The organism is Chitinimonas viridis, from assembly GCF_030409555.1.
Taxonomy (GTDB): Bacteria; Pseudomonadota; Gammaproteobacteria; order Burkholderiales; family Chitinimonadaceae; genus Chitinimonas; species Chitinimonas viridis.
The window spans coordinates 172,396-284,154 of record NZ_JAUFPU010000008.1 but is presented as its reverse complement, the minus strand read 5'-3'; the positions used below and the strand labels follow the sequence as shown (position 1 = coordinate 284,154).

The following is a 111,759-nucleotide window of genomic DNA, read 5'->3' as shown; positions in this document are numbered from 1 at the left end:
CATGACGACAGGCGCCAGCCTGAACGAACTGGCCCACGCCTTGAAAAAAGCCGGCGCCCGGCGGGTAGACTGCTGGGTACTGGCCCGTACCCTGTAGGGGCGGCCACCCGCCTAGCCCTGCGTCCAAAATCAACCCAGAGTACACCTACCATGCGCAGACCCGACTGCATCAAGCACTACACCGAGATACAGGAAACCGAGGCCGGCCACTATCCCGGCAGCACCGAATCACTGAGCCTAGGCTCACCCTTCGGCAGGGTATTCGGCCTCAGCCGTTTGGGCATACACCATGAAACCCTGCCGCCCGGTAGCCGCACGTCATGGCCTCACGCCGAGAGCACAGAAGAAGAATTTGCCTATGTGATTGAAGGCACGCCGGATGTCTGGCTGGACGGCGAGCTACACCGGCTGGCGCCCGGCGACGGTGTCGGTTTCAAACCCGGCGATGGCCTGGCGCACACCTTCATCAATAACACCGATGCCACTGTGCGCCTGCTGGTCGTCGGCGATACCCGGCGCAGCGACAATCAGGTGCACTACCCCCTGCATCCTGAGCGTAATGCCGAGATAGGTGGTTTGTGGTGGCCAGATCACCCCAAGCGGCCACTAGGTGACCACGATGGCCTGCCCGATGCCCTGCGCGGCAAGCTGGCCGGCTAAGCTGAAGGATATAATGGGGTCAGCCACACGCCTCGAGCGCAGCGTGGTGGCCCATCGACGTCGGTGCCAACAGACTGCGCACTGCTATCATGCCCCACCCTGCAACCCAGATCCGCACACCATGTTCGCCGTCATCCTGTTCCAGCCCGAAATCCCACCTAACACCGGCAACGTCATACGGCTATGCGCCAATACCGGCTGCGAACTGCATTTGGTCAAGCCACTGGGTTTTCCACTCGATGATGCCAAGCTGCGTCGCGCCGGGCTGGATTACCACGAGTATGCACAGATGCAGGTACATGAGAACTGGGAGGCCTGCCAGGCCGCCTTTGCCGGGCGGCGGATTTTTGCCATGACCACCAAAGGGTCTACCCGCTTCGACCAAGTAGCCTACCAGCCCGGCGATGCTTTTTTGTTCGGCCAGGAGTCCGCCGGCCTGCCGGCAGGCCTGCGCGATGGCTTTGCCGCCGATCGCCGCATCAAACTACCCATGCGGCCCGACAATCGCAGCCTCAATCTGTCCAATGCAGTAGCAGTAACCGTGTTTGAGGCATGGCGGCAGCACGGATTTGCCGGTGGGGTGATTTAGACGGGGCCTGGCCTCAGTCCGCCCCTCCCGGCACCTAAGAGCCTGTTCCAGGTCTTACTCCGAGGCCTCGGGTATCTGCGCTGGCGCAGCAGGTTGTCCTTGCTGCTGTGCCGCCTTGGCTCGCTTGGTGTACTCGGCATACTGAGGTATGGCAATGGCCGCCAGGATACCGATGATAGCCACTGCCGGGACAATACACGCCACCACGATAACGCTCCTGCCGTTCTGCTCGGGCATGGGGCCGAAGCGGTTACGCCCCTTGGTACCAGGTGCAAACATCAGATACAGACCAAACAACGTGTTGATCAGGGGCACCAGCATGAGCAGCGAAAACCAGCGGCTCATGTCCAGGTCGTGCAGGCGCCGGCCGACAACCACGATAGTTGCGGCAAGCATCAGGAAGACCGCCACACCCATCAGTAGGATGCCCAAGGTCTCACTGCCTATCGCGGCGGCGCCGGCCACAGCAATCAGCAGATAGCCCAGCAGCGTCGCACCCATGGTGTAGGCGATGTAGCGCACGCGACCGAGCCTGCCATCCACCGAGAAAAAGCGCGGGCTATAGGTTTCCTGATCATCAAATTGATCAAGTTGGGCATTAGGGCTGTGATAGGGATTGTTAGTCGTCATGAGCACACCAGATGAAAAATATGAGGGATATCACCAGCAGACTGCCAGTCCGCAGGCAAGGCGGGAATTTATCATAGGCATGCGGCGCACCACAGAAGCCGAAGCACGGTGTACCCAAAGCCCCACAAACTAGTTGCGCGGCGCCGCCGGCAGATTGCGGGAATGCCGCTCCAAGGACTGGTACTGCTGCACGGCCAGCACCCCGAGCAGCCCTAACAACACGGCCACCATGGGTACCAGGCAGGCTGCCACGATCACACCAACACCATTCGCCACCGGTGCTGGGCCAAAGCGATTGGCGTGGGGCTGCCCTGGGGCAAAAATCAGGTAGGCCAGCAGTAGCAGATTAATGAGTGGCAACAGGCACAGCAGCAACCACCAGCGGCTGCGTCCCAGATCATGTAGCCGGCGACCAGCGATCACCAGCTGGCCGGCTATGCCAGCTAGCCAATCCAGCCCCATGACCACCATGACCATATCGCCACCGCTGATGATCATGCTCAAGGCCACCACGCTGGCAATAAACAGCACAAAGCCCAAGGCACCCATCGCCAGACTGTATGCCAGATAGCGCAACCGACCTAAGCGGCCGCCCAGGGCCCAGAAGCGCGGTGTGTAGTGGCTACCTTCGGTAGTCGCCAGATCACTGGTGGGGCTGTCATAGGGATTGACTGCTTCCATGCCTAGCGCCTGTCAGGAACTTAAGGTATTGATGGACGGCGACCCTGGCGCTAAACGCCAGCACAGCCTGAACCAGTTGGCTCTCCCCTGAGCCCCGCCCCCATGCCGCACCCAGCAAGCCACCTGTCAGCCCTTGGGAGGCTCGGCCACATTGACCTGGTTCTTGCCGGATTTCTTGGCCTCATACATGGCCTGGTCAGCCCGCTCCACCGCCGCTTCTTGATCCTCGCCCTTGATAAAGCGGGTAACGCCAGCCGAGAAGGTGATCAGTACACGCTCGTTGTTGTGCAGGAAGAAGCGCTTGGTCAGCTCGCGCTGTACCCGCCGCATGACATTGGCCGACTCACTCAGCACCGACTCCGGCATCAGCACAACGAATTCCTCTCCGCCGTAGCGGGCGATGGTATCGGTAGGCCGCAACACATCCTTGATCACCTGCACCAGATGAATCAAGGCGTCATCACCTGCCTGGTGTCCGCGTTGATCATTCAGCTTCTTGAAGTTGTCGATATCGAGCAGGGCCAGGCACAGCGGCTTGCCACTCCGCTCCATGCGGGCGATCTCAGTGGCAAAGGCCTCGTCAAAACCACGCCGGTTCAAGGCGCCGGTCAGTTGATCCTCGCGCACCTTCTCGCTGATGGCCCGCAGCTCCGCCTCCAGCTCCTTCACCCTGCCATCTGCCGCCTCGGCCTTGGCACGGGCTGCCAATAGATCTTCGCGTGAACGTGCCATATCCAGCTGCATCACGCGGGTATCCTGCATCAGTTCGTCCAGCAGCTGCTTGAGGTCCCCTATGCCCTGGGTAGCTTCAATACGGTCTGCGTAGACCTCGATCTTGTCGTGATAGCCCCCAGTGGTATCCGCCATGCTACCCAGGCGGTCGATAAACAGGGAGATCATGCTCTTGAGGGCTTCCTGGGTTTCGTCCAGGCTGTGCCGCAGCTGCCCCTGCTTGATGACCACTTCCTTGAAGCCCACCTCGGCTTCGTACAAGCGATTCATACTCAAGGGCTGGGCCAGGATATCGCGGACCACGGCGATCTGGCCCTGCACCCAGGTATCATCACCCGACAGGGCGGCGAGATTGTCGGTCAGCAACAGCAGCAGATTGATCAAGCCTGTGGAGATACGGCTGTCACGTTCGCTCTTGAGCTCGAGCTGTACCCAGAACTTCTTGAGCCGCTGCGCCAGGAACTCCAGGCCCTGCTCGCTGGACACAGCCTCGGCCGCCTGGGCCAGGCTCATGGCCTCTTCAGCCAGATCCGGGTAGGTTTGCAATCGCTCGGCAATACCCAGCCGCAGCGAGGTCACCAGCATTTCGCGCCAGTGGTGCCAATCGATCGCAGCTGCCACTGTCTTGGCGGGTGCCGCATCCACCTGCGCCGCAGCTTCGGCCGGCGCGCCAGAAACCGGTTCAATATCGCCCGCCCCGCCCGAGCCATCGGCCCAGCTGCGCACCAATGCATCCAATTTTTCGTTCAACAGGCTGGGATAGTTGCCGAAATTCAGCAAAACCTTGGCCAGCGACTCCTGCTTTCGCGAATGAGTGAAATGCGGGCTGCGCAAATCCCATTGCGTCACCAGCTCGCGTATCAACTCTGCCCAGGCACGCACCAGGCTGGCCTGTCCACCCTGGGATTCAATGGCCTGCATCAGCATGGGCGGTATGCTGCTCCAATCGCCCTGGCTGGCAGCCTTTTCTATCAGGGCCAGGTCACGCAACAGCTCCGGTGTCTGCCGGGGTAGCTTGCGCAACGCTGCCGCCATCTCCACCACCAGCAGATTGGCACCGCCAGAAGGCCGTGCCTTGCCGTCAGAGATTTCGTAATAGAGTTCCTCGTAGCGCTCGGGGGTGGGCGCAACGCGGCGGACGGCGAGCTGCTTGAGCGTCTCGCGCGCAATATCGGTCGGATTGGTCAGCTTATTGCTCATCAATACACTTCAGTGTTTGGCGCGACGGGGTGTCGGGGTTGGCCGGGGTACAACGTGGTGGCTTCCCCATCGGCCATGCCGGTTTTCGCGCTCGCGAAGTATAGAATCTCGGGCGCGGCTGCGACAGGTAAAACATGCAGGCAACAAAAAAGGGACCCGGCTAGCCGAATCCCTTTTCTTGTTTACTACCAGCTGCGCTGATTAGGCGCCAACCACCGTAACCTTCACGTTGGCCGTTACGTCGTGGTGCAGAGCAATGACCACATCGTATTCGCCGATGGCCTTGAACGGGCCTTCTGGCAGACGCACTTCCATCTTCACCACCGGCACGCCAGCAGCGGAAATGGCTTCAGCGATGTCGTGGTTGGTGACGGAACCGAACAGACGGCCATCCACACCAGCCTTTTGCGAGATGGTGACAGCGAAGTCGACCAGCTTCTCGGCACGGGCTTGGGCACCAGCCAGGATCTCGGCTTGTTGCTTTTCCAGATCGGCACGGCGGGCTTCAAAAGCCTTCAGGTTAGCGTCGGTTGCACGCTTGGCCTTGCCTTGGGGGATCAGGAAGTTACGGGCGTAGCCATCCTTGACCTTGACGATGTCGCCCAGGGTACCCAGGTTTGCGACTTTTTCGAGCAGAATGATTTGCATGTTGGCGGCTCCGGCTTAGTGCTTGTCGGTGTAAGGCATCAGCGCCAGGAAGCGCGCGCGCTTGATGGCGTCGGACAACTGACGCTGATAGCGGGCCTTGGTGCCAGTGATACGAGCCGGGATGATCTTGCCGTTCTCGTTGATGAAATCCTTCAGCAAGTTGACGTCTTTGTAATCAACTTCCTTGATGCCTTCGGCGGTGAAGCGGCAAAACTTGCGACGCTTGAACAGATGACGGGACATGATGACCTCTTGAATTCAGAAAACTGTGGAACCGCGCACGATTTATTCGGTGACACGCTTCCAGTCGGTTATGTGCAGAACCAGGCTGTGCTTGTAGCGCTGACTGCGTCCGGCCAGGAAACCCTTGATCAGGATTTCCGACCCCTCCGCCAGGCTCGCCAACCCCTTGGCCTTATCACCCAGGCATACACAGGGCATTTCGCACTGTATTTGCCGCTCAGCTCCGGCTTCCGTCTGGGTTGATTCATGCATGAGCTTGAATTCAACCGCCGGAATGCCGGCCGGGGTGTAACGCAAGGGCTGGAGATCGAGCACTTGGCCGTGGGCCACGACCTGGTTGCGCGCGCTCAAGCCAGTAGGCCTGATCAGGCTGCTGCCGCTTCCTTGGCTTCAGGAGCCGTGGTCAGCGACTTGGACTTCTCTTCCTTCATCATCGGCGATGCCTCAGTAACAGCACGCTCGGTCTTCAGGGTGAGGTGGCGCAGCACAGCGTCGTTGAACTTGAACGCGTGTTCCAGTTCGTCCAGGGTGCCTTGACCGATTTCGATGTTCATCAGCACGTAGTGTGCCTTGTGCATCTTTTGAATCGGGTAAGCCATCTGGCGACGGCCCCAGTCTTCGAGGCGATGGATCTTGCCGCCGTCGTTGGTAATCATCGTCTTGTAGCGCTCGATCATGGCGGGCACTTGCTCGCTTTGATCGGGATGCACGATGAACACGATTTCGTAGTGTCGCATGTGATCTCCTTGCGGATTAATCAGCCTTCCGTCATGCGGTAACGGTAAGGCAAGGTGGAAAGCCGACCATTCTAGCCGCTAAAGTGTCAACCCTGCAAGCTAATCAACGGTTTGCCTGTGCGGCCCACTATCAATGCAGCTTGATCTTGGGCCGGTGCACCCGGTCCAGCCACTCCGACAAGGTAATGAGCAAGGTACGGGTAAAGCCGGACAGCGCGAGCTGATGCTGCTTGTGCAGGCCCCAATACATCAGCTTGGCCAATTGGCCCTCTACAAACAGGCTGCCCCGCGCTAGGCTGCCCATCAGCGAGCCGACCGAAGAGTAGGTGGAAAGTGAGACCAGCGAGCCGTAGTCCTGAAAAGCAAAGGACTTCAGCGGCTTGCCCGCCAGGGCGCGCTCTATATTGCGTGCCAGCAGGGTAGCCTGCTGGTGTGCCGCCTGGGCCCGCGCCGGTACCCAGCCCCCTTGGCCATTGGGGCAGGCCGCACAATCGCCAAAGGCAAAGATGCGTTCATCGCGCGTGGTCTGCAGCGTAGGTGCCACCAACAGCTGGTTAATGCGATTGGTCTCCAGCCCGCCAATCTCCTTGAGAAAGTCCGCCGCCTTGATGCCGGCCGCCCAGACCGTCAGGGTGCTGGGAATAAAGCTGCCGCCCGCCATGCGCACACCGGCCTCGGTCACCTCCACCACCCGCTCATTGGTATGTATCTCTATCGCCAGCTTGCGCAATTCAACGGCTGCGGCGGTCGACAGGCGCTCAGGCAAGGCGGCCAGAATGCGCTGACTGGCTTCCACCAGCACGATCTTGAGATCCTGCTCTGGGTCGATATGCTCCAGCCCAAAGCTCACCAGTACCTGCGCAGCCGCATGCAGCTCCGCCGCCAGTTCCACCCCGGTGGCGCCAGCGCCGATAATGGCCACCGTCATGCGCCCCCTGCCTGCCTCGACCGGCTGGTTGTGCGCACGCAGACAGGCGTCAATCAGGCGTTCGTGAAAGCGCCGAGCGGCATCAGGGTTATCCAGACGTATGGCGTGCTCGGCCACGCCGGGCGTGCCGAAATCATTGGTCTGGCTACCCACGGCCAGCACCAGGTAGTCGTACCCCACACGCTGGGCAGCGATGATCTCCCGGCCATCGGCATCCAGCAGCGGCGCTATCAGGATTTCCCGCGCTTCGCGGTCCAAGCCTGCCAGGCGACCTTGGCGAAACCGGAAGTGGTGCCAGCGTGCCTGGGCCAGATATTCAATTTCTTCAGCGTGGCTGTCATAGCTGCCCGCAGCCAGCTGGTGCAGTATGGGTTTCCAGATATGGGTACGACTGGCATCGACCAGCAGTACCTCGGCGCGCCCCCGTTTACCCAGGCGGTCGCCCAAACGGCTGGCCAACTCCAGACCCCCCGCGCCACCACCCACGATCACGATACGTGGACATCGACTGTCATCCGCCATACACCACCCCGTTGAATATATTGGACAGTGCCATTCTACCCGGTAGCGGGGCCTAGCGTTGCGAACAAAACACGGCGTAGCGGTTCTGGCTAGGCGCACAAGCGCGTGAACAGGCAACGAGGTGCAAGCCACCGACTGAAGAGGGTTTGCTGGCAGTGCCTAGGCAGGACCCAAAAGCGACCGGCCTATTTAGCGACCGACGACACAGCGGGTCACCGGCATCAGGCCACCAGCCGCATCCCGTCATACCCCACTTCCACCCCGGCCGGCATGCGCTGCGACAGGGCGTGGTACTCCAGTTCGTGGGTCATATGGATCAGCACAGTACGGCGTGCGCCTATGCGCGCTGCTGCCGCCAGCGATTGCGCCACGCCAAAGTGAGTGTGGTGAGGCTGCTCCCGCAGGCAGTCGAGCAGGAGTAGATCCAGCCCCTGTAGCAGCGCGAAGCTGGCCTCGGGTATTTCCGAGACATCCGTCAGGTAGGCGACATTACCGATGCGATAGCCATAGACCGGCCAGCGGCCATGCAATACTGGAATAGGCGTGATCTCCACCCCGCGATGGCAGAAAGCGCCATGCACGGCCGTGGTCTGCAGCGAAGGCAGCTCCCACCACGGCCCTGGTGGCAGCGTGGTGTAGTGGAAGCGTGTGTGGATGTCCGCCATGGTGTAATCGCTGCCAAACACCGGCATGGCGGCCTTGTTGACATAACAGAAGGCACGCAGGTCATCGATGCCATTCATATGGTCGGCGTGCTGGTGGGTGTAGAGCACCGCATCTACCTTGGTCAGCCCTTCCCGCAGGGCCTGGGTACGCAGATCAGGCCCGGTATCGATCAGAAAACTCAGCCCTGCCACGGTGACCACGCTGGATGCCCGGCTGCGGCGATTACGCGCATCGTCCGAGCTGCAGGTAGCGCAGTGGCAACCTATGGCCGGCGTACCTGCGCTGGAACCACACCCCAGGATCAGGACCTCGGTATTCACGCCAGCTTGCCCTCCAGCTTGAACAGGCGGGCAAAATTCGCCGTGGTGGCCGCCGCCACCTCCTCCACTGCAATACCGCGCAGGTCGGCAATATGCTCGGCCACGTGGCGTACCAGCGCCGGGTGGTTCTGTTTGCCACGGAAAGGCATGGGCGCCAGATAGGGCGAGTCGGTTTCGATCAGCATGCGTTCCAGCGGAATGGTGCGTGCCACTTCCTTCAGCTCTTCCGCCTTCTTGAAGGTGACGATACCAGAGAAGGAAATATAGAAATTCTGCGCAATAGCGGCATCAGCCACAGCTTGCGATTCGGTAAAGCAGTGCATCACCCCGCTGGCCTCCGCCGCATTTTCCTCGGCCATGATGCGTAAGGTATCGTCCGAAGCACTGCGGGTATGGACGATCAGCGGCTTGCCGGTCGCCCTGGCTGCCCGGATATGCACCCGGAAGCGTTCGCGCTGCCATGCCAGGTCGCCTTGCAGGCGATAGTAGTCCAGGCCTGTTTCACCAATCGCAATCACCTTGGGATGCTGTGCCAGCGCCACCAATTGCGCCACGGTAGGCTCGACTTCATCCTCATAATCAGGATGTACGCCTACCGAGGCATAGATATGCGGATAGCGCTCCGCCATGGCAATCACATTGGGCCAGTGCGGCAGATTGACCGATACACACAGCGCATGACTGACGCGATTGGTCACCATGGCGGCCATCAGCTCATCCGCGCGTTCGGCAAGCTCGGGGAAATCAATATGACAGTGGGAATCAATAAACATGCAGCTTCTATTCAATCAAGGCAGGTGGGTGCACCGGCTGGCACACCCGCCAATTCTACTGCCTCACCCCTTACTTGGGCACGAAGCGTAGGGTATGTTGTGCCGGTCCCGGCAGAAAGGGGGTCGCCTCGCCCCTCACCCAGGCGGCGTGCCCAGCCAGGAAGAATGGACTAAGCGGATGGCCGCTCTGGCCACCCGGCATATTGAATATGCCCTGTGCTTCCTGCCCAGGCGCGACCACCATGCGTTGCGACGCACCAAACGCCGGCCCCGCCACTCTGGGCATGTGCTCATCACCAGCAAACGCATCGGCCGGTGCCGCCAGCCAAGGCTTGAGTGCAGGCAGCAGCTGGACGAAGGGATGGGCAATCCGGCTGGTATTGCGCTGCCCCCAACTGGCTTCAGAGAGCGGCCGGCCTCCGGCCGTCAGCTCGGCAATGGCCCGGTCTATGGCGGCCAACTCCAGCCCTCGCCAATCCCGTTCCTTCAACCAGCCTGCCGGCCGTTCATCCAGCAGCCGCGCCACCACCACCGGCCAACGTGGATTGGCGAGGTCGAAATCAGCCCCTGGCTCCAGCGCGCCCAATTGGGCATCCAGGCCACCAAACAGCTCGGCATACAAGGCATACAGATAGGCCCGCGTCAGCCGGTAGCCCACCGAATCCACACTGGCCCTGCCCGTCCAGCCCTCCTTGAGCAGGCGCCGGAACTCAGCCCGCTGCGGCCGTGTTGCCGTCGCACTCTGATCCAGCGCATCCAGCGCCCGCTCGCGCCAACCAGCCAGGTAGAGTGCTCTATCGTCCAGGGCCAAGCCATAGGCCGCCAGCTCATTACCCTTGCCCAAGGCTGTCAGTCCATCCCGTATCTGCCGAGCGCGAGCGCCCAGGTCGGCCCCACCGTCGCCCATGCGGCGGTAAAGCTCGCCGCCCAGCGGGCGGCTGTTGGCGGTCCACAGCTGTCCGTCTGCCGGATCATTCAGGCGTGGATAGTCGCGGGGGGACAAGCGCCCCTGCCAGCTCAGGCCTGCTGCAATCGGATAAGGAAAACTCGCTTGCGGCAAGGCCTCGCGGCCCGGCAGCATGCCCGCAATCGTCCAGCCTATATGGCCTGCGGCATCGCCTGCCACCATATTCTGCGCCGGCATGCCGGCACTATGGGCTACGGCCTGGGCGGCCACCAGATCGGCCACGCCTTCCATCTGGCGCAGGTTCAGGTTGACCGCGCCGGGTTGATGGGCAATCCAGCGCACGGCGTACCAGCGCCCTTCCACCTCACGCAAAGGCCCCTGTGAGCCCTCGGCAATCTGCATGGTCACGGCGGTACCATCCTTGACCTGCAAGGTTTCCGTATGCACCCTGGCCGTCTCCCAGCCTGCAGCTGTCTTGATACGCAAGCGCTGCGATGGGTCCCGCTCCACCTCGATCAGATCCAGATAATCGCCATAGCTATTGGTGAAGCCCCAGGCCACCCTGCCGTTGCTACCGGCCACCACTAAAGGCGCACCCGGCAGGGTGACACCGGCGATACGCCGGGTCTGTCCTTGCTCGTCAGGGTACTGCAGCACCGCGCGGTACCAGATATGCGGCAAGCGCAAGCCCAGGTGCATATCGTTGGCCACAATGGCACTGCCATGCGTGCTACGGCTCCCCGCCAGCGCCCAGCTATTGCTGCCCACTGCGCTGCGCAGGGCCAGCCCCGCCTGCTTGCCGGGGACAGGCAGCCCCAGCCACGCCGGAGCCTGCGCAGGTGTGGCTGTCGGGGGCGACACGATATCCGGCGTGTCCAGCGGAGCATCCTGGCTGCTGGACTCAGGCAGCAGATAGGCCAGTTGCTCGGCCGTACTGTGGGCCTTCAACCAGCCACGCGCCAATTCGCGTCGTTCTTGATGGCCCTGCAGATCAAAATACATGGCCCATACCACCAGCAGGCTGTCTGCAGGCTGCCATGGCGCTGGCTGGGTACGCAGCAAGCCATACTCAAAAGGCCTGGCACGCAGGGCCGACAAACCTGCGTTGACGCCTGCCGCATAGCGGTGCAGCAACTGCCTATCCGCCTCGGGCAAAGCAGCCAGGGTGCTGACCGCGCGCGCCCTGAATCGATGAAAACGATGTTCGCGGTCACTCTCGAGCGCCGCCTCGCCTATCAGCCCCGCCAGCTCGCCAGCGGCAACGCGGCGCATCAGATCCATCTGGAAGTACCGCTCCTGCGCATGCAGATAGCCCGTGGCATAAGCCACATCAAGCCGGTTACTGCCACTGACCGTAGGCACACCCAAGGCATCCCGCAAGGCTGTCACCTCCGCCGTCAGGCCGCTTGCCGGCAGCTCGCCATCGAGCTGAGCCAGACTGCCCCGCAGGAACAGCCACAGCACCAAGGCCAGCAGCAACCACGTGGCCAGGCACGCCAGCAGCAGGCGCCAGGACCAGCGCACCCATTTTCCCATCGCCATATTGCTTCCCATAGTCAACCGCCTGCAGATATCACCTTCATCCCCAGGTCTGCGTGGTTGCGCACGACAACCGGCCACAAAAAAGCCCGAACCAAGCCGGGCTTTTAATGCACATACACACCAGATTCCTACATAGTATGAGTAGTACGGTTCGACTGCAGTGCGCCACCCAACATGCCTTCAATCTTGTTGCGAGCCTGCTGCCCTGCTTCGTTATCAGAAAACTGCACCCCCACGCCTTGCGTACGGTTGCCGTGTGCCCCCGCCGGTGTAATCCAGGCCACCTTGCCCGATACCGCAATCTTGGCCGGATCATCCATCAGCTGCAGCAGCATGAAGACTTCGTCCCCGATGGTGTAGGCCTTGGCCGTGGGTATGAAGATACCGCCGCCCTTGAGAAATGGCATATAGGCGGCAAACAGGCCTGCCTTCTCCTTGATGCTAAGGGAGAGAACGCCACCGGCGCGTGGTGCGGCCGGAGCAGCGGGTTTGGGTGCTTCAGACATGCTTATCCTTTTTTATCCTTTGTTGGCCGGCCGAACCGCCTGCTGGTAGCCAAACAGCAGTTGCTCGTAAACAAGACGAGCATTCAGTGGGTGGCTGGACAGTTTCTTCGCTTCCAGCACTGTATCGTGGTAACGCATCAGCCGTACGGGGTCCAATGTCGTCGCCAGGGAGGCAAGCCGGCCCGCCTCATCGGGATAATAGCGGACAGACTGGGCAAGTCCCAAGCGCGCCAGATCATGCAACCAACGAGACAGCCAGTCTGTGACGCGTGCAACTTCCACTTTTTGCTTGTCCAGCCGCTCTGCCAGCCCCAGCGGGTCCAGCTTGCGGGGGTCGGCCAATTCGGCCAGAAAACTGCGCCGCGCCGCCGTTACACCCGCATCCGAGCGCTCTTGCGCGGCCAGTGGCGCGCCGCCCGCTTCGGCCAGATTGGCCTCGGCGTCGCTTATTCCCTGCTGCGCCAACCACGCCAGCGCCTGCTCGCGCGGTGGGATGGTCAGCGCCAGTCGACGGCAGCGGCTGCGTATGGTAGGCAAGAGGCGGCGCCATTGATGGCTGACCAGAATGAACATGGCACCGGGAGGCGGCTCTTCCAGCGTCTTCAGCAAGGCATTGGCTGCCGCCAGGTTCAGCGCCTCGGCAGGCTGTATCAAGGTCACCCTGCGTCCGGCACGGTGGGCGCTCAGATGCACGAAATCATTGAGCTCGCGCACCTGATCCACGGTAATCCAGGCCGATGCCTTCTTCTTGGGTTTGGCGTCGTCATCACCTTCCTCTTCCACCGCCGGGGTCAGCTCGCGGAAATCCGGGTGGTTGCCGGCCAGATACCAGCGGCAGGCATCACACACGCCACACGGTTTGTCGGCGGCGGTCGATTCGCACAGCAAGGATTGGGCAAGATGGCGGCCAAACGCCAGCTTGCCTATACCCGGCTCGCCAGTCAGCAACAAGGCGTGGGGCAGTCGCTCCCCCTGGCTGATCAAGGCCTGCCACTCGGCAAGCTGCCACTGATACAGCATCACGCCACTCCCATGCCGGCCAATACCTGGGCCAGATCAGCCTGTACCTCTGCTACCGGCTTGCTGGCATCCAACACCACCAGCCGCCCGTGCGAAGCCGATGCGCGGGCATGGTAGGCGGCACGTACCCGCTCAAAGAACGCATCCTGCTCACGCTCAAATCGGTCCAGTTCGCGCGCTCCCGCCAGCCGGGCACGGCTGACGGCCAGCGGCACATCGAACAGCAGGGTGGTATCCGGCTGCAGCAACCCCGCCGCCCTACCCTGCACCCATTGCTCGAGCGCCTCGAATTTTGCCAAATCCAGCCCCCTGCCGCCCACCTGGTAGGCATAGGTGGCGTCGGTAAACCGGTCGCACACTACCCAGCGCCCCTGTGCCAGCGCCGGTTCAATGACCTGGGCCAGATGCTCGCGCCGTGTGGCGAACATCAGCAAGGCCTCGGTCTCCAGATGCATGGGTTCATGCAGCAACAGCTCCCGTAGCTTTTCTCCCAGCGGCGTACCACCTGGCTCACGGGTAACCAGATGATCCACACCACGAGCGGTCAGAGCTGCGGTCAGCCAGGCCAGGTGGGTACTCTTGCCCGCCCCGTCCAGCCCCTCCAGCGAAATAAACCGGCCACGCACCATCACTTGGCTCCCAACTGGTAGCGGCGCACCGCCTGATTGTGTTCGGCCAGGGTCGAAGAGAAATACGAAGAGCCATCACCCTTGGCCACAAAGTAGAGTGCCTTGGACGATGCCGGATTGGTGGCGGCCAGCAAGGCAGCCATGCCTGGCATGGCAATCGGGGTAGGCGGCAGTCCGCCACGGGTATAGCTGTTATAGGGCGTATCGGTCTCCAGGTGGACGCGCTTGAGGTTGCCGTCAAATGCCTCGCCCAAGCCATAGATCACGGTCGGGTCCGTCTGCAGCCGCATGCCTATGCGCATGCGGTTATGGAACACCGACGAGATCATGGGCCTGTCATTGGCGGCTCCGGTCTCTTTCTCCACAATGGAGGCCAGGGTCAGTGCCTCGTAAGGCGACTGCAGCGGCAGGTTGGCAGCGCGCGCCTCCCAGGCGGCGGCCAGCTGTTTTTGCATGGCCTCATGGGCGCGCTTGAGTACCTGTATATCGGAACTCTGCTTGCCAAAATGGTAGGTATCCGGAAAGAACAAGCCTTCTGGCGACGGCGCCTTGGCGCCGATGGCTGCCAGGATGGCAGCATCGTCCATGCCCGCCGTGTCATGCCGTAGATCTGGATCCTTGGCCAGGGCTGCTTTCACCTGCCGCCAGTTCCAGCCCTCGACTATGGTCAGCGTAGCGCTGGAGACATCGCCGTCAGTCAGCTTGGCCAGCAGTTGCAACGGTGTAACGGGCTCACTGAGCTCGTAGCTACCCGCCTTGATGCGGCCCGCATCACCTGTAAGGCGAGCCAGCACCGTCAACAGCCAGGGCGATTCCACCAAGCCTTCGGCCGCCAACTGGTTGGCCGCCATGCGCATGGTGGTGCCACGCTCCAGCACAAAGGCGCGCGGGCCGCCATCGAGCGGAAAAGGCGTGTGGGCGTAGCGCCAACCATAGCCACCGATAGCCACCGCCGCCAGCAGCAACAATACACTCAGCCAAGCCAGCAAACGGCCGAGTAGCGATGCCCGCTTGGGCGAATTCTTGTTAGCACGTGCCAATTCAGCTTCCAGTTTCTCTTGGTAAAACACCGGTTATCCGGTGCGCGGTTGCTATGCTTTTTAGGCCAGCAACCCTGTATTCCATTGTGCCCGCCGCCGGCCAACCCCCAGCGCAAGCAGTGCCAAGGCAATATCCATCGCGCCGGCAAACTGCCAAGCCTGGCAGTTTGCCATCAATCGGCAGGGCCGGCACCTTGGCCGGCCACGGCCATTGCGACTCCTTGCCGGCTATCGTGAAATTTCCCAGCCGGCTTGCCTTGCTGCCGGGCAAACACTATACGCAGTAAACCGTCACTTGCATCTTGCTGGAGTCGCGCCATGTATCGCCTATTACGCCTGCTCTGTACCGCAGCCTTGGTCCTGAAGGTAGCGGCCGATCCTACGCCCTTCAACCCTGAGACAGGCTATATCGATCTGCCTTCCGTACAGGTTGGCGAGGCGGTATACAGCGTCACCCTGCGATTGATAGGTGACCGCCTGCATATCACCGCCATTGCCCCCGCCAGCGACACGGCCAATCCACTGGTATTCAATCTAGCCACCAATAGCATCCTGCTGCCAGAGGTCAGCATAGGCCTGCAGACCTATTGCGTGGAACTGCTGCTGCAAAGCGATGGCACACTCGCACTAGGGGTAGTGCAGGACTTGGGCAAGATGGCCTCGCTATACACCACCAAGGGCCCATCCACCGTCAAAGGTATGCAGTCTGTCAAAACCAAGAGTGTCAACACGGTGGGCAGCAACAAGACCTACAGCCTGACTTTTTACAACAACACGCTGATGTTTGTGACCGTCAACAACCAGAATCAGGTCACCGCCCTCAACTACCAGACTCAGGACGGCAAGCTGGAGTGGGATGCGGTCGTGGACACCCGTACCGGTATGGTCGTGACCACTCAGGGAGCCTGCCGTAACTGCAGCAAAGTCACGGTCAGCAGCGCTGGCGCCATCAGCTTCGACAACGTCGAGATGAGCGGCTTTACCAAGGGCAGCCAGAATACGCTGATACCGATAGATGACGTCTCGCTGCTGGGAGTCATTCCGTAACGCCAGCCTTCATGCGGGCAAAGAAACGCTCCACCACGCTCAACTCCCGCGTCCGCAGCATGGGCGGCAAGGCTTTCCAAATCTGCTTGCCATAGGGCTTGTCCACCAATCGGGGGTCGCAGATCATCAGCACGCCCTGGTCGGTCTCGTCCCGTATCAGACGCCCGGCCCCCTGCTTGAGCGTAATGGCTGCGCGCGGCAACTGGTATTCAATAAAGGCATTGCGTCCCGCGCGGTTGATCTTGTCTATGCGGGCTGCCAGCACCGGGTCGTCTGGCGCAGCAAAGGGCAGCTTGTCTATGACCACCAGGCGCAGCTGCTCGCCCTTTACGTCTATCCCTTCCCAAAAGGTCTGGCTGGCTACCAGTATTGCATTGGGCTGGGTACGGAAGCGCTCCAGCAACTCGGTGCGCGTACCTTCACCTTGCAGCAGCATGGGATACTGCAGCCCCATGGCTGGCAACCTGGCGTTAAGCAGATCATAGGCCTCCCGCATGGCACGCAAGCTGGTAAACAGCAGGAAGGCGTGGCCTTCGGACAACTTGATCAGTGGCAAAGCCGCCTCGATCACGGCAGCCGTGTAATCCCGGTTATTCGGGTCAGGCAAACCCTGGGGCACATAGAGCACCGCCTGCTGCTTGTAAGCAAAAGGAGATTCCCAGGCCGCCTGCTCTGCCTCCCACAAACCCATCTCGTGGGCGTAATGCTTGAAATTGCCATTCATGGCCAAGGTGGCGCTGGTAAACACCCAGGCGCGCTCTTCGTGCATCTGCTTGGCAAACAGGCGGGCGATATCCAGCGGCGTGATATTGAGCTGAAACCCCTGCGGGCTCACCTCCAGCCAGAACACCGCGTCCAGATGGCTGGCCGCTGGCTTGGCCTTGTCCGACTCAGCCTTTTCCGCTGCAACGGGTACGGCCGGCGCCGGCTCCATGCCATGACGCCAGCGCCGCAGCACGCCCAGTTGTTCGGCAGCCCGGCGGCGGCAGTTCTCCAGCCCTTCCGAGCGTTCAGCCTGGTCTACCAGCCGGTCGACCAACTCCGTCAGTTTTTCCTCCAGCACGCCCAGGGCCACGTGGAAGGCTAGGTTTTCGGCCAACTGGTGTTGCGGCGCACGCAAGGCATCCTGGCCAAACACCAGCCTGAGATCGCGCGTCGCCTTATCCAAGGCCAGCGCTGCCGCCGGTAGGTGCACATAATCCTTGGCTGCCGCCAGGGCTTCAGCGCGGCTGTCTCGTGCCAGCTCCAGCAGCGACCCTGAGGCCACCGTTTCGCCAAAAAACAGGCTGGCCACTTCGGGCAACTGGTGGGCCTCGTCGAAGATCACGGTATTGCAGCGCGGCAGCAATTCACCTGCACCCTCGTCCTTGAGCCAGACATCGGCAAAGAAAAGGTGGTGGTTCACGACCACCACATCTGCCTCCAACGCCTGCCGGCGTGCCTGCATGACAAAGCAATCTTGGTAGCTGGGGCATTCCGAGCCCAGGCAGTTGTCCCGGGTGGACACCGCGTGCTGCCAGGCTGGGGAGGACTCAGGTACGTTGGAGCAGGCCGACTTGTCGCCATCGCTGGAGGTAGCGGCAAAGCGCGCTATAGCCTGCAGGTGGATGACGTCCTCTTTGCGGGCAAAGCGCCCATCGGCCAGCGCGCGCTCCAGGTGGTAGACGCAAACATAGTTGGCGCGCCCCTTGAGCAGCGCCGTCGTGACTGGCACCTTGAGCGCAGCGCGCACCTTGGGAAGGTCGCGATGGAATAGCTGATCCTGCAGGGTCTTGGTACCGGTGGAGACGATCACCTTGCCACCAGACAGCAAGGCCGGCACCAGGTAGGCATAGGTTTTCCCGGTCCCCGTTCCCGCTTCGGCGATCAGCGGTTTTTTGTCCTTGATGGCGCGCTCTACCGCCTGGGCCATCTCGACCTGCTGGGTGCGTGGCCGATAGCCAGGCATGGCCTGGCTGAACAAGCCGCCTTCGGCAAAGACATCATCTAGGGTGGTCACGGTAGGCAGGAGGGAAGTCGATCGCGCCGCGATTCTAGCATGCCCCTTCCAACAGTCCCGCCCGCACCATGCAAAACGCCGCCTGGCAAGGGCGGCGGCGTCTAAAACATCGAGCTAACAATCTGGGCTTAAATCACTGCCCATTCAAAATAATGACGAGCGGCGGCGAGATGCAGGAGGCTCAATCAGAGGAGACTCGGCTGGTTCAGGCCGCAGCCACACCCAGCCCCTTGGTTTCCCAGGCGCCTGACCTGTCCATCACCGCCCATCCATGGCTTGAGCCTATAACCGTCGCTCAGGCTCGCACGTCAATCGCGTTACCCAGATTCGCCGGGTTGCTCGGGGGTGTAGGCAGCGCCTCAAGCAAGGCCATGGCGTTGCTCTTCTGGATATCCAGCGCCTTGCGCAAGGTCAGGATGGATGCCTGCGCCTGGGTCTTGGACATGGCCTGGTCAGAGATCGCACTAGCAGCACTGGAGATATCCATAACGTCCTTTCGGCAATACAGCCTGGGCAGAATTGCTCTTGAGCTTAGACCAGTTTCCTGGCATTTACCCCGGTCTTATCGGCTATTTCTTTCGCTTCTTTAAGACTTTCTTGGTCTTGCCCTTGGATTTCGTCACCGCCGATTTTTTCTTGCCCGTGGCCTTGCTGGCCTTGCGGCTCGCACTCTTGCTCTTGATCACCTTGCCGCGCCGGTCACGCTTGACCTCGACGGCACGCTTGGGCTTGCCCACAGGCTCGGCTGCGGCAGGAACATCACCCGGCAAAGGGGCCTCGGCCGCCACAGCAGGGGGGGCCGGCTGCACCGGCACCAACACCGATTCCGCCTGCACCGGCAATACCAGTGCCACTGAAACGCCAGCACACAAAAGCCAGCGGGAGAGAGTTAACAGCATGGACGACTCCAACCTCTTTGCAACTATTCAAAAAGCACAATCTGCCGTGCAAGCACATCTACTCAGATCCAGCGCAATCAGGCCAGATCAGCATGACGTAAGCATGCAACGGGGATGCGTAGTGTAACGACTGCCGCGACCTGCCGCAGGCTTTGTTTTGCAGCAAGCCAAAGCTCCCTATAATCGAAGGCTTTCAGCCCCATGGCGGCCACCACGTGAATCCCCTGCTAGACCGCTTACAGCCCTATCCGTTCCAGCGCCTCAAGGCCCTGCTTGCCGGTGCCGAGCATGGTGATGGCCTGCGCCATATTGACCTATCAATCGGTGAGCCCAAGCACCCTACTCCCGAACTGATCAAAACTGCCCTGCAGGCGCACTTTGGTGGGCTGGCACAGTATCCTGCCACATTGGGTTCGGCTGATCTGCGCGGTGCCATTGCCAATTGGCTGGCACAGCGCTACGGCATAGCCCGGCCCGACCCGGCGAGCGAAATACTACCTGTCAACGGCAGCCGCGAGGCGCTATTCAGCTTTGTGCAGGCGGTGATCAACCCCGGCGCTTGCGAAAAGCCGATCGTGATCTCGCCCAACCCCTTCTATCAGATCTACGAAGGAGCGGCACTGCTGGCCGGTGCCGAACCCTATTACCTGAACTGCCTGCCTGCGCAGCGCTTCCAGCCCGACTGGGACAGCGTCCCGGCTGACATCTGGCAACGTACCCAGCTGGTGTTTGTCTGCTCGCCCGGCAACCCGACCGGTGCGGTGATGTCACTGGATGACTGGCGCAAGCTGTTTACCCTGTCCGACCAGTACGGTTTTGTCATTGCCAGCGACGAATGCTATTCGGAAATCTGGTTTGACACCCCCCCGTTGGGCGCTTTGCAGGCTGCGAACCAGCTGGGGCGTGGCTACAAGCGCCTAGTCATGTTCTCCAGCCTGTCCAAGCGCTCCAATGCCCCCGGCCTACGCTCCGGCTTTGTGGCAGGTGACGCCGACATACTGGCGGGCTTCATGCTTTACCGTACTTACCACGGCTCTGCCATGTCGGCCACGGTACAGGCAGCCAGTGCCGCCGCCTGGCGTGACGAACAGCATGTGGCCGCCAACCGGGCCGAGTACCGGGCCAAATTCGAGGCCGTCGTCCCCTTGCTGGCAAAGTCACTGGGCGCCGAATGGCCCGATGCTGCCTTCTATCTGTGGGCCCAGATACCGCAACGCTATGCTGGCGACGATGCGGCTTTCTGCCGCGACCTCTACCAGCACTGCCACGTTACCGTACTGCCCGGCAGCTACCTGGCACGCGACGCGCATGGCCAGAACCCTGGTGCCGGGCGCATACGCCTTGCCCTGGTAGCCCCCCTGGCTGTTTGCATCGAGGGTGCCCAGCGCATCGCTGCCTACGCCCACTGAACCGCCACCGTATCCAAACCCCAGCCCATCGAGACCCGTACCATGACCCATCCACTACAAGCCACTATTGAAGCCGCGTTCGAGAACCGCGCCGACATCACACCAGCCAATATCACGCCAGACCTGCGCGCCGCGATAGACCAGGTCATCCTGGAGCTGGATCGCGGCCAACTGCGTGTGGCCGAGAAGAAAGACGGCCAGTGGATAGTCAACGAATGGGCCAAGAAAGCCGTCCTGCTGAGCTTCCGTGCCAATGACAATCGCGTCATGGACGGTGGCGAGACCCAATTCTTCGACAAGGTGGAAAGCAAGTTCGCCGGTTGGAGCGATGCCGATTTCCGCCACGCCGGCTTTCGGGCAGTCCCGCCTGCCATGGCCCGCCGGGGCAGCTATATCGCCAAGAACGCCGTACTGATGCCGTCTTACGTCAATATCGGTGCCTATGTGGATGAAGGCACCATGGTAGACACCTGGGCGACGGTCGGCTCCTGCGCACAGATAGGCAAGAATGTGCACCTCAGCGGCGGCGTCGGCATAGGCGGGGTACTGGAACCCCTGCAGGCCTCGCCCACCATCATCGAGGACAACTGCTTTATCGGTGCCCGCTCCGAGATCGTGGAAGGCGTGATCGTGGAAGAAGGCGCCGTCATCTCCATGGGTGTCTACATAGGCCAGAGCACCAGGATCTATGACCGCGAAACCGGCGAAGTCAGCTATGGCCGCGTACCGGCCGGCTCGGTGGTGGTGAGCGGCAACCTGCCCTCGGCAGACGGCAAGTACAGCCTCTACTGCGCCGTCATCGTCAAGAAGGTGGATGCCAAGACCCGCAGCAAGGTGGGTATCAACGAATTGTTGCGCGGTATTTGATCCCTACCCAAGCGCATGGCAAGCCAGATAGCCCACGCCTTGCGTGGGCTTTTTCATACCTGTAAAAAATCGTTGCACAACGGGCCATTTGTTGCAGAAGTGTTTCCATAACCCAACAATTGCACGTCCGTACAGATACATTGTTGTAAATATACCCATCCTCTCTTTAGGATGCCCCTGCCGTGGGAATAAGCCAGAGAGCCGTTTTGACGCCCACGGACAAATAGATGGAGACCCCATCTGCGCACATGGCCAGATCGCTACCGCAACAAGGCCGGTTCTGCACAACATCACCCCAGGGGAAGTAATCAACATGAAACTCAAGCAACTTGCTTACGCAATCAGCCTGATAGGCTTGGCCACCGCTAGCGCGGCCTATGCGGCAGACGAAGTCAAGACCGAGCGCATTCAGGTGACGGGCAGTAACATCAAGCGTGTTGCGGCGGAAGGTGCGACCCAGGTCGTTACCCTGAATCGTGAACAGATCGAACGTAGCGGCGCCACCAGCGCGGGCGAAGTGCTGCGCCTGCTGCCGGCAATCAACGGCGACGACAACTCCACCTATTCGCTGCGCCCCACCGACTCCGGTTACCAAGCTGCCAATGCGCGTGGTTCGTTCTCGGCCACCTCGGACATCCTGGTACTGGTCGATGGCCGCCGCATGCCGGTCTACCCGGAGCAAGGCCAGGTTGTCGACCTGAACAGTGTCCCCATGTCGGCCATTGAGCGCGTCGAATACCTCAACAGCGGCGCCTCCTCCATCTATGGCTCCGATGCCGTGATGGGCGTCATCAACATCATCACCCGCAAGTCGCTCGAAGGAGTGCAACTGCGTGCCCGTCTGGGCGAGACCAGCCGCAATGACGGTGCCCGCCTGCTGACCAGCATTGCCGCCGGCTACGGCAACCTGGAAACCCAGGGCTGGAACCTGATGGTCTCGGGCGAGTACGAGAAGGTGGACAACATCTTCATGCGTGACCGGAACAACACCCGCACCGCCGATCTGCGTCATCTGGGTGGTCCTGACCGTCGATTGGCGTCCTCGCCGGATGGCAACCTGCAGCGTGCCAATGGCACATGGCAGCCCCTCTCCACCTGTACCGGCAATACCCCAGCCGGCGGCGTGCCGCTACCCAGCGTAGGTCGCGGCCTGTTCTGCCCCTTCGATCCCAACTCTACCACCCAGATCCAGCCTGAAGTAGAGAGTGTCGGTCTGATGGCCAACCTGATGGTCAAGTTCGGCGAGAACCTGAACCTGCGCACCAATATGCTGTACAAGCACAAGGAATCGGGCAACTTCCTGAACCCCAACCCGCTGACCCTGGCCTTCAATGCCAACCAGAATGGCAACCCCTACAACGAGCGCGTGACCGTTGCCATACGCCCGCTAGGCCCAGGCCTGATGCGCAACAAGGACATCGAAGTTGATCTGACTCGCCTCTCCGCCACCCTGTCCGGCTCCATCAAGGATTTCGAGTGGGAAGTGAATGCCGCCAGCGGCAAGAGTGAGTACGCCGAATCCGGCTCAGGCTATTACAATGCCGCCAAATTGGCCGCAGCGCAGGCCAATGGTACGCTCAACCCCTTCAACGGCACCTTTACAGCTGCCAATGTCATGGCGCTGGGCATACTTGAAGCCCCCAAGCGGACCTCCGAGACCCAGCTGGACAGCATCGATTTCATTGCCCGTGGCGATCTGTTTGAACTGCCCGCCGGCCCGGTAGGCTTCGCCGGTGGCCTGGGCTACTTCGAGGAAACCTACAAGGACACCCCGGACCCACTGCAGGTAGCCGGCGCCCTGTTCCAGGACCCGCAACTGGCCACGGTGAACAAGAGCCGCGACAACGTTTACTATTTTGGTGAAGTCAACGTGCCGGTGATCAAGGGCCTGGACCTGGGCCTGGCCATACGCCAGGACAAATACACCGAGTTCAAGTCGCCTGTGACCAGCACCGTGTCGCTGCGCTACCAGCCCGTGACCCAGTTCCTGCTCCGTGCTTCCTATGGCGAAGGCTTCAAGGCACCCACGCTGCGTCAGCTGTATGCCACTCAGACCTCCGGCTTCCCCTCGGCCAAGGACTTCACGGGTTGCGCCATCAATGGTCAAACACCAGCACAGTGCGTCACCCGCCAGTATCAAGCACGCAGCACCTCCAACGCCTCCCTCAAGCCGGAGCAATCCGAATCGAAGACAGCAGGCTTTGTATTCGCACCCATCAAGAACCTGACCTTCTCGGTCGACTATACCCAGATCGACAAAACGGATCAGATCGAAACTCTGGTGCTGCAAGATGTACTGAGCAACCCCACCATTCCCGTTGCAGGCTACGGTACCGCTGCCAACTTGGTTACCCGTCTGCCCAATGGCCTGATCGACGAAACCGTCGCCATCATCCTGCCGCGTGCCAATCTGGCCAAGACCTCGACCAAGCTGCTCGACTTCAACATACAGGGCCGTACGCAGTTCGGTGCTACCCGTATCAGTGTCGATAACGCCCTGAACTACATCATCAGCGCCAAGAAGTCGCCGCTGCCCGGTGTGGCGCTGGCGGAATACGTGGGCCTGTCTGGCTTCCAGCGTTGGCGCAATGTGGCCTCGGTCAAGGCCGAGAACGGTCCATGGAGTGGTTCGGTCAGCGTCCGTAGCATTGCCGGTTTCGTGGATACCCTCTCCCCCAGTGCTGCGGCATCGACCCCGCACTCGCCCTCTTCCTTCACCACAGCAGATCTGTTGTTCGGCTATGGCGGTTTCATGAAGAACAGCAAGGTTGAACTGGGTGTCCGCAATGTCTTCGACCGCGCACCCACCTGGGCTGCAGCGTCCAATTCCTCGTCCAACGTGGACCTGGCGCATGATGTAACGGGTCGTTACTACTACCTCAGCCTCCAACTGGGTTTCTAGATCGATCCTGTTTGACTGATGGCTCAAGCCCCGCTTGCCTGCAAGCGGGGCTTTTTACTTACTGGCCGCTATGGAGTAGCTGATGCCATTATGGCGGGCCTGGGTATTCGATAGGCTGGCAGCATGTCGAATATCCACATTCCACCTTCGTTGAAATGGCTCATTACCAAGCGCGCACGGCTGTTGGGCTCCCTGAACAAGCAGGCTGAGGTCGCTCAAACGCTAGGTAGTAGGGTGATTGAGATGGAAGAAAGTCTGCAGGCTCTGAGAGAGGAGCACCAGAGCGCGCTTCGCCGTGCGCGTTCGATGGAAGAAGCCATCGAAGCGATCGATATTGCGTTTAGTTTGCACGAGGTCGTGATCGATCCTTTGCATATCCCACCGATTCGTACGCAAGAAGCAGCACGACACCTTGGTCACGGTGAGCTGACGCGCCTGATCTATAGAAGCCTTGCCCAGGGGAGACCTGACGGGGTGTTTACCTCCGAGATCGCCTATTTCGTCGCCGAACACGGTCACCTACCTCAAGAGGGGGGATCCTTTCAACGGCTCAAGCTGGATGTACGGAAGCGGCTAAGGACATTGTGGAATGAAGGCAAGGTCGAGCGCCTTCACGAGGCCAAAACCCAATTCGAGGGGCGCTGGCGACTGCCAGCGCGCACCCCAGACCTATCAGTTAGGCTTGAGCCAGACGTCTAGTGCAACAACCAGACAATCTCGCCCGGCCGGTGATGCCCTTGGTGATATCCACGCCACCACTTAGACATACCGGTCTGTGCGATGGCAGCAATCAGGTGCTGAAGCTTCTCGCCTTCCGTTTTGTGTCGCATATCCTCTCGCCAAGCCATCTCTTGGGCCTTATCAGCAAGGTATTTGGGGTCAATACGGTGCGAGACGCCAATCGCATGGCGGCGCAAGCGCGCAAAGTAGGACTCGCACTGGTTGTCGTTGATGCCGTCCCATGAAGAGAACTCGATTGAATGCACGACCGTCCGGTGGTCAAAGCCGGCAGCCGTGAGTCCGTTATAGGCAGCGTTCTCATCGGTCATGATTAGCGCCTCTTCCTCGACGTGGGTCAACGCAAGCGCCAAGGCCTCTTCCGCATTTTCGCTTTTTGTTACTGCGATCACAGTTGCCACGCCGCCCACCCCTTCCGCAGGAGAAACTTCGCGCAAGACCATCACGACGCGACGATTCTTGAGTCGGGCCAAATTTTCGATGTTGATCTTGGATCGAAATTTTTTTCCGCCTGGATCGCCTTTTAGCTTCTCTTCAATATGCTGTTGAATTTGCTGAGGAGTGCGCTTGCGAATTCTCCTGCTCCGCGGCCGCCCCCCAAAATACCCACCATCAATTTGAACCACTCCGCGAAGCTTGCGCCGATCGCGCGAAGCAAAGAGTGCCTCACGCAATTTCCCCAAAAATACTAATGCAGTTTTAACTTGAACATCAATATGCCTAGCTAGCTCGTGGGCAGAAACTCCATTGGCTGCGTGAATAAAAGCCATGCAACCCTGCAGAATCTTCTTGAAAGGGATTTTGTGGTCTTGAAAAACCGTGCCCGTCGTTGGTGAAAAATGTTCGCAACAATGTCGGCATCGATATCTAAATTGATCGGGTCTGAAATAATGGGAATCAACAGTGCCGCAATGAAAACACGGCATTGTTTCGTGACTTCCCCATCTCAGCTTTCCGAACAAGAAAAAAGCGCCGGATTCATCTAGATTTGAAATCTTCCAAGCCGTTACATCTCTGCAGCGGGCTTGCTTTAGAATGTGTGTTTGTCCTTTGACCATGCTTCCCTCGTGCCTCATGTGAGGCAATGTTAGATGAGAGGGCCAGGGCAGAACCGCAGGGCAAAGGGGTGCCTCCCCCCTTGACGGCAGGTCCCCAAGAACACATACTATGGGTGCCTGAAAGCACACAAGTAAACACCCAGCTTTCCCTTTGCCGAGGGGTGCTGGGTTTTGTGTTTTTGGCCTGGCTCAGTGCTACATGTTGTGTGTTACCGTTTGGCGATCTCCTTTCCTCGTATTTTCCCTTGAGCCTTTCAGTCGGCAGTCACCGCGGATGTCCATCCGCGCTTCCCGTCATTCTTCACTACCTTATAGATGGATAGCGTACGAGAAACGCGGCCGCGTAACGCATCCACGCTCATTTCGTTGTTCAGTCCTCGTTGATGCAACGCATCTGCGATCTCATGCGTGCTGACGTGTGTTCGCTTGGTCAGGATCTCATCCGCTAGTTTTCGGATCTCAGCGGCGAGCCCGGGTGCCGTACGCCTGCCAGGCTTCGGCATTGAAAGCTCTGCAACGAATTCATCGATGCTGGTCAACACCAACTGCTTCTTGTGAATTTTCTCAGCAAGAGAAGCAATCTCACGCTCAACATCAGCGCGTGTCAGCAGCAGTAATTCCATACGCTCTTCATCATGTTGAAGTGAGCACTTCAACCGATCCGAAAAAATCTGCTCTGGATTGATCTCATGATGCGGCATGACGAAAGCGCTCGATAGTTAATTTCAAAATGATATCCGCAGTCTTTGCCATTCGCAATAAATATTGAATCCACTGACATTTTGAACCTTCCAACATTTATTGAGATTTCTATCTGAATTTAAATAACTCAAACCACGAGGAATTGGAATGTGAATTTGCGCAACTAAATCAAATGCTTACAAATACTAATAAATGTTATTGAGCAGGAAGTGAGGGGGTCGCCTCTATACGCCAAGCACATTGATGGGATCCGAGGTGGCAAAACCTTTCTCTAGAGAGAGTGTTGTGCCTGACCACCTGATGTGTCGTGGGGCTCGGTTAGCCATATGAGCCGATACCAGGCTTCCGACCTGCTGTCCGATGGCGAGACCTCTCAAGAGGATCGAGTCTTCACTGCCCGGAAGTTCGAGGTCATGTCCATGAATGGCGACACCATCCGGGATCGACTCGGCCATCGCAACACCGGTCCGCGAGGTGCAATCCGTCGCTAAGTTCCTTCAGAACACGCAATTGAGCCCGGCCGCTTGCGGCCGGGGCCTAGGTCAGCGTCCAGCCTTTGATGGGCAACTGGCCTGGCGACACAGGCCCTGTAGCGGCTGGGAATATCCGGTACGCCCATGTCGATCAGCGCTTGACGTTGTGCATCGATAGAAGCCCCATCAAACCTGGGGCGGTTCACCATGGTGCTTTAGCTGCTTCCCCATGATCTCCCGCAATTTATGAATATTGATATTTATATCAGAAGAAAAATGCAGCATGGCATGACAGTTTGGGCAGACCGGCACTAAATCTTTAACGGGGTCGACTGTGTAAGCTATGCCGCCACGTTCGTTCAAAGGCATAATATGATGAACATGAATAAGTCCATGAAAATCTGGGCCATAATTTTTTCCGAAATTTATGTCGCACACCCAACAATTCATCCCATAGTGATCAATACAGGCTTGCCTTGCTTTGCCATCTCGTTCGTATGCATTAACACTGATCTGAATTGCCAACCCTTCAATACCAATTGTATTATCAGACAATTCATCAGGATAGAGTCCTGCCGGTAATGCGACTTGGTCACGAGCGAAGCGGAAAATGGGCACATTCTGCTCATTGCGAATGCTCTCAACGAGCAAGCCATGTGTGTCCATCAAGTGAAAAACATGATCCTTCCATGTTTGACGTACAGCCTTCAATGCCGCTTCGGTTGCTCCTTGTAAAAGCAACTCATCCAGATGAGCACATCTTTTTCCTCTGCCTCCCCTGCCATGGCCCAGCCAACTCTCTCCATCTTTATAGTGCCTATGCACGTCCGCCAAGACCTGGCTTAAGGAAGCACGGTCTATGTCTTTACCTGGGCTCTGAGTCATCCTGATATTTCCCTATTGGATAAGTGCATCCTTCCAAGCAAGGCAAAAAGGCTTTGACTCGTGTGATGAGCATCTGCACCCACACAAAGCTAATAGCCTTACCTAAGCCGTTGGCGCTTTAGAGGTAATTAATTCCGTGAGGTGGTAAAACAGGAGCGCCGTCAGTGCATACGTCGCATCGCCCGACAATCACTTCACCTCAATTCCCCCTTGTGTGCACCTTTGATGATCAGCGAAGTTCAATATCCCCATGGCTTTTTATGGATCTAGTCATGACCAACGTGAAACATATTGTGATTTCATTGGCCGACACTGTTGCAAAGACTGTGCAGCAAGCGTCTTGCTATCGGCCTCTGCTAAAACTTCGGGGCACAGCACGAATAAATCTCCAAAAGAAAAAATATTAACCGCGCGAATAGTGTACTGAGCCTCACTAATCACAGTCGATTGCCATCCGATCTTAAAGCTTTTATGACTATAACCCTCTGTACGTATTAAGAAAACGGCGGAGGCTTTGTCTTTTATGCCAATCTGAACGGATAGGGAGTTGACAGCGATGCTAAAAATTTTAGGCACCAGCAAACACGTTACAGCAAAGAAAACAAGCATGGCATATGTGACGTGCTTTATGACGATGGGTTCAAGGTTGGTTCGATTGGCACGGCCAATGTAAATATAACCTGGAATCAATGAAAGAGTCGCCAGTAAACAGGCTGATAGATATGCAAAAAGAATGCTCCAGTTCGAGTCTACGTAATTGCCACGAATCGCCACATCGGCGGGGAGCAATGTTATCACGCTCGCGGCCCAAAGTAGAAATCCGCAGCAAATACGTTTAACAACCCTTGCCCGTAGTGATTGATCAGGCATGGCACTAGTCCTAATAAATAGGAGCGCCGTAGCCATGGAGATAAATAACGACAAAGCAAGAGATAGCCACGAAATGTTACCAAAGGAGGTCTTGTATAATTTCTCACAAAGATCAGCAAGGAATATTACGGTTATCATAATAATGGCTATAGCAGGGGGTGCTAAACTGATTCCTTTTAATTCCTTTTCAGTCATTCCTAGATCTGTCATCATCCAATCTAGGCCGCATAAAAAATAAGCTGGGCCTATAAGGGTTAAAAGAATGCCACAAAGAACCAGTGCCGAACCTATAAGTATTGCAATCAACCCTGACCCGTTGCTCAGTGAAGGCAGAAACAGGTCGACCCGGCCGATAGATGTCAAATAGGTCCATAGCAGTATGCTGGCCATCGGAATGGCGAGAGTGCCTAATATCGGCAATGTAACCTTAAATGGCCTCAGTGCATCAATGAGTCCCTGTTGCACTATGAAAAACGAGACTGTTTCAGGAGTTTTCGGGGCGTTCATTCTTCTGTTTTACTCAGCAAGTTGGTTTGTATTGAACTCTATGAAATATGTGCTGCGTCTGATTGGAATTAATAGTTTGCTTGTTATTCACTAGGGCTTATTGCTGGTGGTGAAGCTAGAGGCAGCAGGCCTTACACCTCCTTGGGTAGAGTGGTAGCTATCTCATTCGCGCTAATTATTTCCTTATAAAGAGCATCGTTCAGTGGCTTATTTAGGATTCGTGGAGACTCATTAAATAAGGCGCGAATTTTTTCAATGATGACCTCATCATGGCGGGGGCACGCTTTTATCTCACCCAGACATGTTTTTCTCACCAGGGTGGCTCGCGTTGGATCGCATAGAATTGCCCAATCTGTATCTGCATACCAAAGCGCAACGAAGAGAGTGACACCGCGTTCAGGATGAGCGCAGGCGTTCCGATTCCCACCGGTCTCTTGCAACAGTGTCAAGATAGAGTCTTGACCTATCAGTGCTGCCTTCAGAGTTTTAAACTGGGAATGCCTACGCCAAGCGTAACGCACATGACAAGCGCCGAACTCTACCGGCACGCCAGGGCGATCTACAACCTGAGACCAATTGAGGTTCGGGAACACCAACTGCTCGCGCTCTCTGGGGTTAGGCATGGCTCAATAACTGCCTTCCGCTAAGTCCGCCTGTGCGGCATAGTCATCCAAAGCACCGACATCCATCCAGTCGGCTGCATTGAACAAGCTCCCCATTACGTACACGCGCCCCTGGTAAGACGCTAGCGCGGTCTTGGAAAGTGGAAACTGCCAGCGTTCCGCACCTGCAATCGGGCTATCGATGGTTGGACTACCAGAGAAGTACTCCGGCATGACGATGCTGGCCCATGTGAAAGTCACTGTCGTCTTGGCGTTGCCAGCACGACGATAGTCCCAGGGAGCCGTGGGTGACAGTTGAGCCCATAGGCCAAGCTTTGCCAGCTTCGCCGCTTGTTCGGCGGCATCGAAGCCCGCCTCGCTGGAGTATTCCCGATAAAGCCAGGCACAACCTTGCTTCACCAGCTCCAGATTAAGGTTGAGGCCATCAACGTAGACAGTGGCGAGGGTGCGACCATACCTATCTTTGCTGGTTGATCCGACGCTGAGAGTGCGATTGGTGATTAGTCTATCCAGGCAGGTCTTGGCTTCTTTCCCCCAGGGCTGACTCAGCTCGGGCGCATCAATGTCCTGCAGGCGTACCGAGGTTCTAACGCCATTGATCTGCACAATGAGTGTGTCGCCATCATGGCTATAGGAAAGCGCTGCCGGCACGGTAGGCGGCGCCGTCGGTGTCACGCCGAAGCTACTAGAAGAGAGACCGGACCCTAACCAGTTGCTCGCAGAAACAGAACAGTAGTACGCGGTGCCATTGACCAGGTTTGACACCACTAGCGGTGAGTCTGTACCTGAGATTTTGGCGGTATGGGTGGTGCCATAACAAGTTGCGGTATAGCCGGTGATGCTGCCACCGCCGGCATAGGAAGGTGGGCTGAAAGTCAGCGTTGCACTCCGATCACCTGCCGTTGCTTTGCTTAGCGAAGGTGCGCCAGGAAGTGTCCAGCCAGGATTGCCGATACGGCAAGTATCCGTCATCGCGATGCAGGTCTTACCACAGGGCTTACCCTTGGTGCAGTTCTTCGCTTCTGCAAATGCGGCAACCAGCAAGACTGCTGCCAGTAAGGCATACCTCAGCATACGAGCTCCCCGATTCAGCTTGTTGTTATCTGCTCTTGCAGTGCCTCAAGTCTGGCAGGCTGTCACGGTGCTTGTAATCATCCAAATTGATGAAATGAACAAGCTTGGCAGCATCTCTTGCTGCTACGTCTGCGGCAGGGTGTCTTTGACGTGAAACTTGCCGAAGCGTGTATCGAAGCCTCCATGATAAAGTCATAAATTGCGGCCTATAGAGTCGCTCAGACTTACACTAGGAGAAGGAAATGCCCCATCAAACAGGCGAGCAAAGTAGCTCGAGCTCACGACGCGCTATAGTCCGACGCCCAGTCTTCATGCTTTCAGACATACCGGACGTAATGCGTAGCAGGATGCACTGGCCGGTGGCGGCTGCGCTCATGCAACGATGGTTTGACTCCCCAGCCAACACCATGTCGCGAGCTGTAAAGAATGGTGAGGTTGCCCCGTGGTCGCTATCACCTAGCAATGTAGATGAGAGGCTCGTTTCGATGGCCTGGGCTATGCGTTTTGGTCGGGTCAAGACAGCGGCAAATGAATTGCTTAGGACTTGGAATTCCCCAAAAGGCCTTGCCCTACTGAGGGAGCGCATCGCCCGAGCCAAGCCTCCTGGTGCGCGTGCAAACTGGCAGGTAGGTAACTTCTCGCAGCCAACCCGATATTTGGAAACCACGTGCCAGGTCAATATCAAGTTGGCCGGGTCGGTTACTGACCCCGTAGATGAATACTATGCTGCCATCGGACGCGGTGTTCTCAAGCTCGCAGTCTCAGGCACGGCCTCTCAGCGAGGTACAGGCTACAGAATCGAAGTTGCTGAGTATGGCTTGTATCTACGGGATACCTACGACTTCAATGACGACCCCAAGGATTGGTTCTCTCAGTTCCTCGGGAACTGGGGATGGGAGGGGCTTGATACCTCGCCATTGCCGCGCTTCGATATCGGGCTAAGTGCACAGTATGACGATGTGCCGATGGATCGGTACTACCAGGTGCAGAACAACGACTTCGCAGCCTATCGCCGGCAGTATGGCAAAGGCGGTGATTTCGTGATCTTCTCCGATCTGATGCGCTTTCGGCCATCGCAACCCTTGATTCTGGACGTGTGAGGTCAGTGGTGACAAAACGATCCAAACTCAAGCTATACGCGGTCGTAGTACTTGTTGGTGGTTTGCTGCTCGGCAGCGGAATTTGGCTGAATGGGGGCGATAGCCTTGACTATGTCTCGACGAGCCCCAAGTACGAGAAGTACCGTCTGGAGATATATGCAGCCAAACGCTACCAAGCCCTGTTGAACCGGGGTATGGTTGATCCGGGGTATGTACTGCTTTATGACAACACGCAGAACAAGCTCCTGCAGCGGAGCGATATCGTTGATCTCACGGGGAATGCCGAGGTCCGCTGGAGCCTGGATCAGCTCGGCGAGGTGTCTGTGGGCATGGACGTTCGCTGGCAGCTAGCGCCAGAGTAAGGTTGCTACCTGCTCGGCCGGGAGCTTCGTTATCCGATCTAGGTGGCCAGTTTGTAGGCAATTGGGTGGCCCAGTTCGTACACTTCCGCACCTGGCCGATCAATCAGCCCGAGCCTGTGGTTACGCGCACAACCGGCGCTCTTGACTGCCTCTCACCCTGCGCTGCCGTCAGCCTCTTCACCATCTTCAAGCCCGGTGTCCAACTCATAGTCCACCGGCTTCCGTCCCTCGATACGTACCCGGGGAGGGATGGGCAGAGGACGACGTACACGCTTAACTTGCTTTTCCGCAGCGTTCAGAGGGTGTTCCTGGAAGTGCTGGCGGAAGGCGTTTTTGAGCGCCGTATTGTTCGTTGCGGAAACCAGTTGTGCGACCTTCGTACCCTCGACCAATGTCAGGCTGTACTTGCGAACGTGCGAAGCTTCGTCTGCGATCAGACTTCGGGCACGCTCGGACAGCACGCCAGAGGTCCAAAACTCGAACTTGAGCCGGCACTTTCGCCAATCCCTGTCCGCTTCGGCAGCTTTTCGAATCACCGGAATGCGGTCGCGCAGCCAACGCTCGACCATTTCGTCAGGCACTGTGCCGCCAGGTTTGTAGCCCTTGCACTCGATGAACCGAACAGATTGGTTAAAATGGTGCGCGAGAACGTCGACTTCGGCAGCTCGCCCCTGTTCATCCTTGACGATCTCGTTGAGGCATATGGACGTATGGGCACTGCCCAGACGAACCACGTCCGCAACCAGGTATTCAAAGAGTGCGCCGCGCAGATTTGTTGCCGCCCCCTCGATGTGACTTAGCTTGTTGAAGACGGCCGTGACCATCTCAAGCGTGTTTTCGTTAACGAACGCGTTATTGAGCACATCGGTCAACTCACGAAGGGCTCTGGCCACGTCCTGACCGAAGAGATGTGTCGTCGTGGCCGGGATGACCCCGCTCTCCTTGGCGAGTGCGAATGCCTCGGCCGAGAAGCCGTCAGCGACGAACATCTGCAGGCATCGCCCTACCTTAGCAAGGCTACGCAGTGTCACGCATTTGTTGATAAACGGCTGCAGCTGGTAGCCCTCTACGTTGACGCCCAGAAGCGTGTCGCAGACCAAGTAGCCTTGCTTCACACCTCTTGCCGTCTTGTCCCACTGCATCAGCGGCGCAAGGTAGGATGGTCCAGCTAGGTCCCAATTGAAGGTGCCGACCCTTGGTTGTGCCTCACCTTCATCGCGGAGGGTGACCATGTTATAGCTTACGACGCCGAGATTGCGCGCCCAGCCCTTAACAGCATTGAGTAGCACGGCCTCGGTGCTAATGCGCGCCCGCATGCGGCTGAGTTCCCATGACGGGGCGTCCACGGTCTGCGCCAACTCCACGCACTCGCCAATCCCGGGAGCGCTAAACACCTTCACGAGCTCAGCGGCGTGCAAGCGTTCCAGAACGCCTCGTGCAGCAATCCGCCCCTTTTGGGCGACAGGTGCGCCGCATGCGATTAGGAAGTGGGGTACCGGCATCAGGCCACCGCGCGCCATCAGCGCGGCAAGACCGCCGCCATAGGCGACACTATGCTCGAGCAGGCGCTTGATTAGAGCCTCCCAGAAGCGGGGCGAGGCGTACTCGCTCTGAAGGTAGACGAAGCGCGCCCCTCGAGGGAACACTAAGTGAGCAAGCTTCTTGATGTCGGTCGAGCGGGAAACCCGTTGACGGGCGGTCGCCGGCGCCAGCCCGTAGTCCCGCACGAGAGCTGCGACGAGTTCCGTGCTGAGGCACGGCCCGAGCTTGTTAAGTGTAGATGCGACGGCGTCAGGCATAGACAATTTGGTTAGCTGTCACACTGCGCTATTTATAACACGTAAATACGTGTCTTTCCCTCGCAGCGTTAATCGTGGAGAAGGGGCCTGAAATCACTTAGCCCTACTGGCATCCATAGCGCCTAAGTTCACCCGTCCTGTCACAGTGGTACAAATCTTCCCGTAAGGAATTATCAGAGGCCGGGGCCATCTGCCCTATACCGGCTAACTTCGTCGGGCTGGCACGACCGATGCCTTCTCGCACCATGCTCTTGTACGAAATGCAGTTATGGCTCGGATACTCGACAGCAGCGTGTGGTAATCCCATGTGCCGCGATCCGCTGCTGCGCTGCTCGACTTGTTGCGGAGACGCATCAATCCGCCGACTGGGATCTTCTCATGTTGAACCCGTCTTTCTTATATCGCTTTCCAGTGCCCCGCGCGCGGTCCTGCTGGACTGGGTTATCGCTGTCACTATATCCGCCACGAAGTCCATGGACCAGCGCTGGTTCGGCCCACTCGGCGGCGGCTGTACCACGCGCAGATGGCTGGGCCGCTTACGTCGACGCCGTAGCCGCAGGGATAGCCCCGCTTCCTTGTAAACCCGTTCGACCCGCTTGTGGTTAATCCGCCAGCCTTCACGCTGCAGTAGCACATGCAGCCGTGGCGAACCAAAACGACGGCGTTGCTCAGCCAGTTCGCACAGGCGTTGCCGCAGCGCTGCATCCTTGTCTGGTGCAGGCGCCCGCCGGTAAGTCTTGCGTGTCACCACCACAAGCCCACAGGCCCGCCGCTCGGAGATGCTGTGCCGTTCGATCAACTGTCTTGCTGCGGCACACCGAGCTGCGGGCCGAGTCAGTTTTTTCCCAAGACTTCCTTGAGCAGGTCGATATCCAGCGCCTGGTTGGCAACCAAGCGTTTGAGCCGGGCATTCTCTTCCTCAAGCTGCTTGAGCCGCTTGGCTTCAGATACGTCCATGCCGCCGAACTTGTTTCGCCAGTTGTAGACGGTTGCGTCCGAGATGCCATGCTTGCGGCAGAGTTCTGCGGCAGCCACACCGGCTTCTGCTTCCTTCAGGATGGCGATGATCTGGGCTTCGGTGAATCGGGACTTCCTCATGAGGGGCTCCTTTGCCCTTCATGCTAACTAATTCCTGGTAGACCTGCATGGGGGAAGGTCAGGGCTACCAGACCGTCAATGACGATAATCTTGGTTTCCAGCGCTTTTCGCGTTTCACAGCAAGGGATTAGTCAAGCTATGATATCGCCGGAACAAACCATCGAGAATGACATTGGATTATTTTTTTCATTTGCGCTCGCGGCTGCCTTTTCCTGTAATGCAAGAATACTGCAGTCGTCTTGAGCTACCCACGGCCCAAGGCTGGGACAAGTTAGAAGATAAATTTACTGACCTTCATCGGCATGACCCTGAGCGGATTGATGAACTGCTTGCGCAAATCTTCCGTGAGGCCCTTCCAGTAGGCGAGCGTGCTGTACAACTGTACGCCCTTACGGTAGAGGACATTTCACGTTTCAGGCCTCTTCTGGAAGCTATACACACCCAGCAAGACTCTATCTACATGGATTCGTATCCAGCTCCGCTGGAGCAAGACCAGCTCGCAACTGTTCCCGATGGCTTGGTTCTTTGTGAGGTTTCCCGTGTGGACGATGTTGTGTCGCTGGTTTTCTGTACGCGGCGCATACAGGAAGACCGAGAACCTCGGACCCGGGACGAGATCGGTAACGCTGCAGTACAGCAGTTCGGCTGGCAAGACTATGACGAGTTTGTTTTCATCCGCCGGCGTTACATTCAGTGCTATGAAGTAGTGCGTTTTGATTTGACGAACCGCATAGTGGAGGTTCGCGTTGAGGAGAAAACCGGCGTAGACACCAGCGGTTCGATGAATCAGGTTCGAGTAGCCTTGGACCATCTGTTGATGGTGCCAAACAATCCTAGCTCGCTGCCTCTACCGGTGAACTTCTTTCCAGCTATCCGATCGATGTACAACGCAGAAAGTGAAGGAATTGTCGTTGAGCTTGGCTTCACGACAGAGACGGGATCAGCGAAGCATGAAAAAATGCGTAGGCAGGGTTCCGATCTTCGTGATGAACCTTTCCATGTGGGGGGGAGCGCCGCAATTCAAGGAGCACTTACGCCGTTCCGCATAGCAATACGCTGGTCTGCCGAGCACGGAGTTCCTGGTGAGGTCATCCTCCCTGGTAGTATCCGGCAACTAGGAAATCCAATGCCGAGGCTAGACTACCTTATACTGAAGAATGCTCATTCGGAGGCTGTAACGCGAGCGTGTATCGACCGCGTAGTACGCCATCTATCAGATGACAGAGCGTGACCTGACAGGCGCCATCGCCAGAGTGCATGAAATTTTTCATCCGGGTCAGCCGGAGGAAGTAGTGTGCTCGTATGTCTTCGATAGACTTTCCCGTCTGGGCCGGCACTTCGACATGGTGACGCTAGGCACCGTTGCTTGTGCACTTGGGTGGCAGGCGAACAGAGAGCGGCAGCAATCGATTTCGATCGCTCTGAATTTCCTCAGCGCAGATCCTCTTAAGATACTTGAGAAGCGTTTCCAACTTTGGCCAGCATGTGTAGCTGACGAAGTTCTAGAAGAGCCCGTTTGTGAGCTTACAAGTGCGCAAGTTAGGGAGGCGATCGAGAGAAATATGCTTGTCAACCCATGCACGGGTGAGGAAGTCGCAAACTTTCTGGACCATGTAAAGGTCTTTTATATTGTTACCGACTCGGCGAAGAGGATGGTACAGAAAGAGAACTCATAGCGTGACAAGCTTGAGGGATCTTCTTGAGGTACATGGGAAATCGGAGCTTCTGGCCCAACTACGACGTGGGGAACCTAGAGATTATGACGATTTCATAGATGTTCTTTACTCAGACCTCGATATCCTGATTGGGTCCATGGAAGCGGACGCAAAAGATCTAGGTGGCCAAAGCGAAGATTTCCTGAACCGTCATCTTGTTCGTTTGCTTTCAACGAAAGGTTACTTTGCTTGCCACGATAAAGACGAGGGGGGCCACGTTGATATCCATGTGGAGTCAAGCGATAGGCGCTTCACTTGGCTCGGAGAGGCTAAGTTGGATAACGGCCCCAAATATATCTTGGGTGGACTCAAGCAGCTTACTGATCGATACGCCCGCGCTACTCCTGGCCACAACTGCGGAGGGCTGCTTGTCTATTTTCAAAAATCTAGGTGTGCTGAGCGCTTTAAGGAGTGGCGAACTGAACTGGAAGGTTGTGCATCGGACTTCGAAGATCTAGAGGTCCATGATTGCGATAAAAGGCCTGGGCTTGCCTTCATGAGCAAATTTGTTCACGAGCGCATAGGTAAGGGCCCGCCGAAGTACACGGTCCGGCATGTCGCCGTTAGCCTATTTCGTCCGGCTAGTTAGACCCTGACTTGATCCCGGAGGCCTCTATTGAGCAACGATGCGACCGTTTTCCAGCTCGGATGGATGTCGCAGCATTGTAATGCTGCAGCCCTATGTGCTTTTCGTCGATTGAACATCGAGTGTAGGAAATAGATAAGGTCCGAACGACGCACTAAGTTCTGCACTGAACATGCCGATATATATGAGCAAATTTATGCGCCATTCTCCAGGCTTCGGAACCTTCCATAGAAAGGTATTCATCGGTGTTGCCAAGGTCCTCACCATAACGCTTGGTTAGATTAGCCATCACGTAGTCTGCACCGACAATACGGTCAATTTCATTGAATTCCATTTGTCTAAGAGTGTCACGAATCGGTAAGCCACTTTCTATTTCCCAGCCTTCGCCAACATAACAATCCAAATAGGCATCTACTTCTTCTGGGTGTAGATCGAACCGGTGCCGCATAGTAGCTCTGGCCCCCTCCGAATCCACATTGTTCCAAACCCATATCAATGATGGGCTATCGTCCCCAAACTCAATATACGAAGGGTGCTCGGTGTGGGCCTTTGCAACCCGTTGTGCAACGATGCTCAGCATCCGAGGATGCTCATCAGCTTCTAAGATATTCCTATCGGAATTATTTTCAGTGTCGTGGCGTAACCACTGAAGGCATTCAACAGCGAATGGTAGGGGTGTGGCGTCCTGGAGGACTCGCTCTGCGGCAGTCCAACGAGCTGGTCCGGCAGGAATTTGCTTTAGAAGTTGCTTAACCAAAATGGCTGCATGCATTCTAGTAGTGAGTATCGATAGACCTCGCTCTTTTGGGAAGAACGCCCCGCTAAGCGTAATGGCTCTCAAGAGTGGGCCTGCACTCTCAGGCGTCAATTGCTCTGACCGTTGCCTTAATACAGTGACAAGCTGACCTACAGATCGTTTTCTGCTGAACTCTTCAATCAATGCCCGTTTTTCCTGATCTTGGGCCTTTACCACATCTTCTAACAATGCGTTTACGCTAGCGTCTGATACATCGCCATTTGGCACACAATATGCGAAGTATCTTTTGAAGTACCTCGCTACGCAGATACTTTGCTCTCGGGACCAGATATTATCCCACTCTCCCCCATATTGCATGCGACCAGTCCTAGGGAATAGCGGGTAAAGGAGGCGATCTTTGACTATTTCGCGTTCAGCGCTTGTAAGGCTTGGTAAGGCTTTAGCCACCAGCTCATCAAACGGAGTTGGTTCTGACTTGAAGGCATCGCTCCTATTTTCGCGCTGAGACTCAAGAAAAATCGAAGGATTGTCTCTGATCGCCGCGTATAGTGCTGGGTAGAGGATCCGAATTCCCTCAATCAGCATCAAGTTCATGACGTTGACTTCCCCTTTTAGTAAAGGTAGGGCGAACATCAGTGCATTGGTGTATAACTTGGCAGCACGCGGTGTACTTAGTCTTGGTTCCAGGCCGTCAACAAAGTGACGAGCAAAGGCGTCAGCTTGTGCTTTCTTAAGCTCAATCCCTGCCATGGATAGTGCGGCCTCTACCCCTTCAAAGGTTAGTATACGGAGGCTGGCTGTATCGGCTGGTGGTAAATGCAGAGGTACCTGGATAATCTTTTCTAAGAATGCTCGGCCCGCTTGCTGACCACCTGAGCCATACCGCTCACCAAGCGCGGCGGCAACCACCTCATCATCAAATGCAAGAACATAAGAAGTGTGCTTGAAGTCAGCGGAAAGTTTCACCAATTTAAATATTGAGTGAGTCTCGCTTCTGTCGAGGCGGTCGATATCATCAACCAAGACAACGACACGTTTTCCACTACCTGCCAGAAAGTTTTCAATGCGTGATCGGAGCTCGTCTAGATTGACATTGGACATAGTTTCTCCAATGCCAGCCGCTGCGTCAGCAGCGCCACTTACCAACGGAACCACTGCAAGGAGTGAGCCGTAGTTCTTTAGGGCCTCGCCAATCTTCTCTTGGCGGTTGCTAAGTTCTCTGTCAAGGCCATCTGCTAGGGCTAAAAAGAAGCCTCGGATCAGCTGATCTTCAGACTGAAAGTGCCACGGGTTGAAATGCAAGACAACTACATGATCATGGCGTCGCAGCTCCTCCTCCATCATCTTCAGAACAGAGGTCTTGCCATCGCCCCACGGCCCGAAGACGCCGACCACCAAGCTTGATGGATCCGGTCTGCGAGCAATTGTGTCGGCGATTCGTGAGGCAAATGGCGCGCGATTAAAACGATCCTGATCGGCGCCAGAAATAGGTTCATCAGAGGCAAATTGTTTAGGGGGAGGAGAGGATGCCGCGTTATCAGCTGGCTTGGTGCTTACAAGCTGTTTGAGAGCACTTGGGGACTCATGTGAAGTCTTTGCCTTTTTCCATGATTTAAGCCAGCTAAACATACTCACTCCAACCATTATTGAACCGCCCCGACTTCCGTGGAGGCTGTTTGGTTTAAGTCAGGCTGGTACGGTTGCCTGATTGGCGTGTTGCCGATAGTAGTTTGCCTCAGCTTCTGCGGGCGGGATATACCCGATTGGGGCCAGCAGCCGCTGATGATTGAACCAGGACACCCACTCCAGCGTCGTGGTTTCCGGTGACGCCTTGGTCTTCCGGGGGGCACGCCGATGGATCAATTCCGCCTTGTACAAGCCATTGATCGTCTCGGCCAGGGCGTTGTCGTAGCTGTCTCCTTTACTGCCCACTGACGGCTCAATGCCCGCCTCCGCAAGTCGCTCGCTGTAGCGAATGGAGACGTACTGAACCCCTCGGTCGGAGTGCTGGATCAAAGCATCCTCCCGCTCGGGTTGTCCTGCCCAGAGCGCCTGTTCCAGGGCATCAAGCACGAAATCGGTATCCATCGAGCTACTCACTCACCAGCCCACGATGCGACGGGCGAACACATCAATCACGAAGGCCACGTACTGCCAGCCTTGCCAGGTTGAGAAGTAGGTGAAGTCCGAGACCCAGAGCTGATTGGGCCGATCCGCCTTGAACTGGCGATTCACCCGATCCCGCAGGCAGGGTGTCGTGTCCCCGTTCTCGTAGCTCCCGCCACACCCGCTCAGCTAGAGCATCGTCAAAGCACCTTGATCTGAGCAGCGTGCCGGTTATGTAATAGTGGATATCAGTCTTCCGCTCGCACAGAGACCAGTAACAGCAGCCCATGATTGCGATCCACCTCCGCAGCCAGTGCTGTCCAACCATCCAAGAACCCTCATCATTCCTTGGGCAACATCTCCACTGCATTGAACATGTCGGCATCGACCAAATGCTTCAGCGGGACACCCAATGCTTTCGCAAGCGCGCCCATATTGTCGATCGACACGTTGCGTGCACCACGCTCAACTTCCGACACGTAGGTTCTGCTTAGTCCGGCCGCCAAGCCAAGCGCCTCTTGAGACATTTCCTGGAGTCGGCGCGCCCGGCGGAGGTTGCGCGCGAAGATCATACGCGGGGTCGGGGAGTCAGATGTTGTTGCCATGGGCACAAGCATCTAGCGGCGCGCCATTGCCTTCCACTCGGAATAGTTGCAATAATGATAACTAAAAGTGACTTTTGTTCGTGGAAGGATGGCGATTTGACGCAATCCACCCACGACTAGTAGCCGAAGAGAGCCTTCCTTATGTTCCTGATTCCATCTCCAGCACAAAACGACGACCAGACCCAAGACCGGAGCTGCGCCGAAGTGGCGATGCCCGTGCAGATGCCTTTCTTCCTCGTCAGCCCAAAGATGGCTTTGGAGGATGGTGAGCACTACGTTGAGACCAAGCTGCTTGCCTACATCGAGCAGCTGGACGAGTTGGTGCGGACAAGCGGCCAAAGCCTGGATGCCTTGGATGCCCAGCTGCTGAGCCCGGGGTGGCTCAATGAGCAATCAGGCTGGCGGCTTGAACGCCTGGTTGGGATTTCACGCGGTCAGCATCCGCTCAAGCCAAGGGCGCAGCCCGCAGTGCGCTTTGAGGTGGCATCTGGCCGTCAGTACGTAATGAAGAGCGACGACCGAACCAAGGTTGATCGCTACCAATGGATTCCTTGCCTCTAACCCTGCCCATTACGGCGCATCGTCGAAAGCCCACATGAAACTGTCACTTGCTACCGCTAGCCGTTGCAACGAACGGCTATTCGCGTTCCTTTGCCTCCCCCTGCTCGTGGCGTCGTGTGCGAGTACGCCGCCGAGCATTCCTGTCGACGAATCTACATCGGTGGTCGGCTACGTGCGCGAGTTCCGCAAGCTCTCGGCATCGTTTATCGACTTGGATGCCCCCGGCCGGCCGACGCGTTATAGGCAATTCGACAGCTATACCTATCTTTGGATGAGTTGGCCCATTGCACCCCTGCGTAGCGCCAAGCCCATCATGTTGAGACATGGGCTGAGGCAAATCTGTAACGCGCGAGGCGGGACCTGGATTGGCACGTACTGTATCAATAGCAGTAAGGAATTTCCGGTTCTGTTCATGGCCAAGGAAGGCGGCGATGCTGGAGACTTCACGATCGAGGTCATCGAGCCCGCTCCCGGTATGGTGAGCGAGGAATACCGGCTGCGATTGGCCCAAGCGGGCTACCAAACTCCGGTGGAGTCGGCTCGACGCTTAGCTGAAACGCAACGCCAGTTCGCGGAAAAACAAGCTCGGATCGGCGAGCGCGGTACCAAGGTGTGCCGCGATGCACCGCCCGTGAAGCTCGTGGGCTTCGTCGAGGATGCGAACCAGGACAAGATCAAGGTGTTGGTGTCAGCGCGCTATGTGGCAGGCATGCTCACCGGTGGGTTCAGCCAATACCTTACCTGGGAGCCCAAGCAGAGCTGGCGCGTGTGCGAATAGGCGCCTTTTTTCTCAGTTGCCTTACTTCAGTGCGGTGTCTATTCCTCTAGTCGACGAGGAAATGCTCGGCACGATCGACGGGATGAAGGACGATTCATCCACCTAGTTGGTAAGACTGGTTTCGATCCTGGCCAGGTCGGCTAAGCGGCTAGCCAAAGATGATCAGCAGGGCAGGAACTTGCGATGGAGCTCAAAAAACCGTGTCTATTCGATTGCCATGGCCTAGACCAACCCAGTCTGTAACCCTACCCACAATTAGGAACAGCATTGGCCGCTCACTTCGTTCGGAGATTTGGCGCCAGTGAGATCGATCAACATTCGAAGGAGCGGGGTGATCTTCCGGGTGCGTATGCCATTCACCGACATAGTCCAGCATCCCGTCGGTATCTTGCCAACGATTTAGGGCCACCAACTGGTGATGGCGGGCAAAGCGATGAAAGCCATACCGAGTTCGAATGTCGCCAGCGACCGGGAAAGTGGCCTCGGCCACATGTAAGTGTGGCGTGCGTCGGTACCCGAGCAAAATTCCGCCTGACTAGGCGTCCGACGGGCGAAGCTGCCTAAACCGACGTCCCCCGAACTTAGTAGCACTCAGCTTTAGAGTCCGGGGTTATCCCCATTTGGAGGGTCGGGTGAATCGGCTTCAGCTACTCCATAGCGTTACTGGCACTCCTGGCCTATGCACGAAGCTTTTAGACCTTATACAGCGCCTGTATTAGACTAGTTGTTGAACACACCCTGGCTCGAGAACCCTTGATGTCCTGCCCCCCTGCCGAACTGCAAAAGAAGTACGAAGCCATGCGCGCCACCTGGGGCGCCTATCGGGCTACCCCGCGTTTCGAGCAGTTCGTCGAGTTCGCGGTCATCCTCTCCAGCTTTGCCGAATTCCTGCATGCCAAGGGCTTGTCCGGCCTGCACCAGATCGCCCGCGATATCGAGCAGCAATCGCTGGCCTTGTTTGGTGACGAGCACACCCATCCGATTGCCGATGGCGCACTACAAGAGCTGGAGAGCCGCGTGGAGGGCCTGTGTGCCCGTGCCGCCAGTTTTATCGAGCACAGTACCCGCCCCATAGAGGACCGACGCGCCGGTCACGATAGCGAACCCGCTGCCGATCTCTCGCCGGGCCGGCGGGTCTGGTTCATTGGCGACGACCTCGATACCTGGCGCGACCTGATCTCGCAGTTGGGCTATTTCGGCATCAAGGCCGAGGGATACAACTGGACCAAGCTGCCGGCCAATGACGATGAACCGACCACCCTGCTGCTGGACATGACGGGCATCGCCATCGGCATCGCCAGCCAGCACATGCAGAAGCTGCGCACCCGCTTTGCCGCCAGCAATCTGCTGGGGCTCAATATCGATGCCGACTTCAGCAGCATGCAGGCCGCACTGGGCGCCGGCTGCGACTTCTGCTTTGCCCGCGGCACCCCCTTACCGGCCATCATGGCCAAGATCATAGAGTTGCATGCCAGTGAAGAAGAAGAAGCCTACCGGGTGCTGGTGGTGGAGGACTCGCTGACCGCCAGCAAGCTGATACAGCGCACCCTGGCTGAAAACGGCATAGAAAGCCAGGCCATCGCCCAGCCGCGCGAGGTGCTGAATGCGCTCAAGCGTTACCAGCCAGACTTGATCCTGATGGACATGTATATGCCCGGCTGCACAGGCGTCGAAGCCGCGCGCGTCATACGCCAGCATCCGGAATTCCTGTCTGTGCCCATCGTCTACCTGTCGGGCGAGACCGACGTGGGCCTGCAGGTCGATGCGCTGCGCCTGGGCGGCGACCACTTCCTGACCAAGCCGTTCAACCCGGTCATACTCAACGCCATCGTCAAGAGCAAGATAGAGCGCTACCGGCTGCTGCGCCGCTCCATGTTCCACGACAGCCTGACCGGCCTGCTAAACCATACCAGTTCCAAACAGCGCCTGGATGCGGCCGTGAATGCCGCCGCCAACGAGCACGAGGCCCTGGCGGTCGCGATGATAGATATCGACCACTTCAAGAAGGTCAACGATAGCTACGGCCACCCAGTCGGCGACCAGATCATACGTAGCCTGGCGTGGTTGCTGAAACAGCGCCTGCGCAAGACCGACATCGTCGGCCGTTACGGTGGCGAGGAGTTCCTGGTCGCCCTGCCTGGCGCCAATGCCTCCCAGGCCTTCCAGATACTGGATCGCATACGCCGCGACTTTGGCCAGATCAAGCATCCTTTCAACGAGACCTGGTTCAATACCACCTTCTCCAGCGGCGTGTCGCAGTTCCCCACCATACCCAGCGGCGAGGCCCTGGTGAAGGATGCCGACGAGGCACTCTACGAAGCCAAGCGCGCGGGACGGGATCGTGTGGTAATCCACGCCTGACCGCTCCAGCAAGTCGGCCCCTAACTGTGTTGGCCGCTATTGATAACCGCTTACAAAACCCAGCGTAGCGATTCTGGCTAGTGTGTGAGAGTAAAGGCCACGGAAGACAGTACGCGGGTACGGCAAACCCGCAAAACAATGTCCGAAGAGCTTTGTCAGCGGTGCTTAGACCAGCTCCACCGCATCGCCCAACTGCAGTCTACCCAGGCTGCGTGCCACCAGATTGACGCCGAACATCGTTCCATCCTCGGTGCGGCGATAGTTATTGAGGGTTTCCAGCGGCTGGCGATCCGCCGCTGGCGTGGCGGTATCCGGATCTACCGTGGTAAACAGGCAGCGTGAGCAGGGTTTGAGGTTCTCGAACACCACGCCGCCTATCCGTATGTGCCGCCAGCTGTCTTCAATAAACGGCACACTGGTTTCCACGACCAGATTGGGTCGGAAATGCCGCATGCTGACTGGCTGAACCAGCCTGCCATTCAGCTCCTCCAAAGAAGCCGTGCCTATCAGCAGTACGGGATAACCGTCCGCAAAACTGACGGGTACCTCCGGATCCCTGCGGGTACGGCGAGTGCTGTCCGCACCGGTATAGACCAGCCTGCAGTTGGCGCCGAGAAAATCAGAAAACCAGAAATCCGCCTCATCACTACCTACCTGCGCGGCAAATTCTCCGCTTTGCCACACCGTCACGCCCTGCCACTCTCGCATATCGGCGATCTCCACCCGCAGGCTGTCCATACCCGGCGCATCGAAGGTCACACCGCGGTCATCCATGCTCGCCGTAATCAGCACCATGCGTGGATACTGCCGTCCGGTGAGGAAGCCCTCACGGTCGCTGACCAGCATCCAGCGTCTGTCATGCTGCAGGCCCATGGCCTCGACCAAGGCCGACGACACCAGGTTGGATCGGCATGACTTGAGGGGATGGATATGGATTTCAGCGAGTCGCATCAGCAGCACTCCGTATTGAACTAGACGCGGCCGTCAGGGGCCGGCCAGCAATATAGAACAAATGCCACCTCCGCTGCAGCTAGAATCGTCCCCCGGTTCACTTTGTCCCGCTGGTCGCTGATGTCACCCACGCGTTTCGCATTCCCCGCCCTGCTGGCCGGTGCCGCCTGTATAGGCTTTGCCGGCATTTTCGTGCGGCTGTCCGACATCGGCCCGGTTGCCACCGGCTTCTGGCGGCTGCTGCTGGCCACACCCGTGCTATGGCTGCTCAGCCTGCATACGCCCGCCCCGCCCATCAACCGTCGCCGTGCTTTGGCCCTGCTCGCCATCGGGGCATTCTTTGCACTTGATCTCACGGTCTGGCATCTGTCGCTACATATCACCACCGTCGCCAACGCCACCTTGCTGACCAATTGCGTGCCGGTGTTTTGCGTACCCCTGGTAGGCTGGCTGATATGGAAAGAGCCTATCGCAGCCGGCTTCAGCCTGAGTTTTATAGTCACCCTCGTCGGCGTGCTGTTATTGACCGGTGAAAACTTCGCCCTGGCACCTACGCGTTTCCGGGGCGACCTGCTGGCCACCCTGGCGGCGGTGTTTTACTGTGGCTACCTGCTGGTACTCAAGCTGGTCAGGCAGGACATGCCCGTCATGCGCTTGATGGCCATCAGCAGCGCCATCAGCGCCATGGTCATGCTCGCCATAGCCCTGTTTCGGGGCGAGGCTATCTGGCCCAGCGGCTGGCATGCCTGGTCGGTACTGGTGGCGCTGGCGCTGATCACCCAGGTGGGTGGGCAGAGCTTGATCGCCTACGGCCTGGGCCATCTGCCCACCCATGTCTCGGCCCTGGGCTTGATGTTCCAGCCACTGGTCGCCACACTGGCCGCCTGGCTGCTGTTTGCAGAGGCCATTTCGCCCCTGCAGGTCAGTGGCGCCGTGGTCATCGTACTCGGTGTCTGGCTGGCCAAGCGCCAGACGCACTGATACGCCTGCAACCAGCCCAACAGATTTGCCGCACCTGCGCGGAACCCCCAACACCCCTTCGGGTCGGATCGCCCATGACACTACGCCACACCCTTATCGCCGCCCTGCTCGCCCTTGCCACCATGGCAGGCGCCCAGGCCGAAGAAGACGCCGGCCAGCGCTGGCGCCAGCATGCCCAGGAAGACCTGCTGCCCTGGTGGACCCAAGCCGCCGCACAAGGCGAACCACTGGGCCGGTTTCCCACCTTCCGCTGCAATGACGGCAGTGTCTATCTAGCCGCAGCCCCCTGCCACGAGCTGGCACAAGCACCAGACTGGATCAAGAGCGAGCTCAAGCGCGACTATGTCCGCATGCAGTCGCGCCAGATCTACACCTATGCCATGGGCTTCCACCTGACCGGCGACATCAAGCTGCTCAAGCTGGCCCAGGCCGGGGTGGCCGACCTGCGTGCCCGCGCCCTCGACAAACGCACCGGCAGTGCAGCCAGCTGGTTCGAGAATGGCAAGCCGCAACCGGCCATAGGCATGCGCAACGCACAGGATCTATCGTACGCAGGCCTGGGCATGGCAGCGGTGTACTACCTCACCCGCGACCCACTGGTACTGTCCGACCTGATCAAGCTCAAGCAGCACATCTTCACCCATCAGGACCCCAAGACCGGCTTGATACGCTGGCAGGCCAAGGACGGCGGCAATGGCGATGCCCAGCGCGAAGAACTGGTGGCGACGCTGGATCAGCTCAATGCCTACCTGATCCTGGTCACCCCCATCCTGCCTGAAGGGCCGCTGAAACGCCGCTGGCAGGAGGATATCGGCAAGTTGTCTGGCGCCATGGTCAAGCGCTTCCATGATGCCGACCGTGGCCGCTTCTGGGGCACCCGCGGCCTGCCGGACAGCGACAGCGCCGATGGCCGCCACAATGACTTTGGCCACACCGTAAAAGCCTACTGGATGCTCTATCTGGCGGCCCGCCAGAATCAGGACGTGGAGCTGGCCAGGCTAGCCCGTGATGGCATGCGCAAGACGCTGGATGCCGCCTGGCTGCAGGACAGCAGCAGCTGGGGAGAGAGATGGCGGCAGGACGGTAGCGCGGTGCCGCACAAGAGCTGGTGGATCTACGCCGAGCTGGACCAGGCTGCCGCCACGCTGGCCGTACAGGAGGGAGACGACCCCAGCCGCTGGCAGGCAGCAGGGCAGTGGTGGCTGAAGCATTTTGTGGCAGCACCGGGTGGCGAGGTGTGGGGCAGTGTATCGGCCGACGGCAATGCCCGGCCACAGCTGCGGCAGCATCACTGGAAGAACGGCTTTCACTCCATGGAGCACGCACTGGTGAACTACCTGGCCAGCCAGGCCCTGGCAGACCAGCCCGCCACGCTCTACTACGCCACACCCGCCACCCGGGTCGCCGCACGCTTCAAGCCCTACACCTTTGAAGGCCATACCCTGTCGGTAGAGAAGCTGCAGGTCGAGGGCACCACCATCCAGAAGGTCAGCATCAAGCTGGATCGCTACAAGCGCTGATCTCTCCCCGTGACGGTCAGGCAAGGGCGCTGCGTAGCGCTTTTGCCTGCCTGCGGGTATCCCTGGCCGTATATCCCCGCTAGACTCCTGCCTGCACAGCAGCCCGAGGATCCCCCACCATGAAACAACGCGTACTGACCGGTATCACCACCACCGGCACGCCCCACCTGGGCAACTATGTCGGCGCCATACGCCCGGCCATTGCCGCCAGCCTAGTGGCTGGCAACGAAAGCTTCTTCTTCCTGGCCGACTACCACGCCCTGATCAAGTGCGACGACCCACGCCGCATCGAACGCTCGCGCCTGGAGCTGGCTGCCACCTGGCTGGCCGCCGGGCTCGATACCGAGCGCGTGGTGTTCTATCGCCAGAGCGATATTCCCGAGATACCCGAGCTCACCTGGCTGCTGACCTGCGTCACGGCCAAGGGCCTGATGAACCGCGCCCACGCTTACAAGGCCTCGACCGACGCCAACGAAGCAGCCGGTGAAGAGCCCGACGCCGGCGTGACCATGGGCCTGTTCAGCTATCCCATCCTGATGGCGGCCGACATCCTGATGTTCAACGCCACCCATGTGCCGGTAGGCCGCGATCAGGTCCAGCATATCGAGATGGCGCGTGATGTCGGACAGCGCTTCAACCACCTGTTCGGCCAGGGCAAGGAGCTGTTCGTGCTGCCCCAAGCCGTGGTCGAGGAGCAGGTTGCCACCTTGCCCGGCCTGGATGGCCGCAAGATGTCCAAGAGCTACGACAACACCATCCCGCTGTTCGAGGGTGGCAGCAAGGGCCTCAAGGAGGCCATAGCTCGCATCGTCACCGATTCGCGCCTGCCCGGCGAAGCCAAGGACCCGGACAACAGCCACCTGTTTACCCTCTACCAGGCCTTTGCCAACAGCGACGAAACAGCCGCCTTCCGCACCGCACTGCTCGAAGGCCTGGGCTGGGGCGATGCCAAGCAGCAGCTGTTTGAACTGATAGAGCGCGAAATCGGCCCCAAGCGCGCGCACTATGCCGAGCTGATGGCCAACCCGGAGCGTATCGAGGCCGCGTTGCAGGAAGGGGCCCGCAAGGCCCGCGCACTGGCCACGCCACTACTGGTACAACTGCGCGAAGCAGTGGGCCTGCGCCGCTTCCAGGCCATCGCCACACCAGTAGCCGCCAGCGACCACAACAAGCCACAATTGCCCATCTTCAAGCAGTATCGCGAAGCTGACGGCCGCTTCTACTTCAAGCTCACGGCCCACGATGGCCGGGTGCTGTTGCAAAGCGAGGGCTTTGAGCAGGGCCGTGATGCCGGCCAGTGGGTAGGCAAGCTCAAGCAGCATGGCGCAGCGGCCCTGGCCGAAGCACCGGTGCAATTGGGTGATGGCATCAGCCAGGACGAAGTCGCGGAGGCGCTGTCCTTGCTGTCGGCCGAATAGGACGCAGTCCTGGCATGAAAAACGCCCTGCAAGCTTGGCTTGCAGGGCGTTTTTATTGGGCACACCGAACTATCATCAAACTAGATTGAGCACCACCGCAATCAAACCCACCACGATACCGATCAATGGCCCAAGTATGGTTTTCAGGATGCCGCTGAAAAACAGGGCGAGTACGATCCAATTGCCATAGGGCTCGTGCTTGGCGTAAGTGAATGCCTGCTTGTCAGGTAGCAGGCTGAATACAATGCGGCCACCGGGAAACGGCAGTATGGGAATCAGCATCAGAATGCCAAACGCCACGTTCATCACTACCCCGATCTCGGCCATTTTTCGCAAAGGCTCGGCGAAATAGCTCTCGGGGTTCAGCAAAGCCAGCTTGAGCAGGATGGCCCAGAACAGTGCCATGGCCAGGTTGGCAGCCGGAATCGCAGCAGCCAACCAGCGCATGGCCCATTTGGGATTGCGCAGTTGTCCGTAGTCTATGGGCAAAGGCTTGGCCCAGCCTAGCAACAAGGGCGGCACTGCACCGCCCGACATCGTTGTCAGCGCGATCATGCCCAGCGGCAAGGCGATTGTTCCAATTGGATCGATGTGCGGCGTGGGGTTAAGTGTCAGCCGGCCATTGGCACGGGCGCTACGATCACCCAGGTAGTCTGCCACCATGGCCTGTGCCGCTTCTGGAATAGTCAGCGCAAAGATGACCGGCAAGGCATAAAGCGTAAGTATTTCAAGTAGTTGTTGCATTTCATACCAGTTGGTTAAGCTAAATTTGACCTGTGGCCCCGCCATATCGCTGCGCCGCCGCCACCAGCCAGGCCAGACCATTATGCAGGGCATGCACCGCCGTCACGGCCAGCAGGGCCCCAGTCTTGGAATGGCGCGCACGATACCAGTAGGCAGCGGCCAAGAACACACCCACCACGGCCGCATTGACCACGGCAGCCAGGAAACGATGGTAATGCAGCAGGCCAAATACACTGGCACTAAACAGTACTGGCCATAGGGGACGTCTGGTAAAACGACTGGCCAGCCATAGCGGTAGCGATTGGTACAGCAGGGTTTCCAGCCAGGGCGCCAGGCAGACGCTGAGTACAAACAGGTGCAACAGGCTGCGCTGCGCGTCGCCCAGATAGAGTGGGACAGGCTGACCCACTGCCTGCGCCGCCTGCAACAGCAGTAGGCCTATCACGATCTTGGCCAGCAAGCTGAGGCTGTAGACTGCAAGGACGAAATAAACGAAGCCCTTGCCCGCTAGGCGCTGCAAGGCGGCATCCAGCATCTGTGCCATACCGGCCAAGCTGGCTGCCGTCATTACAGGCCGAATACGCTGGCGTCGCCCGCCCCCTGCCGTATCAGGACCGGGTCTTCCAGCAGGTCGATCACCGTGGTGGGGTTGGTGCCGCAATGGCCACCATCTATTACCAGTTCCACCTCGTGCTCCAGCCGCTCGCGTATTTCCCAGCCCTCCGTGGGCGGCCACTCATCACCGGGCAGCAGCAAGGTGGATGTCAGCAAGGGCTCACCCAGTTCTTCCAGCAAGGCCAGCGCCACCAGATGCTGCGGCACCCGCAGACCGATAGTGGCACGCTTGGCCTGCATCACGCGCTTCGGTACCTCGCGGGTGGCTTGCAATATCACCGTGTAGGGGCCAGGCATGGCGCTCTTGAGATAGCGGAACTGGCGGTTGTCCACCCTGGCATAGGTGCCCAACTCTGATAGGTCTCGGCACATCAAGGTAAAGTGGTGCTTCTCATCGACCTGGCGTATCCGGCGTATGCGCTCCAGCGCATCCTTGTCGCCCAGGTGGCAGCCCAGGGCATAGCAGGAATCCGTGGGGTAGACGACCAAACCACCACTACGGATGATCTCCACCGCCTGCTTGATCAGGCGGGGCTGGGGGCTGTCGGGATGGATGGCGAAAAATTGGGACATTGTGTGATTGATCTGCCTTCAGTTTGCCAGCGCGGCGGCATCCACCCAGCGTGACCAGACAGGTACGGGGCCAGGCGGCATATCCGGCAGCACACCGGGCTCGCGCGCACCTTCACCGGTCGCGTGGTAATCGGTACCGGCCGATGCCAGCAGGCCATGCATTTCCGCCAAGCGGGCAAAACGTTCGAAATCTGCCGGGTTATGGCTGCCCGACACCACCTCTATGCCCTCCCCGCCAGCCACCTTGAATTCCTCTATCAGCTCGCCCATGGTCTGCTTGCCGAACTCATAGCGGCCAGGGTGTGCGATCACTGCCACCCCACCGGCGGTCCTGATCCAGCCTACGGCATCCTCCAGGCTGGCCCATTGGTGGGAGACGTAGCCGGGTTTGCCGCGGGCCAGGTATTTCTTGAACACGCCTTTCATGTCCTTGGCCAGGCCGCGCTCTATCAGGTGCCGGGCAAAATGAGCACGCCCTATCATCTCAGGGTTGTCGGCAAACTTGCGGGCACCGGCCAGCACGCCGGTCACCCCGACTGCCGCCAGGGCTTCATCCATACGCACGGCGCGTTCATCACGGCCCTGGCGCACGCTGGCCAGGCCAGCCAGCAAGGCCGGATGGGCAGGGTCGAACCCCAGCCCGACGATATGCAAGGTGTGCTTGCGCCAGCTGACCGACACCTCCACCCCAGGGACGAAGCGCATGCCCAGGCTGACGGCTTCGGCAGCCGCATCGGCCAGGCCGCGCACATCGTCATGGTCGGTCAGTGCAAAAAGCTTGCACCCCCGGCCATGGGCGCGCGCCACCACTTCACGAGGGGGCAGCATGCCGTCCGAGACATTCGAGTGTGCGTGCAGGTCAACGGGCAGCATGGTGTTTCCTCCAAAGCATTATTTTAGCAGAGCCCACCCCTGTCAGACCGCCAGCACCCAGGTGAGTTTGCTGATAGCCACCCTGCCGGCGATCACACCCTGCAACAGGTTACTGATGTAAAAGGAAATTCTCGACATACATAGCCTAACGGCAGCCTGATCATTGTTACCGGTATCACCGCCACGCAAGCGGAGTAGGTAACTGTACTGGTCACTGCGCCTACCCAGCCAAGCCTGCACACAGCGTGGCTGTGCTTGGAGCACGATACGACAGCGGTTAGGCTGTCCGTTGTTCACTCTGCGGTCACCACCCCATGTCCAGCTTTCAAGCCCCTATCGCCCTGCAGGGCTTTGTCCTCGGTGCCGGCCTTATCATGGCCATCGGTGCCCAAAACGCCTTTGTACTACGGCAGGGGCTCAAGCGTGCCGCCCCATTGCTGACGGCACTCACCTGCGCCACCTGTGACGCCATCCTGATCGCCGCCGGCCTACTGGGCGCTGGCGCCTTGGTCAACGCGCACCCGGCGCTGGCCAACTGGGCAGCCGGCCTGGGCGCGGCATTTCTGTTCTGGTACGGCGCCCGTTCGCTGCGTGCGGCCCTGCAGCCTGGCCAGTTGCAAGCGGCAGAAGGCCAAGGCGTGGTGCAATGGCAAAAGGTGATCGTCACCACCCTAGGCTTCAGCCTGCTCAATCCCCATGTCTATCTCGATACTGTCGTCCTGCTGGGCAGCATAGGCAGCCAGTTTCCTGCCGGTGCCGCGCGCGTATCGTTTGGATTCGGCGCCATCATGGCATCCTTCGTGTGGTTCTTCTGCCTGGCCTATGGCGCTGCCAAGCTGGCCCCTTTGTTTGCCAAACCGGCAGCCTGGCGCGTGCTGGACGTGCTGATCGGCCTGACCATGTGGGGTATTGCAGCGACACTGGCGGCCCGTATCCTGGCCTGACCGGGCAATCGGTGCAGGCTACAGCCCCGCTGCCTTGAGCAGGGCCTCCAGCTCACCACGCTGCTGCAGCCTTGCCATGGCAGCATTGAAAGCCGCCAGCCTGGCCTTGGCCCCGCTGTACTGGCGCGACACCAGCAGGTGGTTGGTAATGGGATTCGGCGCCTGCAGGTGGCTGATGGCGCCAAAGCGGGATGCCTGGGAAGCGAAGTGGTTGGCAATGTAGTAGCGGCCCAAGCGGTCGCTCATGGGAACCAGGTCTACCCGGCCTGCCAGCAGCTTGGCCAGCGACTGCTCATAGGCATTACCCATATCCAGCGGCACCTTGGCCCGCTGCAGTTCATCCACATACCACTCACCGTAGATGGCACCCACCTGGTAGCTGCGCAACTCGTCCAGGGTGTTGATCACCGGCGGGCTGGCATAGTGCTGCCTGTCATAGAACAGCACACTGCGGGTGTCAAACAGGCTGGCACTGAAATCAAAGCGCTGGTGCCGATCCGGCGTCATGGTATAGGGGAAGGCAGCAAATACCTGACCACGCTCCACCATGCGTTCGGCCAGGGGCCAGCTGGTGAAGATGAAACGCGGCTTGATCTGCATCTCCGCACAGACTGCGCTGACCAACTGCGCCACCGGCCCGTGGCCCGGCAGTTTCTGCGACACAAAGGGCGGCCACTCGCCAGTGGCTATCGGCAAATCAAGGTCGGCGGCGCTGCAGGACAACGCCAGCAAACCCAACAGAAACGCACGCAAGCCAGACATGCAAGACCCTCCGCCACGCCCTAGAATGACTACATAATAGTCAGGCCGCAACCAAGGTCGTCACGCTTGCGCCCAAAGGCATGCCGAACCCGTCAACCCAGATCGCAGTAGCGTACTTCCAGTATCTCTATCTCTTCGGCGCCGGCAGGGCCACGCAAAACGACGGTTTCACCTTCACGCGCTTTCAGCAGCGTGCGGGCCAGTGGCGATATCCAGCTGATATGGCCCCTATCCAGATCCAGCTCATCCACGCCCACTATGCTGACGGTCTGCTCCTCGCCGTTTCCGCGCAATACTGTCACAGTGGCCGAGAAAAACACCTGGTCAGTCGCCTCCCGCATTGCCGGGTCGACCACTTCGGCGTTTTCCATGCGCTTGGTCAGAAAGCGAATGCGCCGGTCTATCTCGCGCAAACGCTTCTTGCCATAGATGTAATCGCCGTTCTCGGACCGATCCCCATTTCCTGCCGCCCAGTTGATCATCTGGGTCAGCGCCGGCCGCTCCTTGGTGACCAGATCATGCAGCTCCACCCGCATCCGATTCCAGCCACCCGGCGTCATGTAGTTCTTGGTCGAGTGCGGCAATTGCAGATGCTCTGGTAGCGCATCGTGCTCGTCGCCGTCACTCTCCCTGGTAAAGGCCTTGTTCATGGCAGCCTCAGCGGGTAGGCACCCGGCCAGTCAGGCTCAGGCCGGCCCATTTAAGCACCGCCAGCACCTCTGGCTCGTCCAGCTCATAGTACTGGCCGCGCTTGAGCCGCGAGGGCAGCGTCAGCATGCCAAACCGGACCCGCATCAGGCGCGACACCGTCAGTTCGTAATGCTCGAACATCCGTCGCACTTCACGATTACGGCCTTCCTTCAGGATGACGCGATACCAGTGGTTCATGCCTTCGCCACCCTGATCCTCCAGCACTTCGAAGCGGGCCGTACCATCCTCCAGCTCGATCCCCGTCACCAGCTCTTTTTTCTGCTCGTCACTCAGTTGCCCCAGGATGCGCACGGCGTATTCGCGCTGAACCTCGAAGCGGGGATGCATCAGGCGATTGGCCAGGTCACCCGAGGTCGTGAAGATCAGCAGACCCGAGGTATTGAAATCCAGCCGGCCCACGGCAATCCAGGCGGAGCTTTGCACCTTGGGTAGGCGCTCGAACACCGTCGTGCGGCCGGCCGGGTCATCGCGGCTGACCAGCTCACCCTCCTGCTTGTGGTACAGCACGATACGGGGCAGGCGATCAGGCCACTTGATCAGTATGGGCTTGCCATCAAACAGCACGCGGTCGCCAGGTGCCACACGGGCGCCGGGCTGCACGATCTCACCGTTGATGCTGACGCGTCCGGCCGACACCCATTCATCGCAATCACGACGCGAGCCCACGCCCGACAGGGCCAACGCCTTCTGTATCCGCAGCTCGCCGATATGGCGTGCTTCCACCCGCTTCTCGCGCAGCTCCAGTGCCTGGCGCTCGTGCTTCTCGCTACCGTGCCGCATGCGCAGCTTCTTGGCCGGCTCCACCGGCAGCTCGGCGATATTGACCGGTGGCTTGCGCCCGGCGGCCTTACGGGCCTCACGGCGCGCCTCGGCGTCCTGGGGCTGGCCGGCACCAGGATGGCGCTGTTTGTCTATGCTGCCGAAGCCATGGCTGCGCAAGTCGTCACCGCCTGCGGCTGCAGGCGCGTTGCGAGGCACGCGGCTACCTGTGGTGGTACGCCCTTCCGGATTACGCTGATCGGCACTGCGCCCCGCCTGGGCCGCACCACGCGGACCACGCGGGGGCTTGCTGTCTGCAGGCGCTGCACGACGGCCGTCGCGCGGCATTTCTTCGTAGCGGCCTGCCGGCGCAGCACTGCGCGGTCCGCGCGGTGCCTGGGCATCGCTACCCGCACGGCCACGCCCCTGCTCAGCCGGTGCGCCACGGCGACCGTCACGGCTTGCTTCTTCATAACGCCCGGCCGGCGCGGCACTACGTGGCCCGCGTGGGGCCTGGGCATCACTGCCGGCACGGCCGCGTCCCGGCTCGCCCGGTGCACCACGACGACCTTCGCGTGGCGCCTCCTCGTAACGGCCCGCCGGGGCAGCGCTGCGCGGCCCGCGTGGTGGCTTGCTGTCGGTGGCATTGCGGCCACGGCCGGGTTCAGATGGCGCATTGCGGCCCTGACCAGCGTCCCCCTGGGGTGGACGGCCGCGTCCACCACTACGTGGAGCGCCGTCATATGCAGCGGATTTGGGGGCAGGTTTGCGTGGCGGGGCCATGTTGGAACTCCAATGAACAACGGCGGTGTAACCCGCCGTTCATACTACTGACAAGATGACATACCTAAAGTGGCGACAGCCCGCTGAGGGCGCTAGCCACCTCGCAGCAGCGGCGTGCGAGGCAGGCCGAGTGTCGGTCCCGGCGTGCTGAACGGTGATTTTCGCCACCGTCTGAGGTATAGACTACAGCCATTATAGCGCGCGAGCGGGCTCTCCTGCCGCCACACGTTCCAGCCAGCCCCAAACCCTGGGGTCCTGCATGTGTGCCACATTGAAGCGCAACCAAGGTGTGGCGCCGCTTTGCGGGCAGAACAAGACGCCGGGCGCCTGCATCAAACCTTCCATCAGCGCAGCCTGCGCCAGCGGCGCGGTGTCCTCCACATGCGGTAGACGGGCATAGCAGAACATGCCGCCACTGGGCTGAGCCCACAAGCTGAAACCCAGCTTCTCCAGTCTGGGCAAAACCAGATCGGCAGCCTGCTTCAAATGGCTCTTTACCCGCTCCATATGCTTGCGATAGGCCCCTTCGGTCAGCATGGCATGTATCACCCGCTCCGCCGCCTCGGAAGTCGAGAGCCCGGTCAGCAGCTTCAGATCGCATAGATCCTGCGCCCGCTTGGCATCCGCCGCGATAAAACCTACTCGCAGATTGGCCGAGAGCGTCTTGGAGAAACTACCGATGTAGATCACCCGGTTGAGCTGATCAAGCGCCGCCAAGCGCTCACCAGGGCCGGTCTGGAAATCGCTGTAGATGTCGTCCTCGACGATGGTGAGATCGTATTTCTCCGCCAGTTGCAGGATGCGGAACGCCGTTGCCCGGTTCAGGCTGGTGCCAGTCGGGTTGTGCAACACACTGTTGGTAATGAACAGCTTGGGCTTGTGCTCGGCCAGCAAGGCCTCCAGCACCGCCACATCGGGGCCATTGGGCGTGCGCGGCACACCATAAAGCCGGGCACCATTGAGCTTCTGGTTGGCAAACACATTGAAGAACCCCGGCTCATCCACCAGCACCGCATCGCCCTCATCGACGAAATAGCGGGCGATCAAGTCCAGTGCCTGCATGGCACCGTTGGTCAGCACGATCTGTTCTGGCTCTGCCTCAATCTCCAACTCGGCCATGCGTACCGTCAGTTGCTGGCGCAACGGCCGGTAGCCAAACGGCTCGCCATAGGCGGTCAGCCTGGCATTGGGCCGGCGCGTCAGGTCGCGTAAGGCCTTCTCCAGTTCGGCCTGCGGCATCCAATCAGCCGGCAGCCAGCCGCAGCCAGGCTTGAGTATGCCGTTGTCTGCGGTCAGCGCATCCTGCCGTAGCAGCCACAGGCTATCCACACAACGGCGCAAAGGGGGCTCGCGTCGTATCGGGGTGTGGGTATGCGCCTCCATGCGGGTCGCCACAAAAAAGCCCGCCCCGCGCCGCGACTGCACATACCCCAGCGCCACCAACCTGTCGTAAGCCTCCACCACGGTGAACTTGGAGACATGATACTCGGCCGCAAAGCCCCGGATAGAAGGCAGGCGGCTACCCGCCCGCAGACTCTTGTCGCCGATACGGGCAATAAACTGTTCGACTATCTGCTCAACCAGTGGCTGCGCCAGGTCATGATCCACGATAAAGGGTTGCATCTGCACGCTCCGACTTGACCGGACAAAACTGTCCAGCACTGTCACGGGATTGTCCTGCAAGCAAGGACAAGGCGCCAGTGCGATTTATCACAGCTAGACCAGCGGACCATACGGATGCTAGCCCGGCAGCGAAGTACCAGTACAGTTGCATCCCCTCCCCCAAGCGAGGGGACACGCGCTACACTGCGTCGTCATGATGACCGCTGACCACCCCCTCGCGCTGCTGCATACCGAACTCGGCATACCCACCGACTATGGCTACCGCCACGGCCTCGTCGTACAGGAAGAGGCTAGGCTGCTGGTGCCGCTGGGTCTGGACTGCCTGGGACGCGATCAGTTTGCCGAGCCGGCCACCGCAGCCGCCTGGCGCACCATGCAGGCCGCCGCCCTGACAGACGGTATCGTGCTGCAACTGGTTTCAGCCTTCCGCAGCGTGGCCTACCAGGCTGGCCTGATACGTCGCAAGCTGGATCAAGGTCTATCCATGGAAGCCATCCTGGCCGTCAGCGCCGCCCCCGGCTACAGCGAACACCATACCGGCTGCGCACTGGACATTACCGCCCCTGGCGAGGCCGTGCTGGAAGAAACATTTGAACTGAGCGCCGCATTCAGCTGGTTGATCGGCCACGCCCATGGCTATGGTTTTGCCATGAGCTACCCGCGCGGCAACCCTGCCGGCATTGCCTACGAACCCTGGCACTGGTGCTATCACGCATCGGCCAACTCCCGGATCTGATACCCATGCCCGATACCATTTTCTGGCTGATACGCCACGGCGAAACAGCCTGGAACACCGAGCGCCGCTTTCAGGGTCATACCGATATCGGCCTCAATGCAACAGGCCGCCAGCAGGCCCAGCTACTGGCCGAGCGACTGCGTGCCGACCACAGGGACTCCCCGTTCAGTGCCGTCTTCAGCAGCGACCTGAGCCGTGCTCGCGATACCGCACTGGCCATCATCAACCAGATCAACCTGCCGCTGGCACAGCACACCGGCCTGCGTGAGCGCCACTACGGCGTACTGTCGGCATTGACGCCCGAGGAAATGGCGATCCAGCACCCCGAGGATTTCCGCCTGTGGCAGCTGCGCCAGCCCGACCACATCCTGCCGGGCGGTGAAAGCCTGCTGGGCTTCAACGCCCGGGTACTGGATACCCTGGCCGAGATAGGCGAACAGCACGCCGGCCAGCAGGTCGTCGTGGTCGCCCACGGCGGCGTGCTCGACTGCATCTACCGTGCTGCCATGAACATGCCTTTATCGCAAAAACGCGAACACAGCCTACACAACGCCAGCATCAACCGGGTACGCCTGGGCGGCGGCCGCTTCCATATCGAGCAATGGGGCGACATCGCCCACCTCGAAACCGAAGCCTTTGACGAACTCTGACATTCCCCTCCGATGGCCAAGCCCAAAACTGTGTATATCTGCGCCACCTGTGGTGGCAGCAACCCCAAATGGCAAGGCCAGTGCCCCCATTGCAATGCCTGGAACACCCTGGCCGAATCCATTGTGGCCGAACCCCGCGCTGGCAGCAGCCGCTTCCAGGCACTGGCAGCCGGCGGCGGAGTACAGGCACTGAACGATGTGGAAACCGCCGAAGCCCCGCGCACCACCACGGGTAGCGAGGAGTTTGACCGGGTGCTGGGCGGCGGCCTGGTGCGTGGCGCCGTCGTACTGATAGGTGGCGACCCCGGCATCGGCAAGTCCACCCTGCTCTTGCAGGTACTGGCCCACCTGGGCCAGGACAACAAGGTGTTGTATGTGTCTGGCGAGGAGTCGGCGCAGCAGATCGCCCTGCGCGCCCGCCGCCTAGCAGTTGAAGCCGGCCCCGTCCGCCTGCTGGCCGAGATCAATATGGAAACCATACTGGCGACGCTGGCGGCCGAAAAACCCGATATGGTGGTCATCGACTCCATCCAGACGGTCTACAGCGAGCAGCTGCAGTCGGCCCCCGGCTCGGTCGCACAGGTGCGCGAATGCTCCGCCCAACTTACTCGCCATGCCAAGACCAGTGGCACCACTATCCTGCTGGTCGGCCATGTCACCAAGGATGGCGCCCTCGCCGGCCCGCGCGTGCTGGAGCACATCGTTGATGCGGTGCTGTATTTCGAAGGCGATACCCATTCCAGCTTCCGTTTGATACGCGCGCAGAAGAACCGCTTTGGCGCCGTCAACGAATTGGGTGTGTTTGCCATGACCGACAAGGGCTTGCGCGGGGTGACCAATCCCTCGGCGCTGTTCCTGTCGCAGCATGCCGAACCGGTACCCGGCGCCTGCGTGCTGGTCACCCAGGAAGGCACACGCCCCCTGCTGGTAGAAATACAGGCCTTGGTGGATGAAGCACACGCCCCCAACCCCAAGCGCCTGGCCGTGGGCCTGGAGAACAACCGCCTGGCCTTGCTGTTGGCGGTATTGCATCGGCACGCCGGCGTGGCCTGCTTTGATCAGGATGTGTTCGTCAACGCCGTGGGCGGGGTACGCATCGCCGAGCCCGCCGCCGACCTGGCCGTACTGCTGGCCATCGTCTCCTCGCTACGCAACAAGCCGCTGCCCGCCAAGCTGGTGGTGTTTGGCGAAGTGGGCCTGGCTGGCGAGGTCAGGCCAGTACAGCGTGGCCAGGAGCGCCTGAAGGAAGCCGCCAAACTGGGCTTCACCACCGCCATCATCCCCAAGGCCAACGCCCCCAAGGCACCCATTGCAGGCATGACCGTCATTGCGGTGGAACGGCTGGAACAGGCGGTTGGTGCCCTGCGCGAGGCTTGAGCGCCTTTGTGCACTGAGGTCATAGCCGGGTGATTAAGCTTGAGCTGGCGCCAGGGGAAACCCTGGCGCTAGACATCGAAGCAACCTGAACCAGCAGGCGCTCCCCTGATTGATTCCCCCCCCGCCCTCGCCGCCGCGACGGAAGTCCACGTTGCACGGTGCGTGGAGGGAGCCTCGCTAGCGCTCGGTGTCGAGCCCAATATGAACTCAGCTCATGGCCGGGTGATGACGCTTGAGCAGGCGCCAGCGAAGCTCCGGTGCTAGCCGTCGAAGCAGCCTGAACCCGCCCCACTATCGCCTCCATACAAACAATCAATCAGTTGTTGCTTTTCGGTTGAGTACCCAATCGGGTACGATGCAGCCATCGCCGGATTCGCACCGGCCACGTCCAATGAATCGGAGAAAATCCATGAGTAGCGAACTGATCCATCACGTCTCTGACGCCAGTTTTGAAGCCGAAGTCCTGCAGGCTGCCGGCCCCGTGCTGGTTGACTACTGGGCCGAATGGTGTGGCCCTTGCAAGATGATCGCCCCCATCCTCGATGAGGTGGCCAACGAGTACAGCGGCAAGCTCAAGGTATCCAAGCTCAATATCGACGAGAACCAGGCTACCCCGCCCAAGTACGGCATCCGTGGCATCCCCACCCTGATGCTGTTCAATGGCGGCGAAGTGGTTGCCACCAAGGTAGGCGCCCTATCCAAATCGCAACTGACGGCCTTTATCGACAGCCACCTGCAAGCCGCAGCCTGAACGAGGCACATGCCGCCACCCGCGTTCTGATGGGGTGGCCGCAATGCCCGCAAGCTGGCTCAAACGCCGCTACTTGTGCAACACAAGCAGCGGCGTTGTTGCGAGAACCTGCATTCAGCATTGACAGCAGCACAAGCCGCAACTAAGCTGCGTTCAAACCTGTTCAATCGCCGATGAACCCATTCCGGCGATTCCGGCTCCCAGCCGATCTATCCTTACCTCCAAAAAACAAACTCCCTCCACCAAGACTGGAAAGTCTACCCGCACATGCATTTGTCCGATCTCAAGCACAAACACGTGTCCGAACTGGTCGATATGGCCACCGACATCGACGGTGCAAACCGGATGCGCAAGCAAGACCTGATCTTCGCCCTGCTGAAAAGCCAGGCCAAGAAAGGCGAGAGCATCTTCGGTGATGGCACCCTTGAAGTGCTGCCCGATGGTTTTGGCTTTCTGCGCAGCCCCGACACCAGCTACCTGGCCGGCCCCGACGACATCTACGTCAGCCCCAGCCAGATACGTCGCTTCAACCTGCACACCGGCGATACCATCGAAGGCGAGATACGCACGCCCAAGGATGGCGAGCGCTACTTCGCCCTGGTGAAGGTGGACCGTGTCAATAACGACACGCCCGAAGCCACCAAGAACAAAATCCTGTTCGAAAACCTGACGCCGCTGTTCCCGTCCGAGCGCATGACGCTGGAACGCGACATCAAGGCCGATGAGAACATCACCGGTCGCGTCATCGACCTGATTGCCCCCATAGGCAAGGGACAGCGCGGCTTGCTGGTCGCCCCGCCCAAGTCAGGCAAGACGGTGATGCTGACTCATATTGCCCACGCCATCACCTCGAACCACCCGGATGTCATCCTCATCGTCCTGCTGATAGATGAGCGCCCGGAAGAAGTGACCGAGATGACGCGTACTGTGCGCGGCGAAGTGGTGGCCTCGACCTTTGACGAGCCACCTACCCGCCATGTGCAAGTTGCCGAAATGGTCATCGAGAAGGCCAAGCGCCTGGTCGAGCACAAGAAGGATGTGGTCATCCTGCTGGATTCCATCACCCGCCTGGCTCGTGCCTACAACACGGTCATCCCTGCCTCCGGCAAGGTACTGACAGGTGGTGTGGACGCCAACGCCCTGCAAAAGCCCAAGCGTTTCTTCGGTGCTGCCCGCAATATTGAAGAAGGTGGCTCGCTCACCATCATTGCGACTGCCCTGACCGATACCGGCAGCCGTATGGATGACGTGATCTACGAAGAATTCAAGGGTACCGGCAACATGGAACTGCATCTCGACCGCCGTATGGCCGAGAAGCGTATCTACCCGGCCATCAACGTCAACCGTTCCGGCACCCGCCGCGAAGAGCTGCTGATCCCACAGGAACAGCTGCAAAAGATCTGGGTGCTGCGCAAGTTGCTCTACCCGATGGACGAGCTGGAGGCGATGGACTTCCTGTTGGGCAAGGTCAAGCAGACCAAGAACAACAACGACTTCTTCGACTCCATGCGCCGCTAAGGCGACGCTGGTTCAGAAAGCGGGTGACAGTGTCACCCGCTTTTTTATTGGCCAACCATACCCATCAACATGTCGATTCAAACGACCCCAGTAAAGATCAGCACAACCCAGGATCAGGTACTGCACGCTACACTGGCCAGTGCGGTTCGCAACGATGCCTCACTCAAGCCCGCCCTGCTGATTGCACCTGGTCAGGGCTATCATCGCGACAGCCCCTTGCTCAAACAGCTGGCAGAGCGTGCGGCCGCTGCAGGCTATATGACCCTGCGGTTTGACTGGCACTTTTTCCAGGCTGGCGGACGCGCAAGCGAGACGCTGCAGGCAGAGATGGAAGACGCCCAAGCCGCGCTCGCCTACCTGCGCCAGCAAGCAGGGGTTGATCCTGAACGCATCTTCATCACAGGCAAGTCCCTGGGCTCCGTCGTCGCCTATCGATTATTTCAGCAAGACCCGCAACTGACAGGGCTGACGCTCTACACCCCGATCTTGCCGCAGCCGGGCGACGCTATCCGGCACTACCCCGGACTCGCCAGTGAGACGCGCCCACTGCAGTTCATCGTGGGCGCCGAAGATGGCATCTGCCCGCTACCCCACCTTTATGCAGCCCTTAGACAGGGTCCGCCACAGGCCTGGGTCAACGTATTACCTGGCGACCATAGCTTCCGGCCCATCAACGACAAAACCATCACCAACCACCCCGCCGAGGCCGCCAGCATCGGGCAGGCCATCGCCAACCAGCTGATTTGGCTGGAACGCCATGAGCGCAGCTAAGTTTTACCTTGCTCAATCAAGGGACTATGTCGCATAATCGCGAACTTTTCTACGTAAGACCGGGCACTGCACAACCCAGGCCCTCCTTTAGCTAAGGGACTCCCGAAATGAAAGCTGGCATTCACCCCGAATACAACGAAATCATCTTCTTTGATGCAAGCGTTGACTTCAAATTCCTGACCCGTACCACCATGAAGGCCCGTGGCGCCGAAACCATGAAGTGGACCGACGGCAAGGACTACCCTGTGGTTCGTCTGGACGTTTCGTCCGAATCGCACCCCTTCTACACCGGCAAGCAAAAGATCGTCGATACCGCCGGCCGTATCGAGAAGTTCAACAACAAGTTCTCCATGTACAGCAAGAAGTAATTCCTGCTACGCATGCAAAAAGGCAGCCCAGGCTGCCTTTTTTGTTTTTCCGGCCACAGGCAAAGCTGCTGACATAGTTGCGCGAGCTGACCGTACTGCTATTACGACCGGCGGCAACCTCTTGCTGCATACATTTACGTTTGCGCCCTCGGCTTGCATACCGTTTTCCCCGCCTATCGGTACGGTGGCCACACCCACTACCCACCAAGCGATACGCCTCACGCTTTGTGCTCCCTGCTAGACTGCGCACATTGCCCCAACCCGCTGCACCATGCTGACCTACACCCCTCCTCACGAACAGGACCTGCCGCCTGCCACCGAAAAACCCTGGCTGCTGCTCCTGTTATGCCTGGCCTGGCTGCTACCCGGCCTGCTGGGCCTCGAACCACTCAAGCCTGATGAACCCATCGTCGCCGATATCGTCCGGCATTTTATCGATGGTCATCCACTCAGCCTGCCCATGCTGGCCGGCGAGGCCTGGGTGGAACGCGCGCCCTTGTTCTATTGGGTCGCCACAGGCTTAGCCTGGCTGGGCCAGTGGTTAGGGCTCAGCCTGCATGAAGGCGCCCGGTTGGCCACAGGCTGCTTTATGGCCCTGGCCCTGTGGGGAACCGGCATGACGGCGCGCGAGTTGATCGGTCGCCGGCACGGCCGTAGTGCCGTGCTGATACTGATAGGCTGCGCGGGGCTGCTGCTGCCAGGCCATGCGCTGACGACCGATGTGGTCGTCCTGGCCGGCTGGTGCTGGGGTGGTTACGCCCTGGCACTGGCGCCGCGTCGCCCCTATCCGGCCGCCGCCATACTGGGTGCAGCGCTGGCCACCTGCGGTCTGGCCGGCAGCCTGGCCGAACCCGCCATGCTGCTCCTGCTGGCCCTGCTCCTGCCGCTCTTCCGGGCCTGGCGCTTTCCCCGCTATGGCCTTGTCCTGTTGATCGCGCTGGCTATTGCGCTACCGCTGGTAGCTGCCTGGCCCATGGCCCTCAGCCATGCCTCCGCCGCAGCCTATGGCCAGTGGCGTGATCATTATGCCCTGGGCTTCTTTGGCGGCTTTGCGCAGGTGCAACTGGGCCACCCCTTCGGCTACTACCTGCGGTTACTGCCCTGGTTTGCCTGGCCCGCCTGGTTCCTCGCGGCGGCGACCCTGTGGATGCAGCGTGAGCGACTGATGCAACCGCGCTTCCAGCTGCCGCTGGTGGCGGCCGCCCTGGCACTGCTATGCCTGCTGCTGTCCAATAGCGGCCGTGCTGGCTATGCCCTGCTGCTGCTGCCGCCCCTGGCCTGGATAGGTGCGGTAGGGCTGGATGTACTGCGGCGCGGGGCCTCGGCTTTCGTCAACTGGTTCGGGGTCATGACCTTCGGCCTGTTGGCCCTGTTCCTGTGGGTCTGCTGGCTGGCCATGCATTTCGGCTTGCCGGTGCGGCTCAGCGGCCGTATTCAGGAATTGGCCCCCAGCTTCAGTCCCACTTTCAGCATCCTGGCGCTGCTGCTTTGCCTGGGCTTTACCCTGGCCTGGCTATGGGCCGTATCGCGCCGCCGCCCGGTGGGCCGACAAGCAGTCACCAACTGGGCCGCCGGCATTACCCTGTGCTGGGGCTTGGCGGTGCTGATTGCTGGCAACTGGGTCAATGCCCGCACCAGCTACCGCGACTTCGCCCGCGCCATTGCCCCCTCACTGCCCAAGACCGGCTGCATCGCCAGCGAGAACCTGCAAGCCAGCCAGCGTGCCATCCTGCATTACTACCTGGGCTTGTCCACCCTGCGCCGCGAAATCCACCCCAATCATGGTTGCGACTGGTTGCTGCGCCAGGGCGGCAGCGAAGCACTCAATCCGCCGCCCGGCTGGCAACTGGTCTGGCAGGGAAACCGGCCTGGCGATCGCAAGGAGCGCTTCTATCTATACCGCCAGGATGCACCGTGACGCGCTCCCATCCGAGGCCCACCCTGGCCCCCACCCACCATGCTTGATGTCCTGATACGTAATGCCCTGGTTTTCGATGGCCGGGGCCATGCTCCGCAAAAGCTGGACGTAGGCATACTTGCGGGCAAGATCAGCCAGTTGGCACCCGCCATCAGCGCGCCGGCACGGCAGGTGGTGGATGCCGACGGCCTGTGGCTCACGCCCGGCTTTGTCGATATCCACACCCATTACGATCTGGAAGTGGAAGTCGCACCAGGCCTGAGCGAATCGGTACGGCATGGCGTTACCACGGTATTGATGGGCAATTGCAGCCTGTCTGTCGCTTGCGGCGACCCGGCCGACCTGGCGGACATCTTCCAGCGTGTGGAAACCCTGCCCCGGCCCCTGATTCAGCGATGGCTGGCGCAAGCTGCCAGTTGGACCAGCCTGGACCGCTATCTCGACCACTTGGCGCAACTGCCACTGGGCCCCAATGTGGCCGTACTCCTCGGCCACAGCGCTTTGCGGGTCAAGGTCATGGGGCTGGCGCGCAGCGTCAGCGCCCATGCCACGCCCGCCGAAATCAGCGCCATGCGGGCCCTGGCCGACGAGGGCTTGGCTGCCGGATTCTGCGGTCTGTCGGTCGATATGGTGCACTGGCACAAGGTGCATGGCGCCTGGGCCGGCCGGGCCCTGCCCTCGCACCATGCCGATTACGCCGAATACGCCGCCCTGGCCGATGCCTGCCGCGAGCGCGATGCCGTATTCCAGGTCACACCCAATCCGGAACGACAGCAATCGGTCTGGCACATACTGCGGCTGGGTGCAGGCCATTGGCGCCGGCCACCGCTGCGCATGACGCTGCTGTCTGCGCTCGATATCGACACCCAGCCGCTGCTGTGGCGGCTCTATGCACCGCTGCTATGGTGCTATAACCGCCTGCTCGGCAACAATCTGCGCATGCAGACGCTGACCGAGCCGTTCACCCTGTATTCCGACGGGCCTATCACCCCGCTGTTCGAAGAGTTCCCCAGCGGGGTGCAGCTCAACAATACCGATACCCCGGAGCAACGCCGGGCGCTATGGCAGACACCGGGTTTCAAGGAACAGTTTGCCGCCGATTGGCAGCGCCCCGGCATCAAGACCTTTCACCGGGACTTTGCCCGCATCCTTATCGTCACCGCCCCCCAGGCCGCCTGGCAGGGCCAGACGGTGGCGGCCGTGGCCGCCGAGCTGGGCATGCCGGCCATGGCGCTGTTCATCGAGCTACTGAGCGAGGCCGACACCGCCTTCCGCTGGCAGGCCTCCGGCGCCAACAACCGCGCCGGCATACGGCAGCAGCTGATGTCCCAGCCCTACATCCTGCCCGGCTTCACCGATGCAGGCGCCCATGGCGCCAATCTGGCTTATTTCGATGGTGCCGTCTCGCTGCTCCGACAAGCCGTACAAACCGGCTTCATGCCCGTCGAGCGCGCAGTTGCCCGTGTCACAGGCGAGCCCGCTGCCTGGCTCAATCTCGATGTCGGCGTGCTAGCCATCGGTAAGCGTGCCGACCTGGCCCTGCTGGATCCCGCCGCCCTGGCGCAGGCCCGGCCTGAACCCCTGCTGGAGCAAGCCGACGAACTGGGTGGCATGCCCCGCATGGTCAACCGTGAACAGACCCCACCGGTCAGGGCAGTCTGGGTTGCCGGCAAGCCCTTGCTGGACCAAGGCAAGCCCCTGCCCGCACTGGGCCGCGAACAGGCCGGCCAACTGCTACGCCCCCGTACCCCCATCCATGGCCGTACCGCTGTGCAGCAACGCTATCGCGATCGCATCAGCGATCTGCAGTACGACCACGGCCTGGAGCGATACTGGGATATCTTTGTCATGAAGCACCAAAGCTGGCCCAATATCTGGTTGCATGTGCTGGCCGTCATCCTCATGTATGGCTCGGCCCTGATCGCCGTGTTCAGTCTGAATCCGTGGTGGCTGCTGGGTGTGCCGCTGTCCAACCTGCTGGGCCAGTTTGGGCATGCCCGCTTCGAGCCCAGCCATGTGGATGGTCGAGACGCGCTGTTTTCATGGCGCGCCATGCACGCCCTGCTCAAGCTGGCGGCGCTGGCACTCAGCGGCCGCTACGCGGCCGAGCTGGCACGTGTCCAGGCCAGGGTGAAGCCATGATGCCCCTGCCCGCCATCACCCCTGGCAATCGCCTGGCCGCATTGGGCCTGGGCTATCTATTGTTCTGCCTGTGCTATCTGGGCAGCCATGCGCTGGCGTATACGCGTGCGCGCTATTTGCCGCTCACCGCGCTGGATGCCCTGATTCCCGCCTGGCCTGCCAGCCTGTGGCTCTACCTGTCGCAGTTCGTGCTACTGCCGCTGGCCTTTATGCTGGAGCGCGACAGCCTCAGGCTCAGCCGCGCTTACTATGCCATGCTGGCCGCCACCGTCATCAGCTGCGCCATCTTCTTGGTCTGGCCCACCACGGTGGGCCAGGAAATGCGGGCCATCGGCGGCTGGACCCAACAGGCATGGCATTGGTTTTATGAGCTGGATGTCGCAGGCAACTGCTTTCCCTCCCTGCATGTGTCGCTGGCCAGCCTTGCCGCTTGGCTACTGGCTGGCCGTGGCGGTATCTGGCACCTCCTGGCACCTGGCTGGGCAGCATTGATCGTACTGTCGGTACTCACTACCCGACAGCACCGCCTCGTTGATGTACTGGGTGGGCTATGCGTGGCTGCCCTGTGTCTACGCCTGGCTGGCACCAAGCCGAGGCTGGCATGCTGAGCTGCCGCTTACACGACGTCGCTGCACTGGACGATGCCACACGCGACCAGATGTATGCCTTGCTGGCCCGCCACTACGCCGCCACCGACCGGCAACGGTTCGAAGAGGATCTGGCAGCCAAGCAATGGGTATTGCTGCTGACGGATGCACAAGCGCAGTTGCAGGGTTTTTCCACGCTGCATGTCTACGCTGTATCGCATCAGGACAGGGACTGCCGTATCGTCTACTCCGGCGATACCGTGATAGACCGAGCCCACTGGGGCGAGCAGGGACTGGCCTTCAACTGGCTGCGGCTGGCAGGTCAATTGCGTAGCCAGGCACCCCAGGCAAGCTGGTATTGGTTCCTGATTTCCAAGGGCCATCGTACCTATCGCTATCTACCGGCATTTGCCCGCTGCTTCTATCCGCACTGGCAACATCCCACGCCGGCTTTCGAAGCCAGCCTGCTACACAGGCTGGCGCAAGACCGGTTTGGCGCGCACTACCAGGCCGAGCAGGGCATTGTGCGTTTTCCGCAATCGCAAGGGCACCTGCAGGATGACCTGGCAAGGGTCAACCCACGGGAGCAGCACCATCCAGCCGTGCGTTTCTTTCTGGAGCGCAACCCCGGCTATGCCCAGGGCCACGAACTCTGCTGCCTGTGCGAACTGGCCCCAGACAACCTGCGCCCACTGGCACAGCGCCTGCTGCACAAAGGAGCGAGCAATCCATGTCAGGCATGAGCGAGCTGAAGCAGTTCAACCAGCCCCTGCTGGTCGAGGGCTGGTACTGGCTGCTGCCCTCGCACCAGCTCAAGCCAGGCCAGGTCAGAGCGGTCGAACTGTCCGACAAGCAATTGGCGGTCTGGCGATCAGCCAGCGGCAAGGTCCATGTCTTCGATGCCCACTGCCCCCATATGGGCGCCCATCTGGCTGAGGGCCGGGTGATGGGTGAGTCTTTGCGCTGTTTCTTTCATAACTGGCGCTTCGAGGCCGATGGCCGCTGTGCCGATATTCCCTGCCTCAAGCGTGATGGTGGTGGCATACGTGCGCAATCCTGGCCGGTTGAGGAACACTACGGGCTGATCTGGATCTGGCCAGGCGCCCAAGCCGGCCCCTTCCTGCCCATGCCGCCAGAGCTCACGGCGCAGCCCCTGCGCTGGCAGCTAGGCAACCATTTCATCAAGGGCTGCCACCCCAATGTGGTGATGATCAATGCCATCGACGAGCACCACTTCCAGACCGTACACAAGCTACCTGGCCATATCCTGTCGCTGACGGCCACGCCTCAGGGCCAGCACACCCTGCATTTTCGCAATACCGGCACCCTACCCCGCCATCATTGGCTGGGGCGCCTGCTGGGACGATTCTATCGCGGCCCACTGTACTACGAGACCACCTACTGGTATGGCCACGTCGGTGTAGCCAGTTTCGGCCCGGATTTCCTCCACCTGCATGTGATGTTCGCGCTACGCCGGACCCAGGAGGGCAAGACCGAGGGCTGGGCTATCGCACTGACCCGTCGCCACGCCGGCCCTCTGGGCTGGTTGCGCGACCAGTTGGCCCTGCTGATCACCCGCGTAGGCGCCCGTTACTTTGCCCTGGGCGATACACGGGTATTCCAGACCATACGCTTCGACTTCCGCAACCCCACACCGGCCGATCGCTCGGTCATCGCCTTTATTCGCCACTATGAGCAGCAAACCCGTATCAACTGGGAAAACCATGACACCTAGGTTGGTCCTGATCACCGGCACATCAGGCGGCATAGGCAAGGCCACCGCCCTCGCATTTGCCGCCGCCGGCTGGCAGGTGCTGGCCGCCAGCCGCCAGCCAGCCACACCGGCCACTGCCGCCGGAATGCGGCATATACAGTTGGACCCCGCCTCGGCTGCCGACCGTACCGCCTTGGTCGAGTTGCTGGCACGGGACTACGGCGGCCGGCTCGATTGCCTGGTCAACAATGCCGGCTATGCCCAAAGCGGCCCGGTAGAGCTGCTGGACGAGGCCGCCTGGCGCAGCCAGCTCGAAACCAACGTGATTGCGCCAGCCCTGTTGACCGCGGCACTGCTGCCCGTACTGCGCCAGGGTCGTGGCTGCGTGATCAATGTCTCATCGGTGCTGGGGCGTACCAGTTATGCCTGGCAGGGCGCCTACTGCGCCGCCAAGTTCGGCCTGGAAGGCTGGACTGAATCCCTGATGCTGGAAACCCAGGGCCAGGGAATACGGGTACACCTGATTGAGCCAGGCACCACGCGCAGCGAGTTTGGCGCCAATATGCTGCAGGTAGGGCAGGCTCCGGCGCCATATACCGCGACCGCCCTGCGTTTTGCCCAGTTGCGTCAGCGCCTGGCAGGCCGCGCCCAGCCACCCGAGAAAGTCGCGCGGGTAATCGTACGGACTGCCCAGGCCCGCCGCGCGCCCTTTCGCCAACTGGTGGGGACCGACGCCCGCCTGGCGGGGCTGCTGCTGGCATGCCTGCCTTCCTCGCTGTATGTCGCACTGAATCGCCTGCTGGCACGCAAGCTGCTGCACCTGCCAGCCCAGGAGCGCCCATGAGCACGCTGGAACAGGTCTGCCGCAAGCTGGCCACGCGCCTGCCGGCCAACAACGTGGCTGCCCAGTCTGCCTCCCTGGCTACGCTCTGGCCGGCCGAATTCTTTCGCTTGCCAGCCACGGCGTTCTGGCAGCAGGCCACGACGACGCAGCGTGATCAGCTGCTGTACCACTGCGCCAGCACACTGCTGCGCGAGGCCCTGGGCATAGAACGTACCGCCATGGACTATTGCGCTCACCGGGTACTGGCAACGCAGGATGCGCTGGAAAAACAGGTCTACAGCCTGACCGGCGCCGATGAAGCGCGCCACTACCACTGGCTGTGCTCCATTGCCGACCCGGCCACCATTGCTGCCGAGCCAGACAGCTTTACCCGCTTTCTGCAGCGGCTGGTGGCCGAGGGCAGCCCCCACACCCAGTCCTATCTGCTGCAGATCATTCTCGAGGGCTGGGGCATCCATCACTATCAGCGCCTGGCCCGCCATGCCAACGATGCCGCAGTCAGTGCCGTCATGAATGGCATTGCCCAGGATGAAGCACTGCACTATGCCGCAGGGGTGGCCCATTTTGATGCCGCCCGCCTGGACGAGGCCGAGCGTGGCTTTGTCCGTGCCGCACTGGCTGAACTGTGCGCCATGCTGGCTTGCGGGCCGCTCAGTGTCCTGGGTGTGGTGGAGGCCGTGGCTGGCGGCTTCGACGACGCTACGCGGTTGCAAACGTTGGTGGCGCTGGCAGAACCGGCCCAAACCGAGGAAAAACTGCAGCAACTGGCACGCTACATAAGCCATAGCGGGATGGAGGCCGAAGCCGACTGGCTGGCCAAGCAGGGCCTGCTTAGCCCCATGCCAGCCGAGATGGGCCTGCGCTACTACGGCTGAGCCAAGGCTAGCGCCACCTGCTGGGCCAGCGCCAGGTCGCACAACAACGCCACATCCTTGATATTGCCTGCCTGTATGCCACGTGCCTGCTGCACGCCATGCAGCAATGCAGCCATATCAGGCCTGTAGATGGCACGCAACGGCCCCAACTGCCCCAGGGCGCGGGCCAGACGGTAATGCGGCGTGGCCATCAACGCGGCATCCAGGCGCTCGGCCAGGCCGGCCTCGGCCACGTCAGACAGCAAGGCATAACAGGCAGGGGTCGCCTGCTCCAACGGGCACAAGCAAAGCAGGCCGGCGCGCGAGCCTGTCTCCGCCAGCAGTTGCTGGACAAACGCTTCCGACAGCTTCTCTCCCACCAGGTCCACGCCTCTGCCAGCCCGGCCCAGAAAGCGCAGGCAAGGGGTGGCACTGTGCATGCCGGCCACGGCCACCCTGTCGCGCAGGCAATAGCGCATCAGGCCACCTGCCTGGCTCACCACCAGCTCACCCTCGTCACCCTCGCGCCATTGCCATAGTGGCCGCAGGCTACCGTCTGCCAGTTGCAGTTCCAGGTACACCTCACCCAGCAGCGGCACGGGGGCAGGTGCCCCCTGCAGTGGCACCGTCATGGGCCCCTCTGTCGCCAGCAGCCCTTTGCCTTGCACCATCACCTCGGAAAAAAGGTCCCTCAGCTGGGCGGCCGGCCGTGCCGCAGTTGCCTCGTCCCAGCAGGAAATCAGTTGCAGCTGCGGCCAGACTGCCCTCCAGCCATGCCTAGGCACCTGGGCAATTGCCGTCAGCCTTGCCGGAGATAGTGGGGCAAAGCGGAACACCAGGCCACCGCGCTCCAGCTTGCCGGCCAGGAGGGCGGGGGCCAACCTGTCCAGCGATTCCCTCATATGCTCCAGCAACAACAGCCAGAAGGTCGGATTCCACACCGAAACCACCTCCAGCCAGCTCTCCGCCAGCAGGTGCACCGCCAGCACATCCTTGAAATCCTCGGCTGCAGTCAGCCTCAGTGCCGCAGCCGGCGCCACCAGAAAAGGCCGCAGCAGCGCCGCCATGGCACCGCTGACATAGTCGGTATCGTCCTGGCTGCCCACGGCCACGCCATGCGGTGTGGCCCCCTGCCCCAGCAGGGGTGGCGATACGCTCATAAAGGTCTTGCCACTGTTCAGCGTCAGCCCAGCCTGCAGCAGATCATAGGCCCAGATGCGAAACAGCCGGTCAAAGCTGCTCAATAGCGCACGGTTGTAGGGTATGGCCTTGGCAGCTCCGCTGCTGCCCGAAGTGCGCTCGTAGTAGCGCACCGCCTGGGCCGAGAAACTATTGCCCCCTGTCGCCATATCAGCTTCGACAGTACTGCGCAGCGCCTCATAGGCCATGGGCTCCAGTTGCTCGAATGCCGCCATCGCCCCCGGGCCGGACAGGCCCAGTCGCTGGCCATGGCGACTACGGCCGGCCGCCGCCAGCAAGCGCGCCAGCAACTGCCGCTGGGTCTGCTCGGGCTGCTGCAATTGCTGCTGCATACGGTTCCAGGCAGGTCGGCTCAGCTGTGTCAGCGCCCACAGTGCCGGCGGCAGCAACCAGCTCATTCGGCATCCTGCTGTGGCGGCCGGCCCCCTGCCCACCTGTCGGTCAAGGCTTTTAGCTGCGCCCCCGCCGCCACCCGGGCGCCCGGCCCGAAGCGCGACCCCGCACCGATCAGCGCGCCCCTGCCCAGGCGTATGCGCCGCACATACAGGCGCAACTCGCCATTGTCCTTGCGCGACACCACATGGGCATAAAAGCCCGCCTTATGCCCTATCACCGCATAGTCACCAATTTCCAGCATGGCCCTATCGGTAATCTCCACCAGCGGTGTCCAGTAAACCTGGCGGCCTATACGCGCGCCCCAACCACGCAGCCACAGGCTGTACAGCCCCGGCACCAAGCGCAGGCAGGCTTCCAGCTGAGGCAGGGCGTCATAGGGCAGCTGGCACATATGGCCACCCCACCAGGGTACATAGGTGTCCGGCAGGTCCAGCCGGCTCACCCCTTCGCGCACCGGCCAGCAATACTGGTGCAAGCGGTAGCACAGCATGGGCAGCAGATACAGATGCGCCAGCAGGCACAGCAGCGGCAGCATGCCGGGCGCCAGCAACAGCCAGACCAGGCATGCCAGCGCCAGCAACAGGAAAACCGTGGGGAAAAGCGAGAATATCCGGCTGCGCCAGGTCATACGTAGAACTCGATCTCGAAAGTTTGCGGCGGCAGGCAACGTGCATCCTCGCCACGGGCGATGGCATCGCGTATCTCGTCCACACAGCGGTGTATGCGGTCAGGTGCGGAGTAGCGATAGTGCCGCCCATGGCGTGCCACCACCTCGCCCTGCTCCGCCAGGATATCGATGTCTTGGTCTATCACCTGCTGCCCCGCACGCCGCACAAAAGGCCACGCCAGCGCTGTAAACCAGCCGAACCGATAACTCAGGTCGGTGTAAACCAGGGTTTGGCGACCCTGCGAGGGCACGGATTGCGAGGTGATGATGAATTGATAGCCATTGGCCAGGTGATAGCGTACTGAAGTGATATTGGGCTGATAGAAGTGATCCTCATGCACCACCGGCGCATTGCCGGGGTTGAGGAAATGCCGCCAGAAACCCAGGTTGCCCCGCTCGCCGTGATACACCACCCGTACCATGCCGTTCTCGCGTATCACCGTAGCCGCAATGCGCTCGCCCTGGCTTACCCTAAACAGTTTTGCATGCACAAAAGCGGTGTGTGGCACGTCGATGTAGTTCTCTATGCAGTCCGCTACATCGGCATCAAAACGGTTGACCAGCCTGACCCGCCCCCAGCCCGGCGCTTGCCAGTGGGGCATGGCAAAGGGAGGCACATCACGGGCGGCGTTGGCGGGCTTGGCCAGCCTCACGTATACATAGCCGTCCTGCTCGCAGGTCTCAAATGGCGGGCTCTCCAGCTTGCGCCCGCCCGCAGGGCAGCCGCCCTCGGCGGGAATATGCACCACCTGGCCGGCAGCGTCATAACCCCAGCCATGATAGCGGCAATGCAACCGTCCTCCTTCCACCCTGCCGCTGGAGAGCCGCGCACAACGATGCAGACAACGATCCGGCATGGCAATGGCACGGCCATCGTCAGCCCGCCAAAGCACCAGTTCTTCGTCCAGCACGTTGCAGCGCAAGGGCTGCCGGCGCAGCGCCCTGGATTCGGCAGCGATATACCAGAAGCAGCGAAAATGCGGCATGCAGGTGTATTCCGCCGATCAAGCCAGCTGTAGTGGGCGCCGCGCCGCCAGCACACCAGCGATAAAGCCCAGGCCAGCCACCAGCCAGACCAGCGCGGCTACCACCTCGAAGGTCGTCAGCAACTGCGGCGCCCACAGCCATACCGGCACCAGGATGAAACCACGCAAGGTACACAACACCGCCAGCACCCACAGGGCCGCGCCGGTCAAGGGCAGGCGCCGCATCACACCTGCCGCCGAAAACGCATACAGCCCTGCCAGCAGCATCAAGGCACCTATCGCCAGGGTGCTGACTGGTGCCAGCCAGCTACCGGCCGACGCCGAGGCCACCACTTGTGGCGGTGCCCCAAAAAACGCATACCAGCCCGGCCCGAACAGGGGGGCAACAAAATGGATGACGGCACCGAACAGGGCAATGGCTGCGGCGAGCAACAAGGCAAGGCGGTGGAACATGGTTTTCTTCCCGGCACGATGGACAGCCGGAATATAGGGCATATGGCCCCCGCTGGCACGCACCGGGCAAACCGGGCATCATGGCTGGCATGAGTCAGCTTGCCTTTCCGCTCATGTCGCCAGCGCTGGTGTTCTGGGCCAGCCTGCCCTTCTGCACCTTTGTACTACTACTCGTGCTGGAGCGCCTGCGGCCCTTGCATACAGGCCAGGCCAGCAGCGGGGACTGGCTGCTCAACGGCAGCGGCCTGCTGGCGCAAGGCTTGCTCATACCTTTGCTATCACTCTGGCTGGGGCAGCAACTGGCCATGCAGTTACCCAGCTTGAACGGCATCCTGCCGGGCGCCCTGGGTGCCTTCCTGCTCAGCTTTGTCGGTCTGGACCTGCTCTATTACGCCCAGCACCGCTACCTGCACAGCCATGCCTGGTGGCTGCACCTGCCACACCACAGCAGCCAACAACTGGGCGCCTGGGCCAGTGCCCGCAATACGCTGTGGCTGCAGCCGCTGTTTGTCTACGTGCTGCCCAGCGCCTTGCTATTGCTGCTGTGTCAGGACAAACAGGCTTATCTGGCCGGCACCCTGCTGACAGCCAGCCTCGATTTATGGCGCCATAGCGCCATACGCTGGCCACACTGGCTGCAGCAGCGCCATGGCTGGCTCAGCTGGCTGCTGATCACCCCGGCCAGCCACCACCTGCACCACGCCGCCGGTACCACTGCCATCAATCTCGGCGCCAATCTCAGCTGCTGGGACAGGTTGTTTGGCAGCTACGCCGCACCACAGGGCTACCCCTTGCGCTATGGTGCCAGGACACGGCAAAGTGCCTGGCAACAACTCCTTACCCCCTGGCATCACAAGCCGGACGAAAGCTAGAACATGCATCGCGGCCTGGAACAATCGCTGCCCCACTCACTGCTGGACGACCCACAACTGGGCAAGCAGGTAGCGCTCAATCTCAAACGTAATCGCGCCCAGGACGCCACCGAGGCCATGGAAGCCGCCGTTGCGGCCTATCGCTTCGAGGACTGCCAGCACAGCGCCTGGAACCCCGAGCAATACGCCTTGCTGTGGGGCACTGCGCTCTGGCATGAATCCAGCCCCAGCCAGCGCCGCCTGCTCAACCAATTGTATTGGGTGGCCTATTACAGCCAGATCATGTCGGCCGAGATTGCCACCATCTTCCTCAACCAGGTCTCGGCTGCCGGGCTTTATGCGGTAGAGGATTTTCGACCCATCTGCGACAGCCTGGATCTGGAAACGCGCCAGGAACGCGCCCATATCCATGCCTTCAAGACCATAGGCGAAGACGTAGAACACCGTCTGTTCGGCCGCCGCATCTTTACCTACCCCATGCGCCATCCCATGACCGAGACCATGGTGTTTGCCGATACCAATGGCCTCAGAACCTGGTGGAAGGGCATACAGCTAAGGGCCTTCACCGCCATGGCCGGCAATCCCTTTCTGGGTAGCCAATATCTGCTGATACGAGGCCTGCGTACCCTCAATGGCAAGATCGTGCAGCACAAGCTCAGCCAGTATTACGAGCACCATCCGGACCAGGCCAACGCACCCATACCCGCTGCCATCAGCTGGTACCATTTCTCGGATGAGAGTTTCCATTTCCACACCTCCCGCCTGGTGGGTGTGGAAGTACCCCGAGTGCTACCCAAGCCCACCGCCTTCGAGCGCTGGGTGGTCAACCAGGGGGTGGCGGGCTGCCAGCGCGATCACTACCACTTCTCAAGCGCGGTAAACGGCATCTTCTGGTACGACCCGGCACTGTACCGCCCCATCTACCAGGTACTGCGCTCACCGGCCTTTGGCTTGGACCATGGCGGCGCCATGCAGATGCTGCACCGCAGCTTCTGCGAGGATTCCGAAGGCGTACAGGCCGCCGCCCAGACTCATAGGGAGGCGGTGGCGTCCTACCGCCTGTTTGTCGATTCCATCAGCTGGCTGAGCGCCGGCAATCGCGAAATGCGCCACATGGCCGGCAACAATACCCATCGCTATCTGCGCACCAACCGCCAGGCCTATGCCCGCTTCAAAGGCCAGGCAGCCGCACTGGAGCGCACCCACAACCTTCTGCAGACCGCCCGCGCATGATGCACTACACCCTGGATTTTCCCGACAGCCCCCATCCCAGCATCCAGCTGCCCGAGGGTAGCGCACTGTCGCTGCAGCTCTCCGCCCTCAATTCGCCCCTGCTATTCGGCTGCCGCGCCGGGCTATGCGGCACCTGCCTGATAGAACTGCAGCCAGGCGCCGAGGGCAGCATAGCCCCTGCCGGCGCCGACGAAAGGGAGGCCCTGGATATCTACGCCCCCGACCAACCGCTTGCCCGCCTGGCCTGCCAGGTGCACGTCACCGGCGATATGCGCATACGCAAACTGTGATCATGGCCTGGCCGGCGGCACTGGGAGTCGCCAACCCAAACCTGCGTAATGGTTTTCACTGAACGCGCAAACAGGCAGTACGTGGGTAGAGCAGGCTCGCACAACAAGAGCGGCTAACAAAACCCAGCGTAGCGGTTCTGGCTAGGCGTGCGAGAGATCGCGCGTGCAGCAGGCGCGCGCAGCAGACAGCACGTGGGTACGGCAAGCTCTCATAACAACGCCAGAAGGGTTTTGTTAGCCGCTCTAAGGCCAAAAGGGATTTGTCGCGGCGATTACACCCTACTACGCCGCCGCCCCAGCCAGTATCCCAGTATCACGCCCAGCAACAGCAACACCACGCCTACGGCCAGGATGCCTCGCAGGGCGTACTCCTTGGTTGCCGTCAGCATGGGGTTATCCAGCAGATTGACCGAGAAATGCAGCTTCACCAGCTTCCAGTTGCCCCCCTCCCTGGCCACGACTGCGGTCCAGCGGGTGGGCATGGTGCGCACGCTACCATCACGGAAGGTGTAAACATCGTTGGAAACGCCATGGACCAGACCCACGTCCTCGCTGAGAAACTGGGTCAGCTCATCGGCCACGGGTGCAGCTTCCAGCTTGTCCAGCAGCCTGTTTTCACCCTGGAACAAGCCATCCCAATAGGCCTTGAAGGCTTCCAGTGAGCTGAACTTCTGGTTGTCGACCGTGATGATGGTGAACTGGGAATGCAGCAACGGGGCCATCGCTTCCAGCTTGCCGCTGTTCAACGCCTGTGTGCCGGTCTTCAGTATATTGCGCAGCGCTTCATGGTCTGCATGCCGGTCCTCGGCCCGCGCAGTCGCGCAAACCAACAGAACCAGCAAGGGCAGCAACATCAGGCATAACCGTTTCATCGCAACTCCATCCAGGTTGGCTAACCCATACAGCCTAGTGCCTGCATGGCGCGATTGCACCCCTAGCAGCCCCTGTCATGCACCAATTCGGCCACCAGCCTGTGGTTTTCCCGCCCATCTTTGCCATGGCAGGGAACTTGGCGCCCAACGGACTAGTCCTAGCCCGAATTGCTCGGCTAAAATCCACCCATGTCCGCTCTCCTCTCTTCCGTCTACAAGCTGTGGCCCGCACTCATTGCAGTGCTGATGCTGCTTGTCCCGGCGCAGGCAGAGCCGCGCGGCGTACCGCCGTCACGCATGGATGCCATGACGCAGTCGCGGGTACCCTGCCATATCGATGCCAAGACCGTCGCCAAGCAGGCGCAAAAGGCCGCTCCCAAGGTCGCCAAGAAGTCCGACTGCTGTGCGGCTGGCGGTAGCAGCGACTGTACTGCCAGATGCGGCAATCAATGCGGCAAGCTCGGCAGCCTGGGGCTGCTGTTCGATTTCTTTGAGAGCCGTCCTGGCTGCCAACCTCGCTCGCTGGCCGACAATTTCAGCGATACCGACCTCCCCACGCCCGACCGGCCACCCAGGCTGATCTGACCTTCCTCGTCTGACCATTAGGTCTCACCATAGCCGCCCATCCTGGCCACGCCTTGTTATTGCCGTGCGCCACCGAGCCATGCCTGCCATACGGCCAGGCACAGCTACCGATATGAGGCGCAGCAGACCTTCTCCTGTGATACCGGTTGCCCATGCCGGGTCTTCATGGGCCTGTACTTGAAAGGACATCCTATGAAACGCAAACTCCTGATCATCGCCTGTGCACTCAGTCTGCCCAGCCTTGCCTATGCCGCCAGTTGCTGTGGCATGACTATCTGCTGCGAGCTGCCTTGCTGCTAAGAGCCGCTAACAAAACCCTTCTGGCGTTGTTGCGCGAGCTTGCCGTACCCACGTACTGTCTGCGCTCGCACGCCTAGCCAGAACCGCTACGCTGGGTTTTGGTAGCCGCTCTAAAGCACCGGGCTTGAACGGAACAGGCCACCTACACAGGTGGCCTGTTCCCAACACTGCAGGCGCCGCACCCACGCCACCCCGGCCTAGCGCACCAACCGGTGCCAGCGGGTACTTGCGTAATCAGGGTTAAAGCATGCTGATGACAGCGCAGTAACGATCAATGCGGCATCAAGCGCACACCGTAACCGCCTCCCAATACCTCCAGCGAGAACAGCCTGTCTATATTGGGATGCTTGCCTGGATGCTTGCGGGCATCCTCCGCATGCTCGGCATATAGCCACTGCCCTAGCCGAGCCGCCTTGGGGGTGATGGCGCCAAAATCGCGGTACAAGGCGTGGTAAAGCGCCAGCGAGCCCGTCTGGCCAGGCCGGTTCTCGATGATGGCCTCCAGCTTGCCCTCGCGCCAAAGCTGCATGCCGCCCAGGTGGTCTATGCGCGGCAGGCAGGCCAGCACCTCCGGGAAGGTAAGGCTGGGTGTCGTTTGCAGCAGTTGCTTGCTGGCCTCGCGGAACTGCGGTACGCGGCTGTCACGCATCCATTCGAACAGCGCCATCTCACGGGTTACGACCGTCACACCTGCCGCAGTCATGCGCGCAATCGCCGCCGCTTTGTCGTCCCGGCTACGCGACCCGATGGCATCAGCCACCAGGAACACCTGCTTGCCAGCAGCCTGCATTTCCAAGGCGGTCTGCAGCACACAAACATGAGCCTCCATACCGCATACCACTACCTGTGGTCGCGTCTCGGCAGCCGTACCCTTCAGGCAGTCTGCCGCCACACAAGAGAAGCTGGTCTTGTCCACCACCGGGGCATCCACAGCAGCAGCCTTCAGCACCGGCAAGGTGCCACCCAAACCTTGTGGATACTGCTCGGAGAACACCACCGGCACCCCATTGAGGCGGGCCGCACTGATTAGCCACTTGAGCGAGGCCACCAGCCGCGGCGCATCATTGACGGCAGCCACCAGTTTCTCCTGCACGTCTACCACCAGCAAAGTACAGGCATCAGGGTGCATCAGCATGGGCGTCTCCTTATGGTTATCCGTAACACCATCGTACCGCGAGCCGCCCTGCTGAAAAAGCAAAAGGGCGTATTGCTACGCCCTTCACTACCCAGCAAGTGCTCACCAAGCCGCAACAGATTATCAAACAGTCACTTAGCTGGTTTGCAACAAGGCAACACAGCAATGATGTGCTGGTTTACTCCGCCTCATCCATCCAGCAAAGCTGTATGGCCTCCAGTATCTTTTCGCCGCAGTGGGCAGGGTCATCATCAAAGCCCTCCAGCTCCAGCACCCATTGCATCAGGTCGGTAAAGCGTACCGTCCTGGGGTCGGTATCCGGAAACTTCTCAGCCAGTTCGATGGCGATATCGCGGGAGTCTATCCATTTCATGCTTTGTTCTCCTGTTTGATGTCCGCCAGCGGTGCATCCGTCAGCAATTGTAGTTCGGCTGGGGTCAGGCGAAATACGCTGTCACTGGTACCGGCAGCCGCCCATACATGTTCGTACTGCAGCAGGTCTTGATCGAGCAGCAGCAAGGGCGCTTCCAGATGCCCTACCGGTGCAACGCCACCAATGGCAAAGCCTGTCTTGCGGCGGACGAAGTCCGCATCGGCACGGGCCAGTGGCTCACCCAGCAGTTGGGCTAACTTGCGTTCATCCACCCGGTTGCTGCCGCTGGCCACCACGACCACCACCCTGTCCGAGCTGACCGCCCGCAGCACGATGGACTTGGCGATTTCGGCCACCTGGCAACCTATGGCGGCGGCGGCATCGGCGGCGGTACGGGTACCAGCCGGAAAAACCTTGATATCGATATTGATGCCCTTGGCCGCCAGGGCGGCTTCGACACGTTGCTGGCTACTCAGTGGCAGGTTCACGGCGTGCTCTCTCGCTGTAGGCGGGTGGTACGGCGGATATCAGATATCCCAGTCCTTATCGTAATGCTCGCGGGCGTGATTGATCGTGTACTTGGGAATTTCCACGGTCAAGTCAGCGCCGGCCACCACTGCCTGGCACGATAAGCGCGACACGCTGGTAAGACCCCAGGCCTTGTCCAGCAGATCGTCTTCCTCTTCCTCGCTGGGCGTCAGGCTGTTGAAGCCCTGCCGCACAATCACGTGGCAGGTCGTGCAGGCGCAGGATTTCTCGCAGGCATGCTCGATGGCGATATCGTGGTTGAGCAAGGCATCGCAAACAGTTACGCCCGTGTCCACCTCAAAGGTGGCACCCTTGGGGCAAAGCTGGTCGTGCGGCAGTACGGTGATGATGGGCATGGTGCTACGCCTCTGTCTTGGTTGGCTTCGTCCCGCATGGGGGCGAAGGCAGCGCGGGTGGCAGCAGCAACATTTGCAGCCCCGCCCACGCTGGTAAATGGTCTATTTATCCGAGTTCGCTGAGCTTTTGCCCAGCCAGGCCCCGTTTTACTGCGGCATCCATGCGGCGGGCAGCAAACTCGCTGGTTGCTTGGTTCAGTGCATCGGTTTGCGCCCGAATCTCTGTGGCAGCCTCACCTGCGCTAGCGGCCTGCAAGCGGGCCAGTGCTGCTTCCACCTCGGCACGCTCCTCGGCATCAAGCAACTGGCCATCGCTGGCGAGTGCCGCACGGGTCGCTGCAATCAAGCTCTCGGCCTCCACCCGCGCCTCGGCCAGGGTGCGCGCAAGCATATCTTCACTGGCGTGCTGCATGGAATCCTGCAACATACGGGCGATTTCGTCGTCAGCCAGGCCATACGATGGCTTCACGGCTATGCTGGCCTCCACCCCGGTGGACTGCTCGCGGGCCGACACTGCCAGCAGGCCATCTGCATCGACTTGGAAGGTCACCCGGATACGAGCGGCACCCGCCACCATGGGCGGTATGCCACGCAATTCGAAACGGGCCAGGCTGCGGCAATCGGCCACCAGCTCACGCTCACCCTGCACCACATGGATAGCCATGGCCGTCTGGCCATCCTTAAAGGTGGTGAATTCCTGTGCGCGTGCGGTTGGTATCGTGCTGTTGCGCGGAATCACCTTCTCCGTCAGCCCCCCCATGGTTTCCAGGCCCAAGGAAAGCGGGATAACATCCAGCAGCAGCCACTCGTCATCGCCCTTGTTGCCCGCCAGGGCATTGGCCTGCATGGCCGCGCCCAGCGCCACCACCTTGTCGGGGTCCAGATTGGTCAGCGGCTCTCGGCCAAAGAAATCGGCCACGGCGCGGCGTACATGCGGCATGCGGGTGGCGCCGCCCACCATCACTACGCCCTTGATCTCGCTCATGTCCAGCTTGGCATCGCGCAGCGCCTTGCGTACTGGGCTGATGGTCTTTTGCACCAGCGGGGCGGTAATCTGCTGGAACACCTCGGCGCTCAGCGCCAGGTCTACGACTTCGCCATCGGCCAGCTTGGCAGTGATGCGGGTCTCGGCATGATCGGTCAACGCCTCTTTGGCTTCGCGCGCGTGGGTCAGCAGCAGGCGGGTGTCGTGATCGCCCAGCAGGCTGAGGCCCGCATTCTCCACAACCCAGCAATAGATGCGCTGGTCGAAGTCATCCCCGCCGAGCGCCGAATCGCCCGAGGTAGACAGCACCTCGAACACCCCTCGGGTCAGCTTGAGAATGGACACATCAAAGGTGCCGCCGCCCAGGTCGTACACGATATAGATGCCTTCGGCAGCGTTATCGAGACCGTAGGCTACCGCTGCAGCAGTAGGCTCATTCAGCAATCGCAGCACATTCAGCCCGGCCAGCGTGGCCGCGTCCTTGGTGGCCTGGCGCTGGGCATCGTCAAAGTAGGCCGGCACGGTAATCACCGCACCCAGCAGTTCGCCCCCAAGGCTGGCCTCTGCACGCTGCTTCAGGTGGCGCAGCACATCGGCCGACACTTCGACCGGGCTTTTTTCACCCGCGACCGTCTTGATCTTGAGCATGCCTGGCGCATCGACAAAACGGTAGGGTGTTGCGGCCGAATCGGGCAAATCCTTCACCCCCCTGCCCATGAAACGCTTGACGGAGACGATGGTATTGCGCGGATCTTCGCTCTGCCGCAGCTGGGCAGCATAGCCGACGGTGGTCTGGCCATCGGCAGCATAGTGCACCACCGAGGGCAGCAGCGTAGCGCCGGTCTCGTCGGCCAGTACGGTGGCCGAGCCACTGCGTACCGTCGCCACCAGCGAATTGGTCGTACCCAGGTCTATCCCTACCGCCAGGCGGTGTTGATGGGGTTCGGCAGCTTGGCCGGGTTCGGCGATCTGGAAAAGAGCCATGTCAGTCCACTCTGGCACGCCAAGCAAAAGCAGCGCACCGGGCTAAAGCCGGTTACTCCGGCATTTCGATTAATGCTTGCGGGTCGAATGCTGGCATCCTGTGCCATCGACATTCAACTCCTACTCAAATCAGCTGTGCAGTCACAGGCTGGAGAGCTATCCGCTCAATCCAGCAGACGCTCGATCGCATCGCCCACTTCCTGCTCCAGCTTCTCCATGAACTTGAGCTTGCGCACCACGGTAGCGGCCTGGGCATGTGCGGCCTGCTCGTCCAACAGCAATCCCAACTCGGTTTCCATGGCACACCCTACGCCCCGCAACTCGCGACCCAGCGCTTCCAGGCTATCCACATCGCTGGCGGCCCTGGCATCGGCAATCGCTTCACGCCATTCCATCTGCTGCATCAGGAAATCCACCGGCATAGCCGTATTGGTTTCCTCCTGGGTATCCACCCCAGCCAGCAGCAGCAAGTAGCGCGCACGTGCCAGGGGAGACTTCAGGGTCTGAAAGGCTTCGTTCACCCGGGTAGCCGCCTGCAGTGCCATACGCTTGTCGGCGTCGGTCAGGCTGGCGGCCTTATCCGGGTGGTATTGCGTCTGCAGAGCACGAAATGCCGTCTCCATGCTGGCCATATCGAGCCTATAGGCGCGAGGCAAGCCAAACAGGGTAAAGTGGTCGTGGCTGAAATCGAAGTGGTTCATGGTGGGAAGCCATCGTGGCAAAGCGTACCGACCGAAAAGCAAGGCACCGCATGGCGGTGCCCGGCTTGTCTACGGTGCAGCTCAGACCTCAGGTATTGAAGCTTTCGCCGCAACCGCATTCGTCCTTGACGTTAGGATTATTGAACTTGAACCCTTCGTTCAAGCCCTCCTTCACGAAGTCGAGTTCGGTACCGTCGATATAGGGCAGGCTCTTGGCATCGGTAAATATCTTGACGCCAAAGCTCTCGAACGCCAGATCTTCAGCCGCAGCCTCGTCCACAAACTCCAGCTTGTAGGCCATGCCTGAGCAACCCGAGGTACGGACGGCCAAGCGCACACCTACGCCACGGCCCCGCTTGGCAATGTATTTGGCGACGTGCTTGGCAGCGCTTTCAGACAGCGACAGTCCCATGATCAGCCCTCGTGTTTGGCCTTGTAATCGGCTACCGCTGCCTTGATGGCATCTTCAGCCAGGATGGAGCAGTGTATCTTGACCGGTGGCAGTGCCAGTTCTTCGGCAATCTGGGTGTTCTTGATGTTCAGGGCTTGATCCAGCGTCTTGCCCTTGACCCACTCCGTCACCAGCGAGCTGGAGGCAATGGCCGAGCCGCAGCCATAGGTCTTGAACTTGGCGTCTTCAATCACACCGCCTTCACCCACCTTGATCTGCAGCTTCATCACGTCGCCACAAGCCGGCGCGCCAACCATGCCGGTGCCTACCGACTCGTCACCCTTGTCGAAGGCGCCAACGTTGCGCGGATTCTCATAATGGTCGATGACCTTGTCACTGTATGCCATGTCGTTTACTCCTGTAAGGGGTGGTGGAGTACGAGGCGGGAAGTCCTCGCTACTGCTCAACAGCCACCCTAGAAACCATTGCTACCAGCCGGGAAACCTGGGTTACCGGCTGCCATCCTTCAGCACCTGTCAGTGTGCAGCCCACTGCACCGTGTTCAGGTCTATGCCTTCCTTGAACATGTCCCACAGCGGGCTCAGTTCGCGCAGCTTGCCTATCTTTTCGTGGATCAGTTTGATGGCGTAATCGATATCCTCAACCGTGGTAAAGCGGCCGATGGTGAAACGAATGGACGAATGAGCCAGTTCATCATTACGACCCAAGGCGCGCAGCACATAGCTGGGCTCCAGCGAAGCCGAGGTACAGGCCGAGCCCGACGACACGGCCAGGTCCTTCAGCGCCATGATCAGCGATTCGCCTTCTACATAGTTGAAGCTGACATTGAGGTTGTGCGGCACGCGCGCATCCATGTCACCGTTCAGATAGACCTCTTCCATGCCCGACACGCCATGCCACAGGCGATCGCGCAGCATGCGGATACGTTCCAGCTCAGTAGCCATCTCTTCGCGCGCCAGCTTGAACGCCACGCCCATGCCCACGATCTGGTGAGTTGCCAGAGTGCCCGAGCGCATGCCGCGCTCATGGCCGCCACCATGCATCTGGGCTTCCAGGCGCACCCGTGGCTTGCGCCGCACGTACAAGGCACCTACCCCCTTGGGGCCATAGGTCTTGTGGGCCGAGAAACTCATCAGATCCACCTTGAGGCTGGACAGATCAAGGGCAATCTTGCCCGTGGCCTGCGCCGCATCGACATGGAACAGGATGCCGCGCTCACGCAGCAGCTCACCAAGTTGCGCGATAGGCTGTATCACGCCGATTTCATTGTTCACTGCCATCACCGACACCAGGATGGTGTCATCGCGCAGGGTAGCCTTGAGCAGGTCGAGATCAAGCAGGCCGTTTTCCATCGGGCTGAGGTAGGTCACCTCAAAGCCTTCGCGCTCCAGCTCACGCATGGTATCGAGCACAGCCTTGTGCTCGGTCTTCATGGTAATCAGGTGCTTGCCCTTGTCCTTGTAGAAATGTGCCGCCCCCTTGATCGCCAGGTTGTTGGATTCGGTCGCACCAGAGGTCCAGACAATTTCCTTGGCATCACAGTTCACCAGCTTGGCCACTTCCTCACGGGCGGCCTCGACGGCCTCTTCGGCAGCCCAGCCGAAGGGGTGCGAGCGGCTGGCCGGGTTGCCAAACTGCTCGGTCAGCCACGGAATCATCTGCTCCGCAACGCGTGGGTCCACCGGGGTGGTGGCGGAATAGTCGAGGTAAATCGGCAATTTCATTTACTACGCTCCATACGATGCATCAACGCCCAGTCGGTCAGGCGGGCCTTATGGCCTCTGTGTGTCAACAGTTTCAGGCCAGGGCCTGGTGTTCTTGCGTGCTCTTGCGCTTGTCGTGCAGTACGCACTCACTGGTGGCCTGGGTGCTGGCACAGGCTGTGCGCTGCTTCTCTATCAGCGTGGCCAGGGTTACCGAGGCCAGGTATTCATAAATAGTGCGATTCAGGTCAGACCACAGGTCGTGCGTCATGCAGCGCTTGTTGTCTTCCAGGCAGTTTTCCTTGCCACCGCACTGGGTGGCGTCCAACGGCTCATCCACCGCCGTGATGATGTCGGCCACCGATATATCGGCCACAGGCCGCGCCAGGCAATAGCCGCCACCGGGGCCGCGCACGCTGTCCACCAGGCTGTTGCGGCGCAGTTTGCCGAAAAGCTGCTCAAGATAGGACAGCGAAATCTGTTGCCGCTCGGAGATACCCGCCAGCGTCACCGGCCCCTTCTGCTCTCGCAGGGCCAGATCCAGCATGGCGGTTACAGCAAAGCGACCTTTGGTGGTCAAGCGCATGGATGTACCTGTTTATACTGTCTGCTTGGGCAAGCGCGCCGCGGGGCACAGGCGGTGTCTGGTGGGCTGGCAAGCGACCTTGATTGAGCCTGAAGGATAAAATACCCGACTTTTTTAGTCAAGATTTTATCCTACTAAATTAGTCAACAATACGGTTCAAATAGTTCGCATCAAATTTGTCTGCCGTAGCCCGTTCCTCGGCGCAATTCACCCCCAAGGACTCCAGCCGGCGCAGTATCAGTTCGATGCGGGCATCGATATTGGTACTGTGGTCCACCAGACCGTGTATGGCCTGCACCATCGGGTCGTCCATCTTGCTGGAGATCGCATAGGCAGAGAAGCCCATCTTCTCTGCCTTGGCTTCACGCGCCTGGGCCACATCATCCGCCACAATGCGGGCCGGTATGCCCACCGCAGTGGCATTGGGAGGTACGTCCTTCACCACCACCGCATTGGAGCCCACCTTGGCACCCGCATGCAGGGTGATCGGTCCCAATATCTTGGCCCCGGCACCGATGATCACGCCGCGCTCCAGCGTGGGATGCCGCTTGCCCTTGTTCCAGCTGGTGCCCCCCAGGGTCACCCCATGGTAGAGCGTACAATCGTCACCGATGATGGCCGTCTCGCCCACCACGATACCCATGCCATGGTCGATAAACACGCGGCGGCCTATGGTGGCGCCAGGATGTATTTCTATGCCCGTGGTAAAGCGGCTGAAATGCGATACCAGCCTGGCCAGCCATTTGAAATTGGCACGCCAAAGCCCATGCGCCAACTGGTGAAAGGTCAACGCATGAAAGCCGGGGTAACAGGTAATCACTTCCCAGGTCGAGCGGGCTGCGGGGTCGCGATCGAACACGACGGCAATGTTTTCACGTAGGCGTGCGAACATTCGGTGGGCTCTGGGAGGCATGGAAAAAGGCCGACTATTTTACTCGACTATTGTGCAGCGCGGAAGCCGCCATCAACCTATCAGCCGCCAACGCTGCGCAATATGCTGCAGTTAGTGTGGGCTGGTGGCTAGAATACGCACATGTTTCCCGCACTCGACCTTCAAGACAAGCCTTCCGAGCAACATCAGCTTGACGTGCTGCTGCATGCAAGACACCCCATCATCACCGTGGAAAGCGACGAAGAGCCACGCTTCCTGGCACTGATAGAACAACTGGCACGGCGCCAGGAGCTACCTCTGTTCTCTTGGACAGCTGTAGACGGCCTGATACGCCGTATCACCTCCGAAACGCAGCGACCGACCGATACCTACGAGTTGCACCATGCCCTGCGACATCTATACAAGTCGCCGCAGAATGGCGTGTTTGTCTTTTTTGACGCCCACCCCTTCCTGGACGATGCCGTCACCATCCGGCTGATCAAGTCACTGGTGCATCAACGCCATCAAACCCAGCGCACCTTGATCTTCTTTGGCCCCGATGTCGATTTGCCAGGCGAACTGAAACGCTTCTCGACCACCTTTACGCTGTCACCACCGTCAGCAGACGACATCCGCAAGCTGATCCACCAGGAGGCTCAGGTCTACGCCAAGCTGCGTGGTGGTACCAGGGTAAAAGCCTCAAACGATGTATTGGAGCAGCTGGTACGCCTGCTGGCCGGCCTGAACATGGACGACATACATCGCTTGGTGCGGGAAGTCATAGACGATGACGGCATGCTGACCGAAGCCGATCTCCGCCATGTAGCCCAAGCCAAGAACCATATCCTCAACCAGGATGGCATGCTCAGCTTTGAGGCTGACACTGGCCGTTTTGCGGAGCTGGGTGGCCTGGCCGGCCTGAAGCGCTGGCTGGCGCTGCGCGAGCATGCCTTTGGCGATACCCAAAACCCCAAGGACAGCCCCAAGGGCCTCCTGCTGACCGGCGTGCAGGGCTGCGGCAAGAGCCTGGCCGCCAAATGCGTAGCCGGTAGCTGGGGCCTGCCGCTGCTGCGGCTTGATTTTGGCGTGCTCTACAACAAGTTTTTTGGCGAGACTGAGCGCAATCTGCGCAGCGCACTGGCCGCTGCAAATCGCATGGCACCCTGCGTGCTATGGATAGACGAAATAGAAAAAGGCCTGGGCACCGACAGCACAGGCGCTGATAGCGGGGTCTCCCGGCGGGTGCTGGGCACCTTGCTGACCTGGATGGCCGAACGCAAGCACCCCGTATTCATCGTAGCGACGGCCAACGATATCGACAGCCTGCCTCCCGAGCTGATACGCAAGGGCCGGCTGGATGAGATCTTCTTTGTCGATCTACCCGGTCACCAAGCACGGGAGGAAATCTGGCGCATCCACCTAGGCCAGCGCAACGAAACCCTCACACCGGCGCAATTGTCTGGGCTGCTGGATGCCAGCGAGGGATATTCAGGCGCCGAGATCGAACAAGCCGTCGTAGCCAGCCGCTTTGCAGCCCAGACCGAAGGACAGCCATTGACTCAAGCACACCTGCTGGCTGAGCTGGCACGTACCCGCCCCCTATCACTGGTCATGGCCGAACGTATCACCGCCATGCGCGAATGGGCGCAGGAACGCGCCGTAATGGCCGATGACGAGGCCGCCGCATGAAGTCCATCCGCTGGCTGCTCCTGCTCTGCAGCCTGGCCGGCCAGGCTGCACCCTCAGTCAGGGTCGCGCTGATCAAGACAGCCGATGCAGAGACACGGGGCATGCTGGCTGTGGCAGGCGGCAGCTGGGACAAGCTGCCGCTGGTGTACACCGCCGTGCTGGTATCCCACCCGCAAGGTGAACTGCTGTTCGATGCGGGGCTCGGCACCCAGGTCGACGCCCAGGTGGAGGCTGACATGCCTTGGTGGACTGGCCCTTTCCTGCGCTACCAGCACCCCTGCCCTGCCGTCCGCCAATTGGCCGGGCGCAAGATCCCCCGCATCATCCTCTCGCACGCTCATTGGGACCACGTCAGCGGCCTGGTCGATTTCCCCGATAGCGAGGTCTGGGTCACCTCGGCGGAGCGTCAGTTCATTGCCAGCGGCACACCACCGACCATCTTCCCCTCACAGGTGCATACACCGCCAATCAAGTGGCGCGAATACAGCTTCGCCCCCCAGGCCTGGCTAGGGTACCAACAGAGTCTTGACCTGTTTGGGGATGGCAGCGCCGTGCTGGTGCCCATGGCCGGCCACACACCCGGCTCTGTCGGCTTGTTCACCCGACTGGCTTCGGGCCGCAGCCTGTTTTTTGTGGGCGATACCATCTGGACCACGCAGGCGCTGGACGGGGCAAGGGAAAAGTCCTGGTTTGCCCGGCAACTGGCCGATAACGACCGCGACGCCACGGCCAGCCAGATACGCCAACTGGCCCAGATAGCCAGCGAGATGCCACAACTGCAGATCGTGCCCGCCCACGACGCTGCCGTGCAGGACAAGTTGGGCTACTACCCCAACTGGGTGGATGAACCGCCAAGCAAGCAGCCCAGTCTTTGCCCTAAGGCCATTCCCTAGCGCGGTCAGGACAGCACTAAAACGCCCACCGGCCGGGATGGCACCCTGGTGTTATTGCGCGGGTACTGCCACCGGCGCCGCCGTTGCGGGCGTGCTGCTCAGGCCTAGCGTCGCACCTGGCCCCACCTTGGCTTCAGCCCGCAAGCGCCACTTGGCCGCCTCGTCTTCCAACTGCACCAGCCAACGCTGGCTGACCAAGGGGCTCGCCAGACGGCCAGACAGCATGGCGCCATCCACCGGCTGCAACGTCACCACCTGATCCAAACCCGATCGGGTGGGGTGGGCAAACCGCAACTTCAAGGGCGCTGGGCTTGCTGGCAAGGGCACCAGCAGCACGCGCACACTTTGGCCGTCCTCGGCCATGAATAGCTGTGCCGACAAACCCAAGGCGCTGGCCTGCTGATCGCGGGCCATCTCCATGCCTATCTCGTTGCCACGCTTGTAATAGTCGTCAACCACCAGGCCATCATTGCTCTGTATGGCCACCTTGATCAGGTGTATGCAGGCCAGCACCGTCACCAGCAGCAAGCCCAGGAAAAGCAGTACGACTGGCTGGCGATACCAGCGATTGGAATCAGACATGGCAAAAAACCCGCTATGAAATACCGGACCCGGCCGGGCCCGGTCTGTTACTGACCGATGAAGCTCGACTTCTCGCGCACCTTGAGCGTCAGGTCATCTGCCGCCTGCACCACAAAATAGATCTTCTTGGAGCCCCGCGTAACCAGCTGCGGCTCCACCTGCACCCGAATGCCCACCACGGCCGAACCATTACCCGGCACCTCGACGATATCGCCCTGGTCGCTCAGCACCTTGAGATCAGGCAAGCCCTCGGCACGAATGACAAAGCGGTGCAACTTCTCGTCGGTATTCTCAATCTGCAGCCGATAGCTATTCTCCACCAGCCCCTCGTCCGTCTCTCGCACCAAGGCATTACGGTCACGCAAGATATTCACCTTGATGGGCGACTTCAGCACCAGTGATACCGCCACTGCCGCCAGCACCAGGAACAATGCCACGCTGTAGATGATCACCCGAGGCCGCAGTATGTGATTGGCGATCTCTTTTTCCGGGTACTTGTGAGCGAGCGCATTCTCGGTGGTGTAGCGCACCAACCCGCGCGGATAACCCATCTTGTCCATGATGCTGTCACAGGCGTCGATACAGGCACCGCAGGCAATACACTCATATTGCAGCCCATCCCGGATATCGATACCCACCGGGCAGACCTGCACGCACAGTTTGCAATCGATACAGTCGCCCTTGCCTTCAGCCTTGTAATCATCTGTCTTCTTGCGGCTGCCACGCGGCTCACCCCGCTCGGCGTCGTAGCTGATGATCAGCGTATCGGGGTCGAACATGGCACTCTGGAAGCGGGCATAGGGACACATGTACTTGCATACCTGCTCACGCATCCAGCCTGCGTTGCCATAAGTGGCAAAACCGTAGAACAGTATCCAGAAGGTCTCCCATGGGCCGGTCGAGAGCATGAGCACCTTGCCGGCCAACTCACGTATGGGGGTGAAGTAACCCACGAAGGTAAAGCCGGTCCACAGCGCGATGACTATCCAGATGGCGTGCTTGGTGTACTTGAGCCGCAGCCGGCGCAGGTTCATGGGGCCGTTGTCCAGCTTGATGCGGGCCAAGCGATCACCTTCCACCCATTTCTCCACCCACAGGAATATCTCGGTGTAGACCGTCTGCGGACAGGAATAGCCACACCATAGCCGCCCGCCTATGGAGGTCCAGACGAACAGTCCAAAGGCACTGGCCAGCAACAGGGCCGTCAGGTAGATCAGATCTTGCGGCAGGAAGATAAAACCGAAGATATAGAACTTGCGATGCACTAGGTCGAACAGCAGCATCTGTCGGTCACCCCAGTGCAGCCAGGGCATGCCATAGAAGAACAGCTGGGTGGCCACCAGCCAGAACCAGCGCCACTGGGTAAACCGACCGGTCACCCAGCGCGGATAGACCTTCTTGTGTTTCTCGTACAGTACCACCTCCTCCAATTCGACCGGGTTATCGGCCGGGGTGGCGGGCACCACCTTGATGGGTATGGTCTTGAAGGTCTTGGACATGGCTTGGGCTCTCAAACATCTCTCGAAAGCGCGGCGCTTTCGGCAAACGTCTGCAGGCGAGGATGTCGCTATCGGCAGGGGTGCAATGGCTATCCTGCACCACAACGCATTGTGCCGGATGGCAGCAACAGCCCGCCTGCGACCGATGGTCGCAGGCGGGCAATCTCATCAGGGCTTGGTGCCTGCTTCAGGCTTGTCCGACAAGCCGTAGACATAGGCCGCCAGCAAGTGAACCTTGCCCTCGCCCAGCGCTTCCTTCCAGGCCGGCATGCGGTTCTTGCGGCCATTGGTGATGGTTTCGGTGATGGCGCGCTCACTGCCGCCATACAGCCAGACCGTATCCGTCAGGTTGGGTGCACCAATCAACTGGCTACCCTTGCCATCGGCCTGGTGGCAAGCCACACACACCTGCTGGTAGGTAGCCTGACCACGTGCGGCCCGCACAGCGTCATACTTCTTGCTGGCCAGCTTTTGCACGTAGTTGGCGACATCCTTGACCTTCTCTTCGCCAAAAGCGACACCAAAGGCAGGCATCTGGCCGGCACGTCCGGCGTTCAGCGTCTCCAGAATCTGCTCCGGCTTACCACCATACAACCAGTCGGCATCCGTCAGGTTGGGGAAGCCCTTGGCACCACGCGCATCCGAGCCATGGCACTGCATGCAATAGGTCAGGAACAGGCTCTGACCCGACTTCTGCGCCGCCGGATCCTTGGCCAGGGTTGCCACATCCACCTTCAGATACTTGTCGTACAAGGGCTTGACGTCCTTGTCCTTGGCAGCCGACTCCTGCTCGTACTGGCCCACGGCCGTCCAGCCCTTGCTGCCCTGGTAAGCACCCAGACCAGGGTACAAGGCCAGATACACCACGGCAAAGATGATGGTCAGGTAGAACAAGCCCATCCACCACATCGGCAGCGGATTGTTGTACTCCTCCAGATCGCCATCCCACTTATGGCCTGTCACATCTGCCTGCTGTCCCTTGGGCAGCTTGACCACGCTCTGCGAAATCAGCAGATAAGTCAGCCAGACCAGGGACAGGACAACGATACCGGCTACCCAATAGCCCCAGAATTCGCTGAAAAAGTCACTCATTGCTTACTCCCGGCCTGCTCGTGCGGCAGGTCGTCGTCATTGATAGGCTGCATGGCCGCTTCATCGAAGCGCTGGCTGGCCGGCTTGCCATAGGCCCACAGGGCGATGCCGACAAAGCAGGTCAGGCCCGCCACGGTGAGAATTTCACGCAGGATATTGATATCCATGTCCGTCACTCCTCAGCGTATGCCCTTGAGCGCCAGGCCCAGGCCCTGCAGATAGGCCACCACCGCATCCATCTCGGTCTTGCCTTCCACCATCTCGGGCGCCTTGGCGATTTCTTCCTTGGTGTAGGGGACGCCAACCTTGGTCAGCGCGGTCATGCCAGCCTGCACCTTGGCCGGATCCACCTTGTTCACCGCCAGCCACGGGAAGGCCGGCATATTGGATTCCGGCACCACGTCACGCGGGTTCATCAGGTGAACTACATGCCACTCATCGGAGTAGCGGCCACCCACGCGGGCCAGATCCGGGCCGGTACGTTTGGAGCCCCACTGGAAGGGATGGTCATACACCGACTCGCCGGCGACCGAGTAATGGCCATAGCGCTCGGTTTCGGCGCGGAAAGGCCGGATCATCTGCGAGTGGCAGTTGTAGCAACCCTCGCGGATATAGACATCGCGGCCAGCCAGCTGCAGCGCGTTATAGGGCTTCACACCCGGCGTGGGCTGGGTGGTGGACTTGGAGAACATCAACGGCAGTATCTCCACCAGCATGGCCACGCTGATGATCAACAGCGTAAACACGATCAGGTAGGCGACGTTTTCTTCGATCAGTTTCTGAATCTTATCCATGACGATTCCTAGGCTCAGGCGTGGGCGTGTTGCGACACAGCGGGCACGGGGGCATCGAATGCCTTGCCCTGCATGATGGTGCGAGCCATGTTGTAGGCCATCAGGAACATGCCACCCAGATAGAGCGCACCACCCAGCACACGGACGTAGTAGTACGGATAGGTTGCCTTCACGCTATCGATAAAGGCGTGGGTCAGGGTGCCGTCCATATTGGTCTGGCGCCACATCTGGCCCTGGGTGATACCGGCCATCCACATCGCGGCGATATACAACACCACGCCTATGGTTGCCATCATGAAGTGCACGTCAATCAACTTGGTCGAGTACATCTTCTCGCGGCCGAACAGGCGCGGAATCAGGTAGTAGATTGAGCCAATGGAAATCATCGCCACCCAGCCCAAGGCACCGGAGTGCACATGGCCTATGGTCCAGTCGGTGTAATGGCTCAGCGCATTCACCGTCTTGATCGACATCATCGGACCTTCAAAGGTCGACATGCCATAGAACGACAGTGCGGTGATCATGAACTTGAGGATGGGGTCGGTACGCAGCTTATGCCATGCGCCAGACAGGGTCATGATGCCGTTGATCATGCCGCCCCAGCTTGGCGCCAGCAGGATGATGGAGAACGCCATACCCACGCTCTGCGTCCAGTCTGGCAGTGCCGTGTAATGCAGGTGGTGAGGACCGGCCCACATATAGGTGAACACCAGCGCCCAGAAGTGCACCACCGACAGACGATAGGAGTAAACCGGACGGCCAGCCTGCTTGGGCACAAAGTAGTACATCATGCCGAGAAAGGCTGCGGTCAGGAAGAAACCCACGGCATTGTGGCCGTACCACCATTGCACCATGGCATCCACGGCGCCGGCATAGGCCGAGTAGGATTTCCAGGCACCGGCCGGTATAGCCATGCTATTGACCACATGCAGCAGCGCCACCGCCAGGATAAAGGCCCCGTAGAACCAGTTGGCCACGTAGATGTGCTTCTGGGTACGGCGAGCAATGGTGCCGAAGAAGACATAGGCGTAGGACAACCACACCACGGTGATCAGGATATCAATGGGCCATTCCAGCTCAGCGTATTCCTTGCCCGAGGTGTAACCCAGCGGCAAAGTAATGGCAGCAGCCACAATGACCAGTTGCCAGCCCCAGAAGGTAAAGGCCGCCAGCTTGTCGGATATCAGCCGCACCCCACAGGTACGCTGCACCACGTAGTAGGAGGTGGCAAACAGCGCGCAGCCACCGAAAGCAAAGATCACCGCATTGGTATGCAGCGGACGCAGGCGACCGAAATGGAAATAGGGACCGAAGTTCAGTTCAGGCCATGCCATCTGGGCGGCGATGATCACCCCCACCAGCATACCGACTATCCCCCAAACCACCGTCATGATGCTGAACTGCCGCACCACCCGATAGTTGAAGGTCTCCACCCCGCCATGGGGCTCAAGCGCAGAATTGGCCTGCATGAAACTCTCCGAGAACGCAAAAAATCCGGTTCGACCGCAAAAACGGGTCCGCTCACGACGAAACGTGTCGTCGTGTTCTTCTCTCCGCGCCGGTCTGGCACATATTCTTGTAAGGGCTGGTTATCCAGCCTCTGGTGCTGTCTACCCCGGCAATGCAGGCCATGGAATACCCATGGCGACGCAGGCTACCGGGCCATCAGCAGGCGACTGGCAGGCGGAGTATGCAAACTCCGTCCGCCGCCTCTATTGATATGCGTCAAGCGGTCGTCAAATACGCCCGAGTGGCGGACAACCACCTGCAAGAAATCGTAGAAAGCTGCTGCAACGCACCAATTTTAGCGCCATGACGGCAGTGTGGGCAATCGAGCTTTTGCTCTGAAGCCCGCATACAGCATAGGTTTTCCCGTATTGAAGATATAAAACGAGAAGCCCTCTCAGCCACCATCGCCCTGCAGCAATTCGCCCACCACCCATTTACTCTACACCCTGCATGGGGTGCCATTGTCTTGAACAATAGACGGCAAGCGGACAGCCTACAAAGCAAAACGGCGAGCAACGCTCGCCATTTCTTGCTGCCGCATCAAATGCTTAGCGCCCGCCATAAGCTCATGACCACCGAAAGGCCAAAGCCTATGGCACGCAGCGAGGCTCCCCGCCTGCGGGCGGGCGTAGGGGTGGGGCTCAATCAAGGAAGAGCCGCTGTCTGAGTACCCCCGACGTAAAAGCACCCGGGTTCCCCGGGTGCCCTCGCCTCGCCTACTTATGCGATGCTGCCTGCCAGCGTAACGCGGCTCTTAGTGGTGATGGCCATGCGGACCATGCACATGGCCATGGTCCAGCTCTTCTGCGCTGGCAGCACGCACTTCCGACACGGTAGCCACAAAACGCAGGCGCTTGCCGGCCAGAGGATGGTTGCCATCAACCACCACCTTGCCATCGGCAATTTCGGTCACAGTGAACAACATCACGTCGCCGGTCTCAGGATCATCAGCCTCGAACATCATGCCGACTTCGATCTCCTCAGGGAACACATCCTGCGGCTCGATGCGAACCAGCTCGGCATCGTACTCGCCGAAGGCATCATCAGGCTCCATCGAGACATCGATCTTGTCGCCGACCTTCTTGCCATGCAGGGCTTCTTCAACGGCAGGGAAAATGCCGTCATAGCCACCGTGCAGATAGACCATGGGCTCATCGGCCTGGGTCTGGTCGAGCAGTTCGCCTGCTGCGTCGAACATTTCATAGTGCAGCGAGACAACCGAATTCTTGACGATTTCCATGAGGGCTTTCCTTGGACGACGCCTAGGCGTCGAGTTGCTGAATAAGTTTGAGCACGTCTGCGGCATGGCCACGTGGAGTAACGTTGTAGAGCGCATGACGCAACGTGCCGTTGCGATCGACAATGAATGTCGAACGTACGGTACCGAATTTTACCACGCCATTGCGTTCCATCTCCCGCAGTGTGTGATATCGACGTGACACTTCTGTTTCAGAATCTGACAACAGCCTCACCATCAAGCCATGCTTGTCGCGGAATACCTCATGGCAGAGCGGGTCATCCAGACTCACGCCCAACACCACGGCATTGGACTTGGCAAAACGGTCAGCCAGATCCGAGAACTCAATGGCCTCGCGCGTACAGCCGGGGTCATCGTCACGGTGATAAAAATACAGCACAACCGTCTTGTCACCCTTAAAATCCGACAGCCTGACCATGTCCATGGCGGCATCGGGCAGTTCAAAATCGGGCGCAGGCCCGCCGGCTTCAAGCATATGCATGCACCCCCGTCTTGAACGAACTCACAACCAACCATCGCGCCGACAACAATCCAGACCCCGCTTGTGCCTTGCCTGCAAGCCCTCTGCCTCGAACAGCATCAGGGCATGCGGCCACCCTCCCACACCTGCTGCTGCACAGCGCGGCGCCGGGTGAGATAATCCGGCCCATACCACTTTTTTCTATATAGCCCATATGCCCAATCCGCCACTCGGCAATCTGACGGCCGAGCAGTTTCTGGCCGACTACTGGCAGAAAAAGCCGCTGCTGATACGCCAGGCTGTTACCCAATTCGATTGGCTGCCTGAACTGCCCGACCTGCTTGCCCTCGCCGGACAAGAAGACGTCGAATCGCGCCTGATCGAACAAAAACAAGGGCGCTGGACCTGCGAGTCCGGCCCCTTCCGGCCATCCCGCTTCAAGAAGCTGGCGGAGGCAGACTGGACGGTACTGGTACAGAACGTCAACCATCACATCCCTTTCGCGGCACAACTGCTATATCGCTTCGATTTCATCCCCCATGTTCGGCTGGATGACCTGATGATCAGCTACGCCCCGGCCGGTGGCGGCGTGGGGCCTCACTTCGACAGCTACGATGTGTTCCTGTTGCAGGTAGGTGGAAAAAAGCGCTGGCGTATCTCATCGCAGACCGACCTGACTCTGGTCGAGGATGCCCCCTTAAAGGTGCTGCAGCATTTCGAGCACGAGCAGGAATGGGTGCTGGAGCATGGCGACATGCTTTACCTGCCACCACGCTATGCCCATGAAGGCGTGGCACTGGAGCCCGGGCAAACCTGGTCGGTGGGATTCCGCGCACCTACAGCACAGGAGCTGGGCGGTGCCTTTCTCGACTTTCTGCGTGACCGTATCGAACTCGATGGCATCTATACCGACCCAGGCCTGACCCTGCCAGCCGACCCGGCACGCCTGCCCGCCGATTTTGTCCGGCAGGTCGCAGGTATGCTGCAAGGCATCAGCTGGGATGAAACCATCGTGCGCGATTTTGTCGGCCGCTACTTCAGCGAGCCCAAGGCCCATGTGTTCTACGATGGCCCTGACGATGACTTGGGTGAGGCGAAATTTGCCAAGGCAGTCGCCAAGCAGGGCGTCGCGCTGGATCTCAAATCCGTCATGCTGTTCGATGACGAGCATGTCTACATCAATGGCGACACCCTGGAGGCAGACCAGGCAGCCCACGCCGTACTCCGGCAGCTGGCCAACCAGCGCAAGCTGCCGCCCGCCAAGTATGAAGAGTCGGTACTGGCCGCGCTGTATGAGTGCTACAACTACGGTTATTTGCAGCTGGGCGCAGGCTGAGCCACGACAAAGCCGACCCTACCAACTCCACGCCCACTTTACCCGACACGATGACCATCGCACCGTCATCGTGCACCACCCATCAGGAATGCATCATGTCCAAACACGAGTTCCCCACAGACTGCCCCTGCGGTAGCGGCAAGCCCTACAAGGAATGCTGCTTCATGCTCCATATGGAAAAAGAAGGCGCCCGCAATCCCGAGGCACTGATGCGTTCGCGTTACAGCGCCTATGTCATGAAGAAGGCCGATTACCTGCTCTATAGCTGGCACCCCGATACCCGCCCGGACGACCTCAACCTCAAGGATGACTCTGCCAAATGGGTAGGCCTGACCATCAAGGGCAGCGAAGCCGGCGGCCCGGATGACGAAGAAGGTACGGTGGAATTCGTCGCCAAGTACAAGATAGGCGGCAAGGCCGCCAAGGTGGCTGAGAAAAGCCGCTTCGTCCGCTACAAGGGCCGCTGGGTCTATCTGGATGGCAAGGTAGAAGAGTAAATACCGCGCTCCGCAACGGCGGGCACAACAGGCCAACGCACCGATGTCATGCAGGCGCTGGCCGACAGCCTGCTTGCGTGCCAGCCACCTAGACTTGATACGCCCCTGGCCGCTCCCCACTACCATGCACATACGCCTAGCCCAAGCCGCCGATGCTAGCGCCATCGCCTCGCTCTACCATGAACTGGTAGACGACCCAGCCATCACGGTGCTGCCGGAACAGATAGAACATCTGGCCGGCAACCCCGACCAGGGCCTGCTGGTGGTCGAGCACCAAGGTCGCCTGCTGGCAACTGTCCACCTGCAATTCTGTCCAGACACCATGTACGCCCGCCAGCCCTATGCCCTGCTGGAGAACCTGGTAGTCGCCGCCAGCGCGCGCGGCCAGGGCATAGGCGCCTTGCTGCTGGCCGAAGTAGAGCAGCGTTGCCTGGCGCGCGATTGCTCCAAGATCATGCTGCTCAGCACCGCCAGCCGCCTCGATGCCCATCGCTTCTTTGCTGCACAGGGCTACGATGGTGAGCGCAAGCGCGGGTTCGTGAAATACCGGCGGAATTTCCGTAGCGATGCCATCTGATGGCCATCGCGCCGGGCCAAACGATATAAACAGCAATTCGTCGCGGTAATCGCTAAACTCTGCGCGTCCAACCTGCCGCTGCGGCGGCATAGCCCAGAGTACGCCCATGACCCAACTGCATATCTCCACCGCTTTCGATTCCGGCGCCATCGAGGTGGTCAGCCTGGCCGATCATCGCGATATCCAGCTCAAAATCAAGCCCGACAACGCCAGCGAATTCGCCCAGTGGTTCCACTTCCGCCTGCAGGGCGCCGCCGGCCTGCCCGTCAGCATGCGCTTTCTCAATGCAGGCAGCAGCGCCTACCCCAAGGGGTGGCCCGACTACCGTGTGGTGGCCAGCTACGACCGCCAGCACTGGTTCCGCCTGCCCACCAGCTTTGATGGCCAGGTGATGACCACCCAGCTCACCCCGCTGGCACAAAGCGTCTACTTTGCCTATTTCGAACCCTACTCGTACGAGCGCCACCTCGATCTGATCGGCTTTGCTACCGAATCAGACAAAGTCGAGGTCGAGCACCTGGGCCAGACGCTGGATGGCCGCGACATGACCCTGCTGCGCATCACCGATGAAGAAAGCACCACGCCGCTGGCGCAGAAGAAGAAGGTGTGGCTGATTGCCCGCCAACACCCAGGCGAGACCATGGCCGAATGGTTTGTGGAAGGCTTCCTGGAGCGCCTGGTGGACAGCGACGACCCGGTCAGCCGGGTGCTGCTAGGCCAGTGTGTGTTCCATGTGGTGCCCAATATGAACCCCGACGGCGCCGCCCGTGGCAACCTGCGCACCAATGCCGCCGGTGCCAACCTCAATCGCGAATGGGGCAACCCCACGCTGGAACGCTCGCCCGAAGTCTTGCTGGTACGCCAGAAGATGCAGGCTACCGGTGTCGACCTCTTCCTCGACGCCCATGGCGACGAAGCCCTGCCCTACAATTTCGTGGCCGGCTGCGAAGGCAACCCCGGCTACACACCCAGGCTGGAAGCACTGGAAAACGCCTTCAAGCAAGCCTGGATCAGCGCCAGCCCAGACTTCCAGGACAAGTTTGGCTACGAGCGCGACAAGGCCGGCGAAGGCAACCTCACCCTGGCGACCAACTGGGTGGGACAGAACTTCGATTGCTTGTCCTACACCATAGAAATGCCGTTCAAGGACAACGCCAACCTGCCAGACGAAGAATACGGCTGGAGCGGCGAGCGCTCGAAAAAGCTGGGGGCCGGCGTGCTGCAACCCATCCTGGCCGTGCTAGACCAGCTACGCTGATACTGCAAACCCACCAAGCGGCCTTCTGGCCGCTTTTTCTTTTGCGCAACAAGCGACTACCGATCATCGCCTTAAGCCCAAATCGGCCTTGCCATCGCCGTCGGCGCTCGACCATACCGGTGTTATCCAATAACCACACTGCAGCAGGAGGCATATCATGGAGAGACACCGTCATATCGTCCGCAGTTGCCTGTTTGGCCTGGCCCTGGCAGCCCCCGTCGCCTGGGCCGGGGTATTCGATATCACCGCCACCGTGAATGGCCAGACTCAATCCCGCCAGTACGACACGGCCGAGGATGCCCTGGCCGCCACCACCGATGCCGGCATGCGCGCGTTGATCGCCAGCTACAACGGTACCGAAACGGCCAGCCTGAAGCTGGATTTCCGTGGTGTGAACATGTTGTTGGCCTATCCGACCCAAGGCAGTACCCTGCTGCGACTGGATATCCCGGTGCTCAACCTGAGCCAGACCTTCCAGGGGGCAAGCCGCAATGCCAGCGAGGACTTGCTGAAGGAGTATTTCAAGAAGAACCCGGATCTGCTGTCGCGGCTGCAGCGGGCGCTGGTCGAAACCTCACCGGTAGACCCGGTGGCCGGCAACCCCAACAGCATGATGAGCCGTGGTGCGGCGCAAGACTACGGTCTTGGCCTGGTCAGCCCCAGCCAGGCCAGTGGCAAGGCCGACAAGCCCAGTGGATTGGTAGGGTTCATGCCCAGCTATACCAAGCTGGTAGCCAATGGCGTAAGCAATCCACGAGATATGGATAGCGATGCTGCCAGCCTACCCTTGTCCTACTCCCGCCAGTTCGAAACACCTGGCCGTGAGCTGACCATCTACGTGCCCTTGGCACAGACCGATGTGGAAGGCGCCAAGGCCTACGACGTGGGGATGTCGCTGACCTATCGCGGCCCGATATCGGAGCAATGGTATCTGGCCTTCACGGGTGGCCTGCGCGCCACCGGCTCGCCCGATCTGGGCTCTGGCGTGGCCATGGGCAATGCCACCATTACCAGCAGCTATGTGATACCTGGCAAGGACTTCAGCTTCACCATCGGCAATATGGTGGGCTTCTACAAAGCGCTCAAGCTCAAGGTCAACGATGTCGCCTACGACCCCGACATACGCAACACGGTATTCCGCAACGGGGTGCTGATCGAGCAAAACTCCACCATGATGCTGGGTGACGAGCCGGTGACCTGGGAATACGCCCTGGTCGATACCCGTTATACCGGCACCCGCCTGTTCAACCGCAATCAACAGGAGGTCAGCGTCACCTTTGGCAGCAAGCGGGCCGCCAATGCCCGCACCAGCAGCATGCGCGGCGGTCTGAGCTATATCCGCGCGCCACACGCCAAGGGATTCAGCCTCAGCTTTGGCTATTGGTTCTGATACAACCTACTGGCCAGCCCCCTAGCCTGTGCAACGCACCAAGGGGGCTGCCAACCTTAGACGGGGCTTGGCGAAGATGGCAGCCCCAACGCAGCCAGCACGGCCTGTACCCGCGCCGCCGGGCTGCCCTGTACCACGATATGGGCGGCGCCAGCCTGCATCAAGGCATCGCGATAGCGTGCAAACAAGGCCTCTCTGTCCTCGGGATTCTCTCTCAATGGGTCGGGCTCCCAGGCGATATCGGGCGTGGGCAGCACATGCAGCACATAGTCATCGGCTTGCCAGCAGGCTCGAATTGTTGCTGGGCAATGCCCAAAACGCACCTCGGCCCAGATCATGCAAACCAGTGCGTTGGTGTCGCACACCAGCCAGTCGCTCCGGTCGCTGCCCTGCCAACGCCGCGGCTCGACCTCGCCAGCCAGCTGACCCTGCGCAATAGCCACGACATCCGCCAGGCCATAAGCGACGGTCGCGCGTGTTGCCAGATAATGCCGCGCATACTCGGGCAGCCAAGCCGCATCCAGTGCCTGCGCCAGATCCTGGCTCAATGTCGTTTTACCGGATGACTCGGCACCCACTACCGCAATCTTGCGCATGGCTCACACGCCGCCCTGGGCCAGGCGCTTGCGCCAATCAAGCCAGCCATAGGCCGCCAAGCCCGCCAGCAGGACATACAGCAAGGCGGTGATATGCAGATCCTTATGGAGATAGATACCCGCAGCCAGGATATCCAGGGCTATCCATAGCAGCCAGTTCTGCAACTTGCGCCGGGCTTGCAGCCATTGGGCCAATACGCCAAAGACAAAGACGGTGGAATCCAGCCAGGGCAGATCGGTAGGCAGAAAACTCAGCTGCAGCTGCGCCACCAGCACCGTACCCGCACCGCCCAGGCCCAGCAGCACGGCGTAATCTCGCCGGTTCATAGGGGTGATGGGCAGGGAGGGCGTCGCATCGCCACGGCGCCAGGCGCGCCAGCCATAGGCGGCCAATACCACGTACAGGCCGTTCAGGGCGGCCTCGCCAAACAGGTTGACGCTACAGAACAGCCAGATATACAGCACGCCTGCCAGCATCTGCAGCGGCCAGGTCAGCCTATGGTTGCGGGCGGCCAGCCAGATGGCGGAGAGGGTCAGTCCAAAACCCGCCACTTCGGCCAGGGTCATGGACTGTAGTTGCTCAAGCAAACCCATAGTTACCTTTCTTTATCGCAAGATCGGCACCATATACCACGGCAAGCGATAAAATGCGGCACTTTGCCCCAAGGTCCATATCATGTCCCATCTGCACTATCGCCATACCGATGGCGGCCTCTACCGCTTTGTCGCCCACGCCCGCTCGGCTGATACCACCGGCGACGTGGTCGTCTACGAACACCTCTGGCCCTTTGAGCAAGGCCTCTGGGTACGTGACCGGCAGGAATTCGAAAGCCGCTTCACGCCTATCTCGGCCACCGAAGTGACCACCGCCATGCAAGGCGACCGTGCTGCTGCACAGGCGGCGGTAGACGAGGCCAAGGCCAAGCGGCGGGCAGCCAAGGCCGGCTGATGGCTACATCGCTCTACCCTGCCCTCCACACTGCCCTGGCGGAATCCGACCCCTATGCCAAGGCCCGCATGGCCCAGGCATTGTGGGCAGACTGGCAGGGTGGACGGCTGGATCACAGCGGCCCCCACCAAGCGCCGCCCGAGACGGTAGGCAGGCCCGCCAGGCCAGAACTGGTTGCCCCGCTGGACGTACCGCGCCGCCGCCTGGGTACGGTTGCGGGCCGCGCCGCGCTGATCCATGCCATTGCCCATATTGAGTTCAATGCCATCAATCTGGCACTGGATGCGGCTTGTCGATTTCCTGGCCTGCCGCGCGCGTACTACCAGGACTGGCTGCAGGTTGCTGCCGAGGAGGCCGGCCATTTTGGTCTGCTGGCAGACCACCTGGCCACGCTGGGCCATCGCTACGGCGATTTTCTGGCACATAATGGCCTGTGGACCATGGCCGAGAAGACAGCTGGCGACATGCTGACCCGCATGGCCCTGGTGCCACGCCTGCTCGAAGCCCGTGGACTGGATGTCACCCCAGGCATGCAGGCCCGCCTACAGGCGGCAGGCGACCCCAGGGCCGTCGCCATACTGGACATCATCTTCCGCGACGAAGTGGGCCATGTGGCCATAGGCAATCGCTGGTTCCGCTGGGCCTGCGCGCAACGTGGGCTGGACCCCATCGCCACCTTCCGCCAATACCTGGAGGACTTCGACATCTCGCGCAGCATAGGCGAGCTGAATGTCGAAGCCCGCCTACAGGCGGGCTTCGAGATGGCAGAACTCGACGCCCTGCTCGACTACGCAGGGCGCGGCACTACAGCCTGATACCGGCCTGCAGCACCACGGCAGCATTGCCGCCAAGGTTCAGGCTGGCCTTGCCGTCCGCCCCCACCACTACGACGCGGCCCAGGCAGGTGCCCGCCTGCTTGCCACCCGCCAGCACATCGCAATAGCTGCCAGCCGGCAAGCCGGTATCAAAGCTGCGGTTGAGGTCGGCCGTTTCGCGATTGATGAGCACAAAACCTTTGTCGCCACGCGAGAAGGCAATGGCATTGCCGCCGTTGTCCCACCAGTTCGCCACCGGGGCACCGGCAACGGCGCGGCGGAAAGCCACCATATTGGCAATCAATGGATCACGATGCTCGCACACCCAGCTACCCACGCTGGCGGCCTCAAGAGCACTGGCGCAGGCGGCCGGTGCGGGCGGGCCCGCATCGCGCCCAGCCTGGCTGTTACGGTCAAAGCCATAGCTGGACATGACCGACGGATAGCCGTAAGGCTGCGCCAGCATCCAGACATGGGCCAGCCGGTAAGCCGCGCCGTCCCGGTAGGAAATCCCGCCCTCTCGCTGGCTATCGTGGTTTTCCACAAACACCACCGCCTTGTCAGCCGGCATCAGCCCCCAGGCGGTCTCGGAGAACTGGCTGCCGCTGGCACCATTAGGGTTGAGTTGCGCCAGCTTCTGGCCTCCTGTCCCCAGGAACTTGTCGCCTATGCCACGGAACTTGAACTCGGTGATATCCATGGCCCCGGCCGTGCTGTAACCCAGGCCAAAGTAATCGCGGGCGGTGACGCCCTCACCGCCGTAATCGATCACCTCGGCAAAATAATAAGGCAAGGCCCGGCCTTCTGCCGCCAGCGCCTGGTTGACCTTGCTGATCACCCCGTTAAGCTCAACCGGCTGGATATGCTTGGCCGCATCCAAGCGAAAACCTGCAACGCCCAGGCGTGACAGCGCCAGCAGGTAGTCCGCAATCCTTTGCTGCACGGTGGCGGAGTCCGTCTTGAGATCGGCCAGGCCTACCAGCTCGCAATCCTGCACATTGGCGGCACTCTGGTAGTTGTTGATGGCGCAGGCCGGATGGAAATCCGCCTGGGTATAGAGGCCCGGATAACTGTACTTACCATAGACCGTACCAATGCGGCCGGTACCACTACCGGCCGACATATGGTTGATCACGGCATCCACATAGATACCCACCCCCACAGCCTTGCACCGGTTCACCATATCGACGAACTCGGTACTGCTGCCCGAGCGACTCAGGCCTATGCTGTAGCTCACCGGCTGGTAGCGGGTCCACCATTGGCTGCCTTGTATGTCCTCCTGCGGCGGCGACACCTGTACCGCCTTGTAGCCCTTGGGCCCCAGCTGGGTTTCGCACTCGCTGGCGATGTCGGTCCATTTCCACTCAAACAGGTGGACAAAGGTGTCACCAGCGGCAGCGCGGCCGCTGGCGCGGTAGGTAGGATCCAGCACTGGGCGGGTCGGGGTGGTGGGTGGGGTGGTAGTGCCACCCCCGTCTCCACCGCCACCACCTCCGCCGCAGGCAGCCAGGCTCAAGACAGCCAGACAGGCCAGGTAACGACGATTTCGCTCAAACACAGGTCACTCCGATCTCATTATGTTTTGCACGACTGTCCATCGAGGAACAGTTCAGACCGCCGATCATCCGGGCAGCCGATTAGGTAGTCAAACCGAACCGACTACCCGCCAAAGCGTCTACAAAGAGAGGTGAGCTCTCTCCACGGCCCCGCCATGCGCCATTCAAGCCTGCTGAACCTGCTGACCAGCCTGCTGCTGACCACGGCACAGGCCGCACCACCTACGACCGTGCGGCTGTGCTACGACCAGGAAGATGTCTACCCCTGGCGCGTCAAGGGTGGTCAAGGGCTGGATTTCACCCTGCTCAAGCTGCTGGAAGGGCGCGTCAATGTGCATTTCGAGCTACTGGCCCTGCCCTGGAAGCGCTGTCTGCTGGAACTGGGCGAAAACCGCCATGACGGTGCCGTCGCAGCCAGTTTCCGGCCTGAGCGCATGGACGTGGGCGTCTACCCCATGGCCGGCGGTGTGCCGGACGCCAGCCTGCGCATGCGTGCCGAGAGCTACAGCCTGTTCCGGCTCAAGGGCAGCCCCGCCAGCTGGGACGGCAAGCGTTTTATCGGGATAGAAGGCAATGTGGGCGCACAGGCCGGTTACTCCATCGTTGAGCAGCTCAAGGCCGCCGGCTTGAACGTGGACACCGGCACGGCCAGCGCCGATGACAATCTGCGCAAGCTCCTGCTGGGCCGGGTTGTAGCCTTGGCCTTGCTAAGCAGCGAAGGCGATGCCTCCATTGCCGCCAGCCCGGAGTTCACCGCACGCATAGAACGGCTTTACCCGCCGCTGACTGAGCGCGCCTATTACCTGCTTTTCTCCAAGTCATTCTATGCCCGGGACGAGGCGCTGGCCCAAAGAATGTGGCAGGCCCTGCCCGCGGTACGCGACTCTGCCGACTACAAGCGGGCCGAGGCTGCCATGCGGCAACCGTGAGCGTTCGGCCCTGGCGCCTGCATCCGGTATAATTGCCCATTCCCCCGATCGCCCCTCACGGAGCCCCGCCATGACCATCATCCGTCAGCAGGACTTCATCGACAGCATTGCCGATGCCCTGCAGTACATCTCCTATTACCATCCCAAGGACTATATCCAGAGCCTGGGACGCGCCTACGAACTGGAGCAGTCGCCAGCCGCCAAGGACGCCATTGCGCAGATACTGACCAATAGCCGCATGTGTGCCGAAGGCCACCGCCCCATCTGCCAGGACACCGGCATCGTCTGCGCCTTCGTCAAGATCGGTATGGATGTACGCTGGGCCGACGCCACCATGGGTGTGGAGGATATGGTCAACGAGGGTACCCGCCAGGCCTATCTGCACCCGGACAACAAGCTGCGCGCCTCGGTGCTGGCCGACCCAGCTGGCGCCCGCCGGAACACCCGCGACAATACCCCTGCCATCACGCATTTCGAAATCGTGCCTGGCAACACCGTTGAAGTGCACATTGCCGCCAAGGGCGGTGGTTCCGAGAACAAATCCAAGTTCGTCATGCTCAACCCCTCCGACAGCATCGTCGAGTGGGTACTCAAGACCGTCCCCCTGATGGGCGCCGGCTGGTGCCCGCCGGGCATGCTGGGCATAGGCATAGGTGGCACGGCCGAAAAAGCCATGCTGCTGGCCAAAAAATCGCTGATGGAGCCTATCGACATCCAGGACCTGATTGCCCGTGGCCCGCAAAACCGTGTGGAAGAGTTGCGCCTGGAGCTGTTCGAGAAGGTCAACGCCCTGGGCATAGGTGCACAGGGTCTGGGCGGCCTGGCCACCGTGCTGGATATCAAGATACTGGACTACCCCACCCACGCGGCCTCGCTCCCCGTGGCCATGATCCCCAACTGCGCCGCCACCCGCCATGTGCACTTCGAGCTGGATGGCTCAGGCCCTGCCCAGCTGGAAGCCCCCAAGCTGGAAGACTGGCCGCAAGTGACCTGGACGCCCTCAGCCGAGGCGACCCGCGTCAACCTCGATACCGTCACCCGCGAAGAGGTCGCCAGCTGGAAGCCCGGCCAGACCCTGCTGCTCAACGGCAAGCTGCTGACCGGCCGCGATGCCGCCCACAAGCGCATGGTAGACATGCTCAACAAGGGCGAAGCCCTGCCGGTGGATTTCAAGAACCGCTTTATCTACTACGTCGGCCCGGTTGATCCGGTACGTGACGAAGTCGTCGGCCCAGCCGGTCCCACCACCGCCACCCGCATGGACAAGTTTACCGAGCAGGTGCTGGCCGCCACCGGCCTGCTGGGCATGGTAGGCAAGGCCGAACGTGGCCCTGCCGGCCTCGATGCCATCAAGAAGCACCAGTCGGTCTACCTGATGGCTGTCGGCGGTGCAGCCTACCTGGTATCCAAGGCCATCAAGGGCGCCAAGGTGGTGGGCTTTGCCGACCTAGGCATGGAGGCCATCTATGAATTCGACGTGGTGGACATGCCCGTGACCGTGGCCGTAGATTCCGCGGGCAGCTCGGTGCATAAGACCGGCCCCGCTGAATGGCAAGCCCGCATAGGCAAGATTCCGCTGGCCGTGCAATAAGGCGCGCTGCCAAGCTGGCAGCCCCAAAGCAAAACGCCCCGATGCCGGGGCGTTTTGCTTGTAGGGTGTGGCGATAGGCGCCGCTATTAACCCCGCGTAGCGGTTCCGGCATGTCGCGGGAACACCCGCCGCTCAGCGATCACGCTTAGCTGGTGCAGGCTTAGCGCAGTTTGCACCATCCTTGCAAGCGGCCTTGTCCGCCGCACTGCGGTTATCGGTACGGGGCTTCTCCTCGGTGCCGCGATTGTCGCCACGGTCCGGCAGGGGCTCGCGCCTAGGCACAGCCGTCACTTTGGCAGGCTCCGTCACCGTGGCATCGCCCGGCTTGGGTTTGGGCTTGGGCTTGGTCGCCGTGGTCTTGACCTTGCCGTCATCGCTCAGCGTAATGACCTCGATGGGCTTGCCAGGCACCGTCGTCGCCGGTGCCGCTGTGGGTGCCGGCGTGGTAGCCGCCACGTTGTCGCCCTGCTCTGCCGTCCGATCTATCACCGGCATGGCTGCCTTGGCAGGTAATGAGCCGGGAGCGCCAGGCGGCTCCAGTACCTCGGTCTGCACCATGGCCTTGGCCGCGGCGGCATCTGCGGCAGCCGCGTCCTTACCTGCCCCACGGCCCAGCAATACTGCCGCACTGATGCCGCCCACCAGCACGATGGTGGCCACGGCCGCCCAGGGTGCATAGCGGCGCAACGGTGTCGCCGCCACCTCGGGTGCTGCGGGCAACTCGGGAGCGGCAGCGCTCGGATTGGTATCCGCCAACTCGGGGTGCGCACCCGTCTTGGCTTGATTGGCCTGCTCGCGCAAGGCACTACGGGCCTCGCGTGCCGTCTGGAAGCGCTTGGCCGGGTCTTTCTCCAGGCAGCGCATCACCAGCTCGGCCAGCCAGGGCGAAACTTCCGGGTTCAGGCTGCGGATATCCGTCGGCTGCTCATGCAGTATGCGATAGGCAATGGTCGCTACATGCTCGCCATCAAAGGGTCGCACACCCGTCAGCACTTCATACAACACGATGCCGGCGGCAAAGATGTCAGCGCGACCATCCAGTTTCTTGCCTTCGATCTGCTCGGGCGCCATATAGCGGGGCGATCCCACCAGGGTGCCGGCACGGGTCAAATCACTGGCAGGCAGTTGGGCAATGCCAAAATCGGTAATCTTGAGCCGGCCGTCGGCTGTCAGCATCAGGTTGGCCGGCTTGATATCGCGGTGCACCACCTCATGCTCGTGGGCATAGGCCAGCGCGCCGAACAGTTGGCCAGCCAGCTTGAGCACCCGGCCATTGGAGATCTTGACCCCGTTCTCCAGCAACTGCTGCAGGGTCTTGCCCTCCACATACTCAATGGCCAGATAGGTCTGTCCATCCACATCACCGCAGTCGTAGACCGTGATGATATTGGGGTGGTTGAGCCTGGCGGCAGATTTGGCCTCCTGCTGCAGACGCGGCGCATACTCTGCCCGCTCTTCCGCACTCAGGTTGAGGCGCAAGACTTTGAGCGCGACGGTGCGATCGAGCCGCTCGTCAACAGCGCGATAAACAACGCCCATGGCCCCCTGCCCAAGGGTGGCGTCGATACGGTAGTGCCCGAGTTTATCCATCTGTGTATTTTAGCTCGGCTATCACGACTTCCATGTTGCGGAATACGACCAGTTAGAAACTCTTGCCAAG

General features: G+C 60.2%; 113 protein-coding genes and 1 pseudogene (1 of these 114 only partly in view). 47 read left to right on the top strand and 67 right to left on the bottom strand.

Annotated features, from left to right (window positions below; all coding sequences use genetic code 11):
• From QWZ03_RS10055 to QWZ03_RS10045, 3 genes are all read left to right on the top strand, one after another.
• Positions 1-97, top strand: the end of a protein-coding gene (locus QWZ03_RS10055; RefSeq protein WP_290332580.1) for a ComF family protein. Its footprint begins 584 nt before the window's first position; the window shows 97 of its 681 coding nt (coding positions 585-681); the start codon falls outside the window, past its left edge; it ends in the stop codon at positions 95-97.
• Positions 98-150: 53 nt separating this feature from the next.
• The gene (locus tag QWZ03_RS10050; protein ID WP_290332579.1) at positions 151-660 is read left to right on the top strand and encodes a cupin domain-containing protein; all 510 of its coding nucleotides are present in this window, start codon (positions 151-153) and stop codon (positions 658-660) included.
• Positions 661-781: 121 nt separating this feature from the next.
• Complete coding sequence (locus QWZ03_RS10045; protein ID WP_290332578.1) at positions 782-1,249, top strand: tRNA (cytidine(34)-2'-O)-methyltransferase; 468 nt, start codon at positions 782-784, stop codon at positions 1,247-1,249.
• 54 nt (positions 1,250-1,303) lie between these two features.
• Here the strand turns inward: QWZ03_RS10045 and QWZ03_RS10040 are convergent, their stop codons facing one another.
• The 15 genes from QWZ03_RS10040 to mltG form a co-directional block, all read right to left on the bottom strand.
• Positions 1,304-1,879 (bottom strand): DUF805 domain-containing protein, encoded by a 576-nt coding sequence (locus QWZ03_RS10040; RefSeq protein WP_290332577.1) that lies wholly within the window; start codon positions 1,877-1,879, stop codon positions 1,304-1,306.
• Between the two features lie 129 nt (positions 1,880-2,008).
• Complete coding sequence (locus QWZ03_RS10035) at positions 2,009-2,560, bottom strand: DUF805 domain-containing protein (protein WP_290332576.1); 552 nt, start codon at positions 2,558-2,560, stop codon at positions 2,009-2,011.
• 126 nt (positions 2,561-2,686) lie between these two features.
• Positions 2,687-4,492: a sensor domain-containing diguanylate cyclase gene (locus tag QWZ03_RS10030; protein ID WP_290332575.1), complete on the bottom strand. Its 1,806-nt coding sequence runs from the start codon at positions 4,490-4,492 to the stop codon at positions 2,687-2,689.
• A 201-nt stretch (positions 4,493-4,693) separates the two neighbouring features.
• A complete protein-coding gene (rplI, locus tag QWZ03_RS10025) occupies positions 4,694-5,140 on the bottom strand; it encodes a 50S ribosomal protein L9 (protein WP_284196644.1) in 447 nt (148 codons plus the stop codon).
• 15 nt (positions 5,141-5,155) lie between these two features.
• Complete coding sequence (gene rpsR / locus QWZ03_RS10020; protein WP_284196645.1) at positions 5,156-5,383, bottom strand: 30S ribosomal protein S18; 228 nt, start codon at positions 5,381-5,383, stop codon at positions 5,156-5,158.
• Positions 5,384-5,425: 42 nt separating this feature from the next.
• Positions 5,426-5,734 carry a primosomal replication protein N gene (priB, locus tag QWZ03_RS10015; protein WP_284196646.1) on the bottom strand — a complete coding sequence of 103 codons (309 nt, stop codon included), beginning with the start codon at positions 5,732-5,734 and terminating at the stop codon, positions 5,426-5,428.
• A gap of 14 nt (positions 5,735-5,748) precedes the next feature.
• Positions 5,749-6,120, bottom strand: coding sequence for a 30S ribosomal protein S6 (gene rpsF / locus QWZ03_RS10010; protein WP_284196647.1), 372 nt, complete (start codon positions 6,118-6,120; stop codon positions 5,749-5,751).
• A 130-nt stretch (positions 6,121-6,250) separates the two neighbouring features.
• Entirely contained in the window at positions 6,251-7,570 is a 1,320-nt protein-coding gene (locus tag QWZ03_RS10005) for an NAD(P)/FAD-dependent oxidoreductase (RefSeq protein ID WP_284196648.1), read from the bottom strand.
• A 221-nt stretch (positions 7,571-7,791) separates the two neighbouring features.
• Positions 7,792-8,556: an MBL fold metallo-hydrolase gene (locus tag QWZ03_RS10000; protein ID WP_290332574.1), complete on the bottom strand. Its 765-nt coding sequence runs from the start codon at positions 8,554-8,556 to the stop codon at positions 7,792-7,794.
• Positions 8,553-9,329: a TatD family hydrolase gene (locus tag QWZ03_RS09995; protein WP_284196650.1), complete on the bottom strand. Its 777-nt coding sequence runs from the start codon at positions 9,327-9,329 to the stop codon at positions 8,553-8,555. Before QWZ03_RS09995 ends, QWZ03_RS10000 begins: the two co-directional genes overlap by 4 nt.
• A 70-nt stretch (positions 9,330-9,399) precedes the next feature.
• Entirely contained in the window at positions 9,400-11,760 is a 2,361-nt protein-coding gene (locus tag QWZ03_RS09990; protein WP_308447541.1) for a penicillin acylase family protein, read from the bottom strand.
• A 146-nt stretch (positions 11,761-11,906) separates the two neighbouring features.
• Positions 11,907-12,284 (bottom strand): PilZ domain-containing protein, encoded by a 378-nt coding sequence (locus QWZ03_RS09985; RefSeq protein ID WP_290332573.1) that lies wholly within the window; start codon positions 12,282-12,284, stop codon positions 11,907-11,909.
• Between the two features lie 12 nt (positions 12,285-12,296).
• The gene (gene holB / locus QWZ03_RS09980) at positions 12,297-13,304 is read right to left on the bottom strand and encodes a DNA polymerase III subunit delta' (protein WP_290332572.1); all 1,008 of its coding nucleotides are present in this window, start codon (positions 13,302-13,304) and stop codon (positions 12,297-12,299) included.
• A complete protein-coding gene (gene tmk / locus QWZ03_RS09975) occupies positions 13,304-13,933 on the bottom strand; it encodes a dTMP kinase (RefSeq protein ID WP_505538578.1) in 630 nt (209 codons plus the stop codon). The genes holB and tmk overlap by 1 nt, the downstream gene beginning before the upstream one ends.
• Positions 13,933-15,003, bottom strand: coding sequence for an endolytic transglycosylase MltG (gene mltG, locus QWZ03_RS09970; protein WP_308447540.1), 1,071 nt, complete (start codon positions 15,001-15,003; stop codon positions 13,933-13,935). Before mltG ends, tmk begins: the two co-directional genes overlap by 1 nt.
• Positions 15,004-15,291: 288 nt before the next feature.
• Between mltG and QWZ03_RS09965 the strand changes: the two genes are divergently transcribed.
• Entirely contained in the window at positions 15,292-16,020 is a 729-nt protein-coding gene (locus tag QWZ03_RS09965; RefSeq protein WP_290332571.1) for a hypothetical protein, read from the top strand.
• Here QWZ03_RS09965 and yoaA read toward each other — a convergent pair.
• The 3 genes from yoaA to QWZ03_RS09950 all read right to left on the bottom strand — a co-directional run bounded on the left by yoaA (position 16,010) and on the right by QWZ03_RS09950 (position 18,918).
• Positions 16,010-18,019, bottom strand: a complete 2,010-nt coding sequence (gene yoaA, locus QWZ03_RS09960) for a DNA repair helicase YoaA (protein ID WP_290332570.1) — start codon at positions 18,017-18,019, stop codon at positions 16,010-16,012. The genes QWZ03_RS09965 and yoaA overlap by 11 nt on opposite strands.
• Positions 18,020-18,314: 295 nt before the next feature.
• Positions 18,315-18,506 (bottom strand): YjfB family protein, encoded by a 192-nt coding sequence (locus tag QWZ03_RS09955; RefSeq protein WP_284196657.1) that lies wholly within the window; start codon positions 18,504-18,506, stop codon positions 18,315-18,317.
• Positions 18,507-18,588: 82 nt separating this feature from the next.
• Positions 18,589-18,918 carry a hypothetical protein gene (locus QWZ03_RS09950; RefSeq protein WP_290332569.1) on the bottom strand — a complete coding sequence of 110 codons (330 nt, stop codon included), beginning with the start codon at positions 18,916-18,918 and terminating at the stop codon, positions 18,589-18,591.
• Between the two features lie 215 nt (positions 18,919-19,133).
• Here QWZ03_RS09950 and dapC point away from each other — a divergent pair, with 215 nt between their 5' ends.
• The 4 genes from dapC (at position 19,134) to QWZ03_RS09930 (ending at position 24,795) form a co-directional block, all read left to right on the top strand.
• The gene (gene dapC / locus QWZ03_RS09945) at positions 19,134-20,327 is read left to right on the top strand and encodes a succinyldiaminopimelate transaminase (protein ID WP_290332568.1); all 1,194 of its coding nucleotides are present in this window, start codon (positions 19,134-19,136) and stop codon (positions 20,325-20,327) included.
• Positions 20,328-20,369: 42 nt separating this feature from the next.
• The gene (gene dapD / locus QWZ03_RS09940) at positions 20,370-21,194 is read left to right on the top strand and encodes a 2,3,4,5-tetrahydropyridine-2,6-dicarboxylate N-succinyltransferase (protein WP_290332567.1); all 825 of its coding nucleotides are present in this window, start codon (positions 20,370-20,372) and stop codon (positions 21,192-21,194) included.
• Positions 21,195-21,507: 313 nt separating this feature from the next.
• Positions 21,508-24,096 (top strand): TonB-dependent receptor plug domain-containing protein, encoded by a 2,589-nt coding sequence (locus QWZ03_RS09935; RefSeq protein ID WP_290332566.1) that lies wholly within the window; start codon positions 21,508-21,510, stop codon positions 24,094-24,096.
• A gap of 123 nt (positions 24,097-24,219) precedes the next feature.
• Positions 24,220-24,795 (top strand): hypothetical protein, encoded by a 576-nt coding sequence (locus tag QWZ03_RS09930; RefSeq protein WP_290332565.1) that lies wholly within the window; start codon positions 24,220-24,222, stop codon positions 24,793-24,795.
• Here QWZ03_RS09930 and QWZ03_RS09925 read toward each other — a convergent pair.
• The 5 genes from QWZ03_RS09925 to QWZ03_RS09905 all read right to left on the bottom strand — a co-directional run bounded on the left by QWZ03_RS09925 (position 24,792) and on the right by QWZ03_RS09905 (position 31,026).
• Positions 24,792-25,892 carry an IS1595 family transposase gene (locus QWZ03_RS09925; RefSeq protein WP_290332563.1) on the bottom strand — a complete coding sequence of 367 codons (1,101 nt, stop codon included), beginning with the start codon at positions 25,890-25,892 and terminating at the stop codon, positions 24,792-24,794. The genes QWZ03_RS09930 and QWZ03_RS09925 overlap by 4 nt on opposite strands.
• A gap of 254 nt (positions 25,893-26,146) precedes the next feature.
• The gene (locus tag QWZ03_RS09920) at positions 26,147-26,593 is read right to left on the bottom strand and encodes a hypothetical protein (RefSeq protein WP_290332562.1); all 447 of its coding nucleotides are present in this window, start codon (positions 26,591-26,593) and stop codon (positions 26,147-26,149) included.
• A 660-nt stretch (positions 26,594-27,253) separates the two neighbouring features.
• Positions 27,254-27,952: an HNH endonuclease gene (locus QWZ03_RS09915; protein WP_290332561.1), complete on the bottom strand. Its 699-nt coding sequence runs from the start codon at positions 27,950-27,952 to the stop codon at positions 27,254-27,256.
• Positions 27,953-28,222: 270 nt separating this feature from the next.
• Positions 28,223-29,329, bottom strand: a complete 1,107-nt coding sequence (locus QWZ03_RS09910; protein WP_290332560.1) for a hypothetical protein — start codon at positions 29,327-29,329, stop codon at positions 28,223-28,225.
• A gap of 626 nt (positions 29,330-29,955) precedes the next feature.
• Complete coding sequence (locus QWZ03_RS09905) at positions 29,956-31,026, bottom strand: thermonuclease family protein (RefSeq protein WP_290332558.1); 1,071 nt, start codon at positions 31,024-31,026, stop codon at positions 29,956-29,958.
• A 242-nt stretch (positions 31,027-31,268) separates the two neighbouring features.
• Between QWZ03_RS09905 and QWZ03_RS09900 the strand changes: the two genes are divergently transcribed.
• A complete protein-coding gene (locus QWZ03_RS09900; RefSeq protein ID WP_308447539.1) occupies positions 31,269-32,126 on the top strand; it encodes a DUF6402 family protein in 858 nt (285 codons plus the stop codon).
• A gap of 8 nt (positions 32,127-32,134) precedes the next feature.
• A complete protein-coding gene (locus tag QWZ03_RS09895; protein ID WP_290332554.1) occupies positions 32,135-32,488 on the top strand; it encodes a hypothetical protein in 354 nt (117 codons plus the stop codon).
• Positions 32,489-32,640: 152 nt separating this feature from the next.
• Here QWZ03_RS09895 and QWZ03_RS09890 read toward each other — a convergent pair whose 3' ends face one another.
• The 3 genes from QWZ03_RS09890 to QWZ03_RS09885 form a co-directional block, all read right to left on the bottom strand.
• Entirely contained in the window at positions 32,641-34,287 is a 1,647-nt protein-coding gene (locus tag QWZ03_RS09890; RefSeq protein WP_290332553.1) for a hypothetical protein, read from the bottom strand.
• Positions 34,288-34,663: 376 nt separating this feature from the next.
• Positions 34,664-35,035, bottom strand: coding sequence for an IS3 family transposase (locus tag QWZ03_RS20995; RefSeq protein ID WP_373322404.1), 372 nt, complete (start codon positions 35,033-35,035; stop codon positions 34,664-34,666).
• An 86-nt stretch (positions 35,036-35,121) separates the two neighbouring features.
• The gene (locus QWZ03_RS09885) at positions 35,122-35,385 is read right to left on the bottom strand and encodes a transposase (RefSeq protein ID WP_290332550.1); all 264 of its coding nucleotides are present in this window, start codon (positions 35,383-35,385) and stop codon (positions 35,122-35,124) included.
• A gap of 166 nt (positions 35,386-35,551) precedes the next feature.
• On the opposite strand from QWZ03_RS09885, the gene QWZ03_RS09880 reads away from it, so the two are divergent.
• A complete protein-coding gene (locus tag QWZ03_RS09880) occupies positions 35,552-36,616 on the top strand; it encodes a hypothetical protein (protein ID WP_290332549.1) in 1,065 nt (354 codons plus the stop codon).
• Positions 36,617-37,840: 1,224 nt separating this feature from the next.
• On the opposite strand, the gene QWZ03_RS09875 is transcribed toward QWZ03_RS09880, so the two are convergent.
• From QWZ03_RS09875 to QWZ03_RS09865, 3 genes and pseudogenes are all read right to left on the bottom strand, one after another.
• Entirely contained in the window at positions 37,841-40,072 is a 2,232-nt protein-coding gene (locus QWZ03_RS09875; protein ID WP_290332548.1) for a KAP family P-loop NTPase fold protein, read from the bottom strand.
• Between the two features lie 57 nt (positions 40,073-40,129).
• Positions 40,130-40,696: pseudogene (locus QWZ03_RS09870) on the bottom strand (IS3 family transposase); the annotation flags it as partial.
• A 194-nt stretch (positions 40,697-40,890) separates the two neighbouring features.
• Positions 40,891-41,121: a helix-turn-helix domain-containing protein gene (locus tag QWZ03_RS09865; RefSeq protein ID WP_290332547.1), complete on the bottom strand. Its 231-nt coding sequence runs from the start codon at positions 41,119-41,121 to the stop codon at positions 40,891-40,893.
• Between the two features lie 174 nt (positions 41,122-41,295).
• On the opposite strand from QWZ03_RS09865, the gene QWZ03_RS09860 reads away from it, so the two are divergent.
• Positions 41,296-41,715, top strand: coding sequence for a hypothetical protein (locus tag QWZ03_RS09860; RefSeq protein WP_290332546.1), 420 nt, complete (start codon positions 41,296-41,298; stop codon positions 41,713-41,715).
• Between the two features lie 34 nt (positions 41,716-41,749).
• Positions 41,750-42,493 (top strand): hypothetical protein, encoded by a 744-nt coding sequence (locus QWZ03_RS09855; protein ID WP_290332545.1) that lies wholly within the window; start codon positions 41,750-41,752, stop codon positions 42,491-42,493.
• A 190-nt stretch (positions 42,494-42,683) separates the two neighbouring features.
• Here the strand turns inward: QWZ03_RS09855 and QWZ03_RS20990 are convergent, their stop codons facing one another.
• Positions 42,684-43,016, bottom strand: coding sequence for a Mov34/MPN/PAD-1 family protein (locus tag QWZ03_RS20990; RefSeq protein WP_373322394.1), 333 nt, complete (start codon positions 43,014-43,016; stop codon positions 42,684-42,686).
• A 233-nt stretch (positions 43,017-43,249) separates the two neighbouring features.
• Here QWZ03_RS20990 and QWZ03_RS09850 point away from each other — a divergent pair, with 233 nt between their 5' ends.
• Positions 43,250-44,854: a GGDEF domain-containing response regulator gene (locus QWZ03_RS09850; protein ID WP_290332542.1), complete on the top strand. Its 1,605-nt coding sequence runs from the start codon at positions 43,250-43,252 to the stop codon at positions 44,852-44,854.
• Positions 44,855-45,019: 165 nt separating this feature from the next.
• Here the strand turns inward: QWZ03_RS09850 and QWZ03_RS09845 are convergent, their stop codons facing one another.
• Positions 45,020-45,805: an MOSC domain-containing protein gene (locus QWZ03_RS09845; RefSeq protein WP_290332541.1), complete on the bottom strand. Its 786-nt coding sequence runs from the start codon at positions 45,803-45,805 to the stop codon at positions 45,020-45,022.
• 120 nt (positions 45,806-45,925) lie between these two features.
• Between QWZ03_RS09845 and QWZ03_RS09840 the strand changes: the two genes are divergently transcribed.
• The 3 genes from QWZ03_RS09840 (at position 45,926) to QWZ03_RS09830 (ending at position 49,724) form a co-directional block, all read left to right on the top strand.
• Positions 45,926-46,786 carry a DMT family transporter gene (locus QWZ03_RS09840; RefSeq protein WP_290332540.1) on the top strand — a complete coding sequence of 287 codons (861 nt, stop codon included), beginning with the start codon at positions 45,926-45,928 and terminating at the stop codon, positions 46,784-46,786.
• Positions 46,787-46,860: 74 nt separating this feature from the next.
• The gene (locus QWZ03_RS09835; RefSeq protein WP_290332539.1) at positions 46,861-48,306 is read left to right on the top strand and encodes an AGE family epimerase/isomerase; all 1,446 of its coding nucleotides are present in this window, start codon (positions 46,861-46,863) and stop codon (positions 48,304-48,306) included.
• A gap of 119 nt (positions 48,307-48,425) precedes the next feature.
• Positions 48,426-49,724 carry a tryptophan--tRNA ligase gene (locus QWZ03_RS09830; protein ID WP_290332537.1) on the top strand — a complete coding sequence of 433 codons (1,299 nt, stop codon included), beginning with the start codon at positions 48,426-48,428 and terminating at the stop codon, positions 49,722-49,724.
• Between the two features lie 75 nt (positions 49,725-49,799).
• Here QWZ03_RS09830 and QWZ03_RS09825 read toward each other — a convergent pair whose 3' ends face one another.
• Genes QWZ03_RS09825 through QWZ03_RS09810 form a run of 4 tightly spaced genes read right to left on the bottom strand, consistent with a single transcriptional unit; the run spans position 49,800 to position 52,529 of the window.
• Complete coding sequence (locus QWZ03_RS09825; RefSeq protein ID WP_290332536.1) at positions 49,800-50,468, bottom strand: site-2 protease family protein; 669 nt, start codon at positions 50,466-50,468, stop codon at positions 49,800-49,802.
• A 19-nt stretch (positions 50,469-50,487) separates the two neighbouring features.
• Positions 50,488-51,036 (bottom strand): CPBP family glutamic-type intramembrane protease, encoded by a 549-nt coding sequence (locus QWZ03_RS09820; RefSeq protein WP_290332535.1) that lies wholly within the window; start codon positions 51,034-51,036, stop codon positions 50,488-50,490.
• On the bottom strand, positions 51,036-51,656 hold the full coding sequence (locus QWZ03_RS09815; protein WP_290332534.1) for an L-threonylcarbamoyladenylate synthase: 621 nt from the start codon (positions 51,654-51,656) through the stop codon (positions 51,036-51,038). The genes QWZ03_RS09820 and QWZ03_RS09815 overlap by 1 nt, the downstream gene beginning before the upstream one ends.
• An 18-nt stretch (positions 51,657-51,674) precedes the next feature.
• On the bottom strand, positions 51,675-52,529 hold the full coding sequence (locus QWZ03_RS09810) for a 3',5'-nucleoside bisphosphate phosphatase (protein WP_290332532.1): 855 nt from the start codon (positions 52,527-52,529) through the stop codon (positions 51,675-51,677).
• 314 nt (positions 52,530-52,843) lie between these two features.
• Between QWZ03_RS09810 and QWZ03_RS09805 the strand changes: the two genes are divergently transcribed.
• Positions 52,844-53,473 carry a LysE/ArgO family amino acid transporter gene (locus tag QWZ03_RS09805; RefSeq protein WP_284196671.1) on the top strand — a complete coding sequence of 210 codons (630 nt, stop codon included), beginning with the start codon at positions 52,844-52,846 and terminating at the stop codon, positions 53,471-53,473.
• Between the two features lie 18 nt (positions 53,474-53,491).
• Here QWZ03_RS09805 and QWZ03_RS09800 read toward each other — a convergent pair whose 3' ends face one another.
• The 4 genes from QWZ03_RS09800 to QWZ03_RS09785 all read right to left on the bottom strand — a co-directional run bounded on the left by QWZ03_RS09800 (position 53,492) and on the right by QWZ03_RS09785 (position 58,111).
• Positions 53,492-54,235, bottom strand: coding sequence for a substrate-binding periplasmic protein (locus QWZ03_RS09800; protein ID WP_290332531.1), 744 nt, complete (start codon positions 54,233-54,235; stop codon positions 53,492-53,494).
• 92 nt (positions 54,236-54,327) lie between these two features.
• Entirely contained in the window at positions 54,328-54,885 is a 558-nt protein-coding gene (greB, locus tag QWZ03_RS09795; RefSeq protein ID WP_290332530.1) for a transcription elongation factor GreB, read from the bottom strand.
• 7 nt (positions 54,886-54,892) lie between these two features.
• Positions 54,893-56,488 (bottom strand): pseudouridine synthase, encoded by a 1,596-nt coding sequence (locus QWZ03_RS09790; RefSeq protein WP_290332529.1) that lies wholly within the window; start codon positions 56,486-56,488, stop codon positions 54,893-54,895.
• A 192-nt stretch (positions 56,489-56,680) separates the two neighbouring features.
• Positions 56,681-58,111 carry an aminotransferase-like domain-containing protein gene (locus QWZ03_RS09785; protein WP_290332528.1) on the bottom strand — a complete coding sequence of 477 codons (1,431 nt, stop codon included), beginning with the start codon at positions 58,109-58,111 and terminating at the stop codon, positions 56,681-56,683.
• Positions 58,112-58,304: 193 nt separating this feature from the next.
• On the opposite strand from QWZ03_RS09785, the gene QWZ03_RS09780 reads away from it, so the two are divergent.
• From QWZ03_RS09780 to QWZ03_RS09715, 14 genes are all read left to right on the top strand, one after another.
• Positions 58,305-58,847, top strand: coding sequence for a M15 family metallopeptidase (locus QWZ03_RS09780; protein WP_290332526.1), 543 nt, complete (start codon positions 58,305-58,307; stop codon positions 58,845-58,847).
• A 5-nt stretch (positions 58,848-58,852) separates the two neighbouring features.
• Positions 58,853-59,497: a histidine phosphatase family protein gene (locus QWZ03_RS09775; protein ID WP_290332525.1), complete on the top strand. Its 645-nt coding sequence runs from the start codon at positions 58,853-58,855 to the stop codon at positions 59,495-59,497.
• 12 nt (positions 59,498-59,509) lie between these two features.
• Positions 59,510-60,874 carry a DNA repair protein RadA gene (gene radA, locus QWZ03_RS09770; protein ID WP_290332524.1) on the top strand — a complete coding sequence of 455 codons (1,365 nt, stop codon included), beginning with the start codon at positions 59,510-59,512 and terminating at the stop codon, positions 60,872-60,874.
• Between the two features lie 409 nt (positions 60,875-61,283).
• Positions 61,284-61,625: a thioredoxin TrxA gene (gene trxA / locus QWZ03_RS09765; protein WP_284196679.1), complete on the top strand. Its 342-nt coding sequence runs from the start codon at positions 61,284-61,286 to the stop codon at positions 61,623-61,625.
• Between the two features lie 267 nt (positions 61,626-61,892).
• Positions 61,893-63,143, top strand: a complete 1,251-nt coding sequence (gene rho, locus QWZ03_RS09760) for a transcription termination factor Rho (RefSeq protein WP_284196680.1) — start codon at positions 61,893-61,895, stop codon at positions 63,141-63,143.
• Positions 63,144-63,212: 69 nt separating this feature from the next.
• Positions 63,213-63,914 carry an alpha/beta family hydrolase gene (locus tag QWZ03_RS09755; protein ID WP_290332522.1) on the top strand — a complete coding sequence of 234 codons (702 nt, stop codon included), beginning with the start codon at positions 63,213-63,215 and terminating at the stop codon, positions 63,912-63,914.
• A gap of 107 nt (positions 63,915-64,021) precedes the next feature.
• A complete protein-coding gene (locus QWZ03_RS09750) occupies positions 64,022-64,282 on the top strand; it encodes a type B 50S ribosomal protein L31 (protein WP_284196681.1) in 261 nt (86 codons plus the stop codon).
• 271 nt (positions 64,283-64,553) lie between these two features.
• Complete coding sequence (locus tag QWZ03_RS09745) at positions 64,554-66,200, top strand: ArnT family glycosyltransferase (protein WP_290332521.1); 1,647 nt, start codon at positions 64,554-64,556, stop codon at positions 66,198-66,200.
• 39 nt (positions 66,201-66,239) lie between these two features.
• Positions 66,240-68,342 (top strand): amidohydrolase family protein, encoded by a 2,103-nt coding sequence (locus QWZ03_RS09740; protein WP_290332520.1) that lies wholly within the window; start codon positions 66,240-66,242, stop codon positions 68,340-68,342.
• Entirely contained in the window at positions 68,339-68,950 is a 612-nt protein-coding gene (locus QWZ03_RS09735; protein WP_290332519.1) for a phosphatase PAP2 family protein, read from the top strand. Before QWZ03_RS09740 ends, QWZ03_RS09735 begins: the two co-directional genes overlap by 4 nt.
• On the top strand, positions 68,944-69,672 hold the full coding sequence (locus tag QWZ03_RS09730) for a hypothetical protein (protein ID WP_290332518.1): 729 nt from the start codon (positions 68,944-68,946) through the stop codon (positions 69,670-69,672). Before QWZ03_RS09735 ends, QWZ03_RS09730 begins: the two co-directional genes overlap by 7 nt.
• Complete coding sequence (locus tag QWZ03_RS09725; RefSeq protein ID WP_290332517.1) at positions 69,660-70,664, top strand: Rieske 2Fe-2S domain-containing protein; 1,005 nt, start codon at positions 69,660-69,662, stop codon at positions 70,662-70,664. The genes QWZ03_RS09730 and QWZ03_RS09725 overlap by 13 nt, the downstream gene beginning before the upstream one ends.
• Positions 70,654-71,487, top strand: coding sequence for an SDR family NAD(P)-dependent oxidoreductase (locus QWZ03_RS09720; RefSeq protein WP_290332516.1), 834 nt, complete (start codon positions 70,654-70,656; stop codon positions 71,485-71,487). Before QWZ03_RS09725 ends, QWZ03_RS09720 begins: the two co-directional genes overlap by 11 nt.
• Positions 71,484-72,362 (top strand): ferritin-like domain-containing protein, encoded by an 879-nt coding sequence (locus QWZ03_RS09715; RefSeq protein WP_290332514.1) that lies wholly within the window; start codon positions 71,484-71,486, stop codon positions 72,360-72,362. The genes QWZ03_RS09720 and QWZ03_RS09715 overlap by 4 nt, the downstream gene beginning before the upstream one ends.
• Here QWZ03_RS09715 and QWZ03_RS09710 read toward each other — a convergent pair.
• From QWZ03_RS09710 to QWZ03_RS09695, 4 genes are read right to left on the bottom strand one after another with little or no spacing between them, the layout of a single operon-like run.
• Positions 72,353-73,939: a GH3 family acyl-acid amido synthetase gene (locus tag QWZ03_RS09710; protein ID WP_290332513.1), complete on the bottom strand. Its 1,587-nt coding sequence runs from the start codon at positions 73,937-73,939 to the stop codon at positions 72,353-72,355. The genes QWZ03_RS09715 and QWZ03_RS09710 overlap by 10 nt on opposite strands.
• Positions 73,936-74,565 carry an acyltransferase gene (locus QWZ03_RS09705; RefSeq protein WP_290332512.1) on the bottom strand — a complete coding sequence of 210 codons (630 nt, stop codon included), beginning with the start codon at positions 74,563-74,565 and terminating at the stop codon, positions 73,936-73,938. Before QWZ03_RS09705 ends, QWZ03_RS09710 begins: the two co-directional genes overlap by 4 nt.
• Positions 74,562-75,590, bottom strand: coding sequence for a Rieske 2Fe-2S domain-containing protein (locus QWZ03_RS09700; RefSeq protein ID WP_290332511.1), 1,029 nt, complete (start codon positions 75,588-75,590; stop codon positions 74,562-74,564). Before QWZ03_RS09700 ends, QWZ03_RS09705 begins: the two co-directional genes overlap by 4 nt.
• Before the next feature lie 18 nt (positions 75,591-75,608).
• Positions 75,609-76,043 carry a hypothetical protein gene (locus tag QWZ03_RS09695; RefSeq protein ID WP_290332510.1) on the bottom strand — a complete coding sequence of 145 codons (435 nt, stop codon included), beginning with the start codon at positions 76,041-76,043 and terminating at the stop codon, positions 75,609-75,611.
• Between the two features lie 89 nt (positions 76,044-76,132).
• Here QWZ03_RS09695 and QWZ03_RS09690 point away from each other — a divergent pair, with 89 nt between their 5' ends.
• The 3 genes from QWZ03_RS09690 to QWZ03_RS09680 are packed head-to-tail and all read left to right on the top strand — an operon-like array spanning position 76,133 to position 78,438.
• Positions 76,133-76,915 (top strand): sterol desaturase family protein, encoded by a 783-nt coding sequence (locus tag QWZ03_RS09690; protein WP_290332509.1) that lies wholly within the window; start codon positions 76,133-76,135, stop codon positions 76,913-76,915.
• A gap of 3 nt (positions 76,916-76,918) precedes the next feature.
• Positions 76,919-78,148, top strand: coding sequence for a hypothetical protein (locus tag QWZ03_RS09685; protein ID WP_290332508.1), 1,230 nt, complete (start codon positions 76,919-76,921; stop codon positions 78,146-78,148).
• Positions 78,145-78,438, top strand: coding sequence for a 2Fe-2S iron-sulfur cluster binding domain-containing protein (locus QWZ03_RS09680; protein WP_290332507.1), 294 nt, complete (start codon positions 78,145-78,147; stop codon positions 78,436-78,438). Before QWZ03_RS09685 ends, QWZ03_RS09680 begins: the two co-directional genes overlap by 4 nt.
• A 272-nt stretch (positions 78,439-78,710) precedes the next feature.
• Here the strand turns inward: QWZ03_RS09680 and QWZ03_RS09675 are convergent, their stop codons facing one another.
• Positions 78,711-79,310 carry a YybH family protein gene (locus tag QWZ03_RS09675; protein WP_290332506.1) on the bottom strand — a complete coding sequence of 200 codons (600 nt, stop codon included), beginning with the start codon at positions 79,308-79,310 and terminating at the stop codon, positions 78,711-78,713.
• 189 nt (positions 79,311-79,499) lie between these two features.
• Between QWZ03_RS09675 and QWZ03_RS09670 the strand changes: the two genes are divergently transcribed.
• Positions 79,500-79,895: a hypothetical protein gene (locus tag QWZ03_RS09670; RefSeq protein WP_290332504.1), complete on the top strand. Its 396-nt coding sequence runs from the start codon at positions 79,500-79,502 to the stop codon at positions 79,893-79,895.
• 571 nt (positions 79,896-80,466) lie between these two features.
• On the opposite strand, the gene QWZ03_RS20895 is transcribed toward QWZ03_RS09670, so the two are convergent.
• From QWZ03_RS20895 to cysE, 11 genes are all read right to left on the bottom strand, one after another.
• The gene (locus QWZ03_RS20895) at positions 80,467-81,330 is read right to left on the bottom strand and encodes an isochorismatase family protein (RefSeq protein WP_308447538.1); all 864 of its coding nucleotides are present in this window, start codon (positions 81,328-81,330) and stop codon (positions 80,467-80,469) included.
• Between the two features lie 178 nt (positions 81,331-81,508).
• Positions 81,509-81,703, bottom strand: coding sequence for a Fe-S cluster assembly protein IscX (iscX, locus tag QWZ03_RS09655; RefSeq protein WP_284196699.1), 195 nt, complete (start codon positions 81,701-81,703; stop codon positions 81,509-81,511).
• Positions 81,700-82,191 (bottom strand): YbaK/EbsC family protein, encoded by a 492-nt coding sequence (locus QWZ03_RS09650; protein WP_290332502.1) that lies wholly within the window; start codon positions 82,189-82,191, stop codon positions 81,700-81,702. Before QWZ03_RS09650 ends, iscX begins: the two co-directional genes overlap by 4 nt.
• Positions 82,192-82,230: 39 nt before the next feature.
• The gene (gene fdx / locus QWZ03_RS09645) at positions 82,231-82,587 is read right to left on the bottom strand and encodes an ISC system 2Fe-2S type ferredoxin (RefSeq protein ID WP_290332501.1); all 357 of its coding nucleotides are present in this window, start codon (positions 82,585-82,587) and stop codon (positions 82,231-82,233) included.
• 106 nt (positions 82,588-82,693) lie between these two features.
• Positions 82,694-84,556 carry a Fe-S protein assembly chaperone HscA gene (gene hscA / locus QWZ03_RS09640; protein ID WP_290332500.1) on the bottom strand — a complete coding sequence of 621 codons (1,863 nt, stop codon included), beginning with the start codon at positions 84,554-84,556 and terminating at the stop codon, positions 82,694-82,696.
• Positions 84,557-84,720: 164 nt separating this feature from the next.
• A complete protein-coding gene (gene hscB / locus QWZ03_RS09635) occupies positions 84,721-85,257 on the bottom strand; it encodes a Fe-S protein assembly co-chaperone HscB (RefSeq protein WP_290332499.1) in 537 nt (178 codons plus the stop codon).
• A gap of 88 nt (positions 85,258-85,345) precedes the next feature.
• Positions 85,346-85,669, bottom strand: coding sequence for an iron-sulfur cluster assembly protein IscA (iscA, locus tag QWZ03_RS09630; RefSeq protein ID WP_284196704.1), 324 nt, complete (start codon positions 85,667-85,669; stop codon positions 85,346-85,348).
• A 2-nt stretch (positions 85,670-85,671) separates the two neighbouring features.
• Positions 85,672-86,055 carry a Fe-S cluster assembly scaffold IscU gene (iscU, locus tag QWZ03_RS09625; protein WP_284196705.1) on the bottom strand — a complete coding sequence of 128 codons (384 nt, stop codon included), beginning with the start codon at positions 86,053-86,055 and terminating at the stop codon, positions 85,672-85,674.
• Positions 86,056-86,184: 129 nt separating this feature from the next.
• Positions 86,185-87,393: an IscS subfamily cysteine desulfurase gene (locus QWZ03_RS09620; protein ID WP_290332498.1), complete on the bottom strand. Its 1,209-nt coding sequence runs from the start codon at positions 87,391-87,393 to the stop codon at positions 86,185-86,187.
• Positions 87,394-87,466: 73 nt separating this feature from the next.
• Complete coding sequence (iscR, locus tag QWZ03_RS09615; RefSeq protein ID WP_284196707.1) at positions 87,467-87,958, bottom strand: Fe-S cluster assembly transcriptional regulator IscR; 492 nt, start codon at positions 87,956-87,958, stop codon at positions 87,467-87,469.
• A 139-nt stretch (positions 87,959-88,097) separates the two neighbouring features.
• Positions 88,098-88,850 (bottom strand): serine O-acetyltransferase, encoded by a 753-nt coding sequence (gene cysE / locus QWZ03_RS09610; protein WP_290332497.1) that lies wholly within the window; start codon positions 88,848-88,850, stop codon positions 88,098-88,100.
• 141 nt (positions 88,851-88,991) lie between these two features.
• Here cysE and QWZ03_RS09605 point away from each other — a divergent pair, with 141 nt between their 5' ends.
• On the top strand, positions 88,992-90,518 hold the full coding sequence (locus QWZ03_RS09605) for a Ycf46 family AAA ATPase (protein ID WP_290332496.1): 1,527 nt from the start codon (positions 88,992-88,994) through the stop codon (positions 90,516-90,518).
• The gene (locus QWZ03_RS09600; RefSeq protein WP_290332495.1) at positions 90,515-91,411 is read left to right on the top strand and encodes an MBL fold metallo-hydrolase; all 897 of its coding nucleotides are present in this window, start codon (positions 90,515-90,517) and stop codon (positions 91,409-91,411) included. Before QWZ03_RS09605 ends, QWZ03_RS09600 begins: the two co-directional genes overlap by 4 nt.
• A 51-nt stretch (positions 91,412-91,462) precedes the next feature.
• Here QWZ03_RS09600 and QWZ03_RS09595 read toward each other — a convergent pair whose 3' ends face one another.
• The 8 genes from QWZ03_RS09595 to QWZ03_RS09560 form a co-directional block, all read right to left on the bottom strand.
• Entirely contained in the window at positions 91,463-91,993 is a 531-nt protein-coding gene (locus QWZ03_RS09595; protein ID WP_290332494.1) for a FixH family protein, read from the bottom strand.
• Between the two features lie 47 nt (positions 91,994-92,040).
• Positions 92,041-93,492: a cytochrome c oxidase accessory protein CcoG gene (gene ccoG, locus QWZ03_RS09590; protein ID WP_290332493.1), complete on the bottom strand. Its 1,452-nt coding sequence runs from the start codon at positions 93,490-93,492 to the stop codon at positions 92,041-92,043.
• A 168-nt stretch (positions 93,493-93,660) separates the two neighbouring features.
• Entirely contained in the window at positions 93,661-94,584 is a 924-nt protein-coding gene (gene ccoP, locus QWZ03_RS09585; protein WP_290332492.1) for a cytochrome-c oxidase, cbb3-type subunit III, read from the bottom strand.
• On the bottom strand, positions 94,581-94,751 hold the full coding sequence (locus tag QWZ03_RS09580; RefSeq protein WP_308447537.1) for a cbb3-type cytochrome oxidase subunit 3: 171 nt from the start codon (positions 94,749-94,751) through the stop codon (positions 94,581-94,583). The genes ccoP and QWZ03_RS09580 overlap by 4 nt, the downstream gene beginning before the upstream one ends.
• Before the next feature lie 12 nt (positions 94,752-94,763).
• A complete protein-coding gene (gene ccoO, locus QWZ03_RS09575) occupies positions 94,764-95,378 on the bottom strand; it encodes a cytochrome-c oxidase, cbb3-type subunit II (protein ID WP_290332491.1) in 615 nt (204 codons plus the stop codon).
• A gap of 14 nt (positions 95,379-95,392) precedes the next feature.
• Positions 95,393-96,847, bottom strand: a complete 1,455-nt coding sequence (gene ccoN / locus QWZ03_RS09570; RefSeq protein ID WP_284196715.1) for a cytochrome-c oxidase, cbb3-type subunit I — start codon at positions 96,845-96,847, stop codon at positions 95,393-95,395.
• 794 nt (positions 96,848-97,641) lie between these two features.
• On the bottom strand, positions 97,642-98,127 hold the full coding sequence (locus QWZ03_RS09565; protein WP_284196716.1) for an FKBP-type peptidyl-prolyl cis-trans isomerase: 486 nt from the start codon (positions 98,125-98,127) through the stop codon (positions 97,642-97,644).
• A gap of 22 nt (positions 98,128-98,149) precedes the next feature.
• Positions 98,150-98,626 carry a peroxiredoxin gene (locus tag QWZ03_RS09560; RefSeq protein WP_284196717.1) on the bottom strand — a complete coding sequence of 159 codons (477 nt, stop codon included), beginning with the start codon at positions 98,624-98,626 and terminating at the stop codon, positions 98,150-98,152.
• A gap of 193 nt (positions 98,627-98,819) precedes the next feature.
• Between QWZ03_RS09560 and QWZ03_RS09555 the strand changes: the two genes are divergently transcribed.
• The 5 genes from QWZ03_RS09555 (at position 98,820) to QWZ03_RS09535 (ending at position 103,663) form a co-directional block, all read left to right on the top strand.
• Positions 98,820-99,941 (top strand): cupin domain-containing protein, encoded by a 1,122-nt coding sequence (locus QWZ03_RS09555; RefSeq protein ID WP_290332490.1) that lies wholly within the window; start codon positions 98,820-98,822, stop codon positions 99,939-99,941.
• Between the two features lie 95 nt (positions 99,942-100,036).
• Positions 100,037-100,438 carry a YchJ family protein gene (locus QWZ03_RS09550; RefSeq protein ID WP_284196719.1) on the top strand — a complete coding sequence of 134 codons (402 nt, stop codon included), beginning with the start codon at positions 100,037-100,039 and terminating at the stop codon, positions 100,436-100,438.
• A gap of 124 nt (positions 100,439-100,562) precedes the next feature.
• Positions 100,563-101,015, top strand: coding sequence for a GNAT family N-acetyltransferase (locus QWZ03_RS09545; protein WP_290332489.1), 453 nt, complete (start codon positions 100,563-100,565; stop codon positions 101,013-101,015).
• Between the two features lie 106 nt (positions 101,016-101,121).
• Positions 101,122-102,273: a M14 family metallopeptidase gene (locus QWZ03_RS09540; protein ID WP_290332488.1), complete on the top strand. Its 1,152-nt coding sequence runs from the start codon at positions 101,122-101,124 to the stop codon at positions 102,271-102,273.
• A gap of 157 nt (positions 102,274-102,430) precedes the next feature.
• Entirely contained in the window at positions 102,431-103,663 is a 1,233-nt protein-coding gene (locus QWZ03_RS09535; RefSeq protein ID WP_290332487.1) for a hypothetical protein, read from the top strand.
• Positions 103,664-103,719: 56 nt separating this feature from the next.
• On the opposite strand, the gene QWZ03_RS09530 is transcribed toward QWZ03_RS09535, so the two are convergent.
• Both QWZ03_RS09530 and pnuC read right to left on the bottom strand, forming a co-directional pair.
• Positions 103,720-104,259, bottom strand: coding sequence for an AAA family ATPase (locus tag QWZ03_RS09530; protein WP_290332486.1), 540 nt, complete (start codon positions 104,257-104,259; stop codon positions 103,720-103,722).
• 3 nt (positions 104,260-104,262) lie between these two features.
• On the bottom strand, positions 104,263-104,853 hold the full coding sequence (pnuC, locus tag QWZ03_RS09525; protein ID WP_290332485.1) for a nicotinamide riboside transporter PnuC: 591 nt from the start codon (positions 104,851-104,853) through the stop codon (positions 104,263-104,265).
• An 82-nt stretch (positions 104,854-104,935) separates the two neighbouring features.
• On the opposite strand from pnuC, the gene QWZ03_RS09520 reads away from it, so the two are divergent.
• Positions 104,936-105,208: a DUF1653 domain-containing protein gene (locus QWZ03_RS09520; RefSeq protein WP_284196725.1), complete on the top strand. Its 273-nt coding sequence runs from the start codon at positions 104,936-104,938 to the stop codon at positions 105,206-105,208.
• Positions 105,208-106,023 carry a ferritin-like domain-containing protein gene (locus tag QWZ03_RS09515; RefSeq protein ID WP_290332484.1) on the top strand — a complete coding sequence of 272 codons (816 nt, stop codon included), beginning with the start codon at positions 105,208-105,210 and terminating at the stop codon, positions 106,021-106,023. Before QWZ03_RS09520 ends, QWZ03_RS09515 begins: the two co-directional genes overlap by 1 nt.
• On the opposite strand, the gene QWZ03_RS09510 is transcribed toward QWZ03_RS09515, so the two are convergent.
• The gene (locus tag QWZ03_RS09510) at positions 106,013-107,581 is read right to left on the bottom strand and encodes an alpha-amylase (protein ID WP_290332483.1); all 1,569 of its coding nucleotides are present in this window, start codon (positions 107,579-107,581) and stop codon (positions 106,013-106,015) included. The genes QWZ03_RS09515 and QWZ03_RS09510 overlap by 11 nt on opposite strands.
• A 129-nt stretch (positions 107,582-107,710) precedes the next feature.
• Between QWZ03_RS09510 and QWZ03_RS09505 the strand changes: the two genes are divergently transcribed.
• Together QWZ03_RS09505 and QWZ03_RS09500 are read left to right on the top strand one after the other, a co-directional pair.
• Positions 107,711-108,508 carry a substrate-binding periplasmic protein gene (locus QWZ03_RS09505; protein WP_290332482.1) on the top strand — a complete coding sequence of 266 codons (798 nt, stop codon included), beginning with the start codon at positions 107,711-107,713 and terminating at the stop codon, positions 108,506-108,508.
• Positions 108,509-108,578: 70 nt separating this feature from the next.
• Complete coding sequence (locus QWZ03_RS09500; RefSeq protein ID WP_290332481.1) at positions 108,579-110,099, top strand: fumarate hydratase; 1,521 nt, start codon at positions 108,579-108,581, stop codon at positions 110,097-110,099.
• Between the two features lie 132 nt (positions 110,100-110,231).
• Here QWZ03_RS09500 and QWZ03_RS09495 read toward each other — a convergent pair whose 3' ends face one another.
• A complete protein-coding gene (locus QWZ03_RS09495; protein ID WP_290332480.1) occupies positions 110,232-111,689 on the bottom strand; it encodes a serine/threonine-protein kinase in 1,458 nt (485 codons plus the stop codon).
• Positions 111,690-111,759 lie beyond the last annotated feature (70 nt).

Excerpts from the sequence above, each read along its gene's own strand:
- QWZ03_RS10050 (WP_290332579.1), top strand. The coding sequence starts at position 151 with ATGCGCAGACCCGACTGCATCAAGCACTACACCGAGATACAGGAAACC.
- QWZ03_RS10045 (WP_290332578.1), top strand. The coding sequence starts at position 782 with ATGTTCGCCGTCATCCTGTTCCAGCCCGAAATCCCACCTAACACCGGC.
- QWZ03_RS10040 (WP_290332577.1), bottom strand. The coding sequence starts at position 1,879 with ATGACGACTAACAATCCCTATCACAGCCCTAATGCCCAACTTGATCAA.
- QWZ03_RS10035 (WP_290332576.1), bottom strand. The coding sequence starts at position 2,560 with ATGGAAGCAGTCAATCCCTATGACAGCCCCACCAGTGATCTGGCGACT.
- QWZ03_RS10030 (WP_290332575.1), bottom strand. The coding sequence starts at position 4,492 with ATGAGCAATAAGCTGACCAATCCGACCGATATTGCGCGCGAGACGCTC.
- rplI (WP_284196644.1), bottom strand. The coding sequence starts at position 5,140 with ATGCAAATCATTCTGCTCGAAAAAGTCGCAAACCTGGGTACCCTGGGC.
- rpsR (WP_284196645.1), bottom strand. The coding sequence starts at position 5,383 with ATGTCCCGTCATCTGTTCAAGCGTCGCAAGTTTTGCCGCTTCACCGCC.
- rpsF (WP_284196647.1), bottom strand. The coding sequence starts at position 6,120 with ATGCGACACTACGAAATCGTGTTCATCGTGCATCCCGATCAAAGCGAG.
- QWZ03_RS10005 (WP_284196648.1), bottom strand. The coding sequence starts at position 7,570 with ATGGCGGATGACAGTCGATGTCCACGTATCGTGATCGTGGGTGGTGGC.
- QWZ03_RS09995 (WP_284196650.1), bottom strand. The coding sequence starts at position 9,329 with ATGTTTATTGATTCCCACTGTCATATTGATTTCCCCGAGCTTGCCGAA.
- QWZ03_RS09985 (WP_290332573.1), bottom strand. The coding sequence starts at position 12,284 with ATGTCTGAAGCACCCAAACCCGCTGCTCCGGCCGCACCACGCGCCGGT.
- holB (WP_290332572.1), bottom strand. The coding sequence starts at position 13,304 with ATGCTGTATCAGTGGCAGCTTGCCGAGTGGCAGGCCTTGATCAGCCAG.
- tmk (WP_505538578.1), bottom strand. The coding sequence starts at position 13,933 with ATGGTGCGTGGCCGGTTTATTTCGCTGGAGGGGCTGGACGGGGCGGGC.
- QWZ03_RS09965 (WP_290332571.1), top strand. The coding sequence starts at position 15,292 with ATGTATCGCCTATTACGCCTGCTCTGTACCGCAGCCTTGGTCCTGAAG.
- QWZ03_RS09955 (WP_284196657.1), bottom strand. The coding sequence starts at position 18,506 with ATGGATATCTCCAGTGCTGCTAGTGCGATCTCTGACCAGGCCATGTCC.
- QWZ03_RS09950 (WP_290332569.1), bottom strand. The coding sequence starts at position 18,918 with ATGCTGTTAACTCTCTCCCGCTGGCTTTTGTGTGCTGGCGTTTCAGTG.
- dapD (WP_290332567.1), top strand. The coding sequence starts at position 20,370 with ATGACCCATCCACTACAAGCCACTATTGAAGCCGCGTTCGAGAACCGC.
- QWZ03_RS09935 (WP_290332566.1), top strand. The coding sequence starts at position 21,508 with ATGAAACTCAAGCAACTTGCTTACGCAATCAGCCTGATAGGCTTGGCC.
- QWZ03_RS09930 (WP_290332565.1), top strand. The coding sequence starts at position 24,220 with ATGTCGAATATCCACATTCCACCTTCGTTGAAATGGCTCATTACCAAG.
- QWZ03_RS09925 (WP_290332563.1), bottom strand. The coding sequence starts at position 25,892 with ATGGTCAAAGGACAAACACACATTCTAAAGCAAGCCCGCTGCAGAGAT.
- QWZ03_RS09920 (WP_290332562.1), bottom strand. The coding sequence starts at position 26,593 with ATGCCGCATCATGAGATCAATCCAGAGCAGATTTTTTCGGATCGGTTG.
- QWZ03_RS09915 (WP_290332561.1), bottom strand. The coding sequence starts at position 27,952 with ATGACTCAGAGCCCAGGTAAAGACATAGACCGTGCTTCCTTAAGCCAG.
- QWZ03_RS09910 (WP_290332560.1), bottom strand. The coding sequence starts at position 29,329 with ATGAACGCCCCGAAAACTCCTGAAACAGTCTCGTTTTTCATAGTGCAA.
- QWZ03_RS09905 (WP_290332558.1), bottom strand. The coding sequence starts at position 31,026 with ATGCTGAGGTATGCCTTACTGGCAGCAGTCTTGCTGGTTGCCGCATTT.
- QWZ03_RS09900 (WP_308447539.1), top strand. The coding sequence starts at position 31,269 with ATGCCCCATCAAACAGGCGAGCAAAGTAGCTCGAGCTCACGACGCGCT.
- QWZ03_RS09890 (WP_290332553.1), bottom strand. The coding sequence starts at position 34,287 with ATGCCTGACGCCGTCGCATCTACACTTAACAAGCTCGGGCCGTGCCTC.
- QWZ03_RS09885 (WP_290332550.1), bottom strand. The coding sequence starts at position 35,385 with ATGAGGAAGTCCCGATTCACCGAAGCCCAGATCATCGCCATCCTGAAG.
- QWZ03_RS09880 (WP_290332549.1), top strand. The coding sequence starts at position 35,552 with ATGACATTGGATTATTTTTTTCATTTGCGCTCGCGGCTGCCTTTTCCT.
- QWZ03_RS09875 (WP_290332548.1), bottom strand. The coding sequence starts at position 40,072 with ATGTTTAGCTGGCTTAAATCATGGAAAAAGGCAAAGACTTCACATGAG.
- QWZ03_RS09865 (WP_290332547.1), bottom strand. The coding sequence starts at position 41,121 with ATGATCTTCGCGCGCAACCTCCGCCGGGCGCGCCGACTCCAGGAAATG.
- QWZ03_RS09860 (WP_290332546.1), top strand. The coding sequence starts at position 41,296 with ATGTTCCTGATTCCATCTCCAGCACAAAACGACGACCAGACCCAAGAC.
- QWZ03_RS09855 (WP_290332545.1), top strand. The coding sequence starts at position 41,750 with ATGAAACTGTCACTTGCTACCGCTAGCCGTTGCAACGAACGGCTATTC.
- QWZ03_RS09850 (WP_290332542.1), top strand. The coding sequence starts at position 43,250 with ATGTCCTGCCCCCCTGCCGAACTGCAAAAGAAGTACGAAGCCATGCGC.
- QWZ03_RS09845 (WP_290332541.1), bottom strand. The coding sequence starts at position 45,805 with ATGCGACTCGCTGAAATCCATATCCATCCCCTCAAGTCATGCCGATCC.
- QWZ03_RS09840 (WP_290332540.1), top strand. The coding sequence starts at position 45,926 with ATGTCACCCACGCGTTTCGCATTCCCCGCCCTGCTGGCCGGTGCCGCC.
- QWZ03_RS09835 (WP_290332539.1), top strand. The coding sequence starts at position 46,861 with ATGACACTACGCCACACCCTTATCGCCGCCCTGCTCGCCCTTGCCACC.
- QWZ03_RS09830 (WP_290332537.1), top strand. The coding sequence starts at position 48,426 with ATGAAACAACGCGTACTGACCGGTATCACCACCACCGGCACGCCCCAC.
- QWZ03_RS09825 (WP_290332536.1), bottom strand. The coding sequence starts at position 50,468 with ATGCAACAACTACTTGAAATACTTACGCTTTATGCCTTGCCGGTCATC.
- QWZ03_RS09820 (WP_290332535.1), bottom strand. The coding sequence starts at position 51,036 with ATGACGGCAGCCAGCTTGGCCGGTATGGCACAGATGCTGGATGCCGCC.
- QWZ03_RS09815 (WP_290332534.1), bottom strand. The coding sequence starts at position 51,656 with ATGTCCCAATTTTTCGCCATCCATCCCGACAGCCCCCAGCCCCGCCTG.
- QWZ03_RS09810 (WP_290332532.1), bottom strand. The coding sequence starts at position 52,529 with ATGCTGCCCGTTGACCTGCACGCACACTCGAATGTCTCGGACGGCATG.
- QWZ03_RS09805 (WP_284196671.1), top strand. The coding sequence starts at position 52,844 with ATGTCCAGCTTTCAAGCCCCTATCGCCCTGCAGGGCTTTGTCCTCGGT.
- QWZ03_RS09800 (WP_290332531.1), bottom strand. The coding sequence starts at position 54,235 with ATGTCTGGCTTGCGTGCGTTTCTGTTGGGTTTGCTGGCGTTGTCCTGC.
- greB (WP_290332530.1), bottom strand. The coding sequence starts at position 54,885 with ATGAACAAGGCCTTTACCAGGGAGAGTGACGGCGACGAGCACGATGCG.
- QWZ03_RS09790 (WP_290332529.1), bottom strand. The coding sequence starts at position 56,488 with ATGGCCCCGCCACGCAAACCTGCCCCCAAATCCGCTGCATATGACGGC.
- QWZ03_RS09785 (WP_290332528.1), bottom strand. The coding sequence starts at position 58,111 with ATGCAACCCTTTATCGTGGATCATGACCTGGCGCAGCCACTGGTTGAG.
- QWZ03_RS09780 (WP_290332526.1), top strand. The coding sequence starts at position 58,305 with ATGATGACCGCTGACCACCCCCTCGCGCTGCTGCATACCGAACTCGGC.
- QWZ03_RS09775 (WP_290332525.1), top strand. The coding sequence starts at position 58,853 with ATGCCCGATACCATTTTCTGGCTGATACGCCACGGCGAAACAGCCTGG.
- radA (WP_290332524.1), top strand. The coding sequence starts at position 59,510 with ATGGCCAAGCCCAAAACTGTGTATATCTGCGCCACCTGTGGTGGCAGC.
- trxA (WP_284196679.1), top strand. The coding sequence starts at position 61,284 with ATGAGTAGCGAACTGATCCATCACGTCTCTGACGCCAGTTTTGAAGCC.
- rho (WP_284196680.1), top strand. The coding sequence starts at position 61,893 with ATGCATTTGTCCGATCTCAAGCACAAACACGTGTCCGAACTGGTCGAT.
- QWZ03_RS09755 (WP_290332522.1), top strand. The coding sequence starts at position 63,213 with ATGTCGATTCAAACGACCCCAGTAAAGATCAGCACAACCCAGGATCAG.
- QWZ03_RS09750 (WP_284196681.1), top strand. The coding sequence starts at position 64,022 with ATGAAAGCTGGCATTCACCCCGAATACAACGAAATCATCTTCTTTGAT.
- QWZ03_RS09745 (WP_290332521.1), top strand. The coding sequence starts at position 64,554 with ATGCTGACCTACACCCCTCCTCACGAACAGGACCTGCCGCCTGCCACC.
- QWZ03_RS09740 (WP_290332520.1), top strand. The coding sequence starts at position 66,240 with ATGCTTGATGTCCTGATACGTAATGCCCTGGTTTTCGATGGCCGGGGC.
- QWZ03_RS09735 (WP_290332519.1), top strand. The coding sequence starts at position 68,339 with ATGATGCCCCTGCCCGCCATCACCCCTGGCAATCGCCTGGCCGCATTG.
- QWZ03_RS09730 (WP_290332518.1), top strand. The coding sequence starts at position 68,944 with ATGCTGAGCTGCCGCTTACACGACGTCGCTGCACTGGACGATGCCACA.
- QWZ03_RS09725 (WP_290332517.1), top strand. The coding sequence starts at position 69,660 with ATGTCAGGCATGAGCGAGCTGAAGCAGTTCAACCAGCCCCTGCTGGTC.
- QWZ03_RS09720 (WP_290332516.1), top strand. The coding sequence starts at position 70,654 with ATGACACCTAGGTTGGTCCTGATCACCGGCACATCAGGCGGCATAGGC.
- QWZ03_RS09715 (WP_290332514.1), top strand. The coding sequence starts at position 71,484 with ATGAGCACGCTGGAACAGGTCTGCCGCAAGCTGGCCACGCGCCTGCCG.
- QWZ03_RS09710 (WP_290332513.1), bottom strand. The coding sequence starts at position 73,939 with ATGAGCTGGTTGCTGCCGCCGGCACTGTGGGCGCTGACACAGCTGAGC.
- QWZ03_RS09705 (WP_290332512.1), bottom strand. The coding sequence starts at position 74,565 with ATGACCTGGCGCAGCCGGATATTCTCGCTTTTCCCCACGGTTTTCCTG.
- QWZ03_RS09700 (WP_290332511.1), bottom strand. The coding sequence starts at position 75,590 with ATGCCGCATTTTCGCTGCTTCTGGTATATCGCTGCCGAATCCAGGGCG.
- QWZ03_RS09695 (WP_290332510.1), bottom strand. The coding sequence starts at position 76,043 with ATGTTCCACCGCCTTGCCTTGTTGCTCGCCGCAGCCATTGCCCTGTTC.
- QWZ03_RS09690 (WP_290332509.1), top strand. The coding sequence starts at position 76,133 with ATGAGTCAGCTTGCCTTTCCGCTCATGTCGCCAGCGCTGGTGTTCTGG.
- QWZ03_RS09685 (WP_290332508.1), top strand. The coding sequence starts at position 76,919 with ATGCATCGCGGCCTGGAACAATCGCTGCCCCACTCACTGCTGGACGAC.
- QWZ03_RS09680 (WP_290332507.1), top strand. The coding sequence starts at position 78,145 with ATGATGCACTACACCCTGGATTTTCCCGACAGCCCCCATCCCAGCATC.
- QWZ03_RS09675 (WP_290332506.1), bottom strand. The coding sequence starts at position 79,310 with ATGAAACGGTTATGCCTGATGTTGCTGCCCTTGCTGGTTCTGTTGGTT.
- QWZ03_RS09670 (WP_290332504.1), top strand. The coding sequence starts at position 79,500 with ATGTCCGCTCTCCTCTCTTCCGTCTACAAGCTGTGGCCCGCACTCATT.
- QWZ03_RS20895 (WP_308447538.1), bottom strand. The coding sequence starts at position 81,330 with ATGCTGATGCACCCTGATGCCTGTACTTTGCTGGTGGTAGACGTGCAG.
- iscX (WP_284196699.1), bottom strand. The coding sequence starts at position 81,703 with ATGAAATGGATAGACTCCCGCGATATCGCCATCGAACTGGCTGAGAAG.
- fdx (WP_290332501.1), bottom strand. The coding sequence starts at position 82,587 with ATGCCCATCATCACCGTACTGCCGCACGACCAGCTTTGCCCCAAGGGT.
- hscA (WP_290332500.1), bottom strand. The coding sequence starts at position 84,556 with ATGGCTCTTTTCCAGATCGCCGAACCCGGCCAAGCTGCCGAACCCCAT.
- hscB (WP_290332499.1), bottom strand. The coding sequence starts at position 85,257 with ATGAACCACTTCGATTTCAGCCACGACCACTTTACCCTGTTTGGCTTG.
- iscA (WP_284196704.1), bottom strand. The coding sequence starts at position 85,669 with ATGGGACTGTCGCTGTCTGAAAGCGCTGCCAAGCACGTCGCCAAATAC.
- iscU (WP_284196705.1), bottom strand. The coding sequence starts at position 86,055 with ATGGCATACAGTGACAAGGTCATCGACCATTATGAGAATCCGCGCAAC.
- QWZ03_RS09620 (WP_290332498.1), bottom strand. The coding sequence starts at position 87,393 with ATGAAATTGCCGATTTACCTCGACTATTCCGCCACCACCCCGGTGGAC.
- iscR (WP_284196707.1), bottom strand. The coding sequence starts at position 87,958 with ATGCGCTTGACCACCAAAGGTCGCTTTGCTGTAACCGCCATGCTGGAT.
- cysE (WP_290332497.1), bottom strand. The coding sequence starts at position 88,850 with ATGTTCGCACGCCTACGTGAAAACATTGCCGTCGTGTTCGATCGCGAC.
- QWZ03_RS09605 (WP_290332496.1), top strand. The coding sequence starts at position 88,992 with ATGTTTCCCGCACTCGACCTTCAAGACAAGCCTTCCGAGCAACATCAG.
- QWZ03_RS09600 (WP_290332495.1), top strand. The coding sequence starts at position 90,515 with ATGAAGTCCATCCGCTGGCTGCTCCTGCTCTGCAGCCTGGCCGGCCAG.
- QWZ03_RS09595 (WP_290332494.1), bottom strand. The coding sequence starts at position 91,993 with ATGTCTGATTCCAATCGCTGGTATCGCCAGCCAGTCGTACTGCTTTTC.
- ccoG (WP_290332493.1), bottom strand. The coding sequence starts at position 93,492 with ATGTCCAAGACCTTCAAGACCATACCCATCAAGGTGGTGCCCGCCACC.
- ccoP (WP_290332492.1), bottom strand. The coding sequence starts at position 94,584 with ATGAGTGACTTTTTCAGCGAATTCTGGGGCTATTGGGTAGCCGGTATC.
- QWZ03_RS09580 (WP_308447537.1), bottom strand. The coding sequence starts at position 94,751 with ATGGATATCAATATCCTGCGTGAAATTCTCACCGTGGCGGGCCTGACC.
- ccoO (WP_290332491.1), bottom strand. The coding sequence starts at position 95,378 with ATGGATAAGATTCAGAAACTGATCGAAGAAAACGTCGCCTACCTGATC.
- ccoN (WP_284196715.1), bottom strand. The coding sequence starts at position 96,847 with ATGCAGGCCAATTCTGCGCTTGAGCCCCATGGCGGGGTGGAGACCTTC.
- QWZ03_RS09565 (WP_284196716.1), bottom strand. The coding sequence starts at position 98,127 with ATGGAAATCGTCAAGAATTCGGTTGTCTCGCTGCACTATGAAATGTTC.
- QWZ03_RS09560 (WP_284196717.1), bottom strand. The coding sequence starts at position 98,626 with ATGCATATGCTTGAAGCCGGCGGGCCTGCGCCCGATTTTGAACTGCCC.
- QWZ03_RS09555 (WP_290332490.1), top strand. The coding sequence starts at position 98,820 with ATGCCCAATCCGCCACTCGGCAATCTGACGGCCGAGCAGTTTCTGGCC.
- QWZ03_RS09550 (WP_284196719.1), top strand. The coding sequence starts at position 100,037 with ATGTCCAAACACGAGTTCCCCACAGACTGCCCCTGCGGTAGCGGCAAG.
- QWZ03_RS09545 (WP_290332489.1), top strand. The coding sequence starts at position 100,563 with ATGCACATACGCCTAGCCCAAGCCGCCGATGCTAGCGCCATCGCCTCG.
- QWZ03_RS09540 (WP_290332488.1), top strand. The coding sequence starts at position 101,122 with ATGACCCAACTGCATATCTCCACCGCTTTCGATTCCGGCGCCATCGAG.
- QWZ03_RS09535 (WP_290332487.1), top strand. The coding sequence starts at position 102,431 with ATGGAGAGACACCGTCATATCGTCCGCAGTTGCCTGTTTGGCCTGGCC.
- QWZ03_RS09530 (WP_290332486.1), bottom strand. The coding sequence starts at position 104,259 with ATGCGCAAGATTGCGGTAGTGGGTGCCGAGTCATCCGGTAAAACGACA.
- pnuC (WP_290332485.1), bottom strand. The coding sequence starts at position 104,853 with ATGGGTTTGCTTGAGCAACTACAGTCCATGACCCTGGCCGAAGTGGCG.
- QWZ03_RS09520 (WP_284196725.1), top strand. The coding sequence starts at position 104,936 with ATGTCCCATCTGCACTATCGCCATACCGATGGCGGCCTCTACCGCTTT.
- QWZ03_RS09515 (WP_290332484.1), top strand. The coding sequence starts at position 105,208 with ATGGCTACATCGCTCTACCCTGCCCTCCACACTGCCCTGGCGGAATCC.
- QWZ03_RS09500 (WP_290332481.1), top strand. The coding sequence starts at position 108,579 with ATGACCATCATCCGTCAGCAGGACTTCATCGACAGCATTGCCGATGCC.
- QWZ03_RS09495 (WP_290332480.1), bottom strand. The coding sequence starts at position 111,689 with ATGGATAAACTCGGGCACTACCGTATCGACGCCACCCTTGGGCAGGGG.